The sequence below is a fragment of the Algimonas arctica genome, from assembly GCF_014652695.1.
In the GTDB taxonomy this organism is placed as follows: Bacteria; Pseudomonadota; Alphaproteobacteria; order Caulobacterales; family Maricaulaceae; genus Litorimonas; species Litorimonas arctica.
Genome location: NZ_BMZH01000005.1, coordinates 57,672 through 170,029, shown reverse-complemented (window position 1 = coordinate 170,029; position 112,358 = coordinate 57,672). Strand labels below are relative to the sequence as shown.

At 54.8% G+C, this 112,358-nt stretch carries 120 protein-coding genes, 1 tRNA gene and 1 pseudogene (2 of these 122 cut by a window edge); 77 read left to right on the top strand and 45 right to left on the bottom strand.

All coding sequences use genetic code 11. The annotated features are described in order from the left end of the window. Positions 1-16: the end of a serine hydrolase domain-containing protein gene (locus IE105_RS07955; RefSeq protein ID WP_189497189.1), read on the top strand. 1,241 nt of this gene lie to the left of the window's left edge; the window shows 16 of its 1,257 coding nt (coding positions 1,242-1,257); its start codon lies beyond the left edge, outside the window; its stop codon occupies positions 14-16. A gap of 383 nt (positions 17-399) precedes the next feature. Here the strand turns inward: IE105_RS07955 and IE105_RS07950 are convergent, their stop codons facing one another. Then, positions 400-822, bottom strand: coding sequence for a UrcA family protein (locus tag IE105_RS07950; protein ID WP_189497187.1), 423 nt, complete (start codon positions 820-822; stop codon positions 400-402). Between the two features lie 1,193 nt (positions 823-2,015). Between IE105_RS07950 and IE105_RS07945 the strand changes: the two genes are divergently transcribed. The 7 genes from IE105_RS07945 to IE105_RS07915 all read left to right on the top strand — a co-directional run bounded on the left by IE105_RS07945 (position 2,016) and on the right by IE105_RS07915 (position 8,550). Then, complete coding sequence (locus IE105_RS07945) at positions 2,016-2,789, top strand: hypothetical protein (protein ID WP_189497185.1); 774 nt, start codon at positions 2,016-2,018, stop codon at positions 2,787-2,789. A gap of 299 nt (positions 2,790-3,088) precedes the next feature. After that, entirely contained in the window at positions 3,089-4,036 is a 948-nt protein-coding gene (locus tag IE105_RS07940; protein ID WP_189497183.1) for a radical SAM protein, read from the top strand. Between the two features lie 33 nt (positions 4,037-4,069). Beyond that, positions 4,070-5,134, top strand: coding sequence for a methyltransferase domain-containing protein (locus IE105_RS07935; RefSeq protein ID WP_189497181.1), 1,065 nt, complete (start codon positions 4,070-4,072; stop codon positions 5,132-5,134). A gap of 18 nt (positions 5,135-5,152) precedes the next feature. After that, positions 5,153-5,980: a PstS family phosphate ABC transporter substrate-binding protein gene (locus tag IE105_RS07930; protein WP_189497179.1), complete on the top strand. Its 828-nt coding sequence runs from the start codon at positions 5,153-5,155 to the stop codon at positions 5,978-5,980. Further along, positions 5,977-6,879 (top strand): phosphate ABC transporter permease subunit PstC, encoded by a 903-nt coding sequence (pstC, locus tag IE105_RS07925; protein ID WP_233354053.1) that lies wholly within the window; start codon positions 5,977-5,979, stop codon positions 6,877-6,879. The genes IE105_RS07930 and pstC overlap by 4 nt, the downstream gene beginning before the upstream one ends. A 178-nt stretch (positions 6,880-7,057) precedes the next feature. Continuing rightward, the gene (locus tag IE105_RS07920) at positions 7,058-7,735 is read left to right on the top strand and encodes a PstA family ABC transporter permease (protein ID WP_233354052.1); all 678 of its coding nucleotides are present in this window, start codon (positions 7,058-7,060) and stop codon (positions 7,733-7,735) included. After that, entirely contained in the window at positions 7,735-8,550 is an 816-nt protein-coding gene (locus tag IE105_RS07915; protein WP_189497175.1) for a phosphate ABC transporter ATP-binding protein, read from the top strand. The genes IE105_RS07920 and IE105_RS07915 overlap by 1 nt, the downstream gene beginning before the upstream one ends. A gap of 192 nt (positions 8,551-8,742) precedes the next feature. Here IE105_RS07915 and arsC read toward each other — a convergent pair whose 3' ends face one another. The 3 genes from arsC to IE105_RS07900 all read right to left on the bottom strand — a co-directional run bounded on the left by arsC (position 8,743) and on the right by IE105_RS07900 (position 11,960). After that, on the bottom strand, positions 8,743-9,162 hold the full coding sequence (arsC, locus tag IE105_RS07910; protein ID WP_189497174.1) for an arsenate reductase (glutaredoxin): 420 nt from the start codon (positions 9,160-9,162) through the stop codon (positions 8,743-8,745). A gap of 467 nt (positions 9,163-9,629) precedes the next feature. Further along, positions 9,630-11,030: an FAD-binding oxidoreductase gene (locus IE105_RS07905; protein WP_189497172.1), complete on the bottom strand. Its 1,401-nt coding sequence runs from the start codon at positions 11,028-11,030 to the stop codon at positions 9,630-9,632. A 9-nt stretch (positions 11,031-11,039) separates the two neighbouring features. Then, positions 11,040-11,960 (bottom strand): L-threonylcarbamoyladenylate synthase, encoded by a 921-nt coding sequence (locus IE105_RS07900; protein WP_233354068.1) that lies wholly within the window; start codon positions 11,958-11,960, stop codon positions 11,040-11,042. Positions 11,961-12,049: 89 nt separating this feature from the next. On the opposite strand from IE105_RS07900, the gene lepB reads away from it, so the two are divergent. From lepB to dxs, 5 genes are read left to right on the top strand one after another with little or no spacing between them, the layout of a single operon-like run. Further along, on the top strand, positions 12,050-12,877 hold the full coding sequence (gene lepB, locus IE105_RS07895; protein ID WP_189497168.1) for a signal peptidase I: 828 nt from the start codon (positions 12,050-12,052) through the stop codon (positions 12,875-12,877). After that, the gene (locus IE105_RS07890) at positions 12,874-13,488 is read left to right on the top strand and encodes a histidine phosphatase family protein (RefSeq protein WP_189497166.1); all 615 of its coding nucleotides are present in this window, start codon (positions 12,874-12,876) and stop codon (positions 13,486-13,488) included. The genes lepB and IE105_RS07890 overlap by 4 nt, the downstream gene beginning before the upstream one ends. Next, on the top strand, positions 13,485-13,724 hold the full coding sequence (locus tag IE105_RS07885) for an exodeoxyribonuclease VII small subunit (RefSeq protein ID WP_189497164.1): 240 nt from the start codon (positions 13,485-13,487) through the stop codon (positions 13,722-13,724). The genes IE105_RS07890 and IE105_RS07885 overlap by 4 nt, the downstream gene beginning before the upstream one ends. Before the next feature lies 1 nt (position 13,725). Further along, on the top strand, positions 13,726-14,634 hold the full coding sequence (locus tag IE105_RS07880; protein WP_233354051.1) for a polyprenyl synthetase family protein: 909 nt from the start codon (positions 13,726-13,728) through the stop codon (positions 14,632-14,634). 45 nt (positions 14,635-14,679) lie between these two features. Continuing rightward, positions 14,680-16,584 carry a 1-deoxy-D-xylulose-5-phosphate synthase gene (dxs, locus tag IE105_RS07875; RefSeq protein WP_189497311.1) on the top strand — a complete coding sequence of 635 codons (1,905 nt, stop codon included), beginning with the start codon at positions 14,680-14,682 and terminating at the stop codon, positions 16,582-16,584. 7 nt (positions 16,585-16,591) lie between these two features. On the opposite strand, the gene IE105_RS07870 is transcribed toward dxs, so the two are convergent. After that, on the bottom strand, positions 16,592-17,365 hold the full coding sequence (locus tag IE105_RS07870; protein ID WP_189497160.1) for a hypothetical protein: 774 nt from the start codon (positions 17,363-17,365) through the stop codon (positions 16,592-16,594). Positions 17,366-17,637: 272 nt separating this feature from the next. On the opposite strand from IE105_RS07870, the gene IE105_RS07865 reads away from it, so the two are divergent. From IE105_RS07865 to IE105_RS07850, 4 genes are all read left to right on the top strand, one after another. Further along, complete coding sequence (locus IE105_RS07865; RefSeq protein WP_189497158.1) at positions 17,638-18,156, top strand: MarR family winged helix-turn-helix transcriptional regulator; 519 nt, start codon at positions 17,638-17,640, stop codon at positions 18,154-18,156. Between the two features lie 15 nt (positions 18,157-18,171). Further along, positions 18,172-18,630, top strand: a complete 459-nt coding sequence (locus tag IE105_RS07860) for a CBS domain-containing protein (RefSeq protein ID WP_189497156.1) — start codon at positions 18,172-18,174, stop codon at positions 18,628-18,630. A gap of 95 nt (positions 18,631-18,725) precedes the next feature. Beyond that, positions 18,726-18,953 carry a hypothetical protein gene (locus IE105_RS07855; protein WP_189497154.1) on the top strand — a complete coding sequence of 76 codons (228 nt, stop codon included), beginning with the start codon at positions 18,726-18,728 and terminating at the stop codon, positions 18,951-18,953. Between the two features lie 18 nt (positions 18,954-18,971). Beyond that, the gene (locus tag IE105_RS07850) at positions 18,972-19,748 is read left to right on the top strand and encodes a TlyA family RNA methyltransferase (RefSeq protein WP_233354049.1); all 777 of its coding nucleotides are present in this window, start codon (positions 18,972-18,974) and stop codon (positions 19,746-19,748) included. On the opposite strand, the gene IE105_RS07845 is transcribed toward IE105_RS07850, so the two are convergent. After that, positions 19,730-19,915: a hypothetical protein gene (locus IE105_RS07845; protein ID WP_189497152.1), complete on the bottom strand. Its 186-nt coding sequence runs from the start codon at positions 19,913-19,915 to the stop codon at positions 19,730-19,732. The two genes, IE105_RS07850 and IE105_RS07845, sit on opposite strands and share 19 nt — an antisense overlap. 109 nt (positions 19,916-20,024) lie before the next feature. Between IE105_RS07845 and aspS the strand changes: the two genes are divergently transcribed. Then, positions 20,025-21,842 carry an aspartate--tRNA ligase gene (gene aspS / locus IE105_RS07840; protein ID WP_189497150.1) on the top strand — a complete coding sequence of 606 codons (1,818 nt, stop codon included), beginning with the start codon at positions 20,025-20,027 and terminating at the stop codon, positions 21,840-21,842. 74 nt (positions 21,843-21,916) lie between these two features. On the opposite strand, the gene IE105_RS07835 is transcribed toward aspS, so the two are convergent. Beyond that, entirely contained in the window at positions 21,917-22,825 is a 909-nt protein-coding gene (locus tag IE105_RS07835) for a pentapeptide repeat-containing protein (protein ID WP_189497149.1), read from the bottom strand. A gap of 185 nt (positions 22,826-23,010) precedes the next feature. Between IE105_RS07835 and IE105_RS07830 the strand changes: the two genes are divergently transcribed. From IE105_RS07830 to IE105_RS07820, 3 genes are read left to right on the top strand one after another with little or no spacing between them, the layout of a single operon-like run. After that, positions 23,011-23,415 (top strand): NADH:ubiquinone oxidoreductase subunit NDUFA12, encoded by a 405-nt coding sequence (locus IE105_RS07830; RefSeq protein ID WP_189497308.1) that lies wholly within the window; start codon positions 23,011-23,013, stop codon positions 23,413-23,415. 13 nt (positions 23,416-23,428) lie between these two features. Continuing rightward, entirely contained in the window at positions 23,429-23,875 is a 447-nt protein-coding gene (locus IE105_RS07825) for a DUF2155 domain-containing protein (RefSeq protein WP_233354048.1), read from the top strand. Between the two features lie 31 nt (positions 23,876-23,906). Beyond that, positions 23,907-25,061, top strand: coding sequence for a CaiB/BaiF CoA transferase family protein (locus IE105_RS07820; RefSeq protein ID WP_189497145.1), 1,155 nt, complete (start codon positions 23,907-23,909; stop codon positions 25,059-25,061). 123 nt (positions 25,062-25,184) lie between these two features. Here IE105_RS07820 and ileS read toward each other — a convergent pair whose 3' ends face one another. The 3 genes from ileS to IE105_RS07805 form a co-directional block, all read right to left on the bottom strand. After that, positions 25,185-28,142: an isoleucine--tRNA ligase gene (gene ileS / locus IE105_RS07815; RefSeq protein WP_189497143.1), complete on the bottom strand. Its 2,958-nt coding sequence runs from the start codon at positions 28,140-28,142 to the stop codon at positions 25,185-25,187. Between the two features lie 165 nt (positions 28,143-28,307). Continuing rightward, positions 28,308-28,868, bottom strand: a complete 561-nt coding sequence (locus IE105_RS07810; protein WP_189497141.1) for a hypothetical protein — start codon at positions 28,866-28,868, stop codon at positions 28,308-28,310. A gap of 76 nt (positions 28,869-28,944) precedes the next feature. Continuing rightward, the gene (locus IE105_RS07805; protein ID WP_189497139.1) at positions 28,945-29,346 is read right to left on the bottom strand and encodes a hypothetical protein; all 402 of its coding nucleotides are present in this window, start codon (positions 29,344-29,346) and stop codon (positions 28,945-28,947) included. A 150-nt stretch (positions 29,347-29,496) separates the two neighbouring features. Between IE105_RS07805 and IE105_RS07800 the strand changes: the two genes are divergently transcribed. Both IE105_RS07800 and IE105_RS07795 read left to right on the top strand, forming a co-directional pair. Beyond that, positions 29,497-30,840, top strand: a complete 1,344-nt coding sequence (locus tag IE105_RS07800; RefSeq protein ID WP_189497305.1) for a dihydroorotase — start codon at positions 29,497-29,499, stop codon at positions 30,838-30,840. Between the two features lie 65 nt (positions 30,841-30,905). Next, positions 30,906-31,574, top strand: a complete 669-nt coding sequence (locus tag IE105_RS07795) for a head GIN domain-containing protein (protein WP_189497137.1) — start codon at positions 30,906-30,908, stop codon at positions 31,572-31,574. Between the two features lie 101 nt (positions 31,575-31,675). Here IE105_RS07795 and IE105_RS15395 read toward each other — a convergent pair whose 3' ends face one another. The 5 genes from IE105_RS15395 to aroC all read right to left on the bottom strand — a co-directional run bounded on the left by IE105_RS15395 (position 31,676) and on the right by aroC (position 36,212). Continuing rightward, the gene (locus IE105_RS15395) at positions 31,676-32,350 is read right to left on the bottom strand and encodes a glycine zipper 2TM domain-containing protein (RefSeq protein WP_233354046.1); all 675 of its coding nucleotides are present in this window, start codon (positions 32,348-32,350) and stop codon (positions 31,676-31,678) included. 287 nt (positions 32,351-32,637) lie between these two features. Then, the gene (locus IE105_RS07785) at positions 32,638-33,369 is read right to left on the bottom strand and encodes a YMGG-like glycine zipper-containing protein (RefSeq protein WP_189497135.1); all 732 of its coding nucleotides are present in this window, start codon (positions 33,367-33,369) and stop codon (positions 32,638-32,640) included. A gap of 157 nt (positions 33,370-33,526) precedes the next feature. After that, complete coding sequence (locus IE105_RS07780) at positions 33,527-34,036, bottom strand: RDD family protein (protein WP_189497133.1); 510 nt, start codon at positions 34,034-34,036, stop codon at positions 33,527-33,529. Continuing rightward, a complete protein-coding gene (locus IE105_RS07775) occupies positions 34,033-35,136 on the bottom strand; it encodes an alpha/beta hydrolase (RefSeq protein WP_189497131.1) in 1,104 nt (367 codons plus the stop codon). Before IE105_RS07775 ends, IE105_RS07780 begins: the two co-directional genes overlap by 4 nt. After that, on the bottom strand, positions 35,133-36,212 hold the full coding sequence (gene aroC, locus IE105_RS07770; RefSeq protein WP_189497129.1) for a chorismate synthase: 1,080 nt from the start codon (positions 36,210-36,212) through the stop codon (positions 35,133-35,135). The genes IE105_RS07775 and aroC overlap by 4 nt, the downstream gene beginning before the upstream one ends. 135 nt (positions 36,213-36,347) lie before the next feature. On the opposite strand from aroC, the gene IE105_RS07765 reads away from it, so the two are divergent. Next, positions 36,348-36,788, top strand: a complete 441-nt coding sequence (locus IE105_RS07765) for an OmpA family protein (protein WP_189497127.1) — start codon at positions 36,348-36,350, stop codon at positions 36,786-36,788. A gap of 79 nt (positions 36,789-36,867) precedes the next feature. Here the strand turns inward: IE105_RS07765 and IE105_RS07760 are convergent, their stop codons facing one another. Next, entirely contained in the window at positions 36,868-37,083 is a 216-nt protein-coding gene (locus tag IE105_RS07760; protein WP_189497125.1) for a DnaJ domain-containing protein, read from the bottom strand. Between the two features lie 135 nt (positions 37,084-37,218). Between IE105_RS07760 and pdxH the strand changes: the two genes are divergently transcribed. Next, positions 37,219-37,875 (top strand): pyridoxamine 5'-phosphate oxidase, encoded by a 657-nt coding sequence (gene pdxH, locus IE105_RS07755; protein ID WP_189497123.1) that lies wholly within the window; start codon positions 37,219-37,221, stop codon positions 37,873-37,875. A gap of 19 nt (positions 37,876-37,894) precedes the next feature. Then, positions 37,895-38,779 (top strand): DUF1499 domain-containing protein, encoded by an 885-nt coding sequence (locus tag IE105_RS07750; RefSeq protein WP_189497121.1) that lies wholly within the window; start codon positions 37,895-37,897, stop codon positions 38,777-38,779. An 8-nt stretch (positions 38,780-38,787) separates the two neighbouring features. Here IE105_RS07750 and IE105_RS07745 read toward each other — a convergent pair whose 3' ends face one another. The 3 genes from IE105_RS07745 to sppA all read right to left on the bottom strand — a co-directional run bounded on the left by IE105_RS07745 (position 38,788) and on the right by sppA (position 42,288). Next, on the bottom strand, positions 38,788-39,696 hold the full coding sequence (locus IE105_RS07745) for an MBL fold metallo-hydrolase (RefSeq protein ID WP_189497119.1): 909 nt from the start codon (positions 39,694-39,696) through the stop codon (positions 38,788-38,790). A 136-nt stretch (positions 39,697-39,832) separates the two neighbouring features. After that, positions 39,833-40,381, bottom strand: coding sequence for a hypothetical protein (locus tag IE105_RS07740; protein ID WP_189497117.1), 549 nt, complete (start codon positions 40,379-40,381; stop codon positions 39,833-39,835). A gap of 101 nt (positions 40,382-40,482) precedes the next feature. Then, positions 40,483-42,288, bottom strand: coding sequence for a signal peptide peptidase SppA (gene sppA / locus IE105_RS07735; protein ID WP_189497115.1), 1,806 nt, complete (start codon positions 42,286-42,288; stop codon positions 40,483-40,485). A 266-nt stretch (positions 42,289-42,554) separates the two neighbouring features. Between sppA and IE105_RS07730 the strand changes: the two genes are divergently transcribed. The 10 genes from IE105_RS07730 (at position 42,555) to IE105_RS07685 (ending at position 50,932) form a co-directional block, all read left to right on the top strand. Next, positions 42,555-42,629 (top strand) — tRNA-Gln (locus IE105_RS07730). 328 nt (positions 42,630-42,957) lie between these two features. Beyond that, on the top strand, positions 42,958-43,803 hold the full coding sequence (locus IE105_RS07725) for a DUF3450 family protein (RefSeq protein WP_189497113.1): 846 nt from the start codon (positions 42,958-42,960) through the stop codon (positions 43,801-43,803). A gap of 50 nt (positions 43,804-43,853) precedes the next feature. Beyond that, positions 43,854-44,648, top strand: coding sequence for a DUF3450 domain-containing protein (locus IE105_RS07720; RefSeq protein WP_189497112.1), 795 nt, complete (start codon positions 43,854-43,856; stop codon positions 44,646-44,648). 22 nt (positions 44,649-44,670) lie between these two features. Continuing rightward, a complete protein-coding gene (locus tag IE105_RS07715) occupies positions 44,671-46,056 on the top strand; it encodes a MotA/TolQ/ExbB proton channel family protein (protein WP_189497111.1) in 1,386 nt (461 codons plus the stop codon). A gap of 103 nt (positions 46,057-46,159) precedes the next feature. Beyond that, positions 46,160-46,690 carry a MotA/TolQ/ExbB proton channel family protein gene (locus tag IE105_RS07710; protein ID WP_189497110.1) on the top strand — a complete coding sequence of 177 codons (531 nt, stop codon included), beginning with the start codon at positions 46,160-46,162 and terminating at the stop codon, positions 46,688-46,690. Between the two features lie 11 nt (positions 46,691-46,701). Next, positions 46,702-47,121 (top strand): ExbD/TolR family protein, encoded by a 420-nt coding sequence (locus IE105_RS07705; protein WP_189497109.1) that lies wholly within the window; start codon positions 46,702-46,704, stop codon positions 47,119-47,121. Between the two features lie 75 nt (positions 47,122-47,196). After that, positions 47,197-47,592 (top strand): ExbD/TolR family protein, encoded by a 396-nt coding sequence (locus IE105_RS07700; protein ID WP_189497108.1) that lies wholly within the window; start codon positions 47,197-47,199, stop codon positions 47,590-47,592. 15 nt (positions 47,593-47,607) lie between these two features. After that, positions 47,608-48,231 carry an energy transducer TonB gene (locus IE105_RS07695; protein ID WP_189497107.1) on the top strand — a complete coding sequence of 208 codons (624 nt, stop codon included), beginning with the start codon at positions 47,608-47,610 and terminating at the stop codon, positions 48,229-48,231. Between the two features lie 186 nt (positions 48,232-48,417). Continuing rightward, positions 48,418-49,935 carry a tetratricopeptide repeat protein gene (locus tag IE105_RS07690; RefSeq protein ID WP_189497106.1) on the top strand — a complete coding sequence of 506 codons (1,518 nt, stop codon included), beginning with the start codon at positions 48,418-48,420 and terminating at the stop codon, positions 49,933-49,935. Between the two features lie 130 nt (positions 49,936-50,065). Further along, positions 50,066-50,932: an energy transducer TonB gene (locus IE105_RS07685; RefSeq protein ID WP_189497105.1), complete on the top strand. Its 867-nt coding sequence runs from the start codon at positions 50,066-50,068 to the stop codon at positions 50,930-50,932. A gap of 76 nt (positions 50,933-51,008) precedes the next feature. On the opposite strand, the gene IE105_RS07680 is transcribed toward IE105_RS07685, so the two are convergent. Further along, entirely contained in the window at positions 51,009-52,232 is a 1,224-nt protein-coding gene (locus IE105_RS07680; protein ID WP_189497104.1) for a DUF2336 domain-containing protein, read from the bottom strand. A gap of 107 nt (positions 52,233-52,339) precedes the next feature. On the opposite strand from IE105_RS07680, the gene IE105_RS07675 reads away from it, so the two are divergent. Further along, positions 52,340-54,436, top strand: coding sequence for a S9 family peptidase (locus IE105_RS07675; protein ID WP_189497103.1), 2,097 nt, complete (start codon positions 52,340-52,342; stop codon positions 54,434-54,436). 56 nt (positions 54,437-54,492) lie between these two features. On the opposite strand, the gene IE105_RS07670 is transcribed toward IE105_RS07675, so the two are convergent. Further along, on the bottom strand, positions 54,493-55,389 hold the full coding sequence (locus IE105_RS07670; protein ID WP_189497102.1) for a LysR family transcriptional regulator: 897 nt from the start codon (positions 55,387-55,389) through the stop codon (positions 54,493-54,495). Between the two features lie 102 nt (positions 55,390-55,491). Between IE105_RS07670 and IE105_RS07665 the strand changes: the two genes are divergently transcribed. Then, positions 55,492-55,989, top strand: a complete 498-nt coding sequence (locus IE105_RS07665) for a lactoylglutathione lyase family protein (protein WP_189497101.1) — start codon at positions 55,492-55,494, stop codon at positions 55,987-55,989. Between the two features lie 120 nt (positions 55,990-56,109). Here the strand turns inward: IE105_RS07665 and IE105_RS07660 are convergent, their stop codons facing one another. Continuing rightward, on the bottom strand, positions 56,110-56,595 hold the full coding sequence (locus tag IE105_RS07660) for an asparaginase domain-containing protein (RefSeq protein ID WP_189497100.1): 486 nt from the start codon (positions 56,593-56,595) through the stop codon (positions 56,110-56,112). A 116-nt stretch (positions 56,596-56,711) separates the two neighbouring features. Between IE105_RS07660 and panD the strand changes: the two genes are divergently transcribed. Both panD and IE105_RS07650 read left to right on the top strand, forming a co-directional pair. Further along, positions 56,712-57,083: an aspartate 1-decarboxylase gene (gene panD / locus IE105_RS07655; RefSeq protein WP_189497099.1), complete on the top strand. Its 372-nt coding sequence runs from the start codon at positions 56,712-56,714 to the stop codon at positions 57,081-57,083. A gap of 93 nt (positions 57,084-57,176) precedes the next feature. Beyond that, positions 57,177-57,353 carry a hypothetical protein gene (locus IE105_RS07650; RefSeq protein ID WP_189497098.1) on the top strand — a complete coding sequence of 59 codons (177 nt, stop codon included), beginning with the start codon at positions 57,177-57,179 and terminating at the stop codon, positions 57,351-57,353. 242 nt (positions 57,354-57,595) lie between these two features. Here IE105_RS07650 and rplI read toward each other — a convergent pair. The 3 genes and pseudogenes from rplI to rpsF all read right to left on the bottom strand — a co-directional run. Beyond that, positions 57,596-58,165: pseudogene (gene rplI, locus IE105_RS07645) on the bottom strand (50S ribosomal protein L9); the annotation flags it as partial. A gap of 14 nt (positions 58,166-58,179) precedes the next feature. Then, complete coding sequence (rpsR, locus tag IE105_RS07640; protein WP_189497095.1) at positions 58,180-58,440, bottom strand: 30S ribosomal protein S18; 261 nt, start codon at positions 58,438-58,440, stop codon at positions 58,180-58,182. 25 nt (positions 58,441-58,465) lie between these two features. Next, positions 58,466-58,816, bottom strand: coding sequence for a 30S ribosomal protein S6 (gene rpsF, locus IE105_RS07635; RefSeq protein ID WP_189497094.1), 351 nt, complete (start codon positions 58,814-58,816; stop codon positions 58,466-58,468). Positions 58,817-59,064: 248 nt separating this feature from the next. Here rpsF and fabD point away from each other — a divergent pair, with 248 nt between their 5' ends. The 7 genes from fabD to IE105_RS07600 all read left to right on the top strand — a co-directional run bounded on the left by fabD (position 59,065) and on the right by IE105_RS07600 (position 64,998). Next, a complete protein-coding gene (gene fabD / locus IE105_RS07630; RefSeq protein WP_189497092.1) occupies positions 59,065-60,009 on the top strand; it encodes an ACP S-malonyltransferase in 945 nt (314 codons plus the stop codon). A gap of 3 nt (positions 60,010-60,012) precedes the next feature. After that, entirely contained in the window at positions 60,013-60,753 is a 741-nt protein-coding gene (gene fabG / locus IE105_RS07625; RefSeq protein WP_189497302.1) for a 3-oxoacyl-[acyl-carrier-protein] reductase, read from the top strand. Between the two features lie 210 nt (positions 60,754-60,963). Continuing rightward, positions 60,964-61,200, top strand: a complete 237-nt coding sequence (locus tag IE105_RS07620; RefSeq protein WP_189497090.1) for an acyl carrier protein — start codon at positions 60,964-60,966, stop codon at positions 61,198-61,200. 28 nt (positions 61,201-61,228) lie between these two features. After that, positions 61,229-62,509, top strand: coding sequence for a beta-ketoacyl-ACP synthase II (fabF, locus tag IE105_RS07615; protein ID WP_189497089.1), 1,281 nt, complete (start codon positions 61,229-61,231; stop codon positions 62,507-62,509). A 9-nt stretch (positions 62,510-62,518) separates the two neighbouring features. Further along, positions 62,519-63,553: an endolytic transglycosylase MltG gene (gene mltG, locus IE105_RS07610; RefSeq protein WP_189497087.1), complete on the top strand. Its 1,035-nt coding sequence runs from the start codon at positions 62,519-62,521 to the stop codon at positions 63,551-63,553. A 25-nt stretch (positions 63,554-63,578) separates the two neighbouring features. Further along, positions 63,579-64,217 carry a guanylate kinase gene (gene gmk / locus IE105_RS07605; protein WP_189497085.1) on the top strand — a complete coding sequence of 213 codons (639 nt, stop codon included), beginning with the start codon at positions 63,579-63,581 and terminating at the stop codon, positions 64,215-64,217. After that, positions 64,207-64,998, top strand: a complete 792-nt coding sequence (locus IE105_RS07600; RefSeq protein WP_189497083.1) for a DUF2238 domain-containing protein — start codon at positions 64,207-64,209, stop codon at positions 64,996-64,998. The genes gmk and IE105_RS07600 overlap by 11 nt, the downstream gene beginning before the upstream one ends. Here IE105_RS07600 and rsmA read toward each other — a convergent pair. The 5 genes from rsmA to IE105_RS07575 form a co-directional block, all read right to left on the bottom strand. Continuing rightward, positions 64,944-65,810: a 16S rRNA (adenine(1518)-N(6)/adenine(1519)-N(6))-dimethyltransferase RsmA gene (rsmA, locus tag IE105_RS07595; RefSeq protein WP_189497299.1), complete on the bottom strand. Its 867-nt coding sequence runs from the start codon at positions 65,808-65,810 to the stop codon at positions 64,944-64,946. The genes IE105_RS07600 and rsmA overlap by 55 nt on opposite strands. Further along, the gene (gene pdxA / locus IE105_RS07590; protein WP_189497081.1) at positions 65,800-66,816 is read right to left on the bottom strand and encodes a 4-hydroxythreonine-4-phosphate dehydrogenase PdxA; all 1,017 of its coding nucleotides are present in this window, start codon (positions 66,814-66,816) and stop codon (positions 65,800-65,802) included. Before pdxA ends, rsmA begins: the two co-directional genes overlap by 11 nt. 13 nt (positions 66,817-66,829) lie before the next feature. After that, positions 66,830-68,098 (bottom strand): peptidylprolyl isomerase, encoded by a 1,269-nt coding sequence (locus tag IE105_RS07585; RefSeq protein ID WP_189497079.1) that lies wholly within the window; start codon positions 68,096-68,098, stop codon positions 66,830-66,832. A gap of 145 nt (positions 68,099-68,243) precedes the next feature. Further along, positions 68,244-69,338, bottom strand: coding sequence for an LptF/LptG family permease (locus IE105_RS07580; protein ID WP_189497077.1), 1,095 nt, complete (start codon positions 69,336-69,338; stop codon positions 68,244-68,246). Next, positions 69,338-70,516, bottom strand: coding sequence for an LptF/LptG family permease (locus IE105_RS07575; RefSeq protein WP_189497075.1), 1,179 nt, complete (start codon positions 70,514-70,516; stop codon positions 69,338-69,340). Before IE105_RS07575 ends, IE105_RS07580 begins: the two co-directional genes overlap by 1 nt. A 145-nt stretch (positions 70,517-70,661) precedes the next feature. Between IE105_RS07575 and IE105_RS07570 the strand changes: the two genes are divergently transcribed. Continuing rightward, positions 70,662-72,170 (top strand): leucyl aminopeptidase, encoded by a 1,509-nt coding sequence (locus tag IE105_RS07570; RefSeq protein ID WP_189497073.1) that lies wholly within the window; start codon positions 70,662-70,664, stop codon positions 72,168-72,170. A gap of 1 nt (position 72,171) precedes the next feature. Beyond that, positions 72,172-72,630 carry a DNA polymerase III subunit chi gene (locus IE105_RS07565; protein ID WP_189497071.1) on the top strand — a complete coding sequence of 153 codons (459 nt, stop codon included), beginning with the start codon at positions 72,172-72,174 and terminating at the stop codon, positions 72,628-72,630. Here IE105_RS07565 and IE105_RS07560 read toward each other — a convergent pair. After that, the gene (locus IE105_RS07560; RefSeq protein WP_233354044.1) at positions 72,627-72,890 is read right to left on the bottom strand and encodes a DUF1289 domain-containing protein; all 264 of its coding nucleotides are present in this window, start codon (positions 72,888-72,890) and stop codon (positions 72,627-72,629) included. The two genes, IE105_RS07565 and IE105_RS07560, sit on opposite strands and share 4 nt — an antisense overlap. An 82-nt stretch (positions 72,891-72,972) precedes the next feature. On the opposite strand from IE105_RS07560, the gene IE105_RS07555 reads away from it, so the two are divergent. From IE105_RS07555 to IE105_RS07540, 4 genes are read left to right on the top strand one after another with little or no spacing between them, the layout of a single operon-like run. Next, positions 72,973-73,662 (top strand): cobalamin B12-binding domain-containing protein, encoded by a 690-nt coding sequence (locus IE105_RS07555; RefSeq protein WP_189497069.1) that lies wholly within the window; start codon positions 72,973-72,975, stop codon positions 73,660-73,662. 2 nt (positions 73,663-73,664) lie between these two features. Beyond that, complete coding sequence (locus IE105_RS07550; RefSeq protein ID WP_233354043.1) at positions 73,665-74,237, top strand: DUF1638 domain-containing protein; 573 nt, start codon at positions 73,665-73,667, stop codon at positions 74,235-74,237. 9 nt (positions 74,238-74,246) lie between these two features. After that, positions 74,247-75,164: a dihydropteroate synthase gene (locus IE105_RS07545; protein ID WP_189497066.1), complete on the top strand. Its 918-nt coding sequence runs from the start codon at positions 74,247-74,249 to the stop codon at positions 75,162-75,164. Continuing rightward, on the top strand, positions 75,136-77,097 hold the full coding sequence (locus tag IE105_RS07540; RefSeq protein WP_233354042.1) for an ASKHA domain-containing protein: 1,962 nt from the start codon (positions 75,136-75,138) through the stop codon (positions 77,095-77,097). The genes IE105_RS07545 and IE105_RS07540 overlap by 29 nt, the downstream gene beginning before the upstream one ends. Here IE105_RS07540 and IE105_RS07535 read toward each other — a convergent pair. Continuing rightward, the gene (locus tag IE105_RS07535; protein WP_189497063.1) at positions 77,094-78,170 is read right to left on the bottom strand and encodes an acyltransferase family protein; all 1,077 of its coding nucleotides are present in this window, start codon (positions 78,168-78,170) and stop codon (positions 77,094-77,096) included. The genes IE105_RS07540 and IE105_RS07535 overlap by 4 nt on opposite strands. A 191-nt stretch (positions 78,171-78,361) precedes the next feature. Between IE105_RS07535 and IE105_RS07530 the strand changes: the two genes are divergently transcribed. After that, positions 78,362-78,916, top strand: a complete 555-nt coding sequence (locus IE105_RS07530; protein WP_189497062.1) for a fasciclin domain-containing protein — start codon at positions 78,362-78,364, stop codon at positions 78,914-78,916. An 80-nt stretch (positions 78,917-78,996) separates the two neighbouring features. Here the strand turns inward: IE105_RS07530 and IE105_RS07525 are convergent, their stop codons facing one another. After that, positions 78,997-79,542 (bottom strand): ActR/PrrA/RegA family redox response regulator transcription factor, encoded by a 546-nt coding sequence (locus IE105_RS07525; RefSeq protein ID WP_189497060.1) that lies wholly within the window; start codon positions 79,540-79,542, stop codon positions 78,997-78,999. Positions 79,543-79,672: 130 nt separating this feature from the next. Further along, positions 79,673-81,001 (bottom strand): ActS/PrrB/RegB family redox-sensitive histidine kinase, encoded by a 1,329-nt coding sequence (locus IE105_RS07520; RefSeq protein WP_189497057.1) that lies wholly within the window; start codon positions 80,999-81,001, stop codon positions 79,673-79,675. Between the two features lie 106 nt (positions 81,002-81,107). Between IE105_RS07520 and IE105_RS07515 the strand changes: the two genes are divergently transcribed. After that, positions 81,108-81,725: an SCO family protein gene (locus tag IE105_RS07515; RefSeq protein ID WP_189497055.1), complete on the top strand. Its 618-nt coding sequence runs from the start codon at positions 81,108-81,110 to the stop codon at positions 81,723-81,725. On the opposite strand, the gene IE105_RS07510 is transcribed toward IE105_RS07515, so the two are convergent. After that, a complete protein-coding gene (locus tag IE105_RS07510; RefSeq protein WP_189497053.1) occupies positions 81,722-82,297 on the bottom strand; it encodes a cob(I)yrinic acid a,c-diamide adenosyltransferase in 576 nt (191 codons plus the stop codon). The genes IE105_RS07515 and IE105_RS07510 overlap by 4 nt on opposite strands. Before the next feature lie 39 nt (positions 82,298-82,336). Continuing rightward, on the bottom strand, positions 82,337-82,540 hold the full coding sequence (locus tag IE105_RS07505; RefSeq protein ID WP_189497052.1) for an HIG1 domain-containing protein: 204 nt from the start codon (positions 82,538-82,540) through the stop codon (positions 82,337-82,339). A 186-nt stretch (positions 82,541-82,726) separates the two neighbouring features. Here IE105_RS07505 and IE105_RS07500 point away from each other — a divergent pair, with 186 nt between their 5' ends. Then, the gene (locus tag IE105_RS07500; protein WP_267904665.1) at positions 82,727-82,990 is read left to right on the top strand and encodes a DUF2312 domain-containing protein; all 264 of its coding nucleotides are present in this window, start codon (positions 82,727-82,729) and stop codon (positions 82,988-82,990) included. Positions 82,991-83,046: 56 nt separating this feature from the next. Beyond that, complete coding sequence (locus tag IE105_RS07495) at positions 83,047-83,610, top strand: hypothetical protein (protein ID WP_189497050.1); 564 nt, start codon at positions 83,047-83,049, stop codon at positions 83,608-83,610. A gap of 2 nt (positions 83,611-83,612) precedes the next feature. On the opposite strand, the gene IE105_RS07490 is transcribed toward IE105_RS07495, so the two are convergent. Continuing rightward, positions 83,613-84,104: an EF-hand domain-containing protein gene (locus IE105_RS07490; protein ID WP_189497048.1), complete on the bottom strand. Its 492-nt coding sequence runs from the start codon at positions 84,102-84,104 to the stop codon at positions 83,613-83,615. 188 nt (positions 84,105-84,292) lie between these two features. Here IE105_RS07490 and IE105_RS07485 point away from each other — a divergent pair, with 188 nt between their 5' ends. The 9 genes from IE105_RS07485 to IE105_RS07445 all read left to right on the top strand — a co-directional run bounded on the left by IE105_RS07485 (position 84,293) and on the right by IE105_RS07445 (position 94,327). Continuing rightward, on the top strand, positions 84,293-85,246 hold the full coding sequence (locus tag IE105_RS07485) for an ABC transporter ATP-binding protein (RefSeq protein WP_189497046.1): 954 nt from the start codon (positions 84,293-84,295) through the stop codon (positions 85,244-85,246). Beyond that, positions 85,246-86,745, top strand: coding sequence for an ABC transporter permease (locus IE105_RS07480; protein WP_189497044.1), 1,500 nt, complete (start codon positions 85,246-85,248; stop codon positions 86,743-86,745). The genes IE105_RS07485 and IE105_RS07480 overlap by 1 nt, the downstream gene beginning before the upstream one ends. Before the next feature lie 7 nt (positions 86,746-86,752). Beyond that, positions 86,753-87,457, top strand: coding sequence for a COQ9 family protein (locus IE105_RS07475; RefSeq protein ID WP_189497042.1), 705 nt, complete (start codon positions 86,753-86,755; stop codon positions 87,455-87,457). Between the two features lie 274 nt (positions 87,458-87,731). Continuing rightward, complete coding sequence (locus IE105_RS07470) at positions 87,732-89,618, top strand: CapA family protein (protein WP_308429084.1); 1,887 nt, start codon at positions 87,732-87,734, stop codon at positions 89,616-89,618. 467 nt (positions 89,619-90,085) lie between these two features. Further along, entirely contained in the window at positions 90,086-91,270 is a 1,185-nt protein-coding gene (locus IE105_RS07465; RefSeq protein ID WP_189497038.1) for a potassium/proton antiporter, read from the top strand. A 120-nt stretch (positions 91,271-91,390) separates the two neighbouring features. After that, positions 91,391-92,779, top strand: a complete 1,389-nt coding sequence (gene xseA / locus IE105_RS07460) for an exodeoxyribonuclease VII large subunit (protein ID WP_189497036.1) — start codon at positions 91,391-91,393, stop codon at positions 92,777-92,779. Between the two features lie 51 nt (positions 92,780-92,830). After that, complete coding sequence (locus IE105_RS07455; protein ID WP_233354041.1) at positions 92,831-93,037, top strand: DUF2093 domain-containing protein; 207 nt, start codon at positions 92,831-92,833, stop codon at positions 93,035-93,037. Further along, positions 93,034-94,020, top strand: coding sequence for a M23 family metallopeptidase (locus tag IE105_RS07450; RefSeq protein ID WP_233354040.1), 987 nt, complete (start codon positions 93,034-93,036; stop codon positions 94,018-94,020). The genes IE105_RS07455 and IE105_RS07450 overlap by 4 nt, the downstream gene beginning before the upstream one ends. After that, positions 94,013-94,327, top strand: coding sequence for a chorismate mutase (locus tag IE105_RS07445; protein ID WP_189497031.1), 315 nt, complete (start codon positions 94,013-94,015; stop codon positions 94,325-94,327). The genes IE105_RS07450 and IE105_RS07445 overlap by 8 nt, the downstream gene beginning before the upstream one ends. Before the next feature lie 48 nt (positions 94,328-94,375). On the opposite strand, the gene IE105_RS07440 is transcribed toward IE105_RS07445, so the two are convergent. The 5 genes from IE105_RS07440 to IE105_RS07420 all read right to left on the bottom strand — a co-directional run bounded on the left by IE105_RS07440 (position 94,376) and on the right by IE105_RS07420 (position 98,866). Then, entirely contained in the window at positions 94,376-94,747 is a 372-nt protein-coding gene (locus IE105_RS07440) for a hypothetical protein (RefSeq protein WP_189497029.1), read from the bottom strand. A 262-nt stretch (positions 94,748-95,009) separates the two neighbouring features. Beyond that, positions 95,010-95,918: a lysophospholipid acyltransferase family protein gene (locus IE105_RS07435; protein ID WP_189497027.1), complete on the bottom strand. Its 909-nt coding sequence runs from the start codon at positions 95,916-95,918 to the stop codon at positions 95,010-95,012. Then, positions 95,915-96,931 (bottom strand): tetraacyldisaccharide 4'-kinase, encoded by a 1,017-nt coding sequence (gene lpxK / locus IE105_RS07430; RefSeq protein WP_189497025.1) that lies wholly within the window; start codon positions 96,929-96,931, stop codon positions 95,915-95,917. Before lpxK ends, IE105_RS07435 begins: the two co-directional genes overlap by 4 nt. Positions 96,932-96,941: 10 nt before the next feature. Next, on the bottom strand, positions 96,942-98,174 hold the full coding sequence (locus IE105_RS07425) for a 3-deoxy-D-manno-octulosonic acid transferase (RefSeq protein ID WP_189497023.1): 1,233 nt from the start codon (positions 98,172-98,174) through the stop codon (positions 96,942-96,944). Further along, complete coding sequence (locus tag IE105_RS07420) at positions 98,171-98,866, bottom strand: lysophospholipid acyltransferase family protein (RefSeq protein WP_189497021.1); 696 nt, start codon at positions 98,864-98,866, stop codon at positions 98,171-98,173. The genes IE105_RS07425 and IE105_RS07420 overlap by 4 nt, the downstream gene beginning before the upstream one ends. On the opposite strand from IE105_RS07420, the gene IE105_RS07415 reads away from it, so the two are divergent. From IE105_RS07415 to IE105_RS07385, 7 genes are all read left to right on the top strand, one after another. Next, positions 98,850-99,608 (top strand): protein-tyrosine phosphatase family protein, encoded by a 759-nt coding sequence (locus tag IE105_RS07415; RefSeq protein WP_233354039.1) that lies wholly within the window; start codon positions 98,850-98,852, stop codon positions 99,606-99,608. The genes IE105_RS07420 and IE105_RS07415 overlap by 17 nt on opposite strands. Before the next feature lie 71 nt (positions 99,609-99,679). Next, positions 99,680-100,390, top strand: coding sequence for a type 1 glutamine amidotransferase domain-containing protein (locus tag IE105_RS07410; protein WP_189497019.1), 711 nt, complete (start codon positions 99,680-99,682; stop codon positions 100,388-100,390). An 8-nt stretch (positions 100,391-100,398) separates the two neighbouring features. Next, on the top strand, positions 100,399-100,854 hold the full coding sequence (gene gloA, locus IE105_RS07405; RefSeq protein ID WP_189497017.1) for a lactoylglutathione lyase: 456 nt from the start codon (positions 100,399-100,401) through the stop codon (positions 100,852-100,854). Positions 100,855-100,955: 101 nt separating this feature from the next. Next, entirely contained in the window at positions 100,956-102,188 is a 1,233-nt protein-coding gene (locus tag IE105_RS07400) for an acyl-CoA dehydrogenase (protein WP_189497015.1), read from the top strand. Positions 102,189-102,190: 2 nt separating this feature from the next. Continuing rightward, on the top strand, positions 102,191-104,413 hold the full coding sequence (locus IE105_RS07395; protein WP_189497013.1) for a dehydrogenase E1 component subunit alpha/beta: 2,223 nt from the start codon (positions 102,191-102,193) through the stop codon (positions 104,411-104,413). After that, positions 104,410-105,438, top strand: coding sequence for an ACP S-malonyltransferase (locus tag IE105_RS07390; protein ID WP_189497011.1), 1,029 nt, complete (start codon positions 104,410-104,412; stop codon positions 105,436-105,438). Before IE105_RS07395 ends, IE105_RS07390 begins: the two co-directional genes overlap by 4 nt. Positions 105,439-105,553: 115 nt before the next feature. Beyond that, entirely contained in the window at positions 105,554-106,612 is a 1,059-nt protein-coding gene (locus IE105_RS07385) for a saccharopine dehydrogenase C-terminal domain-containing protein (RefSeq protein WP_189497009.1), read from the top strand. Positions 106,613-106,624: 12 nt separating this feature from the next. Here IE105_RS07385 and IE105_RS07380 read toward each other — a convergent pair whose 3' ends face one another. From IE105_RS07380 to folD, 3 genes are all read right to left on the bottom strand, one after another. Then, the gene (locus IE105_RS07380) at positions 106,625-106,942 is read right to left on the bottom strand and encodes a hypothetical protein (protein ID WP_189497007.1); all 318 of its coding nucleotides are present in this window, start codon (positions 106,940-106,942) and stop codon (positions 106,625-106,627) included. A gap of 119 nt (positions 106,943-107,061) precedes the next feature. Further along, a complete protein-coding gene (locus tag IE105_RS07375; protein WP_189497005.1) occupies positions 107,062-107,517 on the bottom strand; it encodes a hypothetical protein in 456 nt (151 codons plus the stop codon). A 125-nt stretch (positions 107,518-107,642) separates the two neighbouring features. Next, the gene (folD, locus tag IE105_RS07370; RefSeq protein WP_189497003.1) at positions 107,643-108,530 is read right to left on the bottom strand and encodes a bifunctional methylenetetrahydrofolate dehydrogenase/methenyltetrahydrofolate cyclohydrolase FolD; all 888 of its coding nucleotides are present in this window, start codon (positions 108,528-108,530) and stop codon (positions 107,643-107,645) included. Between the two features lie 312 nt (positions 108,531-108,842). Here folD and IE105_RS07365 point away from each other — a divergent pair, with 312 nt between their 5' ends. The 4 genes in view from IE105_RS07365 to IE105_RS07350 are tightly spaced (at most 8 nt apart) and all read left to right on the top strand, a layout consistent with a single transcriptional unit that may run on beyond the window. Next, positions 108,843-109,670, top strand: a complete 828-nt coding sequence (locus tag IE105_RS07365; protein WP_189497001.1) for a type II secretion system protein N — start codon at positions 108,843-108,845, stop codon at positions 109,668-109,670. Further along, complete coding sequence (gene gspD / locus IE105_RS07360) at positions 109,667-111,571, top strand: type II secretion system secretin GspD (RefSeq protein ID WP_189496999.1); 1,905 nt, start codon at positions 109,667-109,669, stop codon at positions 111,569-111,571. Before IE105_RS07365 ends, gspD begins: the two co-directional genes overlap by 4 nt. 8 nt (positions 111,572-111,579) lie before the next feature. After that, positions 111,580-112,257 carry a type II secretion system protein N gene (gspN, locus tag IE105_RS07355; protein WP_189496997.1) on the top strand — a complete coding sequence of 226 codons (678 nt, stop codon included), beginning with the start codon at positions 111,580-111,582 and terminating at the stop codon, positions 112,255-112,257. After that, on the top strand, positions 112,257-112,358 hold the start of the coding sequence (locus IE105_RS07350) for a hypothetical protein (protein ID WP_189496995.1). 375 nt of this gene lie beyond the right edge of the window; the window shows 102 of its 477 coding nt (coding positions 1-102); its start codon is at positions 112,257-112,259; the stop codon falls past the right edge of the window. Before gspN ends, IE105_RS07350 begins: the two co-directional genes overlap by 1 nt.

Sequence of the window (112,358 nt, the reverse complement as noted above, 5' to 3'; positions counted from 1 at the left end):
AAAAGCACGAGACTGAGCGGCTTATTTTGGGTGTTTTAATCCGCTGCTAACGTCCGCTCAGGGGATCTTTCTACGTTTTCTCGGAGGCTTAATACGCTCACAATAGGACGCTCGTTTATTTCTACTAATGGGCGCAGCTGACCTCAGCTCATACATTTGTCCGGCAAGCGGTGGTTTGATGGACACAGTTGTTTTAGCCGGTTGGATAACGCGATGGAGCCTCTGCCACACAGCCTTTGCCTACAATCTCGCAAAGTTTGTCAATTGCACCTGCGCGCCCATGATTCGGTCAGGTCTTTCTCAGGCAGAGCGTTTTTTGTCGGTTGAATAATCCTTAGCCACCAGATGAAAGCCCGCCTACATCAGCAGGCGGGCTCATTTTTGGCTACGCCGGGCGAACTACGGTGTCGCAACCGATACATCGGACTGCGCGAGCTGCACACGCTCCTGCGTTGGGACCGCAGCAAGGTGATAACGAGTCAGGACATCGAAGTCTGCGTTCGCGACGAACTGGGCGACGAGATCGTCTGCGCACTCCTTCATGCTCTGGCCGAGATATAGAACGGAGACCGGATCGGATTTGCAGGATCGTTTCGCGGTTTTGACCAGTTTGGCGTAAACGCCGTCGACGCCCTTGGGTGACAGCAGGTCGGACTTGTCGAACTTTACTGTGACTGTCCGGTCCATAAGATTGCGGTCGTCTGCAAAAGCGCTGGGAGCCATAGCTGTGGTTGCCAGCGCCAGCAGGCCGAGTGAAGCCTTGGCGATTTTGTTGACGCGGACCACACGCGGGGTCATGGAGGTTTTTCGTTTGGTAAGCATTGGAAGGTTCCTTTCCATTTGAGTGTCGAGCGAAAGGCGGCGAGGTCACGACCCTCGTCGCCAATCATCTTTGGATTGGCATAAGCTCCAGTTTGGTGGAACCCACACTATCGGCGTGACTGCTATGCAGAAAAACATAAGTAATAACAGCAACTTAAGACGAATTGTCCGGCGCGCTCGTTTGGTATAACGACCGCTGTTCTAACCGTAGTATCGAGCCTGCATGGAGGCCACGAACACACAAAGGCGTATGCGGAACCGCAATGCAAAGAAAGCGGGTAGCCGATCGATCAAATGCGATTGAGCGTCTAAGTTTCAGGCGCAGAAGCCAACATCTTGCTGCACCGATGGACGATGGGGATCAGGTTTTGGGCCGTCCCGTGCTCTCTAAGCGTGAAGGGCTTTGCGTCCCTCGGATACGTCCGAGAGGCATCTCGACTGCTCACCGATTGAGCAATGTTGGAGGATGCGGGTGACAGGATTGTGCATGTGCTCGGAATGGCCGCAGCAATCCGGATTGGGCTGCAGAGGCTTGGCGCTATTGGTTAGAGTCGTAATTGAAGCTCGGATGCATTGGCGATTCCCCTCGCATGCTAGAACCTCTTCACACCTTTGGCCCGGTCCTTGGACTGGGCCTTTTTCTTTGTCGGCATCTTTTTTGTTGACGTGTCACGCCGCTTCAGAACCTGAAAGTATCTTTGTGCTGGCCACTCGCTCCTGGCTAATGTTGCTTGAACGCGTGACCTTGGGTAGTCGCCGCAACGACAGCCTAGAAGGCTACTGCGGAGCGAACAATATCGGTCAGGATGTCTCCGAAATTCAGCCAATACGATGTGTCCATCAAACCTTCGATTAACGGACTGTGCTTTGCTGTCCTGCAAGCTGGAGCCAGATGAGTTTTCGGACAAGTTGATTGTTGGACGGGTTTTTTGGACGAGAAATTCAACTGTGAAGCGTTAGGGCGTTTAGACAAATGGCGGAAAATTATCGATTACACAAACCAATTGAGGGTTTGGGCTAAGGTCAGCTTTGGGGATCTCGCTGCGTTTTCTCAGAGGCTTAAAATGCCCAAAGAAGGACGCTGGTAATGACTGTCAAAATGGTGAGTTTTGCCCAAATGAAGCCTCTCAACCACGACTAGACACGATTATGCAAAGCGCTATGTTCTGCTTAACGGGGGTCAGGGGCGCACCATGTTACTTCGAAGCATATCCAAACATGTGAAAGACCAGAATTGGTTCGCGGTTGCACTCGACTTTGTCATCGTTGTCGGCGGCGTATTCATCGGGCTTCAGGTCGCGAATTGGAATGAAGCGCGTGCGAGCCAAGCACGTTCGGAGCAATATCTTGAAAGGATAGCCACCGATCTGGTTAAAGAAATCGCGATTTATGATGACCGGATACAGTTTTGGCGGCAGGTTTCTGATAATGGTCTGGTTGTGCTGGATGAAGCCAACAATGGCGGCAAATTGCTCAAGCCTTGGGAGCTTTTACTAGCCTATTTTCAGGCGAGCCAAGTGGCTGAATTTTTCCCTTCAAACGCGACGTTTGAGGAATTGAAAAGTGCGGGTGAGCTCGGCCTTATACGCGACGCGCACCTGCGCAGCCAACTTTCCGAGTATTATGCTTATCCCGGTTATGAAAGTCTGCGCGAACGTCCGCCTTATCGGGAGCATGTTCGGAGCATCATACCTGTGCGCATGCAATTATATATCTGGTCCAACTGCTACCAAACTGACGGCGGTATTCAGACGTTGAAATCCTGCTCCGCGCCTGCAGAAGACTCAGAAATTCAGCCCGTTATTGACCGCCTCAACTCAAGCGAACCTATTCTGGACGAATTACGCTACTGGGTTTCGGCACTGGAAGTGGCAAACATAATTGTCCAAGGAAACTCTGAAATCGCCAGAGGGCTCCTCGACGAGCTGATGATCGAACTTGGTCAAAAGAGCGAAGCCGCCCCATGATCTTCCTACAGAAAACCAGCCTTTTTGTGAGTAGCTCTAAGTCGCCTCATAACAGCCGCTGACACTAGAGGCCATTTCCGCCCAAAGAAGGCCGCTGGTAATGTTTGCCGATATGGCCACAAACAATCAAAGTAGAACACTCGCACAAGTTTTTTCGGCTTCGTTAGCCAGGGCTTTTTTTGATAGTAAAGCCCTACAATATCTTTCTTGTCATCACGAAAGCGCCATACAAAGTGAATTGGAAATGTGTAAATTCGCTGTAAACATGCGTTGACGAAGTCTTAAAAAGTTTGAGCCAAATGAGTAACCTTCAAATCCTGCCTGAAACTAAGTTTTCCGATCCCCATCGGACTATGAAAGGGGAGGCGCGCGCTTGGATTAAGTATCAAGGCACAAAAACCCTTTGGTTCAACACGGGCACTTTGTGCAATATTGAGTGCCTGAATTGTTACATTGAGAGCTCGCCCACGAATGACCGCCTTGTTTATCTGAGCGTCGATGATGTCGTCCCTTACTTAGATGAGCTTGACGTCGCTGGAGAACACGGCATTGAAATTGGGTTCACGGGCGGTGAGCCATTTCTTGCACCGGACATGGTGGCCATAATCGAAGCCGTCGTCAGCCGAGGGCACACAGCATTGGTCCTCACAAACGCCATGAAACCTCTCATGCGCAAGCGGGTTCAAAGCAGTCTCAAGGCTTTGCAAGAGCGCTATAATGAACAAATGCGCTTCCGGGTAAGTCTTGATCATTACTCAGAAGAATTACACAATGTGGAACGCGGTCGAGGCGCGTTCGCTTCTGCCTCAATTGGGCTCAGTTGGCTTGCGGCTGAAGGGTTTGAGCTCGATCTCGCGGGGAGGACTGTGTGGGGTGAAAGTGAAGAGGTCTCCCGGGCGGGCTACGCAAAACTTATAAAAGATCATAAACTTGGCATAGACCCGAATGACACAACGCGTTTGGTCTTGTTCCCTGAAATGAAGGGAACGGACGATCCGCCTGAAATCACAAATGCTTGCTGGGGTATTTTGGATAAATCGCCCGCAGACCAAATGTGTTCAAACAGCCGGATGATTGTGAAAAGAAAAGGAGCTGGAAAGACCTCTGTTGTTGCCTGCACGCTTATCCCTTATGATGAACGTTTTGAATTAGGCAATACGCTCGAGGAATCGCGTCAATCCGTTTCGCTTAACCACCCCTACTGCGCGACGTTTTGCGTCTTAGGGGGCGGAAGTTGCTCCGCTTAAACCCAACTTATTTTTTAAAGAAAAGAGTTTCAAATGTTACATGAAGTTGTCAAAACGTATTACGGAGATACGCTGGGAGGGACGTGTGATTTAAAAACGGACGCCTGTTCTACATTGGAAATACCGACACTCCAAATTCGGGACGCACTTAGCCTTATCCATGATGAAGTCTCATCTCGTTACTACGGGTGTGGTCTAGCCATTCCGGAATGCCTCGACGGTTTGAAAGTCTTAGATTTAGGATGCGGGGCAGGCCGCGATGTTTACGCCCTAGCAAAGCTCGTCGGACCGAATGGCCATGTGACAGGTGTCGATATGACACCTGAACAGCTCGAAGTCGCGCGGGCGCATGAGACGTGGCATGCGGAAAAATTTGGCTACGACAATCCGAACACACGGTTCCTTGAAGGCTATCTCGAGAAGCTGGACGAACTTGACCTTGAAAAGGGAAGTTTCGATCTGATCATATCAAATTGTGTCTTTAATCTTTGCGTTGATAAACCAGCCGTTTTCAAAGCCACTTATGACTTGTTGAAAGATGGCGGGGAGGTCTACTTCGCGGATGTTTATTCTGATCGACGCATTCCCCAACACTTGATCGAAGACGAGGTGCTTTATGGCGAGTGTTTGTCAGGTGCGCTGTATTGGGATGATTATATTCAAATTGCAAAAACGGCTGGATTTTTAGATCCGCGCGTTTTCGATCACAGACCGCTTTCAATTATTGATCAAAAAGTGAAAGATAAAATCGAGTCTATCAAATTTGCATCTGTCACAGCGCGTCTGATGAAGCTTGAGAATGCTGACGCCGGATGTGAAGATTATGGTCAGGCCGTCATTTATAAAGGCGGCGTGCCGGGCATGGAGCGCGTTTTCAAACTCGACACAGATCACGAAATTGAAGCCGGCCGGGTCTTTCCTGTCTGCGGCAACACATTATCGATGTTAAAGGACACGCGTTTCACGTCCTATTTTGAAGTTGTGGGTGAAGGTAAAACGCATTTCGGAAAGTTCCCAAATTGCAAAGCCCCTCAAATTTTTGAAGATGTACCGGCGGTTGAAAATAACCCATTCTCAGGCGGTAGCAGCTGCTGCTAGTCCAAGATTGTCTTTAGCATGTTTAAAAATTTTGGTATTTTAAGTTTAGCAGTACTGCTCGCGGCCTGTTCTGCGCCGGAAGCTATCTATGTTTCCGGTTCGTCAACAGTTCTGCCCCCGGTCTCAAAAGCTGCTGACCTATTTTCATCTGAGACAGGCATTTCAGTTATAGTGAATGCCGGCGGATCTGGTGGAGGCTTTAATCAGTTGGCAGAGGGCCAAAGTGACATTGGCATGATGTCCCGCAATATCACCGACGGTGAACGAGACGCCTTCAAGTCCTTCAACTTTACGGAAATTGCAATTGGGCGTGATGCGGTTGTGCCAAGTATCTCATCGGAAATTTATGACGCAGGCGTTCAGGCACTTACCCTACCTCAAATCGCAGGCATCTACACGGGCAAAGTGCAAAACTGGTCCGAAGTCGGTGGACCGGATCGCGCCATATTTGTGATTGATAAAGAAGCAAGCCGAGGCACACGGCAAGTCTTCATGCGGGTCGTATTAGGAGACCCTAAAGCCGAAGCGCCTGGGACTGACTTGGTAACCGGGTCCAATAATGAAGAGCAAACCGCCCTCGTCCAAAGCGATGCAGCCATTGGGATGCTTTCTGTCGCGTGGTTAAATGAGGACGTCCGGGGGCTCGCAATTATTCTACAGGATGGCGAAGTCGTTGAAGCCACTCATGAAAACATTCAAGCAGGTTCATACCCGTTTGTCAGAGATTTAAATGTCGTCATACGGGGCGACGTAAAACCGCCCGCCAAAGAATTTATTGATTACTTACTGGGGCCAAACGGGCAGAAAATGGTCAATAACTCTGGATATATTGGAATCGCTAATTGAGCCGCAGTCTTTCTCCAACGTGGCCAAATCGGATATTTGGAAAGCTAAAGGGCTTACAGATATATGCTCTGATATCCGCTGCCTTATCGCTGTCTATTGTCCTGACGATCATCGTGACACTATTCGTGCAAAGCGGCCCGGTATTGCTCGCGGAAAACAGTGGACTTATGAGCACGAGTTGGAATCCGGACAAAGGTCAGTTTGGTGTTTTGCCGATGTTGTTTGGCTCCGTCTTTGTCATGATCATTGCCGTATCAGTCGCATTCCCACTAGGCCTGTTAGCGGCCGTCTATATTGCCGAAACGCGGTCGTCTAGATTAAGACGGCTCATCAAGTTCTTTCTGGAAATGTTGGTGGGCATCCCCTCTATCGTTTATGGTTTGATCGGTGTGGCTCACCTTAATATTTGGGTTGCGGATATATTTGACCTTCAATCGGGTCGGGTTATTTTAACGGCTGGCATATTGCTTGGAATAATGATCCTGCCGACGTTTTTGACGTTAACTGAAGATGCGATTTCTGCGATCCCGACAAAGTTCAGAGAAAATGCAAAGTCCCTCGGCCTTTATAGGCACGAGGTTTTCTTCAGCGTTATACTTCCCCAGGCCAAAACAGGAATCGCCGGGGCCGGTCTGCTAGCATTGGGACGCGCTCTCGGCGAAACAATGGCCGTCATGTTGGTGATTGGATCGTTGGACCGATTGCCCTCACCTTTGTTTAACCCTTTGTCATCCGGACAAACAATTACCTCTAAACTTGGCCGAGAAGTGGCAGAAAGCGCCTTTGGCTCAGTACACTTCAGCGCATTGGTTTTCATGAGCCTGATACTCGTCTCAATAACAGTTATTCTAACAATTACGTCTCGATATTTGTTCAGGAAAACGCCCGAAAATGTGTGATCGGGTAAATATCAGACATACCAAAGAAAGGTGTTTCGCCTTGGTCTTGCGCGCCTCTCTATTGATATGTGCGGGCACATTGATCTTTTTGTTAGGGTCCATTTTTGTCAAAGGGATTGGTGCGATTAGTCTGCAGTTTCTGTTCATGCCCGCTATGGAATTTGGGAAATCGGGGGGCGTGTTTTATCAAATTCTCGGCAGTATGTTGATGGTGCTTGTCGCCGCAGCATTGGTTGTTCCGCTGGCCATTGGGACATCCCTGTTTCAATATGCGTTTAACACGCGAACAAGCATCGGGTATTTGCTTGAACAAAGCCTCTACGCGCTCAATGCAATCCCCTCGATCACCTACGGTATTTTTGGACTGATATTTTTCGTTAACTTTCTGAATACCGGTATTTCTTGGTTTGTCGGCTCAATGATACTCGCGATTATGATGCTGCCGACCACGACGCTGTCTACCTATCAAGCGATGGTCGCTATCCCGAAAATTTATCATGAAAATGCCGCTGCATTAGGCCTCAGCAAATCGCAGATCATTTGGCGCGTGACATTGCCACAGAGCTTTCATGGCATTGTCACGGGTTCGTTAATTGGATTAGCGCGCGCAATCGGAGAAACAGCTCCCATCATGTTTATCGCAACGGCATTCTCAGGCGTTTCTGTTCCCAAAAGTTTGGTGGAGCCGGTCTCGACCCTCCCCACACATATTTTAGAACTCGCCCAACAATCGACGGATCCCCAAGCTCTACAAAATGCGTGGGGGGCCAGTTTAATTCTGGTGCTTCTGGTCAGCGGTTTCAGTCTTTTGGCTTTGTTTGCCCGCAGCCGTCTTACAGGTCGGGGACAGAAGTAATGAACATTCCTAATTTATTATTGGTCAGCAGCAATCAATCCAGCGATGTCGATGTGCAATCTCACTCGATCCGCCTTGATGGCTTTTCGGCTTATTATGGCAAGAACTGCATCGTATCAGACATCAATTTGAAGCTCCCGATAAAAGGTGTGACCTGTTTAGTCGGACCCTCGGGTGCGGGTAAATCTACAATACTGAGATGGTTGAACCGTATAAATGAGGAAACAGAAAGTGCATCTTTCTCCGGGACAGTAAAGGTTTTAGGTCGCGATATTATGAGCGGTTATCCGGATGTAACGGAACTGCGCCGTCGCGTTGGAATGGTCTTTCAGCAACCCTGTGTTTTTCCATGTTCCATCTATGACAATATACTGATGGGTTTACGCACCCAAAAACTCTCAAAGGCGCAGGCCAGAGACATCGTTGAACACGGACTGAAATTGGCATCACTGTGGGATGAGGTTTCTAATCGGCTGGAAGGGCGGGCCGATTCATTGTCACTCGGGCAGCAACAACGGCTGTGTTTGGCGCGCGCTTTGGTTTTGGAGCCCGATGTGCTTTTACTCGATGAACCAACGGCGTCGATTGACCCGATTTCATCCCACGCGATTGAAGAGCTCGTGATCTCTCTGGGTCGCAAAATATCGATCGTTATGGTCACGCACAATATTGGTCAAGCGAAACGAATTTCAGATCACGTCGTATTTTTATGTGATGGTAAAATTGTTGAGCAAGGCACGCGCGCACATATGTTTTCCCCGCGCTGTTCCGCAAAAACTAAAACCTATATCACAGAAGATTTTTGCGACTGTTAAGCTCAGAAAAATTATGACGATCATCGACGCACCGCCGAGAACTGACAAAATCATGAAATACAAATTTATGGTGGTTCAAGGTAGCGCGATTCCGACACAGAGGTGTGTGACAATCCCACTTAGCACACTTTGAGTAGTGCTGTTAGATCACTCAACTGGAGTTTCGATATAAAAGATTCTTTTTTCCGATTGTTAAACACATATTCGACCTTGCTCATCAATTAGAAGTTCTCCGTGCTCTTTATGAAACGGCTTTTTGGGTTTATTCTCCAGCAGGTCAAGAACAGCCTCGCTTGGTCGGCAAAGCTTGACGCCTTTTTGTGTGCAGACAATCGGACGGTTCACGAGAACTGGGTGGTCTAGCATGCAGGCTATGATATGCTCCTCGCATAAACCTTCTTTCAGTAGACCCAACTCCTTGGCAGGTGATTTCGTTTTACGAAGAGCTTCACTCGGTTTTAAGCCCGCCGCGGCTAGTAAGGCCTGAAGCTGAGAGCGTGTCCAGCCTTCATTCAAATAGTCCACAACAACTGGCTCGTATCCAGCAGCCCGAATAATTCCCAAAACATTACGAGACGTACCGCAATCGGGATTATGATGGATGACAATCATCTCGTCTATCTTTCTATATTGTCGGGAATTCCGAGCGTATTCCGCGGGACATTATACGGCTTTATTATAACGATAACTGACAGTCCATTTTGTTCAACTCGTATCAAAGCCTAAAAAGAAGTAGAGCATGTTCCTTGGGCCAGAGCGAAACGCTGATCGATTAGCCTTTTCGTGTCAATCATAGGGGATGAACTGTGTGATAATCTGACTTCTAGGGGGCTTGAATTTTAGCGTCTCACTTTGCCGCAATGACAAGCATAAACAGCCAGACGAAACTCTAGAGCAACCCAATTAACTAAATCTACGTTGGGGATGTTTAACCGATAACCGAGCGTCCTAAAATCGCCTCAAGTCAGACGCTAACTATGGTCCGCTTTCGGGGACATGCGAACGTTACTCTGTGTCGTCCTGTGGGCAAGTTGCGCCGTTCGATTATTGACGATGAGTCGTGATTATGTCGCTATCAACTAAACCATCACGCGTGGGTTCATAATCCCGTCCGGGTCCATCGCGGCCTTCACGCGCCGGAGTAGCGCCATCTTCACTGGATCGGCGCGTTTGGCGAGGGTCTCGCGTTTCATAATGCCGATGCCATGTTCGGCGCTGATCGAGCCGCCGAGACTGTCGACAATGTCGAAAATAGCTTCGCTTATATCGTCCCAATGGGCGAGGAACGCGTCGCGATTGGCGGCGAGGTTGGCGCTGGCGGGTTGGGCGATGTTGTAATGGATATTGCCGTCGCCGAAATGGCCGAACCCAACCGGGCGGCAGCCGGGGACGATGCGTTGGACGGTTGCGTTAGCGCGGGTGAAGAAGTCGGCGATCCGGTCGATCGGCACGGTGATGTCTTGTTTGATCGATCCGCCGAGGAATTTCTGGCCCGCGCTCATATGTTCACGGATCGCGCCGAGAGCGCGAAATTGTGTGTCAGATTGCGCGAGCACCGCATCTCGGACCAGTCCCGAGGCCATCGCCTTTTCTAACAGTGGCATAACCAGAGCCTCTCCGGCCTCAGCATTGTCGACTTCGAAATCAGCGAGGACATACCACGGGTGGACCGCTGTGAACGGATCGCGGTCGGTCTCGAAATTATCGGTGACAGCGGCAAAGCCAATGCGCGGCATGACCTCGAACATCGCCAGCGCGGGTCCGCGTAATTGCGTGAGCAGGGCGACCGCATCTGTGACTGAGGCTACGGCCATCATCACCCGCGTGACGTGGCCCGGTTGCGCGAACAGTTTCAGCGTCGCCGCCGTGATGATGCCGAGTGTCCCTTCTGCGCCGAGGAACAAGCGCGACAAGTCATAGCCCGTATTATTTTTGTGTAAGGACGTCAGCCCGTTGAAGATTTGCCCATCGGCGAGCACGGCTTCGACCCCAAAGACAAGGTCTTTAGTTGTGCCGTATTTCAACACATGATTGCCGCCGGCATTGGTCGACAGCACGCCGCCGACGGTGCAGCTGCCCTCGGATGATAGGGTCAACGGGAACTTGCGGTTGGCGGCTGTGGCGGCGTCTTGCACCGTCTGGAGTGTCGCGCCAGCCTCGACCGTGATCGCGTCCGCGACGGGGTTGACCTCGCGGATTTTTGTCATGCGTTTGAGGCTCAGGAGCACTTCGCCTTGGGGGGTCTGTCCGCCGACAAGACCCGTATTACCGCCTTGCGGCACAATCGACAGGCCATGGTCTGCGCAAATTTTAACCGCTGTTGCGACGTCCGCGGTTGAGCTGGGCATCAGCAAAATCGGCGTCGTGCCGAAATATTTTTCGCGCCATTCGACCAGATGGGGGGCGATCATATCCGCGTCTTGCGTCCATGCCTTGGCGGGCAGGGCCGCTTTCAGTGCGTTAATTCCGGGTGAGGTCATGGGACCGTTCTAACGGCCCAGAGCGGCGCGTCGCAAGCGGTCGTTGATGGCAATGCCCAGCCCTGTGTTAGGAATCGGCGCGACCGCAAGGCGCACATGCGGGCCGTCTAGGTCGCGCAGGAGGCGGTAGAGGTTGCGTGCCGCCTCTGACAGGTCGCCGGATTGCGACAAGCTCGGCTCACGATAGGCCGGGCCAAACCCTATCAGCGTTTCGCCGTCACTGGCTTTGTTGGCGTTGAGGCGTAGCGAGGCTTGGGGCGCATAGTGCCGCGCGAGCATACCCGGAGAGGCGAGCGGACCCTCAGGGTTTGGCTGCGCGAGCGGCCCAGTGATGGCGGCGATGACATCTTCGGCGATGGCGCCGCTTCGCAATAAGATCGCGCCGCCTGCGTCAACGCGGATTACGGTTGATTCCAGCCCGCGCGCACAGGCCCCGCCGTCAATAATGAGGGGAATGCGGTCGCCCAGATCGGCCGCGACATGGGCGGCTGTGGTGGGGCTAACATGTCCTGACAGGTTCGCGCTGGGCATCACTAAGGGACCCGACCACCCCGCCGCGATTAATCCGGCGCGCCACGGCGCATCGGGACAGCGCAGCGCAATCGTGTCGAGACCCGCAGACGCGCGTTCGGCGAGATCGCTGTCGCGGCGTGGCAGAACCAGCGTCAGCGGCCCCGGCCAGAATTGCGCCATCAACTCAGTCGCGAGAGCAGGGATCACCGCGTAGCGCGCGGCGTGTTCTGGGGCGAGGAGATGGGTAATCAGTGGGTTATTCGACGGTCGGCCTTTCGCATTATAGATTGCGGCGATCGCGGCGTCGGATTTTGCATCCCCCGCGAGGCCGTAGACTGTCTCTGTCGGCAGGGCGACAAGCCCGCCCGCCTGCAGCGTTTTCGCGGCGCGCGCATAGGCATCGGGGCCTGCTGTCATCACTTTTGCGCTCATTGGGCCTAACTAGCCATCCTGACTGCGTATTGACAGTTGAAAGCGACGACGCAGCTTGTCATTGGCAGGTCCATATGTCCGTCAAAAGTTCACACATTGCTGATGCGCGCTCCGTTCCTTCGGATCGACCGTCTTGGCTGTCCCGTTTGTGGGCTGAATTGCGGTTCTTTGCTAAACTGGCCGCTGTCATGTTGGCGGTGCTGACGTTGGTCTGGGGCCATTACAAAATTCCGTCTGAATCGATGCAGCCGACGTTGGAAGTGGGCGATCATATTTATGTCTCAAAGTTTGCCTATGGCTACTCGCGGCACTCGCTCCCGCTCGGCTTACATAATTTGCCGTTGCCGGAAGGGCGTATCTTTGCGCGGCTGCCGCAACGCAGCGATATCGTTGTTTTTCGCAATCCCAATAATGGCACAGTGATGATCAAGCGTACTGTCGGCCTTCCCGGCGATGAGGTTCAAGTGTTGGGCGGTCAGCTTTATCTCAATGGATCAATCGTTCCGCGCGAAGCGTTGGGCGACTTCCTTTACCGCACGCGCGACACATTCCGCACGGTATCTGGGGCCACAGAATATTTGGAGAGCTTGCCCGGGGATAGTGCACCTCACGCGATTTTTGAACATCGCGATAATGCGCCACTGGATAACACGGATATTTTCATCGTGCCGCAGGGGCATGTGTTTTTCATGGGCGATAATCGTGATCGATCCACCGATTCGCGCGTGAACCGTGTCGACCCGTTTGGACGCATTTTGTCAGAAAGTGACTTCGGACCCGGTTTTGTGCCGATCAATAATTTGATTGGCCGAGCCGACATGTTGATGTTTTCTTTTAATCGCTGCGACCGATCAGAAGGTCTGCGCTGTCCCGCTGTGGACCGGGCTCCGTCTCGATTATGAGTTCCCCGTCCGTTGATACGATTATTCTGGTGCGTCACGGCAAACCTGCTCTGTCGCGTAAGATACGCCTGACATGGCGTGAATTTCGAGATTGGTGGATCCGCTATGATGAGGGCGGAATTAAACCGGGACAAACTCCCCCGAAAAAAGTGGTCCAATGGGCAAAGGACGCGGATATTATTTTGTCATCTCCGCTGCGCCGGGCGGTCGAAAGCGTCGAGCTTGCCGCGGGCCGCAGCCCGGACATGACCTTGCCGGGGTTGGTCGAGGCCGCTTTGCCGTCACCGCCGCTGGGCCCCTTGAAACTCCGCCCCAAAAGCTGGGGCACGGTGGCGCGTATCCTTTGGTATCTCGGGTATAGCGACGGAATGGAAAGTCACACCGAGGCGCGCGATCGCGCCAATTCTGTCTGCATCCAGCTAGAGGACTGTGCGTCCTCAGGCCGAACGGTCTATGTCTCGGGTCATGGATGGTTTAACCGCATGATTAAAGGCAGCCTGATGGCGCGGGGTTGGCGCTGTAAAAGCCAGAATGGCGATTTACACTGGAGCCGACGCCGCATGGTCAGGCCCACCCGCAATACTGAACTAGAACAAGGGGACGCCGCGTGAGCGACACACCGATCAAAAGTCTCAGCTTTGAGGACGCGCTAAGCGAGCTCGAACTTATTGTGCAACAGCTTGAGCGCGGCGATGCGCCGCTCGAAGAGAGCATCGCCATCTATCAACGCGGCGCGAAGCTAAAAGCCCATTGCGAGGGCAAGCTGAAAGATGCGCAGTTGAAAGTCGAAAAAATCGTCCTCGCCCCAGATGGCAGCGCGAGTACAGAAAGCTTCGACGCTGAATAACGTGCTGCATAAGACGTCACTCGAAACCTCATATCGTGACCATTTGCGCGTTACGGCGGATGCGGTCGAGGCGGCGCTGGATCGGGTGTTGCCTGCTCCCACCGGCCACCATGCCGTCGTAGCTGAGGCGATGCGCTATGCCGCGTTAGGCGGTGGTAAGCGGCTGCGACCTTTCTTGGTTCTAGAAACAGCGCGGATGTTGGGCGGGGATATGGACCACGCCATGACGGTTGGGTGCGCGCTCGAATGCCTCCATGTTTACAGCCTCGTGCACGATGATTTGCCCTGTATGGACGATGATGATCTGCGCCGAGGTAAGCCAACGGTGCATAGACGCTATGATGAAGCGATTGCTGTTCTGGCGGGCGATGGATTGCTGACACATGCGTTTGAACTGATGGCCAGCGAGGGCGCGCATATTGATCCCGCTATCAGGGCGCGGCTTGTCCTAGAATTAGCCCGCGCCAGCGGCACGAACGGCATGATCGGCGGACAGGTTGTTGATATCACTGTGGCGGAAAACGAACGGGATACGGCGCTGATCACACAGTTGCAGGCCATGAAAACGGGGGCTTTGATCCGCTTTGCGACCAAGGCTGGCGGATTGATTTCGGGCGCGCAGCCGCATGATATAGCGGCGCTTGATCGCTATTCAGACGCACTTGGGTTGGCGTTTCAAATTCGCGACGATATCTTGGATGTGGAAGGCGACGCCGCGTTGGTTGGCAAAGCCGTGGGCAAGGACGCAGACCTTGGAAAGGCCACATTCGTGTCGCTCTTGGGCCTTGATGGCGCGAAAGAGAAAGCGCGACAACTTGGCGAGACGGCGCGGGCTGCTCTTGCACCCTATGGGGAAAAGGCGCAGGCTTTAGTAGGGACCGTAGACTTTGTTTTAGAGCGCCAACATTAGGCGCACAGTTAAGCGTCACATTTGGCGCGCATTGGATTTGATTTAATGGTCGATACGCCACTTTTGGACACCGTCACATTGCCGGCTGACACGCGCACGTTTACGCGCGATCAGATCAAGCAACTCGCTAATGAAGTTCGTAGTGAAGTGATTGATGCGGTGTCGGTTACGGGCGGACATCTCGGCGCGGGCCTTGGCGTGGTCGAGCTGACGGTCGCGATCCACCATGTTTTCAATACGCCGGATGACAAGCTGATCTGGGACGTGGGCCACCAATGCTATCCGCATAAAGTGCTGACCGGACGTCGGGAGCGCATGCGCACGATTCGTAAAGGCGGCGGCCTGTCCGGCTTCACTAAACGCGCTGAGAGCGAATATGACCCGTTTGGCGCCGCGCATAGTTCGACCTCGATCAGTGCGGGCATGGGCTTTGCCGTCGCGCGCGATCTGGATGGCCGCAACAATAATGTGATTTCCGTCATTGGTGACGGCTCGATTACAGCGGGCATGGCCTATGAGGCGATGAATAATGCGGGCGCATCGGATAGCCGCCAGATCGTTATTCTCAATGATAATGACATGTCCATCGCTCCGCCCGTTGGCGCGATGAGCCACTTGCTCTCCCGCACGGTCAGCTCCGGCGGCTACCAAGCCTTGCGCGGCGCTGCCAAACGGATCGTCAAAGACGCACCGCGACCGATTAAAAACACGGCGAAAAAAGCCGAAGAATATACCCGTGGCATGTTTATGGGCGGAACTTGGTTCGAAGAATTGGGCTTTCAATATGTCGGTCCCGTCGATGGTCATGACCTTGACGCATTGATTCCTGTTTTGGAAAATGTGCGCGATATGAAGACCGGTCCGGTGCTCATCCATGTCGTCACGCAAAAAGGCAAAGGCTACGCGCCAGCTGAGAACTCAGCCGATAAATATCACGGTGTCTCGAAGTTTAACGTGGTCACGGGCGAGCAATCCAAGTCGATCCCGAACGCGCCGAGCTACACCAAAGTTTTTGCCAACAGCCTGATCCACGAAGCCCGCAAAGACGATAAAGTGGTGGGCATCACGGCGGCGATGCCGGGCGGCACGGGCATGAAAGAATTCGGCCAAGTATTTCCGGACCGTATGTTTGATGTCGGTATTGCCGAACAACATGCTGTGACGTTTGCAGCCGGTCTTGCGGCGGATGGTTATAAGCCGTTCTGCGCGATTTATTCGACCTTCTTGCAACGGGGTTATGACCAAGTCGTGCATGATGTCTGTATCCAAAACCTGCCAGTCCGTTTCGCGATGGATCGCGCCGGATTGGTAGGTGCCGACGGGCCGACCCACGCGGGCGCATTTGATATCGCCTATCTTGGCTGCTTGCCGAACATGGTGCTCATGGCGGCGGCGGATGAAGCCGATCTGGCCCGTATGGTCGCCACGGCAGCTGCCCGCAATGATGGCCCGACGGCATTTCGTTATGCGCGCGGCGAAGCGACAGGGATTGAAATTCCCGAAGACCCGCAACCGCTCGAAATCGGCAAAGGTCGGATCATTCGCGAAGGCTCGCAAGTGGCGATTTACTCTTACGGAACGCGTCTGGGAGAAGCCCTGTTGGCGGCGGAACGGCTTGATAGTCACGGCTTGTCGACCACAGTCGCGGACGCGCGGTTTGCAAAGCCGCTCGATAGCGAGTTACTGCACCGTCTGGCGCGTGAGCACGACGTCCTGATCACCATCGAAGAAGGTTCCGTCGGCGGATTTGGCGCGTTTTGCTTGCATGACCTCTCTGCCTCTGGCGCGCTGGATTCAGGTGTTAAAATTCGCACGATGGTCCTACCGGACACATTCATTGATCAGGACACGCCGGAGCTGATGTATAAGCAAGCCGGTCTCGATGCCGACGCAATTGTCGAGCGTGTGTTTGCCGCGCTAGGACGCGAGCAGGCGGCAGTGCGGGCTTAGTTAAGCCTCAGCACGTGATCGAGAAGTTCCCGATACTGCTAAAAATCCCGTTTAAGACGCGACCTTCATTGAAGGCGAGATCGCATAGGGATAAGAACAGAACCCCGATGAAAACGGCATAAGCCCAACCGACATAGGCGTTAAAAATAATCGTTGTGATCCAGTCCTGTCCGAACACATACCAATAAATCATCAAGACCACAGAGACGAACGCCACTGCGCCTAATTTCACCAAAATAGGCATAAAACGCGGCTTTTTGACCGTCAGCGCAATGATGAATAGAAACACGACCAAATTACTGAAGGACACGATCAATAAGTCCCGATGTAGCGCGCGAACGGTAGCGTCGTAACGGTCCTTGGCGAACGCCTGCAACGTTGTCGCGCCGCCGAGATACCGCTCTGACGTGGCGGTGATCAGGCTGCGCACAGTGCTTTGAATCTCGTCGCGGCGTTCGCAATCAAGGGAACAGGCGCTGGCCAAGACATTCGCCACAAACACATCGACTTTGGCATCCAGAGCCGCTTTCATGGTTTCACTGCGCTGGGTAAACCGGTCCGCTAATCGGGCCTGAAGGTCGCTATCGCCAAGCGTGTCGGGCAATGTGATGCCTTTGGATTGCGCAAATTCAGTCGTTTCAGATTTGACGATTTCGACGGCGAATTCTTTTAACCGGGTTTCGAAGCGCGCCGGGTCTGTCGACAAAAGGATCAAGAAGAATAGGAAGACTGCCGCGCCAAGGGCTGAGGCACAGAGTAATAGTTTTCGAGCTATGTCCATGGGCTGAGTTTGCCCGTTTGAAGGGTGTGACGCAACTCCCTCTTATGCTCAGTTCTGGGGCCAGCCAAAGCCATGCGTCAAGCGCATGACACGGCGGATTCGCTATTGGCGGAGCTTGGCAACAAACGCCTCGAGATGGTTCTGATACCCATCCAGATCGGCCCGACGAATAAGCCTAAAACAGAATGAACCCCTGAATTCTGGCCGTCCCCTGACTATAAGTTCACTTAAGACGACTTGCATAAGATATGTATACATAATAAATACATTGCATGATCGGTAAAGACAAAGACTTGCTGGGATCCTTGATCCATGATGTGGCACATCTTTTGCGGCTCGATATTGACGACCGATTGAAGGTCCATAACCTGACACGGGTCAAATGGTTGGCGCTTGGTGTGATCCAAGACAACCCGCATATCAGTCAATCGAGTTTAGCCACGAACCTAGAACTGGGTAACGCCACGGTTGGGCGTTTGGTCGATCGTTTGGTCGAACGCGGTTTCGTGGACCGGGACAATGATCCCAATGACCGCAGATCCTATTTGCTGAGCTTAACGCCTTTGGCGGAGACGACCATTGACGATCTTAGCGATGTCCCAGACGCCTTACGGGATGATGCGCTCAGTGGAATTTCTCAAGACGATAGAACCAGATTGAGCGGTAGCCTGGTTGAGATGAAAACCAATCTCAAAGAAAGACTGGCCGCTTTGGTGGGCGGGCTAATCATGATTGATCACGCTGTTCCCGCCCTGTTTCAAGACACCATTACGATGGCTGCTTCGATTTAAACTGAGGACTCTATCATGGATTTACAGACGCTTATTACAGAGAATAGCCTGACGCTTGTCTCTTGTGTTCCGTCAAATTTTATAGACGAAGCGATTGAGACCATGGTCACGGGAAAGAAGAATGCCGTGGCTGTTGTCGACTCGGATGGCAGGATCGCTGGCATATTGACGGACCACGATATTATGCGGGCGATATATGGCCAACAGGACAATGCCGGCACGGTTTATAGTGAGCATGTCTCAAAGTGGATGACAGCGACTGTCGTGACGGCGCCGCCTGAGACGTCAATGTCGGCATCCTTGGATTTGATGGGCAAACATCATATCCGCCACCTCGTCGTTGCGCAGGAGGGTAAACCTGTTGCCATTGTCAGCATCCGCGACATTTTGCGGAAACTCCACGATGAAAAAGCGCTCGAAAACAGCATTCTTCGTGACATTGCCATTGCGGCGCGCGCGTCCTTCGCGGCCTAAGTCGATACTCATATTTCCAACAAGTCTCATTACCCCCCTCAAAACAATCCCATTTTGAGGGGGGTAAAGGAGTTCTCAAACTAAAAGGATTAAACATGAAAGCGGTTTTTGGGGCGATCGTTAATACGATTTTTCTGGTCGCGATTTTAGCGCCCGTGTGCATGACCATCATATGGCTTTTGATGAGTGGGCTTCATGCCCCGAAACCCATCCTTTATTCTGGGGAAGCCTTAATGCTTATCCCGATCGCCATTTTTACAAGACTATTGTTCAAATCAGCTTTAAAAATTGAACGTGAGCTGAAAGGCGATACAGCCCTGTAATCCATCAGAGACGTTGTATTGAGCGTCTATATTTCTGGGCTGATCCGTGTAGTCAGCCCCATGCGCGCTGATCTCTACCTCGTTGAACATGGTCATTTTGACAGTCGCGCGCGGGCGCAAGCGGCGATAAAGGCCGGTTTGGTCAAGGTCGGCGGACGCGTGCTCAAGAAACCTTCGGCGAATATTCCGGACGGGGCAAAGGTCACGTCCGGCGATGTTCACCCGTATGTTTCGCGCGGCGGGATGAAGCTGGCCCATGCGCTGGACGTATTCAATGTTGATCCCGCCGGACGAATTTGCCTCGATGTGGGCAGCTCAACAGGCGGGTTTACCGATGTGTTGCTGCGGCGCGGTGCGACGCGGGTCTACGCCGTTGATGTCGGACGCGATCAGCTTCACCCCAGTCTGCGCGATCATAAGCAGGTCATCTCGATGGAAGGCCAAGACGCGCGCGCGCTCAGCCCGATCCAGTTCCCGGAAATGCTCGACCTGATGGTGTGCGACGCCAGCTTTATCGCGCTGTCGAAAGTGTTGGGTGTGCCCTTATCACTGAGCCGTGAGGCCGTGATGTTGGTCAAACCGCAGTTTGAGGTCGGACGCGATAATATCGGTCGCGGCGGGATTGTGAAGGACGGCGCAGAAGAGGCGTTAGAGGCCGTCAAAGTCTGGTTGCGCGGTGAGGGGTGGCAGACCGTGTCGACAGTCGACAGCCCGATTGAGGGCGGGTCTGGAAATTCAGAATATCTGCTGCATGCGGTGCGCCTGCAAACTGTGCATCAGGGCGCGTCGTCCTGATCATCCTCTTTTTCAGAGCGGCTCACCATGAACACGAGGACTAAGGTCGCGATCGCGAGGCCGAGGCTGACATAATCGACGCTGCCGCCCGTCATGCCGCGGCGGATCGACATCCCGATAAGGAAGATCGCGAAGATGACAAATAGAGGACGGATGAGCGCTTTCATATCCGGCCCACTGTAAACGCAAAACGCACGGATGAACAGACCGTGCCGCTTGAAGGCGCGAGGTCATACGGTTATGGCCAGCGCGACTTACCATTGCCGGAAATTTCCCATGCACGACTACCGTAGCCATACTTGCAACGAACTTCGCTCTGATCATGTGGGCGAAACCGCCCGCCTATCCGGCTGGGTCCACCGTAAACGCGAACACGCCAACGCCTTGTTTATCGATTTGCGCGACCATTACGGCCTTACACAAGTCGTGATCTACCCGACCGCCGATTTTTACGAGACCGCTAAACGCGTGACCGCCGAGAGTGTCATCACCGTCACTGGTGACGTTTTGGCCCGCGATGCGGACGCCAAGAACGCTGAAATCGAGACAGGCGATATCGAAGTCCGCGCGATGGAATTCATCGTCGAGAGCGCCGCCGATCCGTTGCCGCTCCCTGTCTTTGGTGAGCCGGACTATCCTGAGGATATCCGCCTGACGCACCGCTATCTCGATTTACGTCGTGAAACTTTGCACAAGAACATCCTGCTCCGTGGGCAAGTCGTCAACTCGTTGCGAAGCCGCATGATTGATCAAGGCTTCACGGAGTTTCAAACCCCGATCTTGACCGCCAGCTCGCCCGAAGGCGCGCGCGATTTCCTTGTCCCATCGCGTCTGAATCCCGGTAAATTTTACGCGCTGCCGCAAGCGCCGCAGCAGTTCAAACAGTTGATCATGGTCGCGGGCTTTGATCGTTACTTCCAAATCGCGCCGTGTTTCCGCGACGAAGACGCGCGCGCCGATCGCTCGCCGGGTGAGTTCTATCAACTCGATGTCGAGATGAGCTTCGTGACGCAAGAAGACGTATTCTCCGCGATTGAGCCTGTCATGGCGGGCGTGTTCGAGGAATTCGCCGACGGTCGTACGGTCGAGACGCCGTTCCCGCGTATTCCTTATTTGGAGTCGATGGAGAAATACGGCACGGACAAGCCGGACCTGCGTATTCCGTTTGAGCTATCCGATGTATCAGAGTTCTTCACGGACGAGTCCAAGACGGGTTTCGGCATTTTCGCCAAGATCACAAAGGGCGGCGGCAAGGTTATCGCTATTCCCGCCCCTGGCGCCACAGACAGTCAAAGCCGAAAATTCTTCGATAGTCTCGACAAGTGGGCCAAGAAGGAAATGCAGGCGCCCGGACTTGGCTATGCGCGTCTTCGCGAAGAAGACGGTAAAGTTGTCAGTCCGGATCCGGCGCTCAAGAATTTCGATCCCGATCACTTGGCGGCGTTGCTGGGCCATATGGGCCTAAAGGCCGGGGACGGCGTGTTCTTCTCTGCTGGCAAACCGCTCGACGCGGCCAAATTGGCGGGGCATGCCCGTAATAAGGTTGCCGCAGACCTCGACCTCATCGAAGACGGCATTTTCAAGTTCTGTTGGATCGTCGATTTCCCGATGTATGAATGGGACGAAGACGCCAAAAAGGTCGAATTCAGCCACAACCCATTCTCTATGCCACAAGGCGGCATGGCCGCCTTGCAAGCGGCTGATACGGTCGAAAAACAACTGGATCTGCTGGCGTGGCAATATGACATCGTTTGTAACGGCGTTGAGCTGAGCTCTGGCGCGATCCGGAACCACAAGCCGGAAATTATGTACAAAGCGTTTGAGCTGGCCGGCTACACCAAAGACGTCGTCGACACCGAATTTGCGGGCATGATCAATGCGTTTAAATACGGCGCCCCGCCACACGGCGGTATCGCACCAGGTGTTGACCGGATCGTCATGTTGCTCGCGGGCGTGGACACAATCCGCGACGTCATCTTGTTCCCGATGAACGGTCAGGCGCAAGATTTGATGATGAACGCACCCGCCGAAGTGGATGCGGCGTTGTTGAAAGAACTGCACCTGAAATTAGTGCCGGTTGATAAAGACACGTAGGCGGTCTTTCTTAAATGCGCATAAAAAAAGCCGCCCTGTGAGGCGGCTTTTTCGTGGGGGTATTGTTTTGGGCTCTAACGTCGCATGGCCTCACGCGACTGCGTCAAATCGCGGTGAACGCGTTGCAACCGTTTACGCGTTGGGGCGTCTGTTTGCACAGCCAGTAAAGTTTCAACATCCAGTATAGCGCGGTCCAATCCTTGTATGGCGGACTTCATTTCGCGCGGATGGTGCGGGGGATGCGGGCGCGGTGCGGCGCTCATCGCGCCGTCGCAATAGCCGAGGCTTAAACCGTCCGGCAAGCGGGTGTTCATGTTCCCGCAGGCCGTGTCCAATTGGACTTGGGTGAGGCCGACCACGTGGGTGAGATCGGCATCAGAGAAATTTGTATCCTTGAGTGTGGCGTTTTCAAAATTGGCAAAGCCGAAGCGAACACCCGTGAATTGTCCGGCGTCCAATGTCGCGTCTGTCAGATCGATATTATCAAGCCGGGCGCGATCGAAATTAGAGCGGGTGAAATCAGCCGATGTAGCCGACGCGCCAATCAAATTGGCCGATTGAAAATCATCATCGCGAAACACGCCGCGCGCCATTTCTGCGCGGTGCAGATTGGCTTGGCGCATTGATGAGTGGGACAGGTTCGCTTCTGTTAACGTTGCGTCTTCCAAGACCGCGCCGCGCATGATGACTTGTTCGCCCGTGACACCATAGAGCATCGCCTTGCGGAAATGCGCGCCGGTCAGGTCCGATCCATGCAGCTTACCGCCGGACAGGTTGGAATTATTGAAGAGCGACCCGGAGAAATTGGCATTTTTGAGTGTCATGCCATTCATCCGTTTGCCCGATAAATCGCATTGCGCGCAGGACGAGGATGAGGCGACGATCCGTGTGTCGACGCGCAACTGCGCGGCTGCCGATACAGGCAGAGACAGCAGTGCGACGCCGAGCAGGGACACTGTAGCTGGATGGGAGTAATAGCTCACGACCGTGTTATGATCACATGTCGCGTGGGCTACTACTTACGGAGTCGTAAGGAACCAGTATTTTGGCAGTGATGGTTATTGGGCTGTTAAAGGTCTCTACATGCCACATTCCCGTCACCAATCCGCTTTACGCGCCAAGCTACGGCGGGCATAAGGCTTGCGAACCCGAAACGGACACGACTCATATGCAATTCTTTGCCCGCATCTTTACTTGGTGGAACGGCGCGACGCCGGGGACATTTCTGTCGGTCAAACGCAACTTTACAAAAGTTGGTGAAGACGCGTTTGGCAATAGCTATCACGAAGCCAAAAAAGCCAGCCCGGAATATGAAGGCCGCACGCGCCGCTGGGTGATCTATAAAGGCTACGCCGATCCGACAACAATCGCGGCTGAATGGCATGGTTGGTTGCACCATACCTATGATGAGAAGCCCGACGAGCTAAAAATTAAACGCCACGATTGGCAGCTTCCGCACAAACCCAATATGACCGGTACGCCGATGGCGTATAAGCCCAAAGGGTCACTGGATCGCGGCGCAAAGCGGGACCAGGTTGCTGCGGATTATGAAGCCTGGACGCCCGGTGATTAGGACAACGTCACTGATGCGTCGCCTGCTGACCCTTTCCGCCATTCTAGCGCTCCCGGTTATGGTGAGCGCGGCCACGGTGGAGCCTAATTTGATGGGCGAGGCGGTGCAGCTGCGGGCGCTCGACAAAGTCACAGCGCGAACTTTTGATTATACTGTGCCGATCGGCGAGAGCCTCGATTTTGGTAGCCTGACAATCCACGCGAAACATTGCGAAAAAACCCCGCCGACGTCTTTGCCTGAAACCTATGCTTTCTTGCAGGTCGATGATCGCCGCCTGATGGAAGATGGTAGCGAAGATGCCGAGGGCGAGCGGTTGTTCTCTGGCTGGATGTATGGCTCGCGGCCAGCCGTGTCTGCGCTGGATCACCGGGTCTATGATATTTGGGTAATTGGCTGCGTTGTGCCTGTTGGGCTAAACGAGCTGCGCCGATCTGATGATTATACGCCGGACCGTTTGTAACGATCCTGCGTCTCCCGCGAGGGGCGGTAATATGACAACACCTCCTAACCCCGATCGATCCTCCACACGACAAGGCGCGCTGACGGACCTCAAGGTCATTGAATGCGCACAGCTGATCGCGGGGCCGTTCTGTGGGCAATTGCTGGCGGATCATGGTGCGCAGGTCATCAAAGTCGAACAACCCGGCATTGGCGATCCAATGCGGACGTGGGGCCGCGCGGGCTATCCGCTGTCATGGGAAATTTTGGGCCGCAACAAAGATAGCGTGTTTTTGAACCTGCGCGAGCCCGCCGGGCAGGCGGCGCTGAAGGCGATTGTCGCGGATGCCGACATATTGATCGAAAACTTCCGCCCCGGCACGATGGAAAAATGGGGTCTGGGCTATGATGTGCTGTCCGCGCTCAACCCCGGTCTGATCATGGTGCGCGTGTCGGGTTATGGCCAGACGGGGCCTTACGCCAAACGCGCGGGCTATGCGTCTGTCGGTGAAGCCATGGGCGGGCTGCGCGCGTTGATTGGGGATCCGGATCGCAAGCCTGCGCGGGCAGGCATTAGCCTCGGTGACAGCCTTGCGGGGATGTTCGCGATGATGGGCGCGCTGACCGCGCTGCATCACCGCGAGCGGACGGGTGAAGGGCAGGTGGTCGACGCCAGCATCTATGAGTCTGTGCTGGCGCTGATGGAAGCAACCATTCCCGAACACGCGATTGAGAATTTTGTGCGCCAGCGCACGGGCAGCTATCTACCCGGTATTGCGCCCTCCAATATCTATGACTGCGCCGATGGGCAGGTCGTGATTGGCGCGAACCAAGACACCGTGTTTGGACGGCTTGCGGACGCCATGGGCGCGCCAGAACTGGCGACTGATCCGCGCTATGCCGACCATGTGGCGCGCGGGGCGAACCAAGCGGAACTGGACGCGCGAATTACCGACTGGACGTCAGCGCATAGGGCGGACGAGGTTCAAAGGGTGATGGACGCTCACGGTGTCCCGTGCAGCAAACTCTACCGTGCCGCCGATATGCTCGCCGATCCGCACTACGCCGCGCGCGACGCGGTCATAACGGTGGAAAGCGACCGCTACGGCCTAGTGCCGATGCAAGGTGTATTCCCGAAACTCAGCAAGACACCCGGCTCTGTGCGCCATGCGGGTAAGGCGATGCCGGAGGATGACCTCAAGACGTAGCTTACACCTTATCGCCGCTCATCCCGACTTATCGCCGCTCATCCCGACGAAAGTCGGGATCCAGCTCAAATTGCATACTGGCGCTAGCCTGGATCCCGACTTTCGTCGGGATGAGCGGAAGCTTTATTGCGCGTCTAGTGCTTCTACCGCCACGGCATCACGCGGCGTGATCTCGCCATCACCGTAGAAATATTTCCAACTACGGAGACACTTCTTCGCATCCGTCTCTTTCAAATCAGCGACTGACATCGCGTCACCGAGGGCGGCAGAGGACACAATGAGGTAGTCGGCCAGTGTGTCGGTGGGCTCGGCTGGGATGGCGTAGTCATTGGCGATCACAATGCCCAATGCGAACAGCGCATCGTCTAGTCCGGCGTCCGGCACTGTGACGTCGGCTTCAAGGCTCGACTTGATCACTTTCTCTCGGCGCAGGGGTTCAATGGTCTCATTGACTAATTCCCGCGCGGTGCGGACTTTGGCCATTTGCGCGAACAAGGCCGCGTCCTTCCAACTCTCCGGACAATCCCGGAACGTTTCCAAATGCACAGACGTCCCCGGACGGCGGGCTTGCCACACTTCTTCCATCGTGAAGCACAAGATCGGCGCGAGCCATGTGGTCAGGCGCTCGAATAGCGCGTTCATGACCGTGAGGCAGGCCCGTCGGCGTGTGCTGTCGAGTGGATCACAATAAAGCGCATCCTTGCGAATATCGAAGTAAAAAGCGGAGAGATCATTGGTGCAGAAATTAAACAGTTTCGAGAAAATCGTGCGGTGATCATGGTCGCGGACCAGCGCTTCATGCTCGCTGCCCAGTTCATGCAAACGGTGCAACACCCAGCGTTCCAGCGCGGGCATGTCGTCATAGGCGACCTCTTCGCTGTCGTCATAGCCGTCGAGCGCACCGATCATATAGCGCAGCGTGTTGCGCAATTTGCGGTAGCTATCAGTGTTGGTTTTGATGACTTCGTCCGAGATGCGAATTTCTTCGGTGACGTCGGAACTGGCGACCCAGAGGCGGACGATATCCGCGCCGAATTTCTTGATCAGGTCTTCAGGCGCCATGACATTGCCGAGGCTCTTGGACATTTTTAGGCCCTTGGCGTCGACCACGAAACCGTGCGTGAGGATGCCCTTATAGGGTGCTTCGCTGTAAACCGCACAGCTCTCCATCAGCGAGGATTGGAACCAGCCGCGGTGTTGGTCGGACCCCTCCATATACAGGTCGGCGCGGTCGGGTAGGTCGTCACGTTGTTTGAGGCAGAACGCATGGGTGCAGCCACTATCAAACCAGACGTCGAGAATATCTGTGACCTTGGTCCAGCCCGCATTATTATCGGGCATGAGGTCGTCCAGCGGGGTTTCGAACCAGCCATCCACGCCCTGATGATAGACCGCCTCTAAGATGCGCGCATTGATCGCGTCGGCGTCGGATCGTTCTGTATGCAGCTCGCCATTCGGGCCAACGATCAGCGTGATCGGCACGCCCCAATTGCGCTGGCGAGAGATCAGCCAGTCAGGACGATCCCGCACCATCGCGCCGATGCGGTTGCGCCCGCGATCCGGCCAAAATTGCGTCTTGTCGATCTCGGCTAGCGCTTTGTCGCGCAGGCCCTCTTTGGACATGCTGATAAACCATTGCGGCGTGGCGCGGCGGATGACGGGGGCTTTGGAGCGCCATGAGTGCGCGTCGCGTAGCGTCATCGGCGCGCGGGCCAGCAGATTGCCGGACTCGACGAGGGCTTTGATCACCTCGCCATTGGCCTTGCCGTCTTGCCCGCGTTTCTTGCCCGATGTGCGGATCACGTCGAGGCCTTGGAAGCGCTCCGGCATGACATCCGTGTAGCAACCCTTATCGTCAAGCGTCATGGGGACAGCGGGGTCGATGCCAAGGCTGACCAGCTTATCGCCATTGCTCATCCAGACCATATAGTCGTCCTCGCCGTGGGACGGCGCGGTGTGGACGAAGCCCGTGCCGGCGTCGGCGGTGACGTGGTCGCCTTTGAGCATGGGGACGGGGAAGTTAAAGTCATCGCCCTTACGCAAAGGATGGTCGAGAACCATTTGTCCCAAGTCGGCAGCATTAATTTCAAACAAGCGTTTACCCGATCTGATAAAGCTCGATTTTGAAACCGTTTCCCACAAATCGTCGGCCACAATCAACTTGTCGCCGATATTTTGTCCTAATGTAAATTCAACATCTTCCAACTCTTCGATTTCGTAAAGTCCGTACCTGATAGACTGTGAATAGGAGACGGCTCTATTCGCAGGGATAGTCCAAGGCGTCGTCGTCCAAATAACGACCGAATAGTCTTTCTCGTTCAAGGCATTTTGTTTTGCAATCGTAGGTGAAATATCAGCGCCATCGCCTACGACCACGATGTTTGGAGTGTCTTTTCGAACAGGAAATCGAACATAAATCTGGCTGACCTTGCGGTCCGCATACTCGACTTCCGCTTCGGCCAAAGCCGTCTGTTCCACCGGGCTCCACATGATCGGCTTTGAGCCGCGATAGAGCTGGCCGGATTGGGCGATCTTGAGCAGTTCGCCGCAGATCACGGCTTCACTCTCGAACCGCATGGTCAAATAGGGGTTTTCCCAATCGCCGACGACGCCGAGGCGTTGAAACTCGTCGCTTTGCACGTCGACCCATTGTTTCGCATATTCACGACAGCGGGCGCGAAATTCGGACGGTTTGACGTCATCTTTGGACTTACCCTTGGCGCGGAATTCTTCTTCGACTTTCCATTCAATCGGCAGGCCGTGGCAATCCCAACCGGGCACATAATTGGCGTTCAGGCCGAGCATTTGGTGGCTGCGGTTGATCAGGTCTTTGAGGATTTTATTGAGCGCCGTGCCCATATGGATGTGGCCGTTGGCGTAGGGCGGGCCGTCATGCAACGTGTAGCTCTCGCGGCCTTCGCTTTGTTCGCGTAGCGTTTGGTAAAGCTTCTGCTCATTCCAAAATTCAATCCACTTGGGTTCAGCCTTCGGCAGGCCAGCGCGCATCGGAAAATCCGTCTTGGGCAGGAACAGTGTGTCGCGATAGTCGCGGGGCTCGGGTGTGGAGGGCGCAGTGGTCATGAGAATGTCTTTGGGTCTGGAAGGTCGATGGGGCCGAAAATCATCGATACGGGCCGGGCTAGCGGGCGCGTATCGGGGTGGTAATTCGAACGATCAACATGGGGGCGGGTTAACGATCCACGGCGCAAATGGCAAGCGCGGCGACAGCGCTTGATGGCGGCCGCGCTATTGACTGTGAAGTGAGTCCGTATCGTCCAACCCGAAGTATATCCCTCGATCAGCCGCGAATAAGTCGATCAGGTGTCGAATGTCCCGCGCTTGGCCCAAACGCGTGGCGCCGATAGCTAAAATAATGATGAGACAGGAAAGAGCGACGATTGTTGGGGCGGCGATAGCGAGCCATCCATAGGGTTCATCTGAGTAGGTTGACCATAAATTATTCCAAAGCTGTCCGGATGAAATCTGGCTGAGGATCGTCACAATAATGATCGGGGTTGAGACGTTGACGATGATGGTCATGCGCATGGCGGCTGCGGCTTGCTCCATATTGATCGCGGCAGAGGTGCGGAGCGCTTTGACACGCCCTGATGTCCGTTGGTCCAAAAGCGCGGCGAGCGGCCCCGCAGCGGGAAGCGCCAATAGGCGCGCGAGGCGAAGTCGTCCCAACCTCGGGCTCACACCGCTGGCCCACTTTAAGATGCGCCGTCCGCCAGAGCGAGGGAACAGGGATTGAATGTGAGCCCAATCATCGGCTGTGCTGGGGTCGTGGGGTATGATCTCTGGCATGTTGACCCGCTGCCACAGACGTGCAGTTTGGTCAAAGTGCGCGTGAAGTGGAAGGGGCGGGCCCAGTGGGCCGCGCTTACTTCTTGCGATTAAACAGCTGGTCGCGCTTGCGTGTGTCCGCGTCGCGCGCCTCAACCAATATATCCCGCTTCACCCGCGCCAGCGTAAAGCCCAGATTTCTCCGCCGCAAATCCCCTTGCGTCATCCGCGCGAGTTTTCCACGGTATGCGTCGGGATGATTTTTCATCATCTCAGAATGAAGACTGCGGATCATCAGCATATGCCCGCCGCGAAACAGGGTGAAATAAAGCGCCGCAAACCCGACCATCACGGCCGTATGATCAAGGGTCGTCTCGCTGGGGCCGAGGGCGCGCAATAAGCCGAGCACCACGATCAAGGCGATGGCCGCCGGACAGACGGTGCGGATCAACCAGCAGCGTAACGACAGCCAGCGACGGGAGACAGCTTCGGGGCTCATATGTCTTTATACGCCGAAATCGCGGGCGTGACAGGCGTGACAAATTGCACATCGCTGGACGGGGGTCGTTGTCGCTTGTCGGGGGGCTCAGTTCTGCCAAACGCTTTGCGCTCCCTAGTAACCGCATCCGCGCTTTGGTATGATGGAGATATGACACAAACATTCGATCTCCTTATCCGTGGTGGCACGGTCGTGAACCAATCTGGGCAGGCGCGCACCGATGTCGGGGTTCGGGGCGGTAAGATTGTTGCCATTGGGGATTTATCCCAAGCCAGCGCCGGCGAGGTGGTCAATGCGACGGGACTGCATGTTCTGCCCGGCGTGATCGATAGCCAAGTCCATTTTCGTGAACCCGGACCGACGCATAAGGAAAACTTACGCTCAGGCTCTATGGGCGCGGTCCTCGGCGGGGTGACGGGCGTGTTCGAAATGCCCAACACCAATCCTACGACCTCGACGGCATCGATGCTCCAAGACAAACTCGACCGCGCCGCAGGCAAAGTTGATCACGGGGGGATGTTTTGTAACCACGCATTTTATGTCGGCGGTACCCACGCCAATGCCGACCATTTGCATGAGTTGGAACGTTTGCCGGGATGCTGCGGCGTCAAAGTTTTCATGGGCGCGTCCACGGGTGATTTGCTAATCGCAGATGATGAGGGTCTGCGCCGTGTGCTCAATTCGATCAATCGTCGCGCCAGTTTCCATAGCGAGGACGAAGCGCGCATGGCCGAACGGCGGCATTTAGCGCGCGATGGGGACTGGACCTCGCATACGGACGTCCGGGACAAGCAATCGGCGATTATGTCCACGGAACGCCTCATCCGCATGGCGCGCGAAGCGAAGAAGCGCATTCACGTGCTGCATATCTCAACCGCCGAAGAAGTGCCGATACTGGCGGCCAATAAAGATTTAGTGACCTGCGAAATTTTGCCCAACCACCTCTCGATTTACGGGCCGGAGGCTTACGAAAAGCTCGAAGGCCGGGTGCAGCAAAACCCGCCGATCCGCGATTATGAAAACGCGATGGGCCTGTGGGAAGGCGTGCGAAATGGCACATTTGATGTGATGGGCACGGACCACGCGCCGCATACGCTCGAAGAAAAATCGATGCCTTATCCGGCCAGCCCGTCCGGCATGCCAGGGGTCCAGACCTTCGTGCCGCTGATGTTGGATTGGGTGAATAAAGGCGCGTTATCGTTGGAACGCTTCGTCGATTTGACCAGTCACGGGGTTAACCGGGTTTGGGGCGTTGTCGGGAAAGGTCGCTTGGCGGCCGGCTACGACGCCGACATCACCATCGTCGATATGAAAGAAACCCGGACTATTCATGACGCGGATCAGGTCAATGTCTCGGGTTGGACGCCTTATGACGGGCGCGAAGTTCAGGGCTGGCCGACGCATACGATCATCGATGGACGCATTGTGATGCAGAATGGTGAGATCATCGGCGAGGCACAGGGCAAACCTTACCACTTTGCGGAAAGCCTCTAAAATATCGACGAGTAGATTGACACGACATCTGTCGTGATATATCGTTTTTCGATAAGGAGACGATTATGAAACATTTACTCGCTGCGGGTGCTACCGTCGCTTTGCTCATGGCCGGATCGGCCCATGCCCACGATTCCAAACACGCCGACCGCGATGTCATATCGGATTATGACTTTGCGGGTTTTGACTCAATTACAATCGAAGGCGTTTATTTGCTCGACGTCCGCGAAGGGGACACATTCTCCATTCGCACAGAAGCGACAGAAGAAGACGCCAAATGGCAAGATGTGACGCTTAAAGGCCGGACATTGAGCTTAGGGATGAAAAAATCCAAAAGTAAGCGTTGGACTAAAAACAATAACTCCAATGGCGTGCGCGCCATCATTACGATGCCGCGCCTGATTGACCTCGAAGTCGCCGGCGTTGCCACCGGGACGATTTCGGCTTTTACGGGCGGGAATATTGATATTGATATCGCCGGTGTCTCAGAACTCACGTTGAGCGGAACGTGTGATCATCTGGACATAGACATGGCAGGCGTTGGCGAAGTCGATGCGGAGGCACTGAAATGCGATGATGTTGACGCCGACTTGGGCGGTGTCGGAACACTGTCCGTCTATGCAGCGAATCGCATTGATGCGAGTGCTGGCGGACTGGGCAGTATTGAAGTTTACGGCGATCCTGAACACCGCGACATTGACGACGGCTTTATGTCCAAGGTCAAAATACGCTAAGCGGGGCCCGTCTAAGCGCGCCAAATTAAAGTGAACTCGACATAGAAAAGGCCCGGCAATGACCGGGCCTTTTTTAATGTTTCAGATGGCTTTTACGGACCCTAGTGAGTGCCGTAACAAATTGTCTGGCCGTGATAGTGACTGCGACGTTGTCGCTGAGGGCGGTAAGTCGGACGATGGGTCTGACCATAATGTCCGCCATTGCCGACGCTGATCGTGACGCCCGGACGAGACGGCGTGTAGGTCCGGTATGTCGGTTGCTGATGGATAACGCGCGGCTGCTGGTAATGCGTCCGCGGCTGTTGATAGGTCCGGGGCTGTTGGTAATGCGTCCGCGGTTGCTGATAATGTGACTGCGGCTGATAATAGGTCCGCGGCTGTTGGTAGTGTGTGCGAGGCTGCGTGTAAGTCCGCGGCTGTTGGTAATGAGTGCGCGGCTGCTGGTAGTACGTCGTACCCGTATTATAATGGCGCGTTCGCGGTTGTTGATAATAGGTGCGGTTTTGATTGCCATTACCCGCAATCGCGGCACCGGCGAGCCCCCCGACGACGGCGCCAATGACGGAGCCTTCGGTCCGCGCGCCACGGCCAGAGACTTGGCTGCCGATGACAGCGCCGAGACCCGCCCCAACCAAGCCGCCAACGACCTGATTGTTATTATTGGACGTTTGGTTCTGGTGGTAATGTTGATAGTTCGTATTGTGCGCTTGCGCCGAAAGCGGGGCAAATGCCAAAGCGCCGACAGCAGCGGCGGCCGTTGCGATATATTTGATCATGGGTCGTTGTCCTTTTGCGATTGCAAAGGTGCCCGTCCCTTGGCCCCTTTCGGTGGGTTCTCATCTTAACCAATGGTTAACACAGCGAAGAGTTCCTTAAGCGGACCGAAAGTGAATAAAGCCTGAACCTAAGATTAAGATCGGGCGTCTTCGGCCCATACCGACAAAAATCCCAGACGAAATTGAGGGCGGTCGATCATAAAAAAACCCCGGTCCATGGACCGGGGTTCCTTCGTAATCAGCAGACGCGACAAATGGGACGGACGCGCCCGCTGACCCGAATAGGGTTAGTGGTCTGAGTAACAGACGGTCTGACCATGATAGTGGCCGCGACGGGTCTGCGTTTGATGACCGCGGGGTTGGCGACGATTATCCCACGCCCGCTTCACCTGGCGACGTTCATCTTTCAACGCATCAAGCTGATAGCTGATCTCATTTAGTCGACGTTGAATGCCGCGGCGACCATGTTGATAGCGCTGGGCGCGTTTGAGATCGTCACGCTCGGCGCGAAGTCGGCTCATACGGCGATCAATTTGGCGCAAATCTTGGTCATGCTGCTGGGCATTGTAGCCCCGCTGATTTCCGTATCCGCGATCATTATAGCCGCGATTGTTTTGCCCGCGATTATTGTAACCGCGTTGGTTCTGCTGATAGCCGCGCGTATTGTTCTGACGTCCGTGATATTGTGCGGTCTGATAGGTCGGCGTGTGAGCCGTGCTAATCACGCGGTTATTGCGGTATGTGCGATCATCTTTTTCGCAATCGCTCGCGCCGTCACCGATCGCGGCACCGATGATGCCGCCGATTAGGGCACCGGCAATGGCACCTTCAGTTTTGTCATTACGACCGGCGATTTCTTCGCCAAGGACCGTGCCGAGCGAACCGCCAATCAACCCGCCCGCAATGGCGGCTTGGGTGTCTTTACATTTGCGGTAGTCGCTGGCGGACGCTGTGGCCGGTAAAGCGAAGGCGGCTGCGGCCACGGAAGCGACAGCCAGGGATTTTGTAAACTGTTTCATGGAAACATCTCCTGGTTTGCTCAGACTGGGATGATTCCCGGGCCGATGAAGATGTCTCTAGGCGAAGCCGCTTGAAGCCTCTCTGAGCCGCGCGTTCATGCGCGGTTTAGATTACGGTTAATGAGAATTAAGATTGATGGTGGTTCCTGACATGTGGTCAGAAACCTCTATCCATTGTCGGGTGGTAAGTAACGACGGTGCCACTCAGGCGATCGTAAAGGGTGCCCTTGGGACCGTAAAAGACAGATGAGAGATAGTATAAGCCAAGACAGGATCCGGCAATAACCATCACAGTTCCACCGATTTCGAGCCATTTTAAACACGTATCATCTGAAATAATGTTGCCGAGGAGAGATATCCAAACCGGAAGAAACTTTAGCATATTGCGTTTGATGATTTGTTGCGATGTGCCGCTCACGTGCAAGCCGAAAAGATCTTTAAAAGACGTTGACCCGTTTCTTATTTCGGAAACTGTGAAATACAGACAGACGAAGAATAATGCGGCCCCTTCCTGAACGTCGGTAATAAGGTTTTCCATTTCTGCAACAGGCATTTCAAGGGCAGAGGTAATGAGCCGGATTGCTAATCCGACCATCAGGTAGAAAGCAATGTTGACCGCAACATAGTCACCGAAGAACGCCAATAATCGGCGTTCTGAAGCCTTCACGGCTTGGCGACACCATGCTTTCGGAAGAAGGCCGCCGCCTCATCCAACGCGTCATGCGCTTCGGGCAGCACGTCATCAAAGATCTGGAACACATGCGGCATGTGCGACCAGGCTTGGAGCGTCGCGTCCGTGCCCGCCGCCGTCGCTTTGTTCACGTAACGCACCGCGTCACCATAGAGCATTTCGGTCGAGCTGGCTTGCACCAGTGTTGGCGGCAGGTTCGATAGATCGGCAAAGATCGGGCTGACATCGGTATGGGACGGGTTCATCGCGATGGATTTGCGCATGCCCAACAGCAAGAGAGAGCGCGGAATTTTGATCATAGGCCGCAGCAGCGGTTGCAGCATCAGGTCGGTCTCTAAGTTCTGTTTGAACGTTGGCGACGCCGCCGTGCTGTCTGTGCTCGGTGACAGCGCGTAAATCGCGTCGGCTTGGCGCAATCCATTATCGCGCGCATAATTACTGATCATCAGGGTCAGGTTTCCGCCCGCACTATCCCCGGCCACGCCGAGCGCTTTAACGGGCGCTTCGCCGTCCGGCCCATTGTCCAAAATCCAGTGGTAAGCCGCACGGGCATCGGAAATCGTATCGCGCCGCTTGTTTTCCGGCATTAGCCGGTAATTGGGCGCGAACACAGCGCAGCCTGTGCGCTTGGCGAGGTTCACCGTCGCGGGGCGGTGCGAGACGTCCGAGCCTACGGTAAACGCGCCGCCGTGATAATAAAGGATACGGCGATCTGGATCATGGCCGTCGACTAAGGTCCAACGTCCGTGGATCTTACGGCCTTCGACTTCAATCCAATCATCCCGATATTCGGCTTTCAGGTCCGTTCGGGCTAGTCCGGCTTCTTCAAACCGTTCGCGCTTGTCCTCCCATCCAACTGTTGCGCCTAATTTCGTCCCGGCCTCTGCGGCGGGCTTGATAAAGTTCTCGACCAGATAGGCATTGACCTTCGTCACCCCCTCGCTGTTCGGATCGCAGTCTCGGAAAAGCGGCGGTTGACTGTCATGTTTCTTTAAAGACGGCCCGGACAAACGACGGCGTGCCACATAAGCGGCCCCGCCGAGAAGGGCGGCACTTCCAAGGATAATAGGGATCATTCGGGCGTTCCAATCTGAGCGCGGTGCATGAGAAAAGCGTCGGCGAGGGCGCAGGCGAGCATGGCTTCGGCGACGGGGACGGCGCGGATGCCGACGCACGGGTCGTGACGGCCTTTGGTGACGACGTCGACTTCTTCGCCGCGCGCATTCACGGATTTGGTCGGTGTGAGCATGGACGAGGTCGGTTTGATCGCAAGGCGAGCGGTAATGGTGTTGCCATTACTAATTCCGCCAAGGACGCCGCCACTATGATTGGCCAAAAATTCGATTTCGCCATTCGGACCCAATCGCATTTCGTCAGCGTTATCTGTGCCTTTGGATCGACCGGCTTTAAAGCCGTCTCCGATTTCGACCCCTTTGACCGCATTAATGCTCATCAGGCCTGCCGCGATCTCTGTATCGAGCTTGGCGTAGACAGGGGAGCCCCAGCCCACGGGGACGCCGTCGGCATGGACTTCGGCGATGGCGCCGACTGAGTTGCCGGATTTACGAATCATATCGAGGTATGCTTCCCACCGTTGGGCGGCGACAGGGTCAGGACACCAGAACGGGTTGTTCGACGTTGTGTCCCAATCCCAACGGGCTCGGTCAATATCTTGATCGCCGATAGAGATGACCGCACCGCGAATGGTGACACCGTCAATAATCTTGCGTGCGACGGCCCCGGCGGCCACGCGGCAAGCTGTTTCGCGCGCACTACTGCGTCCGCCGCCGCGATAATCGCGGTGACCATATTTGGCATCATAGGTGTAATCCGCGTGGCCGGGGCGGTAGCGGTCTTTTATCTCTGAATAATCCTTGGACCGTTGGTCCGTATTCTCGATCATTAAGCTGATCGGTGTGCCGGTTGTCAGGCCGTCGAACACGCCAGACAGAATGCGAACCTGATCGGGTTCTTTGCGTTGGGTGACGAAGCGCGAGGTGCCGGGGCGGCGCGCATCCATGAAAGGCTGAATGTCGGATTCAGACAGCGGGATCCGCGGCGGGCACCCATCAACCACGCAGCCAATCGCGGGCCCATGGGATTCCCCCCAGGTGGTAACGCGGAACAGGCGGCCAAATGAATTGAAAGACATAAGACGGAGCTTAGCGGTCCCGATTGCCAAGGTCCAACTCTCAGTTTTCTCACCGCATACCGGATCACCAAAAGGGAACCATCCGCGGGGCGGCCTGTTGTTTAGGCAGACAATAATTTAAAAGGAGACTTTCTTATGCGTAAATTTGCAACACTTTCCACCCTCGCTTTGGGGGTCAGCCTCTCGGCGTGTGCGTCGATGGATCGACCTCAAGAAACAATTGTGACGAACGCCAATTGCGAAGCGCAAGCGATGGCTGTGTTCTTCAACACAGGCTCAGCCACGCTTGATAAGGATGCGGATGCAACCCTCGATATGGTGTCCAAAGCCTATGACGGTTGCGATCTGTTCCAAATCGAAGTTGTTGGCTACGCCGATAGTGTTGGCGCCAGCGCGTCTAACTTAGATCTGTCTGAGCGACGGGCCAATATGGTTCTGGAAGAACTCAACGATCGCGGCGTGACAGCGGACCGTGTGAACATTGTGCCTATGGGTGAGCGGACAATTTTAGATGATGAAGAGCCGGATGCTTTCGAACGACGGGCTGTTCTGACATTGCTGCCGACAATGAAATAGGTGTCAGCCGTTACAGACTAGAATGTAAAAAGCGGGCTTTGGCCCGCTTTTTCATTGGGTAATCGTGAACGTGACAAATTTAGAACCGACGCCCGCCTGCGCGGACGCGGACGGATTGCGGCGCAGGCGGGATTAGCGTTTCAAACGCATTTTTGGCCTGCATGAACGCGCCAATATTAGAGTAGGGGCTGTCAGGGTGAAAGAATTTCGCCTTCTTCCGCCATGCCGAGCGAATATCGGCTTCGCGGGCATTCATGGGACAGCCGAGGATGAGAAGCGCTTTCTGGCGTGTCATGAAGGGGCCGTCCTTTTTGGTCATTGCGACGTAATGTGATTAATGAGACCTGAACTTGACGGAAGAGAGTCAACGCCGTCCTAACGAACGTCGTTAACGCGATCTTTCTATGCTAATTTTTACAAGGATTTGGAGATGACCGACTCGATTCCCGGTTCGCCGACAGCGACGGACTATCTCACAGACGCAACCGAGCGCGACTTAAGCTGGATTGAGGCCGCCGACCCTATGGTTCTGTTTGATGACTGGTTAGCGCAGGCGGGCCAGAGCGAGCCTAACGATCCGAATGCCATGTCGCTCGCAACCGTTGATGGCGCAGGACAGCCCGATGTTCGTATTGTCCTACTCAAAGGGCTTTCGGAGGCCGGGTTTGCCTTTTACACGAACTCTCGCTCTGCCAAGGGCAAGCAATTGGGCGATTGCCCACGCGCTGCGCTTTGCTTTCATTGGAAAAGTCAGCGTCGCCAAGTGCGGGTTCGGGGCGCTGTCGTTGAGGTCGGGGAGGCGGGGTCAGACGCCTATTTCCAGAACCGTGCGCGCGGGTCGCGTCTCTCGGCGTGGGCCTCGACCCAATCAGCGCCCGCGACCGATCGTGATGAACTCATCGCGTCAATGACCCAAACTGAAACGCGCTTTGACGGGAAAGACGTGCCGCGTCCGCCGCATTGGTATGGCTACCGCGTGGTCCCAGATCAGATCGAATTTTGGCAGGACGGGGCATTCCGCCTGCATGACAGGATTCTCTTCACCCGCACACAATCGGGCTGGGAGAAGACTCGTCTTTACCCCTAAACCTGTCTAAGGATTACGTATGACCGACCCAACACCGAACCATCCCCCTGTTGTAACAGAGACACCGGCCCCCAAAATGTTGGACCAAGGCTCGTCCGTCTCTAAGCGTCAAAAATTCCGGCGTTGGGTGCTGCGGATTGCATTAGGGCTCGCGATTGCGTCGCCGCTTCTCTTTATACTGGCCGCTTTGGGCACAAAAATCGGACTTTGGTCTTGGCAGTTTGGCCTTGGCATGTTGACGTTTAAAATCGCCCCATTGCTTATGATCATCACGCTGGTCGTTGGAGTGTTCGCGCTCTTACTTGCGCTGCTCATAAAGCCCCGCAAAGGGATCGTGATTGCAGTGATCGCCATCATTATCCCGGTCGCGGCTTTCGTCAATATTCGTGCCACGCAGGCCAAGGTCGCCAGCCTGCCGTTCATTCATGATGTCACAACTGACACTCAAGACCCACCGACGTTTGGCACGGTCATTATGGCCGAACGCGCGGCCTTGCCGGGCGTGAACACGGTTGATTATGCCGGCAAGCGCGCGACGACAAAGACCAAGGATGCGGACGGTAAACCGGTTATGAAACTGGTTTCCGCCTTGCAGACACAAGCCTACCCACAAATTCGGACGCTCGTGTTAAACGAGTCCCCTGACGTCGCCTTTGGTCGTGCCGAGCAAGTCGCCCGCGATATGGGCTGGGCGATCAAGGAAACGGATGCCGCGACCGGACGTATTGACGCGACGGACACGACATTTTGGTATGGCTTTAAAGACGATGTCTCGATCCGTTTGCGTCCGGCCCAAGGCGACGGCACGCGTGTCGATGTCCGTTCGATCAGCCGTGTTGGCGGATCTGATATCGGGGCCAATGCGGCGCGAATCGAAGCGTTTCTCGAACAACTTGCCGAGTAGGAACGCCCTTAAGGGCGTTGAGTGAGACTGTAGGTCTGGCGTAAGCCGTCCGGCCCATCACAGCGCACTCGGCCCGTCTGTCGCATATAAATAATGTGCGACAGAACACTATGGGCGGCGGCGGGATGCAAGCGTTTGTCGACGTCTTTATAGAGCGATGCGACAATATCGCTGATTTGACCCAAACCCGACCCAATCGCGTCAATGATCTGCGCGTCGCGCGCCATGCGGTGATCAATATAGGCTTGAACAAATGTTCGGACGTCTGTGATTGCCGCGCCGTGGGTCGGGCGGATGATGTCAAAATCCTGATCTAACACGCGGTTTAGGGAGGCGAGATAATCTCCCATGTCGCCATCCGGCGGCGATATGACCGAGGTTGACCAGCCCATAATATGATCGCCAGAGAACAAGCAGTTTTCTTCCTCAAGCGCAAAGCACAGGTGGTTGGATGTGTGGCCCGGCGTATGCAGTGTGTTGATGGTCCAGTCGGGGCCTTCAAAACGATGGCCGTCGCGGATTTCAACATCGGGTTTAAACGTCAAATCATCGCCTGCTTCTAACGGCGTTTCGTCGTCTTCATGCGGAACTGACGGTAGGCCAAGGCCGTAAACGAGACAGCCATGCTTGGCCGCTAAAGGCGCGGCGAGGGGGCTGTGGTCCATATGATGGTGCGTGACGAGGACATGACTGACCGTCTTGCCTTCAAGCGCCTGATCCAATGCCGCGACATGTTTGTCCGTGATCGGGCCGGGGTCAATGACACAGACCGATGGGCCGGCGCCGATGATATAGACACCGGTTCCCGTATAAGTGAACGGGCCGGGGTTATCGGCGATTACGCGGGTAATTAAGGGGCTAAGCCGTTCGGCGACGCCGTACTCAAAGGTGAAATTTCGAACGTAAGGAATGGCCATAAATATTGTGGTCTGGGCAAAAGTGTGACGCGGGGTCGGTGTCGCGCTCGTCACAGAAGCGACGGGCGGTCTACAGGGTGATAGGATGTAACTTATCAGGCGTTAGCCATTATTGGGCAAGCGGTTGCTGTTGCGCCTATTGGATGCGTTTAACGCGAACAGAGCGACCCTTGCCATTTACGCGAAGCAGGTAAGTTCCCATCAAGCCTCTGCGGATCGCGACAGAGTTGCGCCGACCATCCCGTTCGTTCGGGATATGCACAGAGCCACCTTCCGACTGCTCCCAAACTTGATCATTTGCGAGGAAGAAACGTGTTCGGCCTGAGCCAAACTGCTCAGTTCTAACCAATTCGACGTTGATTTTTTTTGCGGTCTTTTCTTGCGCTCGCGGAGTGGACGCGACCGGCGGCGCTATTGAGGGAGCATGGAGAGCGTCCGGCAGATCGACGCGCGCCCCAAAATCATCTTTCGACGTCGTGATCGTTGCCGCGAGCGTGTCGTAGCATGTCAACCGCTGCTCCGAATCAGCCGTTTGACTGCAATGCAGCACTCTATTGCTGATAGACTCCGCGCTTGTGGTTTGCGCGGCAGCGGGGGCGCACAAGTTTGCGCCTAGCAAGAGCCCGAGAAAAACCTTGGCCGGACGGTTTAACCCCCGGCGGGTCGTCATAGTTTCAGGCTTCATTTTATAATCCCTCTAAGAGACATTCTAACATGTTCAGCGGAACAATCCGCGTGCAATGAAACGATAAAGCTCAAAAGCGCATCCAATAGCAATTGAATAACTTATCTTACCGTTGGTAATTGCGCGTTGAGCTCATTGCCTGCCGCCATGGCTTGCTCACGCATGCGTATGGCGGCTTGTACTTCTGGCATATTCATCAAGGCGCCAAGCCGTTCCAAATCGCGACCTGTGCTCGCTGTCCCCGAGAGCAAATCGTTGAACAGCTCTTCACGGGATTTAGGGTGTGGGAAGCGTTTCACGCGAACGGCGGCGTCTTCATCAAGCTCTGCAAAACGTTTCGCCGCACGCAGAGCGGTTTCAAATCCGCCGAGCTCGTCAACCAAACCACGTTCCAAGGCTTGTTCGCCAGTCCAGACCCGGCCTTCTGCAACCGCAATCACGGCCTCGCGGCTCATGTTGCGGCCTTCTGCGACAATCCCGACAAAATCATCGTAGATTTTGTCCATCTCGCGTTGATAGCTGGCGCGTTGTGTGTCGGTGAACGGTTCGTCAATATTATAGACACCGGCAAAGTCACCACCGATTCGGATGGAGTCCAGATTATAGCCAACCTTGGCGAAGGTGTTCTCAAAAGCAATCTTGCCTCCAAACACGCCGATCGACCCAGTAATCGTCTGTGGCATAGCGACAATATGATCGGCCGGCGCGGCGAAATAGTAGCCTCCGCTGGCTGCATATTGACCCATACTTATAATGACAGGCTTGTCTGCGTCTTGGACGCGTTTGACGGCGGCCATGATTTGATCAGACGCGGCCGCTGAACCACCGCCCGAGCTGACGCGCAAAATCACGGCTTTGACCTTATCGTCTTTCAGCGCGGCATCGAGCCCGGCCGCCATTGTTTCGCTGCCTATGTTCGTCGCGGAATTGAAAATGCCGTCCCCGCCGCTCTGTCCTGACATGATCGCGCCTTGGCCTTCAATCAATGCAATGACGGGTTTGCCGAAATTACTCTTGGGTTTGTACTCGGCAATCGGCTTAAAGACTGTATCTTCATCACCGGCTTTTTCGGCCGCATATTTTCGGGCATCTTCAAAATAGCCCAATGTATCGACCAACCCGGCGTCCACGGCATCGCGGGCTGAGTGAGGCGCGGTATTCAGCAGAGCTAAAACATCGTCACGCGAGAGCTCACGATCTGTCGCGATATTGTCGACAGCATTATCAAACAAGGACGTTAGCATGCTCGTCATGGCTTCGCGGTGTTCCGGTGTGAAGCCTTCTTCAGTGTAGCTGTTGACGGCATTCTTATAGGCCCCGTGCCGAATGAATTCAGGTTGGGCGCCAACCTTCTCCATCACGCCGCCAAAAAATTCAGCCTGTGAATACATCCCTGCTGTTGAAACGGACGTGCTGGCTTGCAGCCAGATCTCATCCGAGGCGCTAATCGCTTGGTAGGGAATGACGGATGTGCTGTTCAGGCCTTGTGCATGTGTAATGACAAACTTGCCGGAGGTGCGGAAGTCGATCAACGCCAAACGTAATTCCTCAGAGCTCGCCGGGGCCATGCCGCCGGTTTCACCGCGGATGAAGACGCCTTTGATCTGGTCATCTGTCTTGGCTCTGTTCAACGATTGTACAATCCCGACAACAGACTTGGGACTGTCTCCGAACAAAGTCGGTCCGACAGGACTATCAATCAACGGTGTGCGTAGATCAATTTCAAGCACAATAGGCTCGCTGATTGTGTCCGATCCGTTTGCAAGTGCGCCAATCGTGACAAACAGCATGATGAGTAGGAAAAAGAATAAGAACATTCCGATCACCACGCTGAGGATGGTGACAAAGAAGACTTTTGTCCCACTTAAGCGCTTGGGCGTGAAACTATAGGGAGGGGAGTCGGACACAGATCCTCACTTTCAATTGGATTGGGACTTACCGTTTTTCGATATGTGGCATGTCGCGATGTAGATTTAAAGAGGGGCCGACATTGCGGCGCAGGCGTTTCACGTTGGTGCGCGATTCCATGACAACGTGTCCGTCAGACAGAGTTATGAAATTTCCTGTGCAATCTGTCTGTTTTCGCCGTTGCCTTTTCAAAGGCAGGCCCATAAAAGCCGCGCTCACCAGAGACGGACGTCCGAAAGTTCAGGGCGTTCAAGTTTCGGGATGATGGGGTGTAGCCAAGTGGTAAGGCAATGCTTTTTGGTAGCATGTACCGCTGGTTCGAATCCAGCCACCCCAGCCATCCCCGGGCCGTGATGACCTTCCAGAGACTGACGTCATATCCGGCATCATATTCGTTATGTGATTCTTTTGAAGTTTGACTTGGAACTTTTTGGCGCGTCGGACATAGTTTAAACGTGGCGCAACGTCGCGTCGACGATTTGAAAACGCCTCCGCAAACGCTTCAGATACGAAAACAATACAGAAAAATATTTCTTTTCGTGGAAAAAGCTCAATAAACCCGTTGCATACCTGTGGAGGTAGTGATTGATAAAGGACTGTCGTCCGTGTAGGCGACCGCCAAACAAGGCTCATCAAGAAGCCAAATAACGATATGGAGGACGTGCGTGGTGCCAAGCCTAACTACCCGGCAATTTGCATTGAGCAAAGCTGCCTGTTTGGGAGTCGCCGTTTGTGTCGGCCTTATGGCTGGCCCGGCTTTTGCTCAAGATGGGGCCGCCCCATCGGTCGATCAGTATAAACTGGTTCTTCAGGAAATTTCTGATCGCCGCACAAATCTGGCTCAGCGCCAATTTTATATTCAGCAGCAGAACGAAGAGATCGCATCGCTCTCGACCCGTATCGCAGGAAACTCTGCGTCGTCGGCGAGTGACGAACTTTTGCCGCTTGTGCGCGAAATGGTCGCCGAGATTGAAAAAGTCATGGTGTCAGATTTACCGTTCCGCATTGAGCGTCGCTTTGCATTGCTCGATGACCTTCGCGCTGATTTGCAAGCGGAAGAGGTTTCGGTTTTTGATGTTTATCGCCGCGCGATGCAGCTTTACAGTCAAGAAGTCGGATATGGTCTGCAAGTCAGTTCTTATCAGGGTCTGAACCCGATCGCCGATCGTCAGGGACAGCGTTATAAGGCGTGTCTGGCTGAGGCTAAGTCTCCCGCTTGTGACTTGAGTAAAGAGCAGAAGATCGCTCTCGAGAATGGCGCTGAAATAGAAGATCTCGAAGAACAGCTTTACGATGGCAATTACATCCACTTTGGACGTCTCGCTTTGCTCTATCTCGAGCGGGATAGTTCCGAAGGGTATCGTTACAATCAGACGACAAGCCAGTGGGATGAATTATCCAATTCAGAGCTGTTGGGATTGCGTCAGAATGTGCGAATCGCTCGCGGTGAAAGTGCCATCGGGACAATGACGGCGCCAATTCGTATTGGTGAAGCCGGAGCCGACGCCAGCTAGGCCTCGCCTAGTTTTCGCCGCGAAACATTAGAATTACGGGATTTAACGACATGAACCAGACTTGGAAGGAAACCATGCTGATCACATCCACCGCAAAGCGGGCTTGGCTCGCTTGTGCCGCCGGGGCGCTGGCCCTGACGACGGCGCTGCCGGCTCAGGCCCAGCTTGAAACCGCTCTTTCCGCCGCGCGCCAGTCAACGGCCGCTTCCGCTGCCGCGCAGCGTCAGGTTGAAGAAGCTGACGACGCCGCTGGTTCAGCCGTTCGCGAATATCGCGCCGTGCTGCAACAGTTGGACAACACGCGCCTCTTTGTCGCGCAACAGCAAATTTTCCTAGATAGCCAAGCGTCCGAAATTAATTCGGTTCGCAACCAGCTTGGGACAGTTGAGCAGATCAAGCAGGGCATGAGCCCGATGATGCTGCGGATGACCGTCGCTTTGGAAGATGCGATTAAGGCCGATGTGCCGTTTCGTGTGACGGAGCGCCTAGCGCGTGTCACGCGTGTTCAAAACGCACTGGCAAATCCATCCGTATCACCGGCTGAGCAATATCGTCAGGTTCTCAATGCTTATAAGATTGAGGCAACTTACGGGTATTCGACAGAAAGCTATCAGGGTGTTCATCCTGAAGAGCCCGGTAATGTGGTCGACTTTATTCGCTTTGGTCGGACATCGTTCATCTTCGTTGATAAACGTGACAACTCGGCCAAGCGTTATGACATGGCCGCAAAAGGCTGGGTCGCGCTCGACGATGTCGATATCGGTCAAATCCGTCAAACAATCCGCGTTGCTCGCGAACAAGCAGCACCTGAAGTCATCTATGCGCCTGTCACGGCTGCCAACTAATCCAATAGGGAAAGATAAGACCATGAAGTTCTTTAAATCCGCAATGGCCGCCCTGGCGGGAACGGCTCTTCTCGCCGCTCCGGCGTTTGGGCAGATCACCTCTATTCAGGATCTCCTGAATCAAGTTCGTGCTGATGCTGCTGAACAGCAACGCGTCAACTCTGACCGCGTAAGTTCATTCCAAGCGAATGCCAATACACAGACGGCTGAATTGCAACGTGCTCGTTCAGAGCTGTCGCAACTCGAAGCACAAGCGCGCCGTGTTGAAGCAACGTTCACTGGCAACCAACGTCAAATCGATCAGCTCAAGGGTGAGCTTACGCTCGCTCAGGGTGAGTTTGGTGAAGTGTTTGGTCTGGCTCGCTCTATGGCGGGTGAGTTCAAATCGACTTTGGACCGTTCCTTGATCACAGCTCAGCTTCCAAACCGGACTGAAGTTTTGGCGCGAGTTGCTAATTCTGATGCGCTTCCATCAACGAACGATCTGAATGCGATCTGGCAGACCATGCTGGAAGAAATTCGTAAGCAGCGCGAAGTTGAGAGCTTCACCACAGCGGTTGCTGGGACAGACGGTCAAACAACTGTAACACGTGTCGGTCCGTTCGTGTCTTTCGATACAGAAGGTCGCTTCTTGCAGTATAATCCGCCTGCGTCGACGGGTGAAAGCCTGCCGCTCCTCTCGCTTCTGCCAGCACAACCCGGTGGTGCGATTCAATCTGCCGCTGGTCGTGTACTGAGTGCTAGTGCGGGTGAGGTGGTTTATGCGCCAATCGATCCAACACGCGGTGAATTGCTTAAAACATTCGATCTGCGCCCTGGTCCATGGGAACGTGCCAAACAAGGTGGTATCATTGGTATGATCATCATCGTTCTAGGTACGTTGACAGGTCTGTTCGGTCTGCTCCTGATTATCCGCCTGTTCTTGGTCCGCATCGCGGTTGCCGGTCAGAAGCGGAAGTCGCAGCCCTCTAAGTCCAATGCTTTGGGCCGTGTCATGTTGGCTTATGAAGGCGCTCGCAATGCTGACGCCGACACAGTCGAGCTTAAGCTGGACGAAGCTATCCTTAAGGAAAGCCCGAAATTGGAGTTCGGTTTGAACTTCATCAAGCTGATCGCCGGTATTGCACCGCTGCTTGGCCTGCTCGGTACCGTGACCGGTATGATCCAGACCTTCCAAGCCATGATGATCTATGGTGCCGGTGATCCACAGCTCATGGCTGGCGGTATCTCGGTGGCCCTTGTGACCACGATGTTGGGTCTGATTGCGGCGATCCCGCTCTTGATCATCCACAGCTTCGCCGCGTCTCTGGCCCGCTCTGTTCAGTCCACATTGGAAGAGCAGTCCGCCGGTATCGTTGCTCGCCACGTGGAAGCACGTAGCGCCGGCGTGCCTGTCACCAATATCTAAGCTCTGGTTGCCCGCGCGACGGTCGCGCGGGCTCCCGGTTTCTCGGGTGAGGGCAGGCTTTTGCTATGCCCCTCCCACTTGCTGACCCCGAAAGGACGACCCAATGGGCAACATTATCGGCGGCCTTCAGAGCTTCCTACAACAGGGCGGTCCCGTCCTTATCCCGATCGCGATTGTTATCTTCGCTATGTGGACATTTATTCTCGAGCGGATCGCCTATTATCTCATTGCGCATAAGCCAATGAAAAGCCGTCTGAGAGATGAGTGGAATTCCCGTACGGATCGCTCGTCATGGCGCGCGCTCGCCATTCGTGACGAAATGATCTCTCAGGTCAAAGAACGCACGATTTCGAACGTGGCTATTATCAAGACATTGGTGGCTTTAGCGCCGCTACTTGGTCTTCTCGGAACTGTGACAGGCATGATCGATGTGTTCGATGTCCTGGCCTATTCCGGATCAAGTTCTGCACGCCTGATGGCGGGTGGGGTCTTCCGCGCCACAATCCCGACAATGGCCGGTATGATGGCCGCTTTGTCTGGTCTCTACTTCTCTACTGTTTTGCCGAGCTGGAGTGCTCGTGAAACAGCTAAGTTCGCTGACGAGCTTCTCGTCGAGCGTACAGTTACCCTTTAGGAGGTTCGCTCATGAGACGCGCCCGCCGCCGTAGTAATGACGACGAAGCCGATGTCGATATGACACCGATGCTCGACATCGTCTTCATCATGCTCATCTTCTTTATCGTGACAGCTGTCTTTCTGGACGAAACTGCGGTTGATTTAACGCAGCCACCGCCTCCGCCAGAAGATGATCCACCGCCCGTGAACCCTCCACCGGCGATCACCGTTTACGTTGATGGGAATAACCAATGTTCTGTTGATGGTGTTCGTTCGACCTGTGGCGGTGTTCTGGCTCGGATTGAGCGGCAACTCGCCGACAAACCCGGTGCGTCTGTCATCCTTCGCTTTGATCCGGACGCTAAGCACAATGTGCTGGTCCAGCTTAAAGACGGACTTGATGGTCGTGGCATGTCGTCTAAAATTGAGGTTGTTGAACGCGCAACGTAGTCCTTTGCGGTCGCAGATAACTGCGACTGCACGACACGCTTGCATTCACGCTTTGAAATGATATAAGGTAACATTATGGCACGCCGTTCCCGCACAGTCGTCGCAGACGAAGGTACAGAACTCAACATGACGCCGATGCTCGACGTTGTTTTTATTCTGTTGATCTTCTTTATTGTGACATCCGTCTTCGTGAAGACGCCCGGTCTTGAGCCGATCAAGCCTGAAGCCCTGACAGATCAAGCTTGGAACCCGACGATACTTGTTGCGGTTGATAGTAGTTCAAATGTTTGGATTGATAAGAAACCTTATAAACTTGAGGAAATTCGCCCAATCCTGACGTCGCTTCGTGACGAAACACCGAAAGCGAATGCAATTATTCAAGCGGATCGCAACGCTGATGTCGGAACCGTCATGGGTGTTCAAGAATTGTTCCAAGACTTGGGTGTCATCACCCGCGTCGGAACCGAGTAGGAAGGACTTAAGATTATGGGCTTTTTACGCTGGCTGGCGATCATCCCTGCAGCGATCGTTACGGTCGTCTTGTTTGTGCTAATGATGAGCCTCATCTCTGAAGAATTCAAACCAGAAGATAAGTTGGATCTCAACTCATTCGAAATCAATCCGAAGGTTGAGGATGTCAAAATCCTTGAGCGCGAAACGACGATTACTGAGATCAAAAAGATCGAAACACCGCCTCCGCCGCCTCAGATTGAGCGTCAAAAAGCGGATCGTCCAGCTGAGCCCATTTCATCACTCGAAGGGGCTGTCCCTGAGTTTGAAGCGCCCGAAATTGATCGTTCGCAGTTCCAAATCACCGTCTCTGATCGTGATGCGCAACCGCTCGTTCGAATTCCTCCGATTATGCCACCTCGTGCTGAGAAATCCGGTCACTGCAAAGTCCGGTTTAGTGTGAGCCCAGATGGTGCACCGTTTGATGTTGAAACAACATATTGCACACAGTCTCTTTTCTCACGACCCACTGTTAAATCCGTCCAAAAATGGAAATATAATCCGAAAATTCAAGACGGTCGTCCTGTTGGTCGTATCGGTGTGGAATCGATCATTCGCTTCCGTCTGACAGATGAGCGCGGCAACATCCTGCCTGAATAGGATTGGGTGCCGTCTTTGACGGATAATTCTTAAAGATGCGGGGGGGGCTGTAACCGTCCCGCATCGTATTGGCCTCGATCTTTCATCGAAGTCGGCAAACAATTCGGCCAATCACATATGGCCTACGAAGCCGTTTTCCGGTCGGATCGTTCGGATGGCCCTTCGTTCAGTTTACGGGAGACGATTATGACATATGGTCTAAAGACATCGACACTCACTTTCCACACCGCGAAACTGGCCGGGGCGAGCTTACTCGCTTTTGTTGCCATTGGTCTCGTGACGCCGGCCTCTATGAATGTTGCGTTTGCGCAAGATGAAGAAGCGGCTGCCGAAGGGCGTCAATTCTCCGCCGATGCCGGTGAGAAGGTCAATGAGGCGTTGCAATTCCTCAACGAAGACAATCCGCAAGGCGCATTGAATACACTCAACGCTTTGTTGGTCTCCGACAATCCGCTTAATCCTTACGAAAAGTCGACCATTTATCAGATGCTCGGCCAAGCCTATAACGATACGGACAACACTGCGGGTGCCTTGAAAGCGTTCCAAAACGCAATCAACGCCGGCGGAATGTTGCCTAATGAAGTCGATGGTATCAAAGTTGTTATCGCCCAGCTGATGATCGTGAATGGTCAGTATCGCGCCGGTGCTGAAGCGCTTGAAAAATATCTCCGTGAAGGCGGTCAACAAAAAGCGTCTTATGTTGAATTGCTTGTTCAGGCTTGGGTTGAAGCCGAAGATTACCGCCGGGCGCTCCCGTGGGCTGAGAAATGGTTTAATGGTGCGAACCCAAAAGAGCGCAAACATTTCGACCTGCTCAACTTCCTATATAATAACCTGAATATGCCAGGCAAACAGGCCGATATCGTCAAGCAGATGATCCAGAAATGGCCTGAAGATAGAACGCTTTGGGACAATTGGGCCTCTATGCTCGGCAATGGTGGTCGTGAAGAGGATGCGTTTGAAGTCAACAAGATGCTCTATTTGGGCGGCGCGATGACGAAAGAGAACGATATTAAGAAGATCATTCAGTATTATTCTTATTATGAAATGCCGTATCAAGCGGGTCAGATCCTTGAGCGGGAAATGCGCACAGGTCGTATTCAGCGGACACCGGAAAACCTTGAAGAACTGTCCAAATATTATCGGACGGCCCGGGAATATAAGAAAGCTATTCCTATCCTCGAAGAAGCGGCTCAGTCTTCTAATTCCGCGAAGCTTTATGCGGCGCTTGGCGAAGCTTATTATAACGAAGGGGATTGTAACAAAGCGGAAGACTCGTTTGGAAAAGCGATCGCCCGTGGTTATGATGCCGGTAAATCTTGGATGCAGGTTGCTAACTGTATTTACGACTCCACACAAAACGTAGAACGTCTCGATTGTTCAATGACTGACGCGCAAATGGATGCGGCGCCTATCACCCGTATTCGCGCGAATGCCATTGAAGCGTTCAAGAAAGTGCCAGCGGGTTCGCGGGAATCACGGAATGCCAAAAAATGGCTGAAGTTCGTTTCCGAAGAACGCAATGCGGTTGAGCGTCGGTGCGTCTTTGAGAAAAATGTTGAGAAAGAGCTCTGCTTTTCCAAGATCAAACTTGAGTATGACAACTTGGCTTTCTCAGGCGGTGAATTTGCGCTGGACGATGAAAATTGTAACCAGTTTAAAGCGGCCTATGATGAGAAATATGTTCGTCGAACAACGGAATAATTCGAGTTAGAGATTTAAGAAAACCCAGCCTTCGAGCTGGGTTTTTTTATGCGCGAAAATTGCTTCCAAAACTGGATAGTTTGACCTTGATGTAGAGATATGTTATTATATAACACATAAGGGTCATCCTATGGAACATGAGAAACCGAGTATTGAAAACCGGACGCCTGAGGCCAAGGGGACGAGAAACCCGATTTTGGATAAACCGTCTATGATTAAGTCATCCATAGGTAAGTCTCTCAAGGCTAAAGAGCTTAGGCTAAAGTCAGGCCTGGATGCGCAGGTTCCTTCGGGCATGGAACAAGACCCCGCCGACAAGTTGGGCGGACATAAGACGTTAAGTCACAAATCGACCCCGGAATTTTTACAACGAAGCGTCATGAGAGCGTCGTCTCTTGCTGGCGCCGGGATCGTCACGGTGGGCCTGTGGAGCGTGATGGTCGGGCTGATTGCTGATGAGTTTGAACCGCAGGATAGACTTGAGCTGGCCGCGTTTGAAATCAATGCAACGCCCGATGATCTACCACTCCTCACGGATCGAACGCCACCGAAATTATTAGATCGGATCGAAGTTCCGCCGCCGCCTCCGGTTGTCGATGTTCCGGTGACAGACCGCCCCGTCGAACCGTTTCATACGCCCGGCAATCCGAAAGATATCTTTGACCCGAAACCCTATATTGTACCGACTAAGATCCCTTTGCATCCGACGGATTCAGACCCCACACCCCTCGTTAGAGTGCCGCCGACAATGCCACCACGGGCAAGCCGGTCGGGGCATTGCCGTCTCTCATTTGATATTAGTTCGGACGGAACGCCCTATAATGTGCGGACGACTATTTGTAGCCAGTCCTTGTTCGAGTCCGCGGCCATTCGGTCTGTGCAAAAATGGGTCTATCGCCCGATGATAGAGAACGGTCTTCCCGTGACGCGTACGGGGTTAAACACTTTGATCCGGTTTAATCTCTCCGACGAACGCGGGGTCTTAATTCCAGAGTGAGCGGTCCGCGTTGAAACTTATCATCAGGATCGATGGGGCGAGGGAGAAGTAGCGAGAATGGGCGCTATGCGCTCTGCTAGCGACGATGAGAGAAGACAAGTGCCGCAGTGATGGCTGCGGCGCCGAAGTCTTCCTCGCGCGGAATGACGCCTTTTTGGATATATTCCAACACTTCAGGGCTCAGTGACGCGGTTAGTGACCAGTTCCAATATCTCAAGACCGTTTGCGCCTTATCCGTCGAAATTGTGTCATAAGTTTCAATCACCCGATTATAATCTGGGTCGATGCGCCCTTCGGCCGTTTGTGTCCGACGTCCAAGGCCGAGCCAGAGCATTTCAAGATACTCACGACGCAGGCCGGGCGCTTTACAGAAAATGGCAATGGGCTGTCCGCCTTTGTCGGTCAAAATTTGCGCACCCGTCGCGGGTTTAATGCCCGCCATATAGGAAATCTCTTCCGTCGTAGCTCGGGTTAAGCCTGAGACGGATATCGACTCAATGGCCTGTTCAAGGCTCTCATAGGGTGACCGTTCAAGCGCAACACGATTGCGTTGGCGACGTTCGATGAATTGCAGCGCCTTACGAACCCCGGAATCCTGCCAGCCTTCTTCGGCCGCGAGCGGATAGAGGTCGCCCGTACTTTCCTGTAAAACATGCCGCGTGACGGCAAAGCGCGCCAGAATACGCTTTCGGTTTGTTGCATCGGCCCACCAATACATGGTCAGACCGTGACTAGGCCGCAATTCATCACGTTTCGCCAAGAGTTCGACATAGGGTTGATGCGAACGCGACGTCACGAGGATCCGCTGTATCGCCGTATCCGAGAGGTTCGATCCCTTATTCTTGAGCAATGTCTCAACAACATCCTCTTCCATGAATTCAACCAGCACATCGACAACTGCATCTGAGAGGTTGCGACGTTGGGCCATCATGATCCGATGTTCCATTTTCACCTTACGGGCGATTTGAATCATGTCAGAATCGGTTAGGCTCCGGGAGTTCTCCAGAACATGTCGCGCGATATGAATTTCATCTTTCGCGAGAATAACAAGAATCGTGCGCGGGGCTTCGTTGAGCATCACCAGTCGTTTGGCGACGGCCTCGCGAATGTCAGGTTCCGCTGAGCGAAGCAGTTCGACCAGCACATCGCCCGCCATATGACGTTCTTGCGGTGTTAATTTAGATGCAGGCAAGCAAATGGCGTCGGCGAGTCGCCGCGCCAGCTGTCGCCGCACATTATCCGCAGGCGGGGCGGCCTGCATGGCGGGATCAAGCTCTAATGCTCTGGCAGGCACTGACATTTTGGGTCCAGTTCATGCTGCAAATCCGAAAATCGGACAGACTCTTCATAAAAAAGGGTAACGGGAAGCCCTTAACACTCCGTGACCACCACCTTACATGGCGCACTATGACTGATCATAAAGCTCTCGCCCCACGGGCACAAAAACGACCCATCTCGCAACAGCGGTTCGGCCATGATTGGATCGATAATTATGCGTGGTTAAAAGATGAGCAGTGGCAGACTGTGCTGCGTGATCCGTCTCTGTTGACCGCCGAGATTCGCGATCATTTAGAGGCAGAAAATGCCTATACGAAAGCCTTGTTAGGACCGTTGTCTGATCTGGAACAAGCGCTTTTTGCTGAAATGAAAGGGCGGTTAGAACCGGCGCGGTCATCCACCAAATTACCCGACGGGCCGTGGCGTTACTATCACCGGTTTGAACCGGGCCAAGAGCATGGCACGTATATGCGAGAGCCGCGCAATGGGGGCGACGCGCAGATAGTGCTCGATGCGGAAGCGCTCAGCCAACACTCAACGGGCTATTTCGATCTGGGTGATGTTAGCCACAGTCCGGACCACGCACGGCTCGCCTATGGTCTCGATTTACAGGGCTCGGAAAACTTCGATGTCCATATTGCGACGGCGACGGGCGGGGAGGCTGTGTTCACAGGCATTGATACGTCGGCCGGATCGTTGGTTTGGGGCGCGGATTGCAAAACATTATTTTGGGTTGAGCGGGATGAAAATCAGCGGCCGTCGATCGTCCTTCACCGCGATATTGATGGGTCTGAGGATCCAACGACGGCCTTTATCGAAAATGATCCCGGTTTTTTTGTCGGGATCGGTGTATCCGATGATGATCAATTCATCACGATTTCCGCGCATGATCATACGACCAGTGAAGTCTGGGCCGTTCCCATGGACGCGCCGCAATCCGATCCGGTTTGCTTTGCGCCGCGCCGGGCCGGCGTAGAATATGAAGTCGCGCCACAGGGCGGGGCGAGCTATATTCTCTCTAATGATCAGGGCGCCGTGGACTTCGCCATATTCCGGTCGTCGACCTCGCTTGGCGACCAAAGCAATCCGGCAGAGTGGATCCCCTATATTGACCATGTGCCCGGACGATTGATCCTGGGTATGGAAACCTATTCAGGGCATATGGTGCGGTTGGAGCGCGAAAACGCCCTGCCGCGCATCGTCATTCGCGATATGGAGAGCGGCGAAGATCACGCTATCGCACTGGATGAACAGGCTTATGCGCTCGGTTTGGTCAGTGGCTATGAATATGACACCAGCCTGATCCACTACAGCTATAGTAGTCCGACCACGCCAGCCTCTGTCTATGCCTATGATATGGCGAGCCGCGAGCGTCGCCTCGTGCGACAGCAGACGGTTCCAAGCGGCCATAACCCGGACGATTACGTCACGGAACGGATTGAGATTGAGGCGCGGGATAGGCAGCGCGTTCCTGTCACGCTGCTCTACCGTAAGGGCGTGACGCCCGATGGCACCAACCCGGTGCTCCTTTATGGCTATGGCTCTTATGGACATACAATGCCCGCGGATTTCCGCACCGCTCGACTCAGCTTAGTCGATCGGGGATTTGTCTATGCCATCGCCCACATCCGGGGCGGTATGGCAAAGGGGTACGAGTGGTATACAGCCGGAAAACTCGACCAAAAGATTAATACATTTAACGACTTCGTGGATGCGGGTCGGGCTTTGGTCGATCTAGGGTGGACGACGCGCGGAAACATTGTGGCTCACGGTGGCTCTGCGGGCGGATTGCTCGTGGGGGCGGCGCTCAATCAAGACCCGTCTCTGTTTGGCGCGGTTATTGGCGCGGTTCCGTTTGTCGACGTACTCAACACAATGAGCGACGGTGACCTGCCGCTCACGCCACCGGAATGGCCGGAATGGGGCAACCCGCTCGAAGACGAGACCGCGTTTAACACCATTCTGTCTTACAGCCCCTATGAGAACGTCGTCGATGCCGACTATCCGCCCGTCCTGATTACGGGCGGTCTGACCGATCCGCGCGTCACCTATTGGGAACCGGCCAAATGGGCGGCGACCCTTCGTGATCACCAGACCGGCGACGCCCCGATCCTGCTCAAAATGAACATGGAAGCGGGACATCAGGGCGAAAGCGGGCGGTATGAATCACTCAAGGAAACGGCGTTGGAATATGCGTTCGCCTTGTGGGCCGTGGGAAAGGCTTAGTGGCGGACACTTAAAGGGTCTGACTCACGTAAAAACTGTCGCCGGCTTAAGTTTAGTTAGCGTGTTTCAAGTGCTGATGAGGTGAGGCGGATTTGCTCTGATACGCGCCGAACGCGTGCGGGCAAAACGCGACCTCGCCGGAACACAAGCCATAGGCTGTGAAAGACTGGGTCCGGGAGTGTCATGATTTCAAGGTTCTCGCGATTAGGATAAGCATCGATCCCACTGCGCGGTAACAGCGTGTAACCTAGGCCGTTTTCAACGGGCGCCGGGATTTGATTGATTTGATTGACAGAGGTGCGCACGCGAAGCTGCTCGGCCCCTTTAAACATAGACCCGAAGTTTTTCGAGAACAGCTCATCCGCATATTGATTGACATCCGGGTGGGCGACTAATCCCAATTTTTGTAACGACGAAAAAGTAATCGGCGCGCGCAGGGCGTTCTTTGGGAGCACTAAGCAAAGCTCTTCCTGCCCTAAATATTCAGCCTCAAGTCGCGGGTCTCGGGGTTCATGATCAATGATTCCAAGGTCAAATCGTCCGTCTTTTACGCCTTTTAGAACACTGTCTTGCGGAGCCGCTTCGAGGCAGATGTTCAAGTCTGGAGACGCCATCATCATGTCAAATAGCGTTGGATAGAGAAGCGTCGCAAACCCTCCCGCCGTTCCCAAGCTGACACGACCAATTCCAGGGTCATCGTGCCGGATAGTTTGTAGCAAGTCTTTTTCTTGGTCACGTCGCGCTTTTCCGACGATTACAACCGCTTCCCCCGCCGGTGTCAGGGTAAACTTTTTTCCGTCTCGCGAAATTAAAGCATGTCCAAGCTGGTTTTCCAATTTGCTCAAATGCTGAGACACACCGGGCTGTGTCATGCCCCGTATCTCGGCCGTTTTCGTAAAATGGCCCGTCTCAGTCAGAACGATAAACGTTTCCAACCAGTGTGCGTTCAGCATAATGATAACTCAAAATTATGATAATTCTCATTTATAATTATTTTTAAATATGACTGATGTCAATTATATCCTGAGTCAACACCACTCTTGGAGATAAATTTTATGCCCGTAACGCCCCGCACATTCTCACACATTGGCCTGTCTGTGCCCGATCTTGATGCCGCCGTGAAATTTTACACGGAAATTTTGGGATTTTACACGATCAACGCGCCGTTAGAAATCCATGAAGACGACAGCCCCGTCGGCCAAATGTGCACGGACGTGTTTGGTGCAGGGTGGGACAGTTTGCGGATTGCCCACTTGGCGACTGCAGACCGGATTGGGTTCGAGCTTTTCGAATTTAAGGGCAATAAGGCTCCCGACGAAAATTTACCTTTCCGACAGCACGGAACCTTTCACTTCGCCATTCAAGACCCGGACCTCGAAGGTCTTCTTGAACGAATTATTGCGGCAGGTGGAAAGCAACGGATGCCTGTGCGGGAATATTTCCCTGGAGAGAAGCCCTACCGCATGGTCTATGTCGAGGACCCATTTGGCATTGTTTTTGAACTCTATAGCCACAGCTATGAGCTTACTTATTCGGCTAATGCATACGCCTGATGGAATGGCGTGCGGGCATAAAGGTGGTATATCGTTATGCCCGCTTTGAGCGGCATTTGAGACTAAATATATGGGCGGATATACACGCGTCAGCGGCGCCGCGCTGGGGCTAATCAGCCCTCAAGCAAACCGTCCTGTCGTGCGGTTTTTCTCTAGATCGTCCGCGCTAATGACGCGCCCATTCATCACGCCGTAAACGCCGGGCGCGCAGGTCTGGGCGGCGATTATGGCCCCGCCGAGATTAAATCCGCCGTCCGAGCGCCCCAAAGAATAGGGCCGCATTGAGCCAGTGAGCACAACTGTGCAATCTTTCACACGGTCCGCGATATAGCGCGCGGTGAGCCCCATCGTGCCCGTGCCGTGGGTGATGACGATATGGCGCTCTGACGCGGCGAGGATGGCATCGACTAGGACCTGTCGGTCCGCATCAATCATATCGAGGCTGTCATGCGTCATGAGTTGTTCAACAAATGGAAAATCGGCCCGCGCTTGGGTCAGAATGGCGGGTACGCAAGACCCGGCTTCGCGGTCAAAGACGAGGGTCTCACGGACGAGGTCATGGACCTTATCAATCGTGCCGCCTGTGGTGAGGATGAGAACATCCATGATCGGCTCCTGAACAGAGTATAAATGGTGGCAAGACTGATATGCGATATCGGGGCTTCACCTTTTACGCGCCTATGTCACATCCTATATAAGGTGTGAAGCAAGCTGGAGACCCCATGATACTGACAATGATGAAAGGCAAGATTCACCGAGCCACGGTGACTCAGGCTGATCTCCACTACGAAGGGTCAATTTCGATTGACCGGGACCTTCTCGACCTCTCCGGTATTCTGCCGAATGAGCAGGTCGATATTCTCAATATTACCAATGGCGAGCGGTTCACGACCTACGCCATCACCGCTCCGCGCGGGTCCAAAACATTTGGTCTGAACGGCGCGGCCGCCCGCCGCGTGCAACTCGGCGATAAAATCATCATCATCACCTACGCCCAGATGGAAGCCGAAATCGCCAAGAGCTATGAGCCGAAGGTCGTGTTGCTGGATGAGCATAATGAAGTGATTGCTCCGCCGCTCGCCGCGAACGGGTAAGCATTGCCAACTTCCACGCCGCACTCTTTCTATTGGTTTCGGCGTGTAAAAAAAGGCAGGTCCACTAAATTTCTACCGACAGGGTGGCGGGGCGTGCTTATCCTTGCGGGGTTAATCCTCGCCTTCAATGGCGGTGTTTTTGCTTGCGTCACGACCACAAATGTCGCGTTCGCGGGGGTCTTAAGCCGTCGCACGATTGGCGTTGCCTTGGTGGTTCTGTCCGTTGGGTTCGGGATCTATGTCGCCCGGTTTAAAACGGATATGGGATAAGGCAGACAGCGCATCCCCTTTGTTTTGCCATAAAAAAAGCCCGCCAAATTGGCGGGCTTTCTAATTTTAAGAAAAGAAAGAGGAGACTAGTTTTCCTCTTCTTCCTCCGTGGACACAACATCCGCTTCAGCCGGCTTTTCAATCGGCTCAGGGTGGACGGCACGGGCCATTTCAAGCTCTGTCGCCAAACCTTCGGTCGCGTCGCCTTCGGCAACGGTCTCGTCTGCGACGTGATCAGGCGCATCACCGTCGAACATTTCGGCGGCAACTTCAGCCCGCTCTTGTGCGGATTCGCGTGCGTCAGCTGATTCTTCAGCCTGTTGCGTTGCAATCACGTCTTCGCCTTTGGCTTGACGCACAGCTTCGTCTTCAGAGCGCGCGACATTGACTGTCATCGGCACGGAGACTTCAGCATGCAAACGGATTTGAACTTCATGAACACCCAAAGTTTTGATGGGTTGATCAATGATGATCTGGTTACGTTTGACCGAGATATCTTTGAGCATAAGCGCTTCGAAAATATCGCGCATGGAGACTGACCCATAGAGAAGGCCCGTATCACCGGCGCGGCGGATCATTGTGACCTGCGTGCCGTCGATATTTTTGCCATCACGGAGGGCTTTTTCAGCATTTTCCGCGTTACGCTGTTCAAGATACTCACGTTCGGCTTCAAACCGAATGCGGTTGGCTTTGGTTGCGCGGAGGGCTTTGTCCTGAGGAATCAGGTAGTTACGTGCGAAGCCGGGTTTGACCGACACGACGTCGCCCATAACACCAAGTTTTTCAACACGTTCGAGAAGAATAACGTCCATTGTCCGGTTCCTTTCTATTTCACTTCATAGGGAAGCAAGCCGAGGAAGCGCGCGCGTTTAATTGCACGGGCCAGCTCACGCTGCTTCTTGTGGGTGACAGCCGTGATACGGGCTGGCGCGATTTTGCCTTTTTCTGACATATAACGCTGCAGCATCTTCGGGTCTTTATAATCGATTTTGATGCCGTTCTCGCCAGAGAATGGGCATACCTTGCGACGACGACGGAACGGGGTCCGGCTCGGCAGGTTTTCGATACGAATGTCTTGTTTAGCCATGATCTAATCCTTTCCTGTTTCGGGCCTAGTTACGGTCGCGACGTTTGCGCTCTTCGCGCTTCTTGAGAATCGCGGAAGGCTCTTCGTTGAACTCTTCAACAGCGATCGTCATATAGCGAAGAACGTCTTCGTTGATGCGGTGCTGACGTTCGATTTCGTGCAGCAGACCGGGCTCGGAATTGACTTTAAGCAGGCTGTAATGCGCCTTGCGGTTCTTGTTCATACGGTAAGCAAGGTTCCGCAGGCCCCAATATTCAGCGCCTTCGACGGTTGCGCCGAGGTTTTCAATTTTGGATGCGAGAGTTTGCATGAATTCTTCGACTTGTGTCGAAGAGATGTCTGGGCGCGTAAGCACCACATGCTCGTAAAGAGCCATAGGGTCGTCCTTCAGATCGTGGTGACGGCGACACAAGCCCGTGAAGGTGGGACAGTGTATCGATGGGTAGGCTAAGCAGAATTATTTCTGACGCCCACCGTCATCCGGTGAAGCGCGCGACATATACAGAGGTCCCTGCAAATTCAAGCGACAATGACGGTCAATCCAAGACGTCAAACTATTGGCAGCGAGCCCTCATTTCCGCTATGTTATTTTTTTGATCGCGAAACGATACTCACGAGACCTTTATGGCATTTGCATTCACTTTTCCCGGACAGGGCAGTCAATTCGTCGGAATGGGCCAAGCTCTGGCGGAAAGCTCGCCGGCGGCCAAGGCTGTGTTTGACCGAGTCGATGCGGCGCTCGGCGAAAAACTCTCTGACTTGATGTGGAATGGTCCCGCGGATGCGCTGACGCTGACGGCGAACACGCAACCGGCGTTGATGGCGTGCGGGATGGCGGCGATGGCGGCCTTAAAAGAGGCGCACGGAATCACAGTCGATCAGGCCAAATTTGTCGCCGGGCATTCGTTGGGGGAATATACGGCGCTATGTGCCTCAGGGGCCATTTCGCTTGAAGATACGGCGCGCCTGCTGCGTATTCGCGGGAACGCGATGCAATCGGCCGTTCCTGCGGGTAAAGGCGCGATGGCGGCCTTGCTAGGGGCTTCATTCGAACAGGCAGAAGCGGTCGTTGCCTCCGGGCTTGCGTTTGGTGACTGCCAGATCGCGAATGATAATGCGCCGGGGCAGATTGTCATCTCAGGCGAAAAACGCGCGGTTGAAGCCGCAGCCGAAAGTGCAAAAGGTCACGGTGTTAAAAAAGCCGTGCTCCTGCCCGTCTCCGCACCCTTTCATTGTGCGCTCATGCAACCCGCAGCGGATGCGATGGCGGATGCCCTCGAAGATATTGACGTGAATGTTCCAACCGTGCCGGTTGTGAATAATGTGCAAGCGCGTCCGGTCACAGACCCGGTTCAGCTTCGCACGGATCTTGTCACCCAAGTTACGGGCCGCGTCCGGTGGCGCGAATCGATGCAATTTATGTTCGACGAAGGCGTCGATCTGTTTGCCGAGCCGGGGTGCGGCAAAGTTTTATCAGTGATGATGCGCCGCGCTTTGAAAGAGGCAAAGGGTCTGCCCCTGGACACGCCCGAAGCCTTGGCTGAATTTGCAGAATTAGTAAAAGGATAGATGATGTTCTCACTCGACGGAAAACGGGCGCTGGTTACCGGCGCGACAGGCGGATTGGGCGGCGCCATTGCGCGCAAGCTGCATGCGGCGGGGGCACATGTCGCCATTTCTGGCACGCGGGCAGAAAAACTCGAATCGCTCGCAACAGAACTCGGCGAGCGGGTTGTGATTGCCGCGGCGAACTTGTCTGATCCGGACGCTGTTGATGCGCTCCCGAAGCAAGCCGCGGACGCGCTCGGCGGATCGATTGATATTCTGGTCGCCAATGCGGGTATCACCCGCGACGGCCTCTTAATGCGGATGAAGCCTGAGGATTTTAACGATGTCATCCGGATCAATTTGGAGTCTTATTTTCGACTCTGTAAGGCCTGCCTCCGCCCCATGATGAAGGCGCGGTCCGGTCGGATTATCGGTATTACGTCCGTGGTTGGCGTCACCGGCAATCCAGGGCAGACCAACTATGCGGCGTCAAAAGCCGGGATGATTGGCTTTTCCAAATCTTTGGCTCAGGAAGTCGCGACGCGGGGAATTACCGTGAATTGTATCGCTCCGGGCTTTATCACTTCGCCAATGACGGACGCGTTAAATGACCAACAACGCGACGCGACCATTGCGCGTGTACCGATGGGCGCGTTGGGCACCGGTGACGATATCGCCAATGCGGCGCTCTATCTCGCATCCGACGAAGCGAACTACGTAACAGGTCAGACCTTGCACGTGAATGGCGGGATGGTGATGGTTTAGGGGCGTTTTACCCCCAAAAACCCCTGATTTAAGCACTGTATTTCTCTGGTTTTATGGGGATTTAGGCCTCTTGCTGGGGTAGCGAAGCTCAAGGGCCTGTGGTAGTCGCAGGCGGGCTAAAAAACCCGGCTGGGGTTGCAAACCAAGGGGTTAACCCCAAACTAGCCAGTAAATTAGCCGGGATCATCCGGCGCCGTATAGGGAAAATATATGTCTGACGTAATGGCTCGCGTGAAGAAGATGGTCGTAGAGCATCTCGACGTGGAAGAAGAAAAAGTCACGGATAACGCGCACTTTATCGACGATCTTGGGGCAGACAGCCTCGACAACGTTGAATTGGTGATGGCCTTTGAAGAGGAATTCGATATTGAAATCCCTGACGATGCCGCTGAGCACATCCAGACTGTCGGCGATGCCGTTAAATTCATCTCCGAGAAGGTCGGTTAGACCCTCTTAAGTCACCAAGGGGTCAATTATGCAAAGACGGGTTGTCGTTACGGGTTTAGGCCTAGTCACACCTGTCGGATGCGGGGTTGAAGCCGCTTGGTCCAATATTCTTGCGGGGCGTTCCGGCGCCCGCAAGATCGAAAATTTTGATGTCTCTGACATCGCCTGTAAAGTCGCGGCCCCCGTGCCACGAAAGTCAGAATTTCCAGATCGCGCCGACGCCTTCGATCCCGATGATGTCATGAGCGCCCGCGATGCCAAGCGCATCGACGATTTTATTCTATATTCTATTGCAGCTGCAGACCAAGCGCTCGCGGACGCCAAATGGGCTCCAAAAGAGCTGGGCGAAGAGGCTCAATACCGCACAGGTGTCATGATTGGGTCCGGTATTGGCGGGCTGCAAACTGTCTATGACGCGTCTATAACCTTGCATGAAAAAGGGCCGCGTCGCCTGTCGCCCTTCGTTATTCCGTCGATGTTGATCAATCTGGCGTCCGGCCAAACCTCGATCCGACACGGCCTCAAAGGTCCGAACCATTCTGTCGTCACGGCCTGCGCAACGGGTGTCCATGCGATTGGCGATGCTGGGCGTTTAATCGCGCATGGTGACGCCGACGTGATGGTCGCTGGGGGTGGCGAGGCCGCGATTACACGTCTCGGCATTGCGGCCTTTGTTGCCTGCCGCGCTATGACGACGGGCTTTAATGACACGCCTGAAAAGGCCTCCCGCCCGTATGACAAAGACCGGGACGGGTTCCTCATGGGCGAGGGGGCCGGAGTGGTCGTGCTAGAAGAATATGAACACGCCAAAGCCCGCGGCGCAAAAATTTATGCCGAGCTTCGCGGTTACGGCCTCTCAGGTGATGCGTACCATATTACCAGCCCTGCGCCCGAAGGGGAAGGTGGCCACCGCGCGATGGTTGCTGCGCTCAAGAACAGCGGATTGGATGTCTCCGATATTGGCTATGTCAATGCACACGGAACGTCCACACCATTGGGCGATGAGCTCGAAGTAATGGCCGTCGAAAAACTATTGGGTGAGCATGCGAGCAATGTGCTGATGAGCTCGACTAAATCTGCAACGGGCCACTTGTTGGGCGCGGCGGGGGCGATCGAAGCCATTTTCTCCATTCTGGCGCTCCGCGACGGCATGGCCCCACCAACGCTTAACCTCGATAATCCGAGTGTCGAAACGAAGCTCGATCTTGTTCCGCACACCGCAAAGCCATTCGAAGCCAAAGCGGTGATGAGTAATAGTTTTGGCTTTGGCGGCACAAATGCGGCGGTGATCTTCGCCAAAGTTGATTAGGTCTACTGCGTGACGCGGCCTCCCATTCCTGAACAAAAAGCGCGGAAGAAGAACCGTGCTCTCTTGTTTATTATCGGCCTCGGCGGGTTGATCACGCTTGGGCTGGGCGCGATCATTATCGGCTATAGCGCGCTCAATTGGACCTATGAAAATACACCGCGTGATGTCTCGACAGAGGCTGTTGTCTTTGACGTGCCGCGCGGGTCTGGCCTGTCGTCTATCGCGTCGCGCTTAGAAGCGGACGGATTGATCGCCAATGCTGATATTTTCAAGCTTGTCACGCGGTTGCGCGGCAATCAGGCGAAGTTCAAAGCTGGCGAGTTTTCCGTGACACCCGGTAGCATGGCGTCAATTTACGACCAGCTCGCCGACGGTCGCGCTATTCTTTATCCGTTTACCGCGCCGGAGGGCGTCACTTCGGCGCAGATCGTTCGGGCGCTGGACGGCGTTGTGACTTTGGTCGACGATAATCCGGCTGTTCCCGCGGAAGGGACGCTTTTACCCGAAACCTACCTGACACCGCGGGGCATGACACAGTCCGCTTTGATTGAAAAAATGACGGCTGCGCAAACGGAGCTGATTGATGCGCTGTGGGACAATCGCGCGCCCAATCTCCCTTTTAAGACCAAGGCAGAGGCGGTCATTCTGGCGTCTGTGGTGGAGAAAGAGACCGGAGTGGGAATGGAACGGGACATGGTGGCAGGCTTATTCGTGAACCGTCTGCGGCGCGGAATGCGGCTGCAATCTGACCCGACGATTATTTACGGCATCACCCAGGGCGAGCCGATTGGTCGGCGCATATACCAATCGGAAATTGACCGGGTCACGGACTGGAATACCTACCAAATTGTCGGTCTTCCCAAAACCCCCATCTGTAATCCAGGGGCGCAAGCCATCCGCGCTGTGCTGAATCCCGCACAGACGGAGATGCTCTATTTTGTGGCGGATGGCACGGGAGGGCACGCGTTTGCCAAGACGCTGGCCGAGCATAATCGCAATGTCGCCAAATGGCGGAAGATACAGCGCGAACGTGGCCTGCGATGAAACGGTCTATGATGAGAGCAATGTCATGAGTGAGCGCCACATGGAACGACGCGGCATTATGATCGTGCTGTCGAGCCCGTCGGGCGCGGGTAAAACGACGCTGACGCGCGGGTTGCTCGCGGATAATCCTGATATAGCGATGAGCGTCTCAGCAACGACGCGGTCGCCCCGTCCCGGCGAAGTCGACGGGATAGACTATTTTTTTATCAATAAAGACCGCTTTTCCGAAATGCGCGATGCGGATCAATTCCTCGAACATGCGCGCGTATTCGACAATTATTATGGCACGCCGTCGGAACCGGTTTTCGGTGCCTTAGAACAGGGGCGTGACGTCTTGTTCGACATTGATTGGCAGGGCGCACAGCAGCTGACCGAGGCGGCGAGCGATGATCTGATCAAAATTTTTATCCTGCCGCCAACCCTGCGCGAACTCGAAAAGCGCCTCCGCTCGCGCGCACAAGACAGCGATGAGACGATTGCCAAGCGGATGAGCAAGTCCGAAGCCGAGATTAGCCACTGGGCGGAATATGATTATGTCATCGTCAATGAAAATGTCGAGGCAGCTCAAGCTAAGCTTCAAACCATCATCAATGCGGAGCGGCTAAAGCGTAAACGTCAGCCGTGGACGTCACGCTTCGTCAAGGACCTCATAGATGGCGCATAAACCAGACGAGACTGAGGCGACTGTTGCGGCGGGTAAATCGGCTAAACCTCTTAAGCCTCATGATATTCGCCGACCGACCGCGACCGACCTGTTTGATCGTAAGCACAGCCTGTTCACCTATGGGGTCTGGGCTCTGTTGATGGGGTCTGCCGGGATCAGCGTTTGGACCCAAAACTGGAATCAACTCTTTCTTGCTATTACAGTTTTCGGCCTAACGCTTTTGCCATTCTTTTTCGAGAGCTGGGCCGATGTCCGGTTACCCAAATCTTTTATTGGTGCTGTCGTCTTTTTTATCTTTGGGACAATTTTCCTGGGTGAAATCGGTGATTTTTATGAGCGGTTCACGTGGTGGGACACGCTTTTGCATACGGGGTCTGCGATAGGATTCGCGATGATAGGGACGGTCGTGATGTTGTTCTTTGTGCGCGGCGATCGCCTACGCGCGCCCGCGCTACTGCTCGCAATCATGGCTTTTGCTTTTGCCGTTTCGATCGGGGCCGTTTGGGAAATTTACGAATTTGCGATGGATCAGTTTTTTGGGATGAATATGCAAAAATCGGGTCTTGTCGATACGATGGAAGATCTAATCGTTGATGTCATTGGCGCAGCCATTGGTGCGGGGGCCGGTTATTGGTATCTAAAACGTGGCGGTAAAAGCTTCCTGCCGCGCACGATCGATCAATTTATCAAAGATAATCCACACATGTTCGATGATGCAGATCAGTCTCAGGTCGAAGACGATGACTTAGTCTCGCGCGGAACTAGCGACACTAAGCGCTGAAACGTTTCCACTGGGATGGTTTCTGGACGCGCTTGCGGATCAACGTCTGCGGCGGCTAACCACGCGGCTAAGTCGATATTCTTGCGCTTGGCGTAACCTTTTAATGACGCGCGCATCATTTTTCGGCGCTGCCCGAAGCAGGCGTGTGTGAGTTCGCCCAGACTTTTCAGGTCTTCAAATGGCTCGTCCAACGGATCAATGACGACCACAGCGCTGTCCACTTTGGGCGGCGGCGTGAAGAGCCGGGCGGGCACTTCCATCGCAATGCGGCAGTCCCCCACACTTTGGCAGAGGACGGCCAAGCGACCATAAGCATTGTCGCCGGGTTGGGCGCAAATCCGCGCGGCGACCTCAAGCTGAAACATCAGCACCATTTGTTCCCAAAAGCGCGGCCGAATGGTCATCCAATTGATCAGCATTTTCGTGCCGACATTATAGGGGAGGTTGGCCACAATTTTACGCGGGGCGGGCAAGGCGTCGGCAAAATCTACCTTCAAACCGTCGCCGTGATGGATGTCGAGCCGGTCAGTGACGAGAGCAATATGTTTGAGCGGCGGCAAAAACCGGTCATCCATTTCGACGGCCAGCACGCGTTCTGCGCCTTCCAAGATCAAAGCGCGTGTTAATCCGCCCGGACCGGGGCCAATTTCAATAACATTGACGCCGTCCAGCGGCTTCGCGAGGCGGGCGATGCTGCGCGTCAGGTTGAGGTCGAGAAGAAAGTGTTGCCCGAGCGATTTGTCCGCCCGTAGCTTATGAATTTGGAGGGTTTCGTGCAGCGTCGGAAGACGCTCTAGCGCGCTATGGGGCATAACGATGTGTCGCAATCTCGCGGGCTTTGCGTAGGGCGGCGATGAGCGAGTCGGGTCGCGCAATGCCGTGTCCGGCGATGCCAAAGGCGGTGCCGTGGTCGGGTGAAGTTCGGACGATTGGCAGACCAAGCGTGACGTTGACCCCGCCGTGGAAGTCCAGTGTCTTGACCGGGATTAGCCCCTGATCGTGATACATAGAGAGAACGCCGTCATAGGTCAGGCGGGCCTCAGCATGAAACAATGTGTCGGCGGGCAGGGCGTCCGTGACCTGATGGCCCTCCGCGCGGAGCAGGCGACAGACCGGATTGATAATGTCTTGTTCTTCGGACCCAAGGGCGCCGTTCTCTCCGGCGTGAGGATTGAGCCCACACACGGCGAGGCGCGGATGTTTGATGCCGAAGTCTTGCGATAAGGCCCCCAGAAGCGTGCGGGCCGTATTCATCACAACCGTTGACGTGATCGTCTGGGGAACGTCTCGCAGAGAGATATGAATTGTGGCGAGGCCGACCCGCAAGTCCTGTGCGGTGAGCATCATGACCGGGCCGGGATGGTAGGGCGCGTCTACACCTGCGCAGAGCGACCCGAGATATTCCGTATGGCCGGGAAAGGAAAACCCGGCCCGGTATAAAACATCTTTGGCAATCGGATTGGTCACAACCGCGTCCGCGTCGTGCGACAGGCAAAGCGTCACGGCGGTTTGTATGCTGCGCGTGATGGTGTCCGCGTGGATCGGGTCCGGCTCCCCGGGGCGGGCGGCATTGCCTTCAATCGGAAGAACCGGGAGGGCGTCCGCGAAACAGGCCCTGACGTCTGCGAGGTCCGTGATGATTTGGATTGGATGATCGCTGCGCGAAACGCGGGTCAGCGCAACCGGCGGCGCGATCACAGCGAAGGCCAGATCAGGTTCACCGCGCAGGCGTTCCCAGGCCTTCCACGTAATCTCAGGGCCAATGCCCGCCGGGTCACCCATGGTCAGGGCCAGCGGCTTCATCGGCTTATGCGTCATGTGTTGGCCGGGGTTATCCGCGCACCGAAATCGCGGCCTTGCGACGTAGATCCCGCAGGTGACGGCGTGATGCTTGGGCGAGTTGCGTGTCCATCAACCGATCTTCAATCGCGTCACGGGTTGGAATTTGCGAGCCCGTTAATTCACGTTCGCACACAACAACGCCCGATGCGCCCGTGGGGCGCTCGACAGGTTCAGACATTTCGCCGACACCCGTATCAGCCAGCATCGTGATCATGGATTCACCCATGTCGGAGGCTTTAAGTTCGCCCATTGACGCTGTCGTCAAATCTTCATTGGCGTCAGCCAAGTCTTTGAGAGCGTCGCAGGTCGTAATCTGGTCGCGCATCGCGTCCAAGCGCGCACTGGCGGTTTCAAAATCATCTGCTGTCGCCGTCAGTTGTGCCAACTTATAGAGCGTATCATTCTCGGAAACCTGACGTTCGATGATCGCGACAACATAAACACCGCCGGGAACGATAATTGGCTCTGACACTTCCCCATCATCGAGTTCCGGGATGACGGCTGCGATTTCAGGCCGAACGTCGCCAGCTTTGACAAATCCCATGTCACCCCCGGACGCGGCCGTGGACGCACTCGAAAATTGCTGTGCCAATAGGGCAAAAGGCGCGCCTTGGGCCAGTTGTGAGATCATCGCTTTGGCGCCATCGAGGGCGCCGGTGGGTCCGCCAATGTCTTCAGAGGCTTCAATGTAAATCTCGGCCATACGGTAGGACGGTTGGTCAGCCGTCGCGGAAATCCGATTTAATGTTTCGTCGATCACCGTATCGGAAATACGAATTCTTTGCCCGAACAGACCATTGACGATGCGTTGCCAAGCGATTTCCGACCGCACCTGATCGCGCAGCGTGTCAATCGACACCCCAACATCGGCCAGCCGTTGCACGACCTCTTGTGGGTCCAAACCATTGCGACCAATGAGGCGGCCGACATTTTGGTTCACTTCCGCATCGTCGATGGTCAGTTCAAACTTTTCCGCTTCCTGCATTTGCAAATGTTCATCGACAAGATTCCGAAGCGCTTGATTCTGGATCCGCACGAGGGTTTCTTCGTTACGATCAACCCCTGTCGTAGCGAGCATGAAGAGCACGCGCTGGCGCAAGTCATGGCTGGTAATAATATCGCTATTGACCACAGCCGCAATTGAATGCGCGGTGGGGGAGGGGCCCCCTTGGGGTTGAGTTTGTGCCAGCGCCGATGTCACGCCAGATAGGGCGAGAACGGCTGTTAGTGCCAGTTTGCTGAGCGATGATGTCATCATAGCGTCTTCATGCCTTCTTTGCGGGGAGCCGCATATTAGCCCCTGTCTTAACGTCCTATCGGCATCCCGGCAATCGCGGGGCGCGGCTCTTTATCTTATCATGATATAGGCTTGGAATCCCGTGCCGAGCCTTAATTATCGGTCATTACCCATCTTCAATGTGGGCGAGGTGGCTGATGCCTAACATCAATACGATCAATGGCACAGACCACGCTGCCGCAATGACGGGAACGATGGCAACTTCTCCGAATGCGCCGACCATGGAATCGGCGAAAAATACGCCAAACCCCAGTCCTGCGCCGATGATCATTAGGAGCAATGTCCCGCCCTCTCGTGTCAGGCTCATAGACACGCCTCCGGCGATGAAAGTCATCGCAATCAACATGATCGGGAGCGAGAGCAGGCGATTAAAACGTAAACGCAATTCACGGGCAGAAAAACCGGCGGCTTCATTGTCGCGGATTGTTTTCGGCATGGACCAAAACCCTGCGTTCGAGTTCCCATCGGCTTGTTCGGCCAATTCATCCTTATCAATCGATGTGGGGAGCGAAATCGCTTCGAGTTTCTGCATGGCTTCGCCGGGCGCGTTTTCAATCACATCAACCAATTGCCAGTAGCCTTGCGTGATGAGCTGGGCAGATCCGGCATCGAAGCGTCTTGCAAACTGCGTGTTTCCGTCGGGACCCACGTCCATCAGAAGAAACGTCGCATTGGTCAGCGTGCGGGTCGAGAGATTGACGGACTCGGCGCGGATGACGATCTGCTGATCGCCGCGGCCTTCGCGCAGCCAAACCGTGTCTTCCATGTTACGGGGGCCGTCGCCAAGCCACTCAGCGGACTTGACCTCGAATTGATCATACATGCGGGATGCAATCGGGTTGAACGCCATCGCCCAGCCGATGCCAAGAAGCCCGGCTAGCCACAAACACGGTCGAATAATCGACCAGGCGGATAGACCCGACGCGCGCATCACAATCAGTTCAGAGCGTCGGTTCATGCCGTTAATCGCGCCAATCATCCCGAAGAGCACGACAAAGGGGATGGTCTGTTCAATCAGGCTCGGTATTTCGAGCAGGGTCAGCGTGAGGAGCTGGAACGACGATACATCGACATCGGACCCGAGATCGCGGTTGGCTTCGACGAAGTCGACCAACATGATGATGCTCGTGACGACGAGAAACGCGACCAAAACGCTACGGGCAGCGCGGAACAAGATATATCGAAACAGAGTGAGAGGCATCAGTAGGCTGCATCTAAAGGCTGTGCTTTAGAACCGGTCATGGCGGCGAGGCCGGCTTCGTAAGCGGCAATACGGCGCCTTGATCCGCGCTTGCGCACGCGACCCCGACGACTCAGATACACGCCGCCCAGTAGAATTATGAGCCCCGGGATAGCATATTGCACCGCATTCAACGCCGTGTCGGCTTCCGCCGCTGAAGCGGCTGCGAATCCAAGAATGCGCAATATAAAGCCCAGCGCCGCGCAAATAATGATCCGGCGGGAATAGCCGAGGCGTTGATGTTCCCCACGCACCATAAAACAGAGCGCCAGCATAATGAGGGCAACATTATAAAGTGGTGCGGCAAGCCGCGAATGTCCTTCGGCGCCAAATTCCTGTTTCTGTGTGCCGTAAATGAAATTGCGAGGGTCAGGCCGGAGTAATTCGTGCAAATATAAATCAGAGGGTTTCAGCCTGAGCCGCGTATCAAACGCAAACGCGTCCGAGAGGTCGAGCCGATAGTTTTTGAACTGAATGACATCCAGTGAGCCGTCAGGGAGCTGTTGTTGGACCGTGCCGTCGCTCAGCAGTAATGCGGCCCCGGCGGGTGTACGTTGGACGACGCCTGTTTTGGCCGTGTGAGTAATAACATCTTCGGGGTCACGCGCGTCATGGATCAAGACGTCCTGCAATTCGCCGCCCACGCCGATGTTGCGTGCGTAAAGTGTAAGATTGCGGGTCGGACTCACAAATTCCCCAGCTTGAACCAACTGCGAGGCTAAATCTGTTCTAACCTCGAGAATTTCGGCGCGCATTTCGCGGAAGGCAGAGGGTTGAATGAACAGCGTAATCAGCAAGTGGACGACCAACGCTAAGATTCCGAGGCGAATGAGCGGTGACCCGATCTGCCAAGGAGACGCCCCGGCGGCTTTCGCGACGATGATTTCCGAATCGCCATTCATACGGTTGAGCGCGTAAAGTGCGGCCATAAAAGCCGCGAGCGGTAGAATGATGCCGATTAGCTGCGGCAAAGCTAACCCTGTGATTTTCAGGAAGGTGAGTGCGCTCTGGCGGTTCTCCACAATCAGGTCGAGTGTCTGTAATGACTGCGTTAATAGCGCCAGCAGGGTTAAGGCTGCCAGTGTCATGACGGTGGGCCAGAAGGCTTGCGTCCAGAGATATCGCTGTAAAAGCGGCATAAGGGAAAAATATTGACCTTTTGTTGAGTATATTGCCTGCGATGAATGCGTATCATTCGCTTAAGCGGCTTTTAATTCCAAGCGTCGCGCATTACCAGACAGAAGACGATTACGAACTCAACATATATTACCTGTATTGGACGTCATGGCTACTTCAGACAATAATTCCGCTGACCTGACCGAAACGGTCACAGTCACTTTCGTAAAAGATGAGGCCGCGACACAGGGCGCGGCGCTTGTCATTGCCGATCATGGCAAAAATTCTGGTTATGATCGCCTTTATCCAAATGCAGGCTTGGATGCTGTTGCCGAAGCGACAGGCTTTAAGGGCAAGTCGGGGCAGAAATTCTCGACATTTGTGTCGAACGGCGATGCGACCGTAAAGGTTTATGTTCGGGCGCGCGGGACCTCAGAGACCTTTGATTATGAAATGGCCGTCGCTGAAACTGCTAAAGCGATGACAGGTTCGGGCATTCGTAACCTGACCATTCATCTGGGCGGCTCCGATGCGACCGCTGATGATGCTGCCCGGGCGGCGCTGGGGGCGCGTCTCGCGACATATGCGTTCAATCGCCATAAATCCAAAGCGACCCTATCCAAAACAAAGCCGCTCGCCGCCGTCCATGTCGCGACAGATGATCCGGACGCCGCGCAAAAAGCGTATGATAATTATTATGGCCCGATTGGTGACGGCATCGTGTTTGCGCGTGACCTCGTGAATGAGCCGCCCAATGTTATCTTCCCCGCTAATTATGCGGCGCGTTTGCAGACGTTGTCAGAGATTGGTGTCGAGGTAGAAGTGCTTGGCGAAGCGGAGATGGAAGCGCTTGGCATGTGGGCACTGCTCGGTGTCGGTGTCGGCTCTGAACGTGAGAGTAAACTGGTTGTTATGCATTGGAACGGCGGCAAAAAGGGCGACAAGCCTGCCATGCTCGTCGGCAAAGGTGTCACCTTTGATAGCGGCGGTATCAGCCTCAAGCCCGGCGCGAATATGTGGGACATGAAGGGCGACATGGGCGGCTCTGCGGCGGTATCCGGCACGATGATGGCGCTGGCCAAACGCAAAGCCAAGGCCAACGTGATCGGGATTATTGGCATGGTTGAAAACATGCCGGATGGCCGCGCGCAAAACCCGGGCGATATCGTGACCTCCATGAGCGGACAGACCATCGAAGTGCAGAATACAGACGCCGAAGGCCGACTCGTGCTGGCGGATGCGCTGCATTACGGCATCACGAAATACAAACCGGCCGCCGTGATCGATCTCGCAACACTGACAGGCGCGATCATTATCGCGCTGGGTCATGATCATGCGGGTCTGTTCTCCAACGATGACGGTTTGGCGGAACAAATCAGCCTAGCGGGCGAAGCATCCACTGACAAAGTCTGGCGTCTGCCGTTGGCTAAGAGTTACGATAAACTGCTGAACTCGCCCAATGCCGATATGAAAAATATTGGCGGACGCGCAGCCGGTTCCATCACCGCGGCGCAATTCCTCAAACGTTTCGTCGGTAAGGATACGCCATGGGCGCATTTAGATATCGCGGGCACGGGCATGAAAAACCAACGCACGGATCCGCGCGAAACGACGTTCGGGACGGGCTTTGGTGTACGCTTGCTGAACCGTTGGATCGCCGATAATCACGAAGGCTGATTTGTCAGACCAACCCGAATATTGGTTCTACCACCTCGAAGCCAGCACGCTGAAAGGCGTGCTGCCGGATTTACTCTCTAAAACACTCTCAAAGGGTTGGCGCGCTTTGGTGCGCCTGCCAAACGGCTCTGATCTCGCCGATTGGGATGACTATCTCTGGACCTATCAGGACCACAGCTTTCTGCCGCATGGTCGCGAAGACCAAGGCCGCGCGGATCAACAACCCATTTTGCTCGCGAACACGACCGAAACGGCTGAAGGGTTCGACGCTGTTTTCTTGATTGATGGCGCGGATGTGACGTTAGGTGATGGTGTGTCCCGCGTCATGGTGATGATTGATGGTCGCTCACAAGAGGCCGTGCAGCGCGAACGCGGGCGCTGGAAAGCGCTTAAAGAGCGCGGCGCGGCGATGAGCTACTGGCAACAAACCTCAAACGGGGGCTGGGAGAAGAAGGCTTAGCCTCTGTTCCGCCGATTAACGCGACGTTTCGCGCGCCGTTCTTCCAGCTTTACCTTCAACGGCGGCAGGCGTGCGGGCAGCTCGGCCATGATCGCGTCGCGCTCATCCTTGGTCCGTAATCCCCAATAGGCAATTTCGTCCGTCGTTCGGCCACAGCCAAAGCAATGGCCGCTGTCGCGGTCCATCGCACAAATCAGCATGCAGGGGGATTCAACAGGCTCGAGCGCTGCAATCTCTTCAGGGGTCATATCATTTGCCATACGCCCCTCTAGCGCCGAAATATTAACATATAAAGGTTTTTTTATATCGACTTTTCAGCAGGGCTCACATAAGGCGGTTTTCATGAGCGATGAACCTGAATTGATCCTGGCTGAATTGTCCGATGACGAACTTGTCGAGCAGATGAAAGACGATCTCTATGACGGGATGGGACCGGAAATTGCCGAAGGAACGCAGATATTGCTCAACCGCGGCTGGGACGCGAACCGTATCCTCAAAGAGAGCCTTGTCGATGCAATGCGCATCGTCGGCCTCGATTTCGCCGATGGTATTTTGTTTGTTCCCGAAGTCCTGTCTGCCGCCAATGCGATGAAGGGCGGCATGAATTTGCTGCGCCCAATCCTCGCGGCCTCCGACACGCAGACTTCAACCGGGCGCGTTGTCATTGGCACGGTCAAGGGCGATATCCACGATATCGGCAAGAATCTCGTCGGCATGATGCTGGAAGGGGCGGGCTTTGAAGTGTTCGATCTCGGCATCAACACATCGATTGATGAATTCCTCGAAGCCATTGATAAACACGACCCGCACATCCTCGGCATGAGCGCGCTGCTAACAACGACGATGCCCTATATGAGCGTGGTGATCGAAGATTTAGACAAGCGCAATATGCTCAAAAACCTGCCAGTCATGGTCGGTGGCGCGCCTGTGAACAAAGAATTTGCCGATGCGATTCATGCGAACGCCTACGGGCCGGATGCGGCAACGACGGCGGAACTCGCCAAGACGATTGTCGGCGTCAACAGGCCGTGAGTGTGCTCATCATAGCGTGCGGCGCGTTGGCGCGCGAAGTAAGGGCGGTGGCCGATCAGCTGCCAAACTTTACGCTGCGCTGTTTTCCCGCGACGCTGCATAATACTCCCGACCGGATTGTCCCGGCGATCACGACTATTCTGGATGACACCGTCGGGCAGCATGACCGCACCATCCTCGCGCTAGGCGATTGCGGGACAGGCGGCGCGCTGGATCGTTTATGCACGGCGCGCGATCTGCAACGGCTCCCTGGCGCGCATTGCTATGCGTTTTTCACGGGCGTGACCGACTTCGACGACATGATGACCGAAGAGTTGGGCACGTTTTTTCTGACAGATTTTCTAGCCCGTCAATTCGATGCAATGGTGATGCGACCGCTCGGGCTGGACCGAAAACCCGAACTCCGCGACATGTATTTCGGCAATTATAAGCGTCTTGTCTTTCTATCCCAGACTGAGGATGCCGACCTTCTGGCGCGTGCCAAAGCGGCCGCTGTCGCGCTTGATCTGACGTTTGAGCATCGCCCGACCGGGCTGACCCCCTTTGCGCGTGATCTCGCGCGTCTTGCCGCCTAAAGGTATTTTATGGCCCGCACTATTCTCGCCTCTCCTACTCAAGAAGTCGTCATTGGTTTCGACCAACCTTTCGTCATGATTGGGGAGCGGATCAATCCAACCAATCGCCCGAAATTTGCCAAGGAACTGGCCGAGGGTAATTATTGGCGCGTGATCGCAGAAGCCAAAAAACAGATCGCAGCCGGGGCGCAAGTGCTGGACGTCAATGTCGGGGTTCCGCTGACGGACGAGGCCAAGATCATGTCCGAAGTCATCACCCTGCTGCAAAGCGAAGTGGATGTGCCGCTCGTGATCGACAGCTCCGTGCTTGATGCGCTGGAGAGCGGCTTGGCCGCCTATAAAGGCCGCCCGCTGGTTAATTCGACAACGGCAGAAGAAGAGTCGATGCAGCGCATCCTGCCGCTCGTCGCGAAATATGATTGCGCAGTTGTGGCCATTTCCAATGATGAAACCGGGATAAGCGAAGACCCCGATGTCCGGTTCGAAATCGCCAAACGCATCGTTCACCGCGCGGCGGATTACGGCATTAAGGCCGAAGACGTGGTCGTTGATCCGCTCGTCATGCCAATTGGCGCGATAAATAGTGCGGGCCGTGATGTGTTCCGTCTGGTCCGACGATTGCGTGAAGAGCTGGGCGTGAACACCACCTGCGGCGCGTCCAATGTTGCCTTCGGTCTCCCGAACCGCCACGCGGTTCACAACGCGTTTCTGCCCATGGTGCAGGCGTCGGGCATGACCAGCGCGATCCTGAACGTTTATGACGAAGGTCTCGTGCCTGCGATTAAGGCCGCCGATATGCTGGCGGGCAATGATCCGAATTGTGCCAATTGGATCGCGCGCAGCCGCCCGAAACCCGTAGAAGGCGCTGAGGGCGAAGGGCGTCGCGGAGGCGGTCGACGTGGGGGCCGCAGTGGTCGACGCGGCTAAACAACATACAATCATCTTCACCCCGTCTGGGGTTCAGACGACAGCGGACGACGGCGAGACCGTATTTGACGTCGCCTTACGCGCGGGCGTGGACATTAAATCGGTCTGCGGCGGGCAGGGGATATGCAAACGATGTCAATGTTCGCTCCAAACAGGCCAACATTCTAAATTCGGCCTGACAGTGACGGAAGAGGCGCTATTCAAACTGCGCCCGGCGGAAAAGAAGGCCATCCACGATGGCGAGATGGCCGAAGGTTTGCGCCTCGCGTGCCGCGCCAAGATTATGGGCGACGTCGTTATCGATGTGCCGCCCCACGCGCGCCATACGGAGAGCGCCATTCGCAAGGCCGCTTTTGAGTTACCCCGCCCGCCCGGTCCTCTGGTGAACCCGCCGGTTCGTTTGCAAATGGTGCAACTGCCAGAACCGACATTGCACGCGCATATGTCTGACACGGAAAGCCTGATCGAGCAGCTCGGCGGCGCGCTCCGGATGGCGCCGAACCTTGTCCTTAAAATTCAGCCCTTGCTGGCCGCCCATGACCGCACACTTATCGCCGTCATCCGCGACGACGCCGAGGTCGTAGATCTCTGGCCACCGCAGCGTGAGGGTCTGTTCGGCGCGGCGATTGATATTGGGTCAACCTCTGTGGCGCTCTATCTCTATGACCTTGTCTCCGGCCATTTGGTCCATCAGGCTTCAGCCATGAACCCGCAAATTCGGTTTGGCGAAGATGTGATGAGCCGGGTCAGTTATGTCATGATGAATAAGGGCGGGCGTGAAAAACTCGCGGCGGCGGTGCAGGGACAACTCCGCGAAATGCTCACTGACGCACGTGCGGCGGTAGAGGCTGAAGCCGATCAAATCCTTGAGCTGGTCTGTGTCGGCAATCCGATTATGCACCATACGCTGGTTGGGATTGACCCGACGCCGCTGGGGCAAAGCCCGTTCACATTGGCGGTTAAAGACTGGGTCGACTTGCCGGGCGATATGCTCGACCTCGGCTTGGTGCGACATGCGCGTATCTCGCTCCTGCCGCTCATCGGTGGCCATGTTGGCGCGGATACGGCGGCCGCCTATCTGACCCAAATGGACCGGATGGCGGGGCGTTCTGTTTTACTCGTGGACATTGGCACGAATGCCGAAATCGTGCTCACCCATAATGGCAAAGTGGCGGCGGCCAGCTCGCCAACAGGCCCAGCACTGGAAGGCGCGGAAATTAGCTGCGGTGTGCGTGCCTGTGAAGGCGCGGTTGAACGGGTCCGTATCGACTCGGTTACGCATGAATGCCGCGTCAAAATTATTGGCCATGACGACTGGTTGACGGACGAAACAATTGGCGACCACGCTGTGCCGGGCCTCTGCGGCTCGGCGATTTTCGAAGTCATGGTCGAGTTTGCGCGCGCGGGTCTGATTGATCGGTCTGGCCTGTTTCGCTCGGACGTCGCGCCGGACCGCTTCACGCAAGATGGCGGCGTCATGACCTATCAACTGATCGGCCATTTGAGCTTTAAGCAAACAGACATTCGGTCTGTGCAGCTTGCCAAATCTGCACTGATGGCGGGGGCACGTTTGGTCGCCGAGGAGTTGGGCTGCGAGGCATTTGATGAAGTGTTGCTGGCGGGCGCGTTCGGCACCCATCTCGACCCGGCCTATGTCGCCGAGATCGGGATCATTCCCCATAATGGAGCGGCGACAATCAAAGCCGTTGGCAATGCGGCGGGCATGGGCGCGGCGATGTGTCTGACGGACCGAAGCCAACGCGCGCGCATTCGCGCCGCCGTCAAAGACATCGTCAAGATCGAGACCGCTCTAGAGCCGCGCTTTCAGGATTATTTTGTCGAGGGTATGGCATTTCCGTCTGCGCCGGTCGGCACAGGCAATCCGAATGGACGCCGAGGCGGTCGTTCTGGCGGTCGTCGCCGGAACCGCTAGGACTGACGTTTTAAACGGGTCTGAGTGAAAAGCCGTCCGCGCGCTTGTCGGGCGAGGTGGATCAATGGCTTTTCGATCAAGTGATAGGTGAGGCCTGCGACGATCAGTGAAAAGAGGATCAAAGCAATGATTAGGATCAGGGCGGGGAGGTCAGCAAGACCCGCCATCGTCCATAGTCGTCCCAGTAAAACCAAGCTGAGCAAATGCGTCAGATAGAGCGAATAGCTCCAATCCCCTAAGGTAACGGCGGCGCGCGGCGCGGTTGCGCCGTGTCGGTCCAACCAAGCCGCGCCGAGGATTAGTGCACACGCAGGGAGAGTAAGCCGGAGCACGCGCGGCCATTCATCTTGAAACGGTCCGCCGATAAAAAACCACACGCCCATGCCGATTACACCGATCCCGATCAGTCCATAGGCAAAGGGGCGGGAACCCTGAAATCGAAGATAAATCAGGGCGGTGGCAGCTCCTGCCAGAAATTCATGGCTCAGGGAGCTAAACAAATGAAACGGGATCGCGCCGGCTGTTTGTCCGCCGAGTTGGTTTCCGGCCACAACCAGCACGGCCCAGATCAACAGACCGAACGGCCTCATCCGTGCGGGTAAAACAAGGATGATCGCAAAGAGAATGTAGAACATCATCTCATATACCAGTGTCCAGCCAACTTCGAGCATCGGATAAGCGTAGGCCGGAACCAGCAAGAGCGAATTGAGCCATTGCGGGTCATTTGGCGAGCTGGAGAAGACCAGATCGGGGCGGATAAACCAAACAGCCAAAAGGGCGGCACTGATGATCCAATAGAGCGGATAGATGCGCGAGATGCGCGCAAACAGGAACTCTGGTACTTTCCGCCCACCGCCCGCGCGCCAATCACGCGTAATATAAACCATGATAAAGCCGCTGATCACGAAGAACAGATCGACCCCCATCATGCCCCAATCGAGTTGGCTTGGGAGGATCGGATTGGCGGCTGTGCGGCCTTCGATCTGCATGAGGTGCGCCATCAAAACCAGAAAGGCCGCGACGCCGCGAAGCGCTTGCACATGATCAAGCCGTGATGGCGTGGCAATAGACATGCGGTCTCCATGTCAGAGCCGGGCCAGAATAACTAGGGGAAGAATATGGGTCAAATGTCCAGAAGTTTGATGACGGGCACGTTAGGTTTTTCACATCCGCGTGAGGTCTGCGTCCAATCGGCCTGTGTGTGACGTAATCACATCAAGTCCGCATGAGCGGGCCGAACGAATGACTGAAAGAGAGACTTCTAATGACTATTAAGCCCCTCATTGCTGCTGCCTTACTTGCCACCTCTGTCGCTGCGGCCCCTGCCTTTGCGAACCACCACGCCAAAAATGAAACTGTCGCGATAACACCAAGCGCAAACATCGTCGAAACGGCTGTATCGGTTGATGCCCTGTCCACACTCGTCGCGGCTGTTACAGCGTCTGATCTTGCCGATGCCTTGTCAGGAGACGGCCCGTTTACAGTTTTCGCCCCGACAAATGATGCCTTTGCGGCCCTGCCAGAGGGGACTGTCGCAACCTTGTTGAAAGCGGAAAACAAGCTGCAACTGACCAAAGTCTTGACGAGCCATGTCGTCGCCGGGTCCTATGATGCGGCATCACTGACGGCCTTGGCTGAAGCGAATGGTGGCATGGCCGAGCTGACAACCTTGTCCGGTGCCAAGCTGACCGCCAAACTTTGGGAGGGTAAGTTATACGTCAAAGACGAAAACGGCGGAAAAGCCAGCGTCGCGACAGCGGATGTCATGACGTCCAATGGGATCGTCCATGTCGTGACGTCTGACTTGCTGCCTAAGTAGTCAGCTTAAATCCAAGAATGAGAAAAGCCCCCGACACATGTCGGGGGCTTTTTAATGCGTAGACTATGTTTGCGGTGGAATTATCGCGGTGCGCGTTTGGCGAGAATCCGTTGCAGCGTGCGGCGGTGCATATTGAGGCGACGGGCCGTCTCGCTGACATTTTTCCCGCAGAGCTCATAGACCCGCTGGATATGTTCCCAGCGCACACGATCCGCGCTCATGGGGTTTTCCGGAGGTTCGGGCGTTTCGCCGCGTATGGCGAGCAAGGCCTTACAGACATCGTCGGCATCGGCGGGTTTGGCTAGATAATCGACCGCGCCGCGTTTGACGGCTGAGACAGCGGTCGCGAGATTGCCATAACCTGTGAGCATGACCATTTTGCTGTCGGGTCGGGCTTCGTGCAGCTGGTCGATAACATCCAAGCCATTGCCGTCTTCGAGCCGCATATCGAGCACAGCGAAGGCGGGTGGCTTATCACGCACGGCGCGGCGGGCTTCGCTCACTGTTTCACACGTCAAAACATCAAAGCCGCGTTGTTCCATCGCGCGGCCCAAACGGGTCCGAAACGGCGCGTCATCGTCCAAAATCATCAGACTATTATCATTGGGCAGCGTATATTCGCTCATGTCACATCCTTTTCTAATCTACTTACGTTCGGTACTGTTGAATGGCTTTATGATTGCGAGAATTTAGCTGTGATATCCATAGCATGATAGTCAGACCGATTGTGACGTATTTAGAGGTGGGGTGTTAGTTTTAGAGTTGGGGTGTCAGTTGCGCGATGGGCCAGATACACCGGATGCGTGCGCCCCCTATCGAGCTGCGCTCGAAATAGATTTTCCCCCCTGTTCGCTCGACCAAAGTGGACGCGATGAAGACGCCCAAGCCGAGCCCGCCCGCACTGCCCCCCTTGGCACGGGACGTGACATAGGGTTGCCCCAGCCGTGTCCGGATAAGCGGGTCGAATCCCGGGCCATCATCATCAATAGTGACGAGGACGGATGTGTCGTCCACGGTTGCGGTCAATTCGACCCGCGTGTTGGCGAAGTCCACCGCGTTTTCGGTGAAATTCTTGAGCGCATAGAGTAGTTCCGGACGGCGGCGGATGATCAGCGGAAGTTTTCCGTCGGGTTGATGACTATCCACGATCAAGTCTTTTTCGCGGTGGATGAAGCCTTCCGCGGCTTCTTCCAGCAGGTCTTCCAGACTGAGCGTTTCGTGAATAAGGTCCGGTGTATCACCCCGTAGAGCCAGTTGTTCGAGGATTGCGCGGCAGCGCTGCGCCTGTTCGAGAACCAGCCTCGCGTCGTCCGCCAGTGGACCGTCGGGAAGCTCCCGGGTCATTTCTTTCGCGGTTACGGCGATTGTCGCGAGGGGCGTGCCGAGCTCATGCGCGGCGGCGGCGGCAAGACTGCCGAGCGCAGAGAGTTTCTGTTCTTGCGCTAACATCTGCTCCGTCGTGGCCAGCGCTGCGCTCATGGTGCGGCTTTCTGTTGTGGCGCGCCACGCATACAAAGACGTGAAGCTGGTCCCGACGATAATCCCGGCCAACATGCCGATTTCATAGACGCGCGGGAGCCTGAAATCGACGCCGGGGATCCACGGTAAGGACTGGTGCCAGAATAAAAGCAGTGTTGCTGCGATCAAGGCGGTCCCGGCCACTGTGGCGAGGACGCGTTTTGACAGGGTCGTGGCGGAGGTGACAACTGGCGCGAGAAATAGGATCGCAAACGGGTTCTCGACCCCGCCATTGAGGTAGAGCAACAGGGCTAATTGACCAATATCAAAGCCGAGCTGTGCTATCGCTTCGGAGTCTGACACGCGGCGATCGAGTGGCAAACCGAGGCTGACTCCGATATTCACGAGGGCGGCAATCCCGATCACGGCCATTGACGGCCAAAGGTCAACATCAAAGCCAAAGAATTGCGCGACAATCAAGAGTGCCACCGCCTGACCGAGCACGGCGCCCCAGCGGAGCAAGACCAGCGTGTATCGCCGCAACGCCCCTGTCAGATGACGTGGCGGTAGGGATGATCCTGTGGTCTCTATTGCCGAGAACGGGTTTATGTCTGGGGGGGCGTTCATTTTGCCGCAGTCTTTCTTCTCTTTCAGGTCCTTATATCAGGAGGCTCTTTTCTATAGACCGCTTAAACCTATATACGGTTGAGCCAACATCACCATGAGACAGATTATGCGCGCTTTCCTTCCGATCCTAACTTTTGCGGCCGCGACCGCCTTGGTGGCGTGTGGACCTCAAACCACAGAGGGCACCGCGGGCCGGGCAGGTCCGACAGTAACGTCGGGCGCCGCTGACATTGGGGGGCCGTTCACGCTTGTTGACGAGACAGGGGCGGTTGTCACCGAGGAGGCGTTTAAAGGGCAACCGACGCTGGTCTATTTTGGGTTTTCCTATTGTCCGGACGTTTGTCCGATCGCATTGCAGAAACTAGGGGTCGCCCAAGCGCAAATGGGCGACGCAGCCGACGCGGTACAATTTGTTTTAGTCTCTGTTGATCCGGAACGGGATACGCCGGAACAGCTCGCAGTTTATGTGACGAATAATGGATTCCCAAAAGGCCTGCGCGGATTTACCGGAACGGTGGAGCAAATCGACGCGATGAAAGCGGCTTACAAAGTTTATGCCCAGAAAGTGCCGCTTGAAGATTCAAACATGGATTATACGGTCGATCACCAAGATCTCGTCTATTTGATGGGAACGGATGGGCAGCTCGCGAGCTATTACGGTCCGCGCCAGACTCCCGCGGATATTGCCGTGGGTGTCCGCCAGTATTTGATGGCCAATAACTAGCGGCTCGCGCCCGGAGCCCACAAGACATCGTCCGCGCCTTGGTCGTTACACCAGCGCGCGGCCACGAATAGAAAATCCGATAGGCGGTTGATATAGGCAAGCGCGTGCGGATTGACGGCTGTATCGTCTGCGAGCGTGACCATCATACGTTCCGCGCGTCGGGCTACGGTGCGGGCTTGATGCAGATACGCCGCTGGGGCTGAGCCGCCGGGCAAAATAAAGCTCGTCAGTGCGCTCATATCCGCGTTGAGCGCGTCTAAATCTGTTTCCAACTGCGTCACCTGTGAGGCCACGATACGCAGCGCATATTCGCTATCCGCGTCGCCTTTGGCCGGCAATGGTGTGGCGAGGTCGGCGCCCAGATCGAACAGTTCGTTTTGTATGCGGGCTAAAATTTGATTGAGCCCCGTGTGGGTTAGATGCAGTCGGACGAGACCAATGACGCTATTGGTTTCATCGACATCGCCGTAAGCGCAAACCCGTGCACTATCCTTGGACAGGCGCGACCCATCGACCAAGCCCGTCGAGCCGTCATCACCGGTGCGCGTATAGATTTTGTTCAATTTGACCATGTGGCTTTATCCTCACGGGGGAAACCGAACATCAAGTGCTTAGCCGCCATTTTTGCGGATCTGGAACGCGAGATAAAGTAAGCCAATCGCGACGGCCTGTGCGCCGACGCGTTTCCACATCCAACTATTGGATTGTTCGCGGGCGACTTTTCCGGTTCGCGCCATACGGGAGGCGCCGATGATGAGCGTGGCGACAACATACAGCATAGCGAGGGCGGCGAGAGTAATAAGGACGTAAAACATGGGGACTCACTTTTGGTTTTCTTGGTTCCTATACGATTGAAACCCGGTTTGGCTGTGATTAAAATACACCATCCACAGAAAAGCACGCCTCTGCGCCTGACAGGCGCGACGTCACACGGGTATGAAACGGATCGACCCGCACACTGCCAAACCTAAGCTTAAGCCCATAAAATAAGAGATATTGCCATGATGAGTGAATCCGACCGCGCAGACCAAATGGGCGACGCCACACGCGAAAAACTGCGTCAATTTATCGCTCGTATCGAACGGCTCGATGCTGAAAAAGCCGAACTGACAACCGATATTCGTGAAGTCTATTCCGAAGTAAAATCGTTCGGATTTGACACGAAAGTGCTGCGTAAGATCATTTCCCTGCGCAAGCAGGACGTCAATGAACGTGCCGAACAAGAAGCGCTATTAGACCTCTATATGGATGCGCTCGAAGATTAAGACGCTCCCCATCTTCGCATTTGCCCTCGCGGGTTTTGTTCGCTATATGTTCCGTCATGTCCGATTACGACAAACAGCAATGGCAGGCGGAGCAAACGGCGCGGGATGCGGTGCTCGATAAGCAACGCGAGAGAGAACAGAAGACGCGAGAGCGCTCAGCGCGCAATGCGCAGCGTAAGTTAGAGCGTTTGCATCGGACGTTGAAAGACAAAGGCGAAATTAGCGAATTCGAAGACGAATTTGCCGAGAGCGTCACTGAACGGCTGGATAAATTTGGCTCCGCGTTTCAGGATCGGGAAAAAGGGCGTCCAGGGGACGCGCTCTCTTTCGCGCAAAAACGCGTCGTCGCGGCGATGAACCGAAAGGTCAAAGACTTGAAGAAAAACCCCCAAACTGAGGGTAAGGGGCAGGCGGAAGAATTAGACCGGCCCCGGTTCGAGCACAGCAAGCCACGCTCCTCGTTTAAATCGAAAACACCCAAGTTTACCCCGCGCGTGCGGCAATTGGATGAAGGTTTTGATGAGGTGGCTGTGCCCGCTGATATTACCGCACCCGACCCTGAACCACCGCGGCCGCCTGTCGGCAAGCCGTTCCTACGCATCGTGAGCGATAATAGTTAGGGTTAGCGATAATCGTTAGACGATAAAATTATATCGCCGTTTTGACGTTCATCCTCGAACGTGCGGATCACTTCACCCGCAACTTCTTCATTCGGGGTAACTTCTATGATCTGCCCTTGAGCCGGGACCGAACCAAAAGGGCCTGTTCCCATCAGGGCGGGCTCAACGAGCTCAACATCAGTCTCTAATGCGGGCAAGGCGTAACCGCGCTCCCATGTCGGACGGTCGGAGACACGGTCGCCGGACACATATTCTTTTTTTGAAATCAGCACATCGCCGTTTGCAAGGTCAATAAATATCTGTGCGGCTTGTGTGCGGGATTGGCCGTGGGACTCTGAAAATGCTGCAAACTCAGAAAAGTTTATCAGACCATCAGCGTTCGTATCGATTTGACTGAAATCAGCCGGATTTGTGCTGGCATGAACGGGTGTGGCGGCGATCACCGCCGATAGGGCGGTCAGGGCGAGGCTGCCTAAGATTTGAAAGCGGGGCATGGAGTCTCCTCTCTTATTGTGCGGGTTCATTGAACCGACAAAAGACCCGATGAAAATGGCTGAAAAAAGGCCGTCGCGAGGCGATTTGATAGGCCCTTCGAAACCATGATGCGATGCAGAGCGTGTTGGTTGCGCCCAAAGCGCCAAACAGGGTTGAAACGAGGCGGGGGCTCCGCCAAGGCATCATCATGGATAAAACCACCCCAATTTTACAGCTCAACAATGTCTCCAAATCTTACGGCGGAACGCCCGCCGTCAAGAATGTCAGCTTTGAGGTTCGGCCCGGCGAAATTGTTGGATTTTTGGGCCCCAATGGTGCGGGCAAGACCACATCCCTCCGGATGGCGCTCGGCTATGTGAAACCCGATTCGGGTGATGTGAAGCTGTTTGGCGGACCGCCCGGTGAATCCGCTTTTGGCCGTGTCGGTTTTCTTCCTGAAGAACGGGGGCTTTATAAAAAACAGACGGCCCGCGAAGCCATTGCGCATATGGCGCGGCTGAATGGGATCAAACGGCGCGAGGCGTTTGCCACCGCTGATGAGATGCTTGACCGTTACGGGCTGGGCGACGCTAAACGCAAAAAGAACAAAGACATGTCCAAAGGCATGGCGCAAAAGGTGCAGCTTCTGTCTGCCATCGCGCATGATCCGGAATTCTATATTTTGGATGAACCGTTTTCCGGTCTCGACCCGGTTAATCAGCAAGTGCTCGAAACGATGGTGCGCGAGATTGCGGCGCGCGGGCGGACCATCCTATTTTCGACCCATGTCATGGAACATGCGGAACGGCTGTGTGATCGCATCCTGCTGATGAGCCGCGGCGGCAAAGTGTTTGACGGGTCCGTTTCAGAGGCCCTCGACCACGCCCCGCGCCGTGTTATCTTGGCGTCAGAAAATAGCGGTCTTGCCGAGACCGTTACGCCGTTTGCCGTGGATATGGAACGGCGCGCAGACGGCGCGCTTGATTTGCTTCTATCGCGAGAAGCGCAAACACCCGATATATTAGAACGCTGCGTGCAGGCGGGGGTGCGCTTGACCCGGTTCGAGCCGATGCGCGCGAGCTTGCATGAGGCCTTTGTCGCCTTAGTGGGCCGCGATGCGCTAGACGCGGACGACGCCGAAATGACTGAGGAACTGTCCTAATGTCCGATCGCCAATTTTCGAGTCGCAAGGGCTTGCCCAAATTCTCCCGTATCTGGCTGATCGCGATGCGTGATTTCATGGGGTATGTGAAGACGTGGGGTTTCTGGCTATCGTTCCTGCTCCCTGTGCTCTTCGCGGGCTTTGGCATCATGATGCAAACAGCCGACATCGATTTTTCGCCGCCTCGCTATGAAACCGTCATTGACGATACGGGTGTGCATGGTCAGGCTATTGTCGAGTCTTTTGCCGCAGAGCGGGATGCGCAAATGACGGAGATAGTTCAGGCGATGGCGGCTCTGTTGCCCGAGGCTGAGCAAGTAGGATTCCGCGCGCGTGTCGAACGAGACGGCGCAGCGGCTGGACTGGCCGAATTGCAAGACCGCTACCCGATGGTGGCCTCGCAAGTTGAATTGCCGCCCGCTTCGATGGTCTTCGTTGCCCCCCCGGCCGCAACCCTAGAGGCGTTAGCGCCGTGGTTAGAGGGTGAGCGTTCGCTCGACGTAAACGGTAAATCGGTCCGTCTGAACGGTGTCATTATTATTCGCGGCACCGCAGACGCGCCTGAGCCGCAATATTGGTCTAAAAACTTCAATAATGCCCCAGCTCAACGGTTGATGGAACGTTATTTCAGGGGTTTGGCAAAAGCTCGCTTTCTTAAAACGGGTGAGTTGACATCGGAGGCCTATGATGAGGCATTGAAAAGTCGCACCCAGGTCTCAGTCTTTGATCCCGCAAAACTATCGGGCGCGACCGCCGATGATCCGGCCGCAGTGTCTAGGCTCGACCAATTGCCGTTTATAGCCGGGATTGGGTTGGCGTTTTTCCTCCTGATGACAATCTTTGCCGGCTCTTTCATGCTGCTGACCTCAATGATTGAGGAGAAGATGAATAAGCTTCTGGAAATGATGCTGGCGTCGACGCGGTTTTCCGAAATCATGCTGGGTAAAATGCTCGGCGCGGCCCTGCTGACCCTGGCGTCGCTCGCGCCTTATATCCTTGTGATCTTAGTGGGGCTGGTTGGTTTCTTCTTTTTTGGTAATCCAGAACAGGCCGCCGCTATTCGGGAAGCGTTCCCCCCGTCGACCGTAGCGACGTCTGTCATCTTCCTCGTGCTCGGCTATATGTTTTATGCGGCGATTTTGATTGCTTTGGGCGCGCTCGCGCAATCCATGCAGGACGCGCAGACGCTGTCTCTGCCTGTTATGCTCGTCTTATTTATGGGGCTGGGCGTGATTGTGATTGGGGTGAATGCGCCGGATAGTCCGATCGTGATCTTTGCGTCGATTTTTCCCCTGACTTCGCCTTTTGCCATGATGATCCGCCTCGCGAGTGAGCCGCCGCTCTGGCAGGTTCTGCTATCGATGGGACTACTGGCAAGTTCCGTTGTCGGCGTGATGTGGGTCTGTGCGCGGATCTTCCGTTTTGGCGTTCTATCCGGGTCCGGTGTCAGCGCGATTAGCAGCTGGTTCCGCCGCGTGATTTTGCGAAAGTCGGTTTAAATCCTATATGACAGCTATGACCCCAGATAATGCTCGACATGCTATTCTTGATGCGGCCTTAAATGACGCGGCGTTCGAAGGGTGGACCGATGTCATGCTGGGCAAGGCCGCGCTAAAAGCAGGCCTGCCTAAGGGGGCGTCCGCGCTTTATTTTCCAAACGGTGTGATCGAGGTTATTCAATTCTGGTCTGACCGGATGGACACCTCCGCACGGGACAAGATTGAAGCCTTGGACCTGAAAACATTGAAAATCCGAGAGCGTGTCACAGAGTCTGTTGCGATCCGCCTGTCCGAAGTCGGACGCCATGAGGAAGCGGCGCGGCGCGCCCAAGCGAGGCTAACGCTTCCGGACGGTGTCGGCACAGGCGCCAAACTCACGTGGAACGCCGCGGATATGATTTGGCGCGCGATTGGCGACACGTCAACGGACGCGAATTTCTATTCTAAACGCGCGGTTCTTTCTGCCGTTCTTGCCTCAACCGCCCCGATTTGGTTGTCCGATGCGTTGCCCGGGAAACCTGACGCGCGCCGTTTCCTCGACCGCCGCATCGCCAATGTTATGCAGTTCGAAAAGTTGAAGGCGCAAGTCAGGAAAGCCACGGCCAACGCCCCGAACCCGGCGCAAATCCTCGGGAGCCTGCGTTACGGTCTGCCCAAAGGCGGCCTGCCCACACGCCGCCGAAAACGGAGTATCCGGCGCGGCGCTGGTTAAATGCTTGGGTTGTAGCTACCGCGATTTAGGGTGTCTGTTTTTCCCCGAAGCCGGACATATAGTGAACTTGATGGGACGCTGACTATGTGCGTGTAGCGGGCCTTTGATCATTTGTGTTTCAAAGTTGAATTTTCAAAAAATGCTGATGCAGTAGCGCGGCTATAGCCCCCGTCTATATTTATGCGCATTTTTAGAAATTGCGTGCCTCGTCAAGGCATGCAAATTTCGCTTACTCCACGATGTCGGTCTGCTCACCCCAGCAAGAAATTTAAATATGTCAAATGTTTCATTTATATGTTTTGGATTTTTCGCTTCGATTGTCGTTTCCGCTTGCACCCATAGTGCGCAGCCCTCTGACAATACACGCGCCGATCGTCATTTAGTGAATGGGTTTGTGTCGCTTGCTGACCGAACCCGTCTTCCAAAGGGAAGCGCGGTCGAAGTAAATGGGGTTAAGCAACCTATTGGCCCAAATGGGACGTTCGCAATATCAGTATCCAACGAAGACATTTATCGGGTGAAACTGTCAGGGGCGGGGCTTTACGATAGCGTACATACATTTTCCCAAGCTGAATTGATGGCCAAAGATGGAACAACCTCCATCCCAGACATAATTCTCGTCAAAAGAAAAGCGGGCCGCCGACTTTTGACCTTCGGGGGTGACGTTATGATGGGGCGGCGTTATCTCAAACCCCAATGGGAAGAAGAGCGTCTCATTCACACCTCGACGCGTCTTGAAGATATGAAATCAATTTTGTCGGAAATGAAGCCATATTTTGAAATCGCAGATTATGCCGCGATAAATCTTGAAACGACCCTTGCGACAACAGAGCCGGTAGAGGCTGCACCTAAGAGTGTTGTTTTTTATACACACCCGGACATAATCAAAGCCTTAGAGTGGATGGGCGTCGATTATGTGTCGCTGGGCAACAACCATACATATGATTATTTAGAGCCCGGTCTGGAAAAGACCCTTTCGGCTTTGGAAAACTCCAAACTCGGCTTTTCCGGTGCCGGACGACGTGAAGCTGAGGCCCTCAAACCTCATATTGCCTATCTTGATGGCGTGCCTGTTTCGGCTTGGGGCTTTGTGGGTTGGAAGGGGCGCGTGACACCAAATCAAGTTGCGGAGCCAGACAAGGGGGGCGCGGCTTATGGTTCGGAAGATAACATTCAAGGATCATTAAACGCGGGTGTCAATTCAAATCAGATCGATGTCGTGCAATATCATGGATCCCGCGAGTATAGCGAACGGCCCAGCACATCCACGGAATCCCGATTGAAACTAGCCGTCGACCATGGTGCAGACTTGGTTGTTGCGCATCATCCCCACGTTACACATGGTTTCGAACTATATAAGGGAAAGTTGATTGCATATTCGCTTGGTAACTTTGCCTTTGATCAGTTTTTTAATTCCACCCATGCGGCGGCAGTCATTAATGTCTGGATGGACGGCGATGAATTTTACCGCGCGGAGATTATACCAATCCATGTGAAAGGGTATAAACCTGTTCCTGCTACCAACGATACAAGGCGTTATATATTGGATCGGATCGTCCGCTTATCGGAAGAGAGGAACACCCTCGTAAGTCGATCAGGCGGTCACGCCGTTATCGATAGTCGACAGGCAGAACCCGCCATCAAGCCATCCGACAGAGATGACATTTTATATGTCGGTGATTTTGAGAGCTATAACACCTTCGAAACCTATGAACGAACATGGGCCGCCGAAAACGCCAAGTTCGAGCTTGGTACGGACGCGCGAAATGGACTCTATGCTTTAGACGTCACACCCATAAATTCAGATGAGCCTACAACATTTGGCTTAAAAACATTCATGCGGGTTTACCCGGCTGATAGAATGCGTTGGCAAGGCTATATCAAAGCATCAGAGGGCACGACGATTTCTGCGTCCATTCAATATCGACCAACTGGAATGAACCGATACGAAGCGCTAAAAAATGCACCACTAGAGCCGCTGGGATCTTTTGAAATTAAGAACGATAGCTGGACACCTATTCACTTTGAGTTTGAGGCTCCGAGTTGGAAGAGCGATGCCTCGCGTGTCCTATTGAATATTGAAAATACAAAAGCGCCGGTAAAGTTTGATGATATCGAGATCATTCCAATTGGAACCCCACATGAGGGTTTAGGTGGATGATTAATGCGAATGAACTCTGGCTGCGAATTCTCTCGACATTAGATTAAACGATACTGATGTTTTATTTTACTGCCAAGTCAGACGCACCCGCTTCGGAAACGAACGAAAGAGGCATTGCTCTTTGTCTGGCGGGGGGGGCGGGGGTGTGTTTAACACGATAGCCGAGGGTCGCCCTTTGTCCGGAGTGGCCTCGCGTGGTCCTAATGGGTCATGCCCCTGAATTTACGGTCTCGGAACCCGCCGAGGCCATCAAACGCTCGATTGAGGCAAGCTCCGGTCCTGTGCGGGTGGGGGAATAGAGCCGCGTTATGATTGCGAAATCAGACCCTTGCATGTGACTTAACTCAGAAAGACGATCATAACTTATTTATAATTTTCTCTATCATGTTAGGCGGAGGAAATTATCTCGCCGCCCCATAATACAACGTCAAAATTGAACACCAGTTTTCAGGTCACAATAACGAAACATGTATCCCATTCTGGCCCTCATAAGCTTTGCTGTTCTAATCAGTCTCGCCCTATTTCCATTGGCAAGGCGAACGGGAGCACCGCTGCTTCTGGTCGTTCTGGCTGTCGGAATGCTGATTGGTGAAGATGGTATCGGGAATTTTTCTTTCGACGATTTTCAGCTGGCTTATGACCTTGGGACTGTCGCGCTCGCTATCATTCTATTTGCGGGCGGATTGGAAGCGGACAAAGGCGTCTTTCGCTCGTCGGGTGCACCGTCACTGATACTCGCCGTTCCCGGCGTATTGATTACGGCCGGGATTGTCGCTTTAGCGGCCTATTTTCTCTTAGACATGCCCATTATGTATGCCTTGCTGCTGGGGGCGGTTGTCGCGCCGACAGATGCGGCGGCGACCTTCTTGCTCATACAGCAAGGCGGACTGAAATTACCCGACCGGGTCAAGAATACATTGCTTTTAGAATCTGGGTTTAACGATCCCGCTGCCATCAGCTTAACCGTGATCTTAACGGCGGTTATTGGCACGACCATCCAAGCCGTGGAGGCCGAGTGGCTCAGCTATGTCTGGCTTGTCGTCGGACAAATCGGTTTTGGCGTTATTGGCGGCGTCGTCGGCGGCAAATTACTGGCGGAATTCATGAATCGTCTGCCGATGCCAACGGGCACCTACCCTGTCTTGGCAATTGTTGGAGGTATTCTGATTTTTGCGGTCACAGGCTTAGTCGGCGGGTCAGGGTTTCTAGCTATTTACATTGCCGGGATCGCGTTGCGGAACTGGCTTCGAATACCTTTGGAAAGAATCACCAACTTTAGTGAAGGGATGCAGTGGCTCAGCCAAATCATTCTGTTTTTGATCCTAGGCCTTCTGGTCACGCCGAGCGATTTACCGGACTCCATTGTTCCTGCCTTGATCTGTGCGGGCGTTCTGACCTTTGTCGCCCGACCCGTTGCCGTTGTCCTCAGTGTCGGGGCGCTCGGTTTCAATTTACGCGAACTCGTGTTCCTCAGCTGGGTTGGATTGAGAGGGGCGGTTCCGATCTTATTGGCCATCTATCCGGTTGTTGCGCCGGGACCGGTCGACATATTGTTTTTCGAAACTGTCTTCGTCATTGTGGTTGCGTCCTTGCTTCTACAAGGCTTCACCGCCGGAACTCTTGGCAAAGCCCTCAAGCTCGACAATAATTAAGCTTTAACGCCCGATGCGCGCGGTTCCTTGTCCGTTGATCCTCTGGATCAACGGACTGCGTCATCGGGTAGCCGAGGATCGCCCTTTGCCCGGTTCACCAATTGCCCTAGACGGACTCTAATGGATAATGCCCCTGAATTTACCGTCTCGGAACTCGCCGGGAACATCAAACGCACGATTGAGGAAAGCTTCGGTCGTGTGCGGGTGCGAGGCGAATTGGGCCGCGTCACGATTGCGAAATCCGGCCATTGCTATCTGGATATGAAAGATGACCGCGCGGTTATTAATTCGATTATCTGGAAAGGCACGATGTCTCGCCTCTCCATGCGCCCTGAAGAGGGGATGGAAGTGATCGTCGAGGGGAAGGTGAGCACCTATCCGGGGCGCTCGAACTATCAGCTCGTGATTGAAAAGATGGAGTTAGCGGGCGAAGGCGCGTTGATGGCGCTGCTGGAACGGCGCAAAAAAGCGTTCGCGGCGGAAGGCTTGTTTGACGCGGATCGCAAACGGGTTTTGCCGTTTATGCCCAAGGTCATCGGTGTCGTAACTTCACCAACCGGAGCCGTCATCCGCGATATTTTACACCGGATCGAAGACCGCTTTCCGGTGCATGTGCTGGTCTGGCCCGTGCTTGTGCAGGGCGACAAGGCCGCGCAGCAAATCGCGGGGGCGATTACCGGATTCAATCACGCAGACGGATTTCCGCGACCCGACGTGTTGATCGTCGCGCGCGGTGGTGGATCGCTCGAAGACCTCTGGTGTTTTAATGAGGACATTGTTGTCCGCGCGGCGGCCAATTCGAAAATTCCGCTGATCTCTGCCGTCGGTCACGAAACCGACTGGACGTTGATCGATTATGTCTCTGACAAACGCGCACCGACGCCGACGGGCGCGGCGGAAGTGGCCGTGCCGGTGCGGGACGACTGGTTGGAAACGGTCGCGGATTTGGGTCTGCGGTTGATGCGCGGCTTGCGGCGCAGCGTGAATGACCGCGAGGTACGCCTGCGCGGCGCTCGCCTCCCGCATCTCAATACGGTCCTCGGCCCGCCGACCCAACGGTTCGACGCGGCGCGTCTGCCGTCCTTGGCGCGACTGCTGGATCCGAAACGGATGCGCTTAAACGCTTTTGGATCACGCTTGGTTGATGGCGGTTCGGCGCAACTGAGGCGGCGCACGCAAGATCACGCGCAGCGATTGAACCGGGTGCAAGGGGCGTTGCAAGCCTCGGCGCTGCGGGGATTGGAGGATCGCCGTAACCGGCTTGATCGGGCCGCTAGCCTGCTCGATGCTTACAGCTATCAAGGCGTGTTAAAGCGTGGCTATGCGTTGGTGACTGATGTGGACGGCGGGGTCATTCGCTCTGCCGAGACGCCGGCTCCGGGGCAGGGTGTGACGCTGACCTTCGCCGATGGGAAACGCGCTGCTGTCATTGACGGGGCAACAGCACGCAAGAAGCCCGCAAAAAAACAAAGCAGCCCTCCCAATTCACCACAGGCGTCTCTCTTCTGAGTTGGGCCTGTTTTAATTTAGGCCCGCAGCCGCTATGTCGAGACTATGAACATGTTTTTTCAAAAAAATGGCGAAGCACAGCTCCACTACGGCAGCTCTGACTTCACCATCCTCGAAGGCGGCGGCTACGTCATTTGCGCGACAACGGGCGAGCAAATTCCGCTCGAAGAATTGCGCTACTGGAATGATGACCGTCAGGAAGCCTATAAGGACGCCGATGCGGCCTTGAAGGCGTTTCAAAAGGCTGGCGAAGTATGAAGCGGCTTGCGATAGCATCAGCGTTTATTGTCGCCTGTTTGGCTCAGCCATCCGTTGCGACAGAGAGTTCTACGGAAGTCTCAAATGACGCTCAATTCGTTGAAGTTTTCGGCTTGGTTAAAGAGAGTTGCACGGCTGATGAAAACTGTGATGCCGCGCTTCCTACTCAGGATGAGTTGAACCAGATTTGGACAAAAATGGTTGAGGGCGTTAATCAGAACCTTGATCTCAACTGCCACGGAATTACCAGACAGGGCGGCATGGTGATCTGTCAAACAGCTCCGAACGCCCGAGTCGAAGTTGGGCGCGCAGAAGACGATGTTTACGTCCAGACAGCCGATAAAAACGGCATTGTCATTATTGGCTTTGACCGCGATGAACCCGCCGCCTTTGCGCGCGTGGGCGAACGCCGTGTGAACTTTACCATCACGCCGCGCGAATACGATACGTCCATCATCAACGGCTTGCCGAGCAATATGGTCAATGAATATTCGGAAAGTGACCTCAAACGCATCCGCGCTGCGTCCGCGCGCAAGAAAGTAGGATTTGCCTCCAAGGTCGAAGAAATCGGCTTTCGCGACGGCTTTACCTATCCCGTTACGGACCACATTAAGACGACCAATTTTGGCGCGCAACGGATCCTGAATGGGGAACCCAAGAGCCCGCATTTCGGAGTTGATCTCGCGGCGCCCAAAGGCACACCGATTCTCGCGCCCGCAGGCGGCATCGTCTCACTCGCGGATGACGATATGTATTTCGAAGGCTCGTTGATTATGATTGATCACGGGCAGGGGCTGATTTCCTACTATCTGCACAATGAAGACGTGATGGTCAAAGAAGGGCAGCGCGTGACACAAGGTCAACAGATTGGGACCGTCGGTAGCCGAGGCCGCTCGACGGGTCCGCATCTCTGCTGGCGCTTGAAATGGCGCGGGCGTAATCTTGACCCGGAATTACTGACGGAGTGGCCGACGCATGGCTAAGTTGCCGCAAGATTGCTTGACGATGATAGAGGTTCGCGAAGGCGTTGATGCGCTCGACCGAGAGCTCGTGCGCCTGCTCGTGACGCGGCAGGGCTATATGCATGCGGCGGCGCGGATCAAACCGACGCGCGACGCGGTCTATGATGCAGACCGGATTGAAGACGTAGTCGAAAAAGTCCTGATTGAGGCGCGCGCGCAAGGCCTGTCGCCCGCCATTGCCGAACCGGTTTGGCGCAAGCTGATAGAGCGCTGCATCGCGCATGAATTTGACCGCTGGGATGCCACGCGCGAGAAAAAATCGGCATAAAAAAGCCCCCGGTGAAAACCGAGGGCTAAATGTGTTGGGGAATTGGACTTAGTTGTCAGGCGTCCACTCACCAATGGCCATACAGGTGCCATCAGGTTGAACCGTGGTGTCTTCGGGGCAATCCACTAACGGCGTAACATAGCCTTCACTGTCGATATCCGTGTCGACGTCCTCATCGACAGTATCGTCAGTGTCGTTGATTTCGCTGTCTTCAGCGTCCCACATTTTCTCGCTCGATTCCTCAAGCTCATCTGTGGTGTCTTCAAGCTCGTCCGCGGTTTTTTCCGCCTTTTCGATCATTTGTTCTGTTTTCATTTTCGCATCATTGTCGGATTCAACATGGGAATCTTGCGCGAATGCCGTGGGTGCGGCGAAAGCAAAAGCCATCGCGGCAACGCCAGAAAGAAGTGTTTTCGTCATGAGTGTCTCTTTTATAATATGTCCCAGCGGTGGTGAATTAGCTACCAGATTAGGGCGAGAATTTGGCAAAGAGAGCGCCTGACTGCGATCACCCGTTAACTTTGAGACAGGAATCTAAGCGCGCTTAGAGCGTCATTATCACAGGTAATTTGGGTGGATTTATCTGCTAAGTGTCCATCGGTTTTGTGACCGCATGCCTTGTTCCTGCCTTTTTTGGGCCTTGGCAGGTAAAGGGTGAGGTCACAAAGTGACCGCTATCGTGTCACGATTCGTTTTTGTAGACGGGTTTTGGCCAGCGCCGATGGACCCAAAACCACTGCGCGGGGTTCTCACGAATGCGGTCCTCGATAAACGTTGTCACGGCGCGCACGCCCGCTTCGACGTCACTGTCACGGTTGCCGACCCGGTCCCAGTCTAAAGGCGGGTAGAACTTGACGTGAAAGCGTGCGCCGTCTCTGACTACACATATCGGCAGGATCGGGCGGCCCGTCTTGAGCGCAAGGCGCACCGCTCCCTGCGCGGTCATGGCGTCCTGTCCAAAGAACGGTAGTTTTAGACCGGTATTAAATTTTTGGTCGTTCATAATGGCAATGCTCTCGCCGTTTCGGAGCGCTTGGAATAATTCCCGCCCGCCGCGATGCGTCGATTTCTGAACAAGGAACTTGGTGCCATAGGCTTCGCGCTGTGCCCGGACGCGCTGATCGATGAGGGGATTATTGATTTTACGGTAGGTGACGCGAACGGGCTTTGATGATTGGGTCAGCACCGCGGCCATGACTTCCCAATTGGCAAAATGGCCGGACACCAGGATGGCGGGGGCGTTGTCGAGAAAAAGGTCCAACCCTTCGACGGTGACAGATGTGCCGTTCCGTGGCGACCCATCGTCAAACGCGTGGATCCGATCTGTTAGGGCGAATTCAGCAAATGTGCGCCCCGTATTGTCCCATTGATCGCGAAGGTAGGTTTTCAGTTGCGCGTCTGACGCCGTTGGAAACGCGATGCGCATATTGGTTTTAGCGATCGCCTGTTTGGATGTCATCGGACCAATAATCCGCAAGAGTGCACCGCCCAGCCAAGAGACAAACCGAAACGGCAAGAGCCGTAATAATCCTGTTAACGCGTCATAACCGAAGGCTTCGACCCGGTGGCTAAATTTAATGGGGTCGCTCATTTTGGCTTGCTCGGATGAGAGGCGGCCGCGTTGATGATGGGGTGAAGCAAACGCCGTAGCGTCAACTCATCCTCGAATTGAACCTCAACCGGAAAAGCATGAATACCACGACGATAGCCGGAGGGCAGGCGGACATGGTCCTTTTCTGTCGTGATCAATGTGGCGTTATATTCCGAAGCCAGCACGAACAGGCCTTCGATCTCCGTATCTGTAAACGTGTGATGGTCTGCAAAAGGCACTTCCTCGACCAATTCGCCGCCCATGCGCCGGAGTTGATCGAAGAATTTGTTCGGCCGTCCGATGCCGGCGAAGGCGTAAAGCCTGCCGGGTGGCGGGCTTTCTTTGGCGGCCAGAAAAGCAGGGATGACGACATGCCCTTCGAGTTGATCCGCGAGGTGTTGATCAATGTCATAATCCGCGCTTGGTTTCATCAGGATGACCGCGTCTGTGCGAGACAGCGCATCGTCGAGCGGTTCGCGTAAGGGCCCGGCCGGAAACACACAGCCGTTCCCAAAGCCGACTTCAGCATCTACAACCAGCAAGGACAGCGTTTTTTCCAGCAGCGGGTTTTGATGCCCGTCATCCATGATGATCGCGTCCGCGCCCTCTGACACAGCGGCAACAGCGCCTTCATCACGCGCGGCGGCGATCCAGACGGGTCCAGACCGAGCAATAAGAAGTGGCTCATCCCCGACGTCTTCGGCCGTATGCTGGGGGTTCACGGCAATCGGTCCTTTGAGCTGCCCGCCATAGCCACGGCTAAGGCCATGCGCGTTCACCCCCATGCGGCGAAGGCTTTTGAGCAAGTAAATGGTGACCGGCGTTTTTCCAGTCCCGCCCAGCGTTGCATTCCCGACGCAGATGACAGGCACTCCCGGGTCGAGGGGTGTCGTCCGATTGCGTCTGCGGCGTCCCCCCCACGCATAAAGGGCGCCGAGTGGACGCAGGACAGTCCGGATCATGGGCGCACTGTCCCGGCCTTGGCGAATGTTCCAAAACTCAGGAGGTCTCATGGGGACGGCCTCACAGCAGTTGCTCCAATTCTTGGATCGTCCGATCAAGTGTGCCGGAACTTTGCGAGGCAAAGCCTTGCGCGTTTGCCGCAATATCGTCCAGCCGTCCATTCAGCCCGTCGCGAATGAGCGTTACGGCTTCGCGGGGGTCGGCAATCATAATGGCGTCGAAATCGTTCATCTTGCGGAATAAGTCGACAAAGCTGGCGTGATAAGGCCCGGTGATGACGGGTACGCCCGCGCGGGCCGCTTCCAACGGGTTGTGGCCCATCAACGAGGGATGAAACGATCCGCCTAAGACGCAAATATCAGCGAGGGCGAGCGCGAGCCCCATTTCGCCCATGGTATCCATGACATAGGCTTGGCCGCGCGGTTTTCCGCCATGAGATCGCGCTGTTGTCCCCAATCTGTCCGCAATGGCTTGCCCGCGTTCCGGGTGTCGTGGCACCCAAATCATATAGGCTTCTTCGCGTAAGGTTGAATGGAGCCGATGGAAGACTTCTTCCTCGGCTTCATGCGTTGACGCGGCGAGCCAGATTTTCCGGTTGCCAATTTCGGCGCGAAGGGCATCAAACTGCGCCTGGTCATAATCAAGCGCGGGGGCATCAAGCTTCAGATTACCAATGTTTGGCAAGGAATTCATGGCGAAGGTGGCAATGCCGTCAGCGGTTTGGCGGTCGGCGGTCAGGATCGTATCAAACGCGCCGAAAACCGAACGCGCCATCGGTAATCGCTTGGCCCAGCCAGCCAGTGACTTTTCGCTCATGCGCGCATTGATCAACGCCAGCGGAACTCCGGCGCGCTGTGCGGTCCAGATCAGATTGGGCCATATTTCACTTTCGGCAAACACGGCTAAATCAGGTCGCCAATGGCCGATAAATCGCGCTGTGGCGCGTGGCGTATCGAGGGGTAGATATTGATGAATGGCTCCCTCGGGCAGCTGTTCGGCCATTAAGTCGGCGGAGGTTTTCGTGCCGCTGGTGACCAGCACAGTGCGCCCCGGCGTTTGGAGTAAGCGCGCAATAATGGGGCGCAGCATTTGAGTTTCGCCGACGCTGGCTCCGTGCATCCAGATCACGGTGCCAAGAGGGCGCTTGATGTCCGTCACGCCATAGCGTTCACGCTGTCGCGCCGGATCTTCTTTACCCGCTTTGAGGCGCATGCGGATCAGCAGGGGTAAAAACGGCGCGACCAGAGACGTGACGACGCGGTAGGCCAAAGGTGTTTTAAGCGGATTAATCACGCCGGCAGCACGGGATTATGACCCAAGGCAATATCGGCCTCGGTCATCGCGTGGTTCATATCGGCCTCAACCTGCGCGCGGATGGTTTCCATCTCAGCTTCAGTGGCCGTCTCGGAGATTTGGACGGGCGTTCCCCAAATAATTTTACCGCGACCAAAGGGCAGCGGCAGAATGAAACGATCCCAACTGTTGAACTGTTTTCTGTTTGCGACAGAAAATGTGCAGGGCAAGACAGGCGCGCCTGAGAGCTTGGCCAATCGAAAAGGGCCGATAGGCACGCGCTGGCGCGGTCCGCGCGGGCCGTCGGGTGTAATGACGATACAGCCGCCCTGTTCAATCGCATCGAGGATCTCTCGGCCTGCTTTGCCGCCGCCCTTAATCTTTGTTTTGGCGGCATTTTTGGCAGACCCCCGCACGGTGGAGAGACCAAGCCAGCGGCACGTCCACGCGACGACAGCCCCATCGCGTGATTTTGAAATCAGAACATGCGGATGTTGAAAGCGTTTTTTCCACGCACTGGTCAGCAGCAAGAAGCGGGAATGAAAGGTCAGCGCGATTAGACCCTCTCCGCTTGCAATAACGGGTTCGGCCCGATCTGCGTGCTGAATGTCCCAACGGGTCGTATATTTGACCAAGGTCATCCACAGCGCGACCAGCCCGCCAAGGAGGGCTTGCATGAATGCGGAGCGCATCAAGCGTTTGAACACAACTGCCCTCCCTGATAACGGCCATGTTAAACATGACATGGGCGATATGGCTGACTTAGGCGACAAACCTCTCGATCTCAACGATCCAAAAGACCGAAAGCAGGCGCAATATGACCTGACATGGGGTGATCACGGATTCCTGCGCAAACGCTTTGCTAATCGGCATGACTTGGGCGGTGGGATGTACCGCGAGAATCAACCCTCGCCAGATCGCATCAAAGTCTGGGCCGACGAAGGGATCAAGACGGTGGTTAACCTTCGGGGTCCGTCACCCAAAGGCTTCTATCTGTTAGAAAAAGAAGCCTGTGAGGCGCACGGTATCGCGCTGGAAAATTACCGCATGTATTCGCGCGATGTCCACACGGTGGACCGCTTACTCGGGACAAAAGAGTTGTTCGATCGGATCGAATATCCCGCTGTTATGCATTGCAAATCTGGCGCGGACCGAACCGGTATTATGGGCGTGCTCTATCGTCATTTCCGTATGGGCGATTCGATTGGCGAGGCGATGGAGCAGCTTTCGTTCAAATATCTCCACGTTCGCCAAGGTAAGACGGGGATGCTCGACTTCTTCTTCAATGACTTTCTGAAATATCAAGCTGATCATCCTGACGTGACCTTCGAAGAGTGGGTCAAAGGCCCTTATGATCCGGAAGACGTCAAAGCGCGGTTTATGGAACAGTGGAGCGGCAACCCGATCACGGAAATGATACTCCGGCGCGAGTAAGAAAACACAGTGTCGTTTGGCTCTAAATTGGATCTCATGCGTAAGTAAGGTTCAATAAAGAGGAACCGACCATGTCATCAGCTAAAGTCGCCATTATCGTTACGTCCCACACACAAATGGGTGGGCCTGACACAGATCCGACCGGGGTTTGGCTCGAAGAACTCACCACGCCCTATTACGCGCTTCGGGATGCGGGTCTGGATGTCAACGTGTTCACCATTGCGGGCGGTGCGGTGCCTGTTGATCCCCGCAGTATTGGCGGAGACGATGAGCCGGATGAAAGCGTGAAGCGCTACCGCGACGACGCCGATCTCCAAGCCTTATTCAAAAACACGCCGTCAGTCGAAGCCGTCACGGTCGCAGATTACGATGTTGTATTCCTACCCGGCGGACACGGGACCATGTTTGATTATCCGAAAAGTGCCACGCTTAAATCAATCGTTGAGCAGACGCTTACCACAGACAAGCTGTTGGCGTCCGTATGTCACGGTCCAGCGGGCCTTACGACAGCTGTCGATTCGAGCGGGACGTCAATGATGGCTGGTCGCCGTGTCACCGGTTTTACTAATTCTGAGGAAGACGCTGTTGGCCTCAGTGATGCCGTGCCGTTTTTGTTGGAAACACGCCTTAAAGCACTCGGCGCAGACTATGTGTCCGGCCCGGATTGGGAGCCGTTTGCGGTCCGCGATGCCGGATTAATTACGGGACAAAATCCACAGTCCGCGGGCAAAGTTGCAGATCTCATCTTGGAAGCCCTAGAAGAGCGCAAAACAAAAGCCTAAGAGCGGGCATGGAATATTTACACACGATGGTTCGCGTCGCGGACATTGACGCCTCGCTTGACTTTTATTGCGGGGCGCTAGGCTTAGAAGAAATGAGCCGATACGAGAATGAAGGCGGGCGTTTCACGCTCGTCTTCCTTGCGGCTCCCGGTGATGCGACCCGCGCGCGCGCGGATCAGGCGCCTATGGTTGAGTTAACGTATAATTGGCCCGTTGAGGGCGAAGATAACGAAATCTATACGGGTGGGCGGAACTTTGGCCATTTGGCTTACCGCGTCGATGATATCTATGCCGCCTGCGAGCGGTTGCAAGCCAAGGGCGTGATCATCAACCGCCCCCCGCGCGACGGTCATATGGCTTTCGTGCGCTCCCCCGACGGTATTTCCATTGAGTTGCTACAGCGCGGGGATAATTTGCCCCCAAAAGCACCGTGGAAAGACATGGAAAGTGTCGGAGTCTGGTAATATCGAAAAGGCTTCTGCCGTCTCAACTTATTGTTCGCAGATAGAGTTTCAGACGCCGCATCCGACATGTTAGATTTCAAGTTTTCCAAGGACCGAGATCAATGACTGCACATCCTTACACCGCAGGGCAGTTGCTCCCCAAAGAAACGCCGACACTCGGCAAGTTTTCGTGGGAAGATCCGTTCTTGCTGAATGATCAGCTCACCGAAGAAGAACGGATGATCAAAGAGGCGACCGCCGCGTTTTCCTCTGAGCATTTGGCCCCCCGCATCATTGACGCTTTTGCCGACGAAACTGTCGATCCATCGCTGTTTAAGATGATGGGCGATCAAGGGCTGTTGGGCGTCACATTGCCGGAAAAATACGGCGGCCTCGGCGCAGGCTACGTTTCTTACGGTCTTGTCGCACGGGAAGTGGAACGTGTTGATTCGGGCTATCGCTCGATGATGTCAGTTCAATCCTCGCTCGTGATCTATCCGATTTACGCTTACGGCAGCGAGGAACAGCGCCAGAAGTATCTGCCGGGTCTGGCCAGCGGTGATTTGATTGGGTGTTTCGGTTTAACGGAACCTGACGCCGGATCCGATCCGGGCGGCATGAAAACGACAGCGAAAAAAGTCGCAGGCGGCTATAAGCTCAACGGCGCGAAAATGTGGATTTCCAACGCGCCGATTGCGGATGTGTTCGTCGTTTGGGCGAAGTCCGATGCCCATGACGGCAAAATCAGAGGCTTCATTCTTGAAAAAGGCATGACAGGTCTCAGTGCGCCGAAAATTTCCGGCAAACTCAGCCTTCGTGCCTCTGTGACAGGAGAAATCGTGATGGAAGACGTCCTCGTGTCTGAGGACGCTCTCATGCCGCATGTCGAAGGTCTCAAAGGCCCATTTGGCTGTTTGAACCGGGCGCGTTACGGCATCGCTTGGGGCGCAATGGGCGCGGCAGAATTCTGCTGGCACGCGGCTCGCCAATATGGCTTGGACCGCATCCAATTTAATCGCCCTCTGGCCGCGACACAGCTGTTTCAGAAAAAGCTCGCCGATATGCAAACCGAAATCGGTTTGGGCTTGCAGGCCGCTTTGCAAGCGGGTCGCTTGATGGATGAGGCGAAAGCCGCGCCGGAATTGATCTCGCTCATCAAGCGCAATAATTGCGGCAAGGCGCTCGATATTGCGCGGCAATCACGCGACATGCACGGCGGCAATGGAATTTCCGGCGAGTATCAAGTGATGCGCCATATGGTGAACTTAGAGACCGTCAACACGTATGAAGGCACGCATGACATTCACGCGCTGATCTTGGGTCGCGCGCAGACGGGTCTTCAGGCTTTCTTTTAGACATGAGCTATGATCACGCGGAAACGGTCCATCGGAATTTCCTAAGCCGCGTTGGCGCAGGTGATCTCCCGACATTGAGCCGTTCGCTGACGCTAAAAAGCGTCGGCCTCACCGATCAGGACTTGGTTGCGCTGTTTGATGCGCAACTGATGTCGCGTCATCTCGACCGCGTTGCGCTAAAACTGCAAGCGCGCGGGGAGGGGTTTTATACAATTGCCTCCTCCGGCCATGAAGGTAATGCCGCGATTGCTTGGGCCACGCGGCCTGACGATATGGCGTTCCTTCACTACCGCGATGCAACCTTCCAAATCGCGCGCTCGCTCCAAGTGCCCGGCACGACGCCGCTGTGGGATATGCTACTCAGTTTTTCGACTTCGAAAGAGGACCCGACCTCGGGCGGGCGGCATAAAGTTTTAGGGTCAAAAGCGCTGGCGATCCCGCCGCAAACTTCGACCATTGCCTCGCATCTTCCCAAAGCGCTCGGCGCGGCGTTCAGTATTCCGCTATCAAAACGGATCACGCCCGAACATCAGCAATTGAAGACGGACGGCATCATCGTCTGCACCTTTGGCGATGCGTCGCTCAATCATTCCACGTCACAAGGCGCGCTAAACACGGCAAGCTGGACGGCGTTTCAGGGCTCACCACTGCCGTTGCTGTTTGTCTGTGAAGATAATGGCATCGGGATTTCAACCAAGACGCCCGCAAACTGGGTTGAACAGTCGGTAAAATCCCGGCCAGCGCTCGAATATTTCCAATCCAATTCTCTCGATATTGTTGAGGCTTATGACACGGCCTCCAAGGCGGTCGACTATGTCCGCCGTTACCGCAGACCCGCCTTTCTACATGCGAAATGCGTGCGGCTTTACGGTCATGCCGGCCCCGACGCGCCGAGTACCTATTTGTCGAAATCAGAGATCAAAGCGACCGAAGCGCAAGACCCATTGCTTTACACTGCGGCGCGACTTGTCAGCGAAGGTGTCATGACGCCCGCTGACATCGTCGCTCGCTATGAGCAGACGGCGGCGCGCGTCGAGCGTGTGGCAGAGCAGGCGATTAAGCGTCCGCGATTGAGCACGGCGCAAGAGGTCGCGGAGAGCTTAGTTCCGCCCGCGCGCATTTGCACAGATGTGCCAGCGCCCAGCGAAGAGACGCGCAACGCCTGTCTCGGAGACAGCGATCTGCGCGCGACGGGCCAGCCTCAGCATATGGCGAAAATGATCAACCTCGCGCTGACAGATCTGATGCTGGCGCATGAAGAGATTATTGTCGCGGGCGAAGATGTGGGTCGCAAAGGCGGTGTGTATGGCGTGACCCAACGCCTCCAGAAACGGTTTGGCGCGCACCGTGTGATTGACTCGCTACTGGATGAGCAGGCGATCCTCGGGTTGGGCATTGGCATGGCGCATAATGGCTTCCTGCCGATCCCGGAAATCCAGTTCTTGGCCTATCTTCACAACGCTATCGATCAATTACGCGGCGAAGCGGCGACATTGCCGTTCTTTTCCAAAGGGCAATTTACCAACCCGATGGTCATCCGCATTGCGGGTCTCGGCTATCAACGCGGCTTCGGCGGGCATTTCCACAATGAGAATAGTGTCACGGCGCTGCGAGACATTCCGGGCCTCATCGTCGCGTGCCCAAGCAATGGTCGCGATGCTGTTTTGATGTTGCGAGAATGTGTCAGGCTGGCCCGCGAAGAGCAAAGGCTAGTCGTGTTTCTGGAACCGATCGCGCTGTATATGACGCGCGATTTACACGCTCCGGGCGACGGGGAATGGACATTCGCATACCCGCAACCGGATACGGATGACGTGATCTCTCTCGGTGATGTTGGGGTCCACGGGACGGGCAAAGACCTTGCCATCATTACCTATGGCAATGGCGCTTACCTGTCGCAACAAGCCCAAAAAATCCTGAAAGCCGACCATAATATTGACTGCCGCGTCATTGATATGCGCTGGCTATCGCCCTTGCCGAAAGAGGCCATATTGAAGGCCGTTGACGGTGCAAGCCGTGTTTTGATCGTCGATGAATGTCGCGAACAAGGGTCGCATAGCGAAGCTTTGATGGCTTTGTTTGCGGAATCCAGCGATCTTCCGACCGTTCGGCATATGGCCGATGATTGCTTTATCGCGACGGGCCCCGCCTTTGGCGTAACGATGCCCGACCGCGATTCCATCGTCGAACGGGCTGTCACGTTTGTCAAAGAGGCGCGCTCATGAGCCCGACAAAGAAAACCGCGCTTGTCGTCTGTCCGGGCCGCGGGGTCTATAATGCGGGTGAGCTGGGCTATCTGAAGACTCATCACGCTGATAAATCCAATTTAATTACGTCTTTTGATCGTCAACGCGCGGCGTTGAACCAACCCTTGATCGCGGACTTAGACAGTAGTGATCTCTTCTCCCGGTCTAAATTCACGCGCGGCGATAATGCGTCGGGTTTGATTTATAGCGGCTCCTATGCTGACTTCCTGAGCATCGACCGCGATAGGTTCGATATTGTCGCCGTGACGGGGAATTCGATGGGCTGGTACACGGCGCTCGCTTGCGGCGGTGCCTTGTCCGCCGAGGACGGCTTTCGCACCGTCAACACGATGGGCACCATCATGCATGAGCATGGAAGGGGCGGACAGTTCGTTTATCCGGCGATGGATGATGAGTGGCTCTCCAATCCCGACACACGCAAAATATTGCTCGACTTGGTCGACAGTATCGACGGTCTTTATGTGTCGATTTATTTTGGCGGGATGATTGTTCTTGCGGGCACGGACGCTGCGCTCGTCGAGGCCGAGAGTAAGCTTGAGGTTATCCAAGGGCGCTTTCCGATGCGCTTGCCAAACCATGCCGCATTTCACACATCCTTAATGGCGCCGAACTCTGACAGGGGCTTCGCCGCCCTGCCGCAGACAATGTTTAAGCAACCGACGCTGCCAATGATTGACGGGCGAGGCAAAATTTGGATGCCCGGCGCGGCGAATATGACGGAGCTTTGGGATTATACATTCGGTGCGCAAGTCGTTGAGACCTATGATTTCACCCGCTCGGTTCAAACGGGCCTCAAAGAATTCGCGCCGGATTGCGTGATTGTCTTAGGTCCGGGCAATACGCTCGGCGGGGCGACGGCACAATCGATGCTCATGTGTGACTGGAACGGCCAGTCAACAAAGACGCAGTTTTTGCAACAACAGGCGACCGAGCCGATGATGCTCGCGATGGGTCATCAGGCGCAACGGCCCTTGGTCGTCTAATACGCGGCACACGATATGCCCGAAAAGGCAAATATTACTGCGGACAGAGCAATTCGCCCAATGACAATGGCGCATAAACTTGGCACAGCGCACAACTTATATGCAGGAGAGTGTGATGAAGAGCATTGCCGTTCTAGGACTGGGTAAAGTCGGCGCACTGGCCGCGCAATTGCTGGTCGATAGCGATTTTACGGTCGTTGGTGTTGATATGAATGCCAACCCGGAGGATCACGGGTATGACGTGCGCAAAATTGACGTCACCGACGCGGCTGCCCTCGGGGCGCTTTTCGGTGACGTGGATGCCGTATTGTCCTGCCTACCATACCATTTGAATATTGGCGTCTCTGATGTCGCGCATGCGGCGGGGATCCATTATTTCGATCTGACTGAGGACGTGCCGACAACAAATCACGTCCGTAAGCTCGCCGAGACTTCCAAAGGTCTGATGGCGCCGCAATGTGGGCTAGCGCCAGGCTTTGTTGGGATTGTCGGGGCGAATTTGATCGAACAATTTGACGAATGTCGCTCTTGCCGCATGCGCGTTGGCGCGCTGCCGCAAAATCCGACAGGCCTGATGGGCTATGCGTTTAACTGGTCACCTGAAGGCGTGGTCAATGAATATCTCAATGACTGCGAAGTCATTGAAGGCGGCGAGCGCAAGATGGTGTCCGCGATGGAATGGCGCGAAAAAATCTTCATCGGCGGGCTGGAACTGGAAGCGTTCACCACGTCGGGTGGTCTCGGAACTATGTGCGAGACCTATCTCGGTCGCGTGGCGAATATGGATTATAAAACCATGCGCTACCCCGGTCACTTCGATCTGATGAACTTCTTCTTCCACGAACTTCTCATGCGCGAAGACCGTCAAAAAGCGGGTGAAATTTTGATCAATGCCAAGCCGCCGGTGGATGAAGACATTGTCTATGTCCATGTTGCCGCAGAGGGCTTTATTGATGGAAAACTGTCGCGCAAAGAATTCGTTGGCGGCTACAAACCGTTGATGATTGCAGGCAAGAGCCGCACCGCTATCGCGTGGACAACGGCGGGTTCTGTTGTGGCTGTGATTGAAATGGTTCGCGAAGGAAAACTGCCAAGTAGCGGTTTCTTGAAGCAAGAAGACATCTCGCTCAGCGCGCTGATGGAAACACGGACAGGTAGCTTTTACACACGCTAATCCGCTAAGTGACTAACGCAAGGGCGCCTCAACGAGGCGCTCTTTTGATTCCTGCTCTAGCCCAATGCCGTCCACTGACGCACGGTCAACTTCAAAGCCTTGCTCAGCAGCGCTGTCCATCCGGACTGAGACGGCGTTGCGAATTTCGGCTGGCGAGAGCTGTGGGGCCGGATCAAAGCGAGCATCCGGGCTAATCAGCATCACAGAACGATCCAAGGCAAAGTTGTCGGCCATTCCCGGTGCGCCTGCGGATGCGATGCCCGCTGTCCCGAGAAGAATGGCCGCGCTGACGAGGCTATTTCGGATTTTATAACGTGTTGCATGTGTCATGCGACCCATATCGGGGTCAAATGGGACCGAATTTGGGCAAAGGTAGGGCCATGCTATGGTTTTAACTCACAAAAAAAGTCCGCCGAAGCGAACCTTTCTCTATTTACGACGTGAAGATCTTATTCAGGGGGCGCATCGAAGTCTGACTTTGCGTCAACATCTACATCAAGGTCCAGATCTGGCGTTTCTAACGCTATTTCGGTCTCATCAATGTCGGCGTCAAATTCACCGTTAGTCAAAACATCGCTATCAGTTTCAAACTTTTCCGTTGCTTCTGAGGGATTATTCTCAGGGATTGCAATGTCTGTCGACCAATCAGGATTATAACTGTCATCAGTTTCGATGGCGCCCATAACGTCTTCATTGGACTCGAATGTCACACCTTCATCGACTGCGATCTGGGCGTCGGTCTCGATTTCAGCCTTCGTGGCGGCATCCTGTTGAGCGTTAGCAGGCGGCGTCAGTGTCGCGTCTGTATCATGCGAAACGGTCACATCTTGTGCGAGTGCGAAGGATGAAACAGTTGTCGCCAGAATAGTCCCGGCGATGAGGGATTTCAAATTTGTCTGTGTCATGTCCGTATCTCCTATTTAATGATTGGACACTCAACAAACGTCGGCCTCGTAAAGGCGTTCTTTCTGAATAGATTAGGGTTTCGTAGTGCTGATGGCCGAAATAAGGCAAACTGTGAGGTGTTGCCTTAAAGTGCGAGATTATCCGGCATGTCCAACCCGCGACGGGCGCAGGCGGCCAGCACAGTATTGCGCAGCAGACAAGCGATTGTCATCGGGCCGACGCCACCGGGAACAGGCGTAATCGCGCCGGCGACAGGGACCGCATCCGCGAAATCAACATCCCCGACCAGGCGGGTGCCCGATTTACGCGACGCATCATCAATCCGATTTATCCCGACATCAATGACGCAAGCTCCCGCCTTGATCCAATCGGCCTTGACCATATTGGGTCGGCCCACGGCCGGGACCAAAATGTCAGCGCCTCGGCAGACGGCGGAGAGGTTTTCAGTCCGGGAGTGGGCCAGCGTGACGGTGCAATTCTGTTCTAAAAACAGCAGAGCGGCGGGCTTACCGACGAGAATGGACCGCCCGATGACGACGCAATGTTTACCGGATAAATCGCCCAAGGTCTCTTTGGCGAGGATGACGCAACCTGTCGGGGTGCAGGGGCGAAGGCCCGGTTGTCCCAACAGGAGCCGTCCGGCACTGGTTTCGGTCAGGCCATCGACATCTTTGTCGGGATTAATTTCGGCAATGACACGGTCGCTGTTAATATGCGCGGGAAGGGGAAGTTGAACGAGAATGCCATCAACATCGGGGTCGACGTTTAGGGCGCGGACGGTGGCAACGACCTCGGCTTCAGAGACATCCGCCGGTAAGCGATGTTCTAAACTGCGCATACCGGCTTCTTTGGTGAATTTAATCTTATTGCGAACATAGACGTGGCTGGCGGGATCGTCGCCGACAAGCACAACGGCGAGCGTTGGCGTGATCAAAAGTTGGCTTACGGCAAGGCCAACAGCGGCGCGCAATCGGGCGGCAACCTGTTTTCCATCGATTAAATTATCGCTCATGTCCAACTCTCCAACACTGGCCAACTTTTCATGCAGGGGTATGCCTGTCGTTCAGGTGGTCGCGCTATAGACGTGATAGAGAGCGTAAGTGAAGGCTGTTCGGAAAGGCAATATGCGATTGGGGTGCTCTGAGACGAAATGTGGACAGTGGCGCGGAAGGCCTGCAAACGCATTCGGGTGGAGGGAAACGGCAGTGACTGTCTTAAACCATTCGCAAAGGCGCGCTAGAGCGGGCCAGTCTACGGGGGATGATATTAGATTCGATCCTGAAAAAAGGGAGTTGCGTAACGGATGACCGGGCGGCCAACAGATATGACCATAAAGTCAGCGCCGACGCTGCTTTGGATGCGTCGAGGGTTACTCGCGGCGTTTACAATTTTGGCCGTCTGGTTGCTGGTGCGGCTGATTTTGGCCCTCAGCGCGCCGTCAAGCCTGTGGACCCCTGTTTTAGTCGCGGGTCCTGCCCCGGTCAGTGCCGTGGCCACACGAACCTATGATTTTACGTATAATCCTTTCGCTGCAGGTGATTCTGTCGGTGAAACGGTTGTTTCCGTCGATACGGGGGATGATGCGCCCGAAACCACGCTCAATTTACAATTGAAGGGTTTGCGTTCTGGGGAAAACGGAACGGCTTTTATTCGCACGCCGGATGGGCAAGAGGATAATGTCTATATTGGCGAAGAAATCATGCCAGGTGTTTTCCTTCGGGGAGTCTTTCCAAGCCACGCGCTGATTGACGTGAATGGCCAGACGCAACGGTTGACGACGGAGGATGCGAAAGCCGCACGCAACAGAGCGTCGAGTTCTCAAAGTGCCGCATCGTCGCCGCGTTCAGGATTGCAAACTATTCGCTCTGCGGATGCCACGGCACTGCTCTCGCAAATCCAGATCATCCCTAGCTTTGATCTCGACATGACCCGCAATGGGGTCATGGTAAAGCCGCGTACATCGGCGGTTGATTTGTCAGCCTTCGGCCTACGGGACGGCGATATAATTACCCGGTTCGCGGGTCAGAGCGTTGTCAGCGGACTCCCGGATATTGGGGCTTTGCGTCGGAGTGCCGGTTCGGGACAACCCGTGACGGTTGACCTCATTCGCGACGGCCAGACTATGACGATCACGATTGGATCTTCCTCATGAATCTTTTCCGCACGCTTTTACTCGGCGCGGCCTTCTCGGTCTTGCCCGTGGCAACAGTTTGGGCGGCTGATGATCACATAATCAGCTTGCAGGAAGCCGATATTCGCGACTTTATTGACGATGTTGCCGTGGTCACAGGTCGGACGTTTTTGGTTGATCCGCGCGTTCAGGGCAAAGTCACGATCAGTAGCGAAAAGACGCTCAATGAGAACGAAGTTTTCACGGTGTTTAAAGAAGTGCTGCGGGTGCATGGCTACACATTGATCCGTACACCCAACGGCGAATACCGGGTCACCCTGTTGCAGGGGAGCGCCCAAGATGCCCCGCTCACAACGGCTAATGGCGTATCGGGGCAGATGAGCACGGCCATTATTAAGTTACGCGATGCGGATGCGGCCTCTGCCGCACGCTTGATTAAACCTGTCATGCATAGTCAAGGGCAGGTGACGGCCAATCCGAATGGCCGTGTATTGGTCGTGACCGATTTTCCGGAAAACCTCCGCAAGGCCCGCGAAATTGCAGCGGCGATGGAAAGCTCCAATGTCGCGCGCGAAATCATACAATTAAGCCAGCTTTCTGTGGTTGATGCACAAGAGGCGCTGACCGCGCTGGGTGGTCAGACTGCGCCTTATAAAATCGTCGCGATGCCCGCGACCAATTCGCTGTTGATCGAGTCCAGTCCGGACGAGATGGTACGCTTGCGGGCGCTACTCTTGACGATGGATCGGGGCAGCGTCACCCCGCGCGGCGCGATCAGCGTCGTGCCCTTGCGCTTTGCCAACGGGTCAGACCTATTGGACTTACTCGCGGGGCTTCTTCCCAGCTACGCGCGCGATGGGCAGCCACTGCCAACCGTGGGCTATGATGTCGGGTCCAATACACTTGTTATCTCTGCGGACGGGGAAACACAGGCCGAATTATCCGGATTGATCCGACGTCTTGATGTTCGTCGTCCTCAAGTGCTGGTTGAAGCCCTGATCGTCGAAATCTCTGATGTTGCCGCAAAGGAATTGGGAGTTCAGTTTGCCCTTGGTGATACATCTGGACGAACCATCCCGCTGATTTCGACCAATTACACACGCAGCGCGCCGAGTTTATTGTCGCTGGCCGGGGCGTTAGGCGCGACAGGTCAAACTGTTGATGACGCGACGCAAGCGGCCGCGCTCGCGAGTTTGACAGGGCTTGGCGGCGGCACACTTGGCATTGGAGGGCAAAGTGGTGACGTGTTGTTCGGCGCAATCCTCAATGCCGTCGAGACGGATGATGATAGCAATGTTCTCTCCACGCCGTTCGTCACAACACTCGATAACCAATCCGCGACGTTTTTGGTCGGGCAGGAAATCCCGATTACAACGGGCGAGACATTGGGGTCGAGTAATCTCAATCCTTTCCGCACGTTTGAGCGCAAAGAAGTCGGCATCCAACTGGACGTCACGCCCCAAATTTCTGATGGCGATGTAATCCGTTTGGAAATCAGTCAGGAAGTCAGCTCGATCGCGGGTGTTCTGACATCGGCAGCCGGCGACTTTGTCACCAACAAGCGCCAGATTGAAACAACCGTTTTGGCCAATGACGGCGAAATTATCGTATTGGGCGGGTTGCTGCAGGACGATGAGCAGATCGATATCGAAAAAGTTCCTTTCTTCGGTGATCTCCCACTCATCGGCAGGGCTTTCAGATCCGAGGGCAAGACACGCACCAAGACCAATTTGATGGTGTTTTTGCGCCCGACGATCATCCGCAATGCGGAGGACGCGCGACCGTTGACGCAAAGCCGCCTCAACCGGATGCGTTTGGAAGATATGAATCAAAGTGGACGGACAACGTCGAAGATCGACGATATTCTCATTGAACCTGTCACGACGGGCCTCTTGCCTGTTGGTCCCAGTCCGGAAGAGTAGGGGCTAAGATGCGCCTAATTCTGATCATATTGGCTGTTTTGGCGGGATTGGTTTCGCTGATCCGGCACTTCCCGCTGTCATGGGTCGGGGCCGCCTTGCCCGCAGACGTTGGGACTTTGTCCGGGACAATCTGGGACGGACAAGTCGAAGATGTGCCTTTGCTCGGGACTGTCGCGGTTAAAGGCGGGTTCGGAAACCTCAGTTTCCTATCGGCCCCGGGCGATGTGACTTTGTCGGGGACAGTAAGCCCGACGGGAATAGACAATCTGATTTTGTCGATGCCCGTTGCGCGCTTGCCGATGAACGATGCGCGGTTGTCTGGCTTGTCAGGCCGGATATCCCTTCGGGTCGCGGAAGCGGTCATCAAAGATGGGGTCTGTGCTTCGGCAACTGGAACGGCATCGACGGATATTCTTGCGGCGAATCGCGCGCGCTTCGAATGGGCGGGGCCAGAACTCTCCGGGCCTGTGGATTGTTCGGACGGTCGGTTGCGTGTGCGTTTGCGCGGCGAGGCCGGTACAGAAACTGTGCTCGCAACAGTCATCACGGGTTTAGACGGTGTGTACCAATCGAACGTCACAGTATCGACAACGGATCCGGCGGCAGGGAATATATTGACCTTGTTCGGGTTCAATCCAGCTGAAAATGGCGACTACCGCCTGTCTGAGCAAGGGCGATGGCGTTAATGGGGCGTCGTTTTACGGTGACTGCCATTGTCCGCGGCGTCAGCGGGCTGAGCCTCTCTTTGGCCTTAGTGGCGTGCTCGACCACGAAAGACCCTGATCCA

Bases quoted from the DNA above. Each gene is read 5' to 3' on its own strand.
- IE105_RS07720 (WP_189497112.1), top strand. From the start codon at position 43,854: ATGAACCAGACTTGGAAGGAAACCATGCTGATCACATCCACCGCAAAG.
- IE105_RS07495 (WP_189497050.1), top strand. From the start codon at position 83,047: ATGTCCGATTACGACAAACAGCAATGGCAGGCGGAGCAAACGGCGCGG.
- pdxA (WP_189497081.1), bottom strand. From the start codon at position 66,816: ATGACGCATAAGCCGATGAAGCCGCTGGCCCTGACCATGGGTGACCCG.
- IE105_RS07365 (WP_189497001.1), top strand. From the start codon at position 108,843: ATGACCATAAAGTCAGCGCCGACGCTGCTTTGGATGCGTCGAGGGTTA.
- IE105_RS07505 (WP_189497052.1), bottom strand. From the start codon at position 82,540: ATGTTTTACGTCCTTATTACTCTCGCCGCCCTCGCTATGCTGTATGTT.
- IE105_RS07785 (WP_189497135.1), bottom strand. From the start codon at position 33,369: ATGAAACAGTTTACAAAATCCCTGGCTGTCGCTTCCGTGGCCGCAGCC.
- IE105_RS07690 (WP_189497106.1), top strand. From the start codon at position 48,418: ATGACATATGGTCTAAAGACATCGACACTCACTTTCCACACCGCGAAA.
- IE105_RS07510 (WP_189497053.1), bottom strand. From the start codon at position 82,297: ATGGTCAAATTGAACAAAATCTATACGCGCACCGGTGATGACGGCTCG.
- IE105_RS07390 (WP_189497011.1), top strand. From the start codon at position 104,410: ATGAGCCCGACAAAGAAAACCGCGCTTGTCGTCTGTCCGGGCCGCGGG.
- IE105_RS07395 (WP_189497013.1), top strand. From the start codon at position 102,191: ATGAGCTATGATCACGCGGAAACGGTCCATCGGAATTTCCTAAGCCGC.
- IE105_RS07380 (WP_189497007.1), bottom strand. From the start codon at position 106,942: ATGACACATGCAACACGTTATAAAATCCGAAATAGCCTCGTCAGCGCG.
- xseA (WP_189497036.1), top strand. From the start codon at position 91,391: ATGGATAATGCCCCTGAATTTACCGTCTCGGAACTCGCCGGGAACATC.
- IE105_RS07575 (WP_189497075.1), bottom strand. From the start codon at position 70,516: ATGCCGCTTTTACAGCGATATCTCTGGACGCAAGCCTTCTGGCCCACC.
- IE105_RS07775 (WP_189497131.1), bottom strand. From the start codon at position 35,136: ATGATCCCTATTATCCTTGGAAGTGCCGCCCTTCTCGGCGGGGCCGCT.
- IE105_RS07400 (WP_189497015.1), top strand. From the start codon at position 100,956: ATGACTGCACATCCTTACACCGCAGGGCAGTTGCTCCCCAAAGAAACG.
- IE105_RS07855 (WP_189497154.1), top strand. From the start codon at position 18,726: ATGAAAGCGGTTTTTGGGGCGATCGTTAATACGATTTTTCTGGTCGCG.
- rsmA (WP_189497299.1), bottom strand. From the start codon at position 65,810: ATGCCCCATAGCGCGCTAGAGCGTCTTCCGACGCTGCACGAAACCCTC.
- gspN (WP_189496997.1), top strand. From the start codon at position 111,580: ATGCGCCTAATTCTGATCATATTGGCTGTTTTGGCGGGATTGGTTTCG.
- IE105_RS07930 (WP_189497179.1), top strand. From the start codon at position 5,153: ATGTTTAAAAATTTTGGTATTTTAAGTTTAGCAGTACTGCTCGCGGCC.
- gspD (WP_189496999.1), top strand. From the start codon at position 109,667: ATGAATCTTTTCCGCACGCTTTTACTCGGCGCGGCCTTCTCGGTCTTG.
- IE105_RS07760 (WP_189497125.1), bottom strand. From the start codon at position 37,083: ATGACACGCCAGAAAGCGCTTCTCATCCTCGGCTGTCCCATGAATGCC.
- folD (WP_189497003.1), bottom strand. From the start codon at position 108,530: ATGAGCGATAATTTAATCGATGGAAAACAGGTTGCCGCCCGATTGCGC.
- IE105_RS07530 (WP_189497062.1), top strand. From the start codon at position 78,362: ATGACTATTAAGCCCCTCATTGCTGCTGCCTTACTTGCCACCTCTGTC.
- IE105_RS07545 (WP_189497066.1), top strand. From the start codon at position 74,247: ATGGCCCGCACTATTCTCGCCTCTCCTACTCAAGAAGTCGTCATTGGT.
- IE105_RS07500 (WP_267904665.1), top strand. From the start codon at position 82,727: ATGATGAGTGAATCCGACCGCGCAGACCAAATGGGCGACGCCACACGC.
- IE105_RS07450 (WP_233354040.1), top strand. From the start codon at position 93,034: ATGAAGCGGCTTGCGATAGCATCAGCGTTTATTGTCGCCTGTTTGGCT.
- pdxH (WP_189497123.1), top strand. From the start codon at position 37,219: ATGACCGACTCGATTCCCGGTTCGCCGACAGCGACGGACTATCTCACA.
- IE105_RS07680 (WP_189497104.1), bottom strand. From the start codon at position 52,232: ATGTCAGTGCCTGCCAGAGCATTAGAGCTTGATCCCGCCATGCAGGCC.
- IE105_RS07715 (WP_189497111.1), top strand. From the start codon at position 44,671: ATGAAGTTCTTTAAATCCGCAATGGCCGCCCTGGCGGGAACGGCTCTT.
- IE105_RS07810 (WP_189497141.1), bottom strand. From the start codon at position 28,868: ATGCCAGAGATCATACCCCACGACCCCAGCACAGCCGATGATTGGGCT.
- IE105_RS07475 (WP_189497042.1), top strand. From the start codon at position 86,753: ATGACAGCTATGACCCCAGATAATGCTCGACATGCTATTCTTGATGCG.
- gloA (WP_189497017.1), top strand. From the start codon at position 100,399: ATGGAATATTTACACACGATGGTTCGCGTCGCGGACATTGACGCCTCG.
- IE105_RS07865 (WP_189497158.1), top strand. From the start codon at position 17,638: ATGATCGGTAAAGACAAAGACTTGCTGGGATCCTTGATCCATGATGTG.
- IE105_RS07445 (WP_189497031.1), top strand. From the start codon at position 94,013: ATGGCTAAGTTGCCGCAAGATTGCTTGACGATGATAGAGGTTCGCGAA.
- IE105_RS07825 (WP_233354048.1), top strand. From the start codon at position 23,429: ATGCGTCGCCTGCTGACCCTTTCCGCCATTCTAGCGCTCCCGGTTATG.
- IE105_RS07410 (WP_189497019.1), top strand. From the start codon at position 99,680: ATGTCATCAGCTAAAGTCGCCATTATCGTTACGTCCCACACACAAATG.
- IE105_RS07870 (WP_189497160.1), bottom strand. From the start codon at position 17,365: ATGGACATAGCTCGAAAACTATTACTCTGTGCCTCAGCCCTTGGCGCG.
- fabG (WP_189497302.1), top strand. From the start codon at position 60,013: ATGTTCTCACTCGACGGAAAACGGGCGCTGGTTACCGGCGCGACAGGC.
- ileS (WP_189497143.1), bottom strand. From the start codon at position 28,142: ATGACCACTGCGCCCTCCACACCCGAGCCCCGCGACTATCGCGACACA.
- IE105_RS07375 (WP_189497005.1), bottom strand. From the start codon at position 107,517: ATGACACAGACAAATTTGAAATCCCTCATCGCCGGGACTATTCTGGCG.
- IE105_RS07580 (WP_189497077.1), bottom strand. From the start codon at position 69,338: ATGCCTCTCACTCTGTTTCGATATATCTTGTTCCGCGCTGCCCGTAGC.
- IE105_RS07585 (WP_189497079.1), bottom strand. From the start codon at position 68,098: ATGATGACATCATCGCTCAGCAAACTGGCACTAACAGCCGTTCTCGCC.
- IE105_RS07890 (WP_189497166.1), top strand. From the start codon at position 12,874: ATGAGTTCCCCGTCCGTTGATACGATTATTCTGGTGCGTCACGGCAAA.
- IE105_RS07525 (WP_189497060.1), bottom strand. From the start codon at position 79,542: ATGAGCGAATATACGCTGCCCAATGATAATAGTCTGATGATTTTGGAC.
- IE105_RS07555 (WP_189497069.1), top strand. From the start codon at position 72,973: ATGAGCGATGAACCTGAATTGATCCTGGCTGAATTGTCCGATGACGAA.
- IE105_RS07710 (WP_189497110.1), top strand. From the start codon at position 46,160: ATGGGCAACATTATCGGCGGCCTTCAGAGCTTCCTACAACAGGGCGGT.
- aroC (WP_189497129.1), bottom strand. From the start codon at position 36,212: ATGTCTTTCAATTCATTTGGCCGCCTGTTCCGCGTTACCACCTGGGGG.
- IE105_RS07695 (WP_189497107.1), top strand. From the start codon at position 47,608: ATGGGCTTTTTACGCTGGCTGGCGATCATCCCTGCAGCGATCGTTACG.
- IE105_RS07465 (WP_189497038.1), top strand. From the start codon at position 90,086: ATGTATCCCATTCTGGCCCTCATAAGCTTTGCTGTTCTAATCAGTCTC.
- IE105_RS07560 (WP_233354044.1), bottom strand. From the start codon at position 72,890: ATGGCAAATGATATGACCCCTGAAGAGATTGCAGCGCTCGAGCCTGTT.
- IE105_RS07900 (WP_233354068.1), bottom strand. From the start codon at position 11,960: ATGACAGCAGGCCCCGATGCCTATGCGCGCGCCGCGAAAACGCTGCAG.
- IE105_RS07935 (WP_189497181.1), top strand. From the start codon at position 4,070: ATGTTACATGAAGTTGTCAAAACGTATTACGGAGATACGCTGGGAGGG.
- IE105_RS07455 (WP_233354041.1), top strand. From the start codon at position 92,831: ATGTTTTTTCAAAAAAATGGCGAAGCACAGCTCCACTACGGCAGCTCT.
- IE105_RS07750 (WP_189497121.1), top strand. From the start codon at position 37,895: ATGACCGACCCAACACCGAACCATCCCCCTGTTGTAACAGAGACACCG.
- IE105_RS15395 (WP_233354046.1), bottom strand. From the start codon at position 32,350: ATGATCAAATATATCGCAACGGCCGCCGCTGCTGTCGGCGCTTTGGCA.
- arsC (WP_189497174.1), bottom strand. From the start codon at position 9,162: ATGATTGTCATCCATCATAATCCCGATTGCGGTACGTCTCGTAATGTT.
- IE105_RS07670 (WP_189497102.1), bottom strand. From the start codon at position 55,389: ATGCTGAACGCACACTGGTTGGAAACGTTTATCGTTCTGACTGAGACG.
- IE105_RS07945 (WP_189497185.1), top strand. From the start codon at position 2,016: ATGTTACTTCGAAGCATATCCAAACATGTGAAAGACCAGAATTGGTTC.
- IE105_RS07805 (WP_189497139.1), bottom strand. From the start codon at position 29,346: ATGAGCCCCGAAGCTGTCTCCCGTCGCTGGCTGTCGTTACGCTGCTGG.
- IE105_RS07845 (WP_189497152.1), bottom strand. From the start codon at position 19,915: ATGAAAGCGCTCATCCGTCCTCTATTTGTCATCTTCGCGATCTTCCTT.
- lepB (WP_189497168.1), top strand. From the start codon at position 12,050: ATGTCCGTCAAAAGTTCACACATTGCTGATGCGCGCTCCGTTCCTTCG.
- IE105_RS07800 (WP_189497305.1), top strand. From the start codon at position 29,497: ATGACACAAACATTCGATCTCCTTATCCGTGGTGGCACGGTCGTGAAC.
- IE105_RS07660 (WP_189497100.1), bottom strand. From the start codon at position 56,595: ATGGATGTTCTCATCCTCACCACAGGCGGCACGATTGATAAGGTCCAT.
- IE105_RS07765 (WP_189497127.1), top strand. From the start codon at position 36,348: ATGCGTAAATTTGCAACACTTTCCACCCTCGCTTTGGGGGTCAGCCTC.
- IE105_RS07905 (WP_189497172.1), bottom strand. From the start codon at position 11,030: ATGACCTCACCCGGAATTAACGCACTGAAAGCGGCCCTGCCCGCCAAG.
- gmk (WP_189497085.1), top strand. From the start codon at position 63,579: ATGAGTGAGCGCCACATGGAACGACGCGGCATTATGATCGTGCTGTCG.
- IE105_RS07485 (WP_189497046.1), top strand. From the start codon at position 84,293: ATGGATAAAACCACCCCAATTTTACAGCTCAACAATGTCTCCAAATCT.
- panD (WP_189497099.1), top strand. From the start codon at position 56,712: ATGATACTGACAATGATGAAAGGCAAGATTCACCGAGCCACGGTGACT.
- IE105_RS07520 (WP_189497057.1), bottom strand. From the start codon at position 81,001: ATGAACGCCCCCCCAGACATAAACCCGTTCTCGGCAATAGAGACCACA.
- IE105_RS07820 (WP_189497145.1), top strand. From the start codon at position 23,907: ATGACAACACCTCCTAACCCCGATCGATCCTCCACACGACAAGGCGCG.
- IE105_RS07600 (WP_189497083.1), top strand. From the start codon at position 64,207: ATGGCGCATAAACCAGACGAGACTGAGGCGACTGTTGCGGCGGGTAAA.
- IE105_RS07490 (WP_189497048.1), bottom strand. From the start codon at position 84,104: ATGCCCCGCTTTCAAATCTTAGGCAGCCTCGCCCTGACCGCCCTATCG.
- IE105_RS07740 (WP_189497117.1), bottom strand. From the start codon at position 40,381: ATGAAGCCTGAAACTATGACGACCCGCCGGGGGTTAAACCGTCCGGCC.
- IE105_RS07570 (WP_189497073.1), top strand. From the start codon at position 70,662: ATGGCTACTTCAGACAATAATTCCGCTGACCTGACCGAAACGGTCACA.
- rpsF (WP_189497094.1), bottom strand. From the start codon at position 58,816: ATGGCTCTTTACGAGCATGTGGTGCTTACGCGCCCAGACATCTCTTCG.
- fabF (WP_189497089.1), top strand. From the start codon at position 61,229: ATGCAAAGACGGGTTGTCGTTACGGGTTTAGGCCTAGTCACACCTGTC.
- IE105_RS07675 (WP_189497103.1), top strand. From the start codon at position 52,340: ATGACTGATCATAAAGCTCTCGCCCCACGGGCACAAAAACGACCCATC.
- IE105_RS07830 (WP_189497308.1), top strand. From the start codon at position 23,011: ATGCAATTCTTTGCCCGCATCTTTACTTGGTGGAACGGCGCGACGCCG.
- IE105_RS07515 (WP_189497055.1), top strand. From the start codon at position 81,108: ATGCGCGCTTTCCTTCCGATCCTAACTTTTGCGGCCGCGACCGCCTTG.
- rpsR (WP_189497095.1), bottom strand. From the start codon at position 58,440: ATGGCTAAACAAGACATTCGTATCGAAAACCTGCCGAGCCGGACCCCG.
- IE105_RS07535 (WP_189497063.1), bottom strand. From the start codon at position 78,170: ATGTCTATTGCCACGCCATCACGGCTTGATCATGTGCAAGCGCTTCGC.
- IE105_RS07705 (WP_189497109.1), top strand. From the start codon at position 46,702: ATGAGACGCGCCCGCCGCCGTAGTAATGACGACGAAGCCGATGTCGAT.
- fabD (WP_189497092.1), top strand. From the start codon at position 59,065: ATGGCATTTGCATTCACTTTTCCCGGACAGGGCAGTCAATTCGTCGGA.
- IE105_RS07795 (WP_189497137.1), top strand. From the start codon at position 30,906: ATGAAACATTTACTCGCTGCGGGTGCTACCGTCGCTTTGCTCATGGCC.
- IE105_RS07860 (WP_189497156.1), top strand. From the start codon at position 18,172: ATGGATTTACAGACGCTTATTACAGAGAATAGCCTGACGCTTGTCTCT.
- dxs (WP_189497311.1), top strand. From the start codon at position 14,680: ATGGTCGATACGCCACTTTTGGACACCGTCACATTGCCGGCTGACACG.
- IE105_RS07440 (WP_189497029.1), bottom strand. From the start codon at position 94,747: ATGACGAAAACACTTCTTTCTGGCGTTGCCGCGATGGCTTTTGCTTTC.
- IE105_RS07480 (WP_189497044.1), top strand. From the start codon at position 85,246: ATGTCCGATCGCCAATTTTCGAGTCGCAAGGGCTTGCCCAAATTCTCC.
- IE105_RS07915 (WP_189497175.1), top strand. From the start codon at position 7,735: ATGAACATTCCTAATTTATTATTGGTCAGCAGCAATCAATCCAGCGAT.
- IE105_RS07685 (WP_189497105.1), top strand. From the start codon at position 50,066: ATGGAACATGAGAAACCGAGTATTGAAAACCGGACGCCTGAGGCCAAG.
- IE105_RS07420 (WP_189497021.1), bottom strand. From the start codon at position 98,866: ATGCGCTCCGCATTCATGCAAGCCCTCCTTGGCGGGCTGGTCGCGCTG.
- IE105_RS07950 (WP_189497187.1), bottom strand. From the start codon at position 822: ATGCTTACCAAACGAAAAACCTCCATGACCCCGCGTGTGGTCCGCGTC.
- IE105_RS07700 (WP_189497108.1), top strand. From the start codon at position 47,197: ATGGCACGCCGTTCCCGCACAGTCGTCGCAGACGAAGGTACAGAACTC.
- IE105_RS07435 (WP_189497027.1), bottom strand. From the start codon at position 95,918: ATGAGCGACCCCATTAAATTTAGCCACCGGGTCGAAGCCTTCGGTTAT.
- IE105_RS07620 (WP_189497090.1), top strand. From the start codon at position 60,964: ATGTCTGACGTAATGGCTCGCGTGAAGAAGATGGTCGTAGAGCATCTC.
- aspS (WP_189497150.1), top strand. From the start codon at position 20,025: ATGCACGACTACCGTAGCCATACTTGCAACGAACTTCGCTCTGATCAT.
- IE105_RS07745 (WP_189497119.1), bottom strand. From the start codon at position 39,696: ATGGCCATTCCTTACGTTCGAAATTTCACCTTTGAGTACGGCGTCGCC.
- lpxK (WP_189497025.1), bottom strand. From the start codon at position 96,931: ATGAGACCTCCTGAGTTTTGGAACATTCGCCAAGGCCGGGACAGTGCG.
- IE105_RS07665 (WP_189497101.1), top strand. From the start codon at position 55,492: ATGCCCGTAACGCCCCGCACATTCTCACACATTGGCCTGTCTGTGCCC.
- IE105_RS07470 (WP_308429084.1), top strand. From the start codon at position 87,732: ATGTCAAATGTTTCATTTATATGTTTTGGATTTTTCGCTTCGATTGTC.
- IE105_RS07385 (WP_189497009.1), top strand. From the start codon at position 105,554: ATGAAGAGCATTGCCGTTCTAGGACTGGGTAAAGTCGGCGCACTGGCC.
- IE105_RS07415 (WP_233354039.1), top strand. From the start codon at position 98,850: ATGAATGCGGAGCGCATCAAGCGTTTGAACACAACTGCCCTCCCTGAT.
- IE105_RS07940 (WP_189497183.1), top strand. From the start codon at position 3,089: ATGAGTAACCTTCAAATCCTGCCTGAAACTAAGTTTTCCGATCCCCAT.